Raw genomic sequence first — 113,390 nt, 5'->3', positions numbered from 1 at the left:
AAGGCGCCGAGGGCACCGAGGAGGCATGACGATATGTCTGATCCAGTGGACGCGATCACCCGCCCGGCGAAGGTCGAGGCGTTGAAGCCGTGGTCGATGGTCGCGACCAGGTAGGTCTGCAGTGCTGCCGCGGCGTCCGCGTCCGCGATCCCGGTGGCCATGCGCAGGTAGTCGGCGGCGTGGCCGGCGGTGAGGTCGGCGTCGAGGGGTCGCTGCCCTCGCGCCAATCGGTGCGCCGCGGCCAGGATGGTCGGCGTCACCGCGGCGTACTGCAGCGCGGCCTCAGTGCGCTCGTCCTCGGCAAGGTCCATGAGCGGCCGGTCGTCGAGGCCGAGTGCGGCGAGCGCCACGCGCAACGCGTGCATCGGCTCGGTGTCCGGCCCGACGGTGGCCCGCAGCACGTCGAGCACGCCGCCCGGTAGAACGCGCCGGGCGCCGACGCGACGGGCGAACGCGGCGCCGTCGGACAGCCCGGGCAGGCTGCCGAACAGCACGAGGTGCCAGGCATCCTCGAAGGTGACCTCCGCCGCGAGGCGTGTGGCGTCGTGGCCGCGGTAGTGGAAGTAGCCCTCCTCGCCGTGGACGTCGCCGATCGCTGTGTCGGTCACGATGACGTTCTTGAGCCCCGCCGGGGCGATGAGCGGTGTGGTCATGCACCGAGTGTGAGCGATGTTGATCAACTACTGCAATGTTGATTCAATCAACCCGTGGACCGGTGGATCACGACCTCGGAGGCCGCCGAGCGGCTCGGCGTCAAACGCGGCACTCTGTACTCCTACGTCAGTCGCGGGGTGCTGCATTCGCGGCGCATGCCGGGGCAGGCGGAGTCGCTCTTCGATCGCACCGAGGTCGACTCGCTCGCCGCGGCCAAGCACGACGGCCGGCGGGAGGCCGATCGCCTCCTCCGGTTCCGGGCCGTGACGACCCGGGTCTCCTCGTTGCGCGGCGACGCGCTGCACCTGCGCGGTCGGCCGATCGCCGCGGTCTGTGCGGAGCTGGACTTCGCGGCGGCCGCGCGGTTCGTCCTTGAGGTGGACGTGGACGCGGTGGTGGCGCCGCCGACCGTCGACCTGGACCCTGCGCGGGCGGTGGCGCTCGAACGCCGGATTCCGCTCGCTGTCGCACTGCTCGCCGCACAGGACCCGGTGCGGGCCGACCGCACGCACGTCGCCGAGCGCGCGCTCGGCCTGCTGCCGGTCCTGGCGGGGTTCGTCCCCGAGGCGCGCCTCGACCACCCCTGGGTCGACGCGCTCGCGACCTGCCTGATCGACAACGGCCTCGCCGCCTCGACGACGGCGGCCCGGGTCGCCGCGTCCGCGCGGGCTGGTTTCTACGACGCGCTGCTGGCCGGGTACGGCGCGATGGCCGGCGTGCTGCACGGCGGCGCCCCGGCCGCTGCGTACGCGATGCTGGGGCAGGTCCTCAGCGGCGGTGACGTCGACGCGGCGATCGTCGACGCCGCGTGGGGAGGGCACCTCGCGGGATTCGGGCACATCGTCTACACGGGGGAGGATCCGCGCGCCACCGTCGTCCTGGGCCTGATGCGCGCGGACGACCCGGACGCGCCCGCGCTGCGGGCCGTCGCGGAGCTCGCCGCCCGCACGGGCCGGGCGGTCAACATCGACCTGGCGGGCGCGGCCGTGGCGCACACGCTGGGGCTCCCGGCGCGGGCGACGGAGGTGCTGTTCCAGTACGGGCGGACCGTCGGGATGGCGGCGCACATCGCGGAGGAGTACGACGAGGCGCCGCTGCGCTGGCGGGGCACCAATAGCGGGGGCGTGCGCTGACGGCCGCGTAGCGTGGCGCGGGTGATGACGAGGTGAAGCTGGTCGACGGGATCAAGGCGGAGTTGCGGGCCGTGGCGGACCCCGACCGGGCGCCGAAGATGCAGGCGTACATGAAGTCCGCGATGCCCTTCCTCGGCGTGCCCTCGCCGCAGGTGCGCGCGATCACGGCCGCCGTGCGGCGCGAGCACCCGCCCGCGGACCTCGACGAGCTGCGCGACGTGGTCCTCACGCTGTGGGACGGAGCCGAGTACCGCGAGGAGCGCTACGCCGCGCAGAATCTGCTGCGCTACCGGCTCGGCCGGGGCGACCCGGCCCTGCTCCCGCTGCACCAGCACATCGCCGTCACCGGGGCCTGGTGGGACCACGTCGACGAGACCGCCCGGCACATCGCTGCGCTCCACGACGCCCACCCCGAGGACACGGCGGCGGTGGTCCGGGCGTGGAGCCTCGGCGAGGACCTGTGGCTGCGTCGGCTGGCGATCCTCTCGCAGCTCGGCCGCAAGGGCAGGCTCGACACCGCAGTGCTCAGCGACGTCATCGAGCCCGCCCTGCCCGAGTCGGAGTTCTTCCTGCGCAAGGCCATCGGCTGGGCGCTGCGCGAGCACGCCAAGACCGACCCGGACTGGGTCCGCGGCTACGTGGCAGACCACGAGGCCGAGCTCAGCGGCCTGTCCCGCCGCGAGGCACTCAAGAACCTGTGAGGCACACGGTCGCTCGTTCCGCCGCCGGCCGGACCCGCCGTGCGGCGGTGCCGTCCAGTGCCGCGAGCACGGCCGCCACGACGGCCAGGACCGCTCCGGCGAGCGGCAGCGCGCGGTAGGACGCCCCCAGGTCGAGAAGTGTTCCACCCAGCCACGGCCCCACCGCGATCCCGACGTTGAACGCCGCCACGGTGAACGCCGGCGCGAGTGTCGGCGCACCCGGGGCGAGGGCGAACACTCGCGAGTTCAGCGCGGGGTTCGTCACGAATCCCGCCGCGCCGAGCAGCGCCGCCGCGACGGCGGCGGCGGCCGGATGAGGCAGGGCGACCGCGAGCGTCACCGAGGCGACTGCCAGTGCCGCCGCACCGCCCACCAGGACTGAGCCGGGTCGACGATCCGCGAGCCGCCCGCCCGCGGCGATGCCCGCTACGGCGCCCGCACCGTAGAGCGCGAGCACGACGGGCACCGTCCCGGGGGCGGCGTGCGAGCTCTCCAGCAGCATCGCGCCGAGATAGCCGAAGCTGATGAGCAGCGCGGCGATGGAGAACGCGGTGATGGCGTACGACGTCCACAGCCGACCGGTCCGCAGTGCGCGCACCTCCTCCCGGGGGTGCGACGGTCCGCTTCCCGTGATCCGTGCCGGGACGGTGGTCGCGACCGCGACCCCCGCCACGGTGGTCGCCATCGCGACCGCGAGGAAGGTCGCGCGCCATCCGAGGTGCTGGCCGAGCACGGTCCCCGCGGGAAGGCCGATGACCGTCGCGAGCGTGAGTCCGCCGGCGACGACGCTCATCGCCCGCCCGCGGCGGTCCTCGGGCACGAGGCCGATCGCCGTCGTCGCGGCGACTGCCCAGAAGCCGGCGTAGACGAAGGCGCCGGCGAACCGGGTCGCGAGGAGGACGGCGAAGGAGTCGGTGGTCGCCGCGACCAGGTGGGTGGCGGCGAAGATCGTGGTGAAGACCAGCAGTGCCCGCCGTTTCGGCCAGCGCAGCGTCGCGAGGGCGAGGATCGGGGCACCGACCATCATGCCCAGCGCGAACACCGAGATGAGCAGGCCCGCCCGGGGGATCGAGACCTGCAGGTCTGCGGCGACGTCGGGCAAGATGCCCGCGAGCATCAGCTCGGACGTCCCCTGCGCGAAGATGCCGAATCCGAGGACGACGACGGCCGGCGGCATCACAGCAGCGACCCGCCGCTCGCGTCGATCCACTGGCCGGTGACCCAGCCCGCCGCGTCGGAGACCAGGAAGCCGACGATCCCCGCCACGTCGGCGGGCTGTCCGATCCGCCCGAGCGGCGAGTCCGCCGCCATGGCCGCACGCCCCTCCGCCGTCGCGAGCCGCGCCGCGTTCATGTCCGTCGCCGTCCCGCCCGGCCCGACCGCGTTCACGGTGATGGCGCGGGGCGCCAGCTCCTTGGCGACGGCGTGGGTCAGCGCGTCGACCGCCGCCTTGGACATCGCGTAGGGGAGCAGCGCGGGGTTGTACGAGCCGTGGGTGAAGCGCGTGGAGATGTTCACCACCCGGCCGCCGTCCGCCAGTCGCGGGAGCGCGTGCTGGAGGACGAAGAACGGCGCGCGGGTGTTGATGGCCAGGACCCGGTCGAAGACGTCCGCCTGGACCTCGGCGAACGGGACTCGCCCGCCGAGGATTCCGGCGTTGTTGATCACGATGTCGGCCCGCGGGGCCTCCCGGTCGTACTGCTTCCACAGGTGCGCCGACGCGTCCCTGTCGGCGAGGTCGGCCCGGATCGGGAACGCCCGGCCGCCGCGCTCCTCGATCGCGCGCACGACGCCCTCCGCCGCCTCGCGGTCCGCGCCGTAGTGGACCGCCACCGTCGCCCCGCGGTCCGCGAGGTCGTCCGCGATCGCTCGCCCGATCCCGCGACTCGCCCCGGTGACCAGCGCGTACTTTCCTGCCAGATCGTCGCTCACGTGTTCCGCTCCTTTTCGTAGTGAGTGCTACGGAAAGAAAGCTAGCAGCAATTCGTAGCGATCGCTATAGAATGAGGTCATGGCGACGACGACCCGCGGCAGGCCGCGCTCCTTCGACCGGGGCGCCGCGCTCGGCGCCGCCGCGCTGCTGTTCTGGGAGAAGGGCTTCGAGGCCACCTCGATCCGCGACCTCACGGAGCGCCTCGGCGTCGAGGCGCCGAGCCTCTACCGCGCCTTCGGCGACAAGCGACGCCTGTTCGAGGAGGCCGTCGCCGAGTACGACCGCACCTACGGCGGTTTCATCGACCTCGCGTTCGCGGAGGAGTCCACCGCGCACGCGGTGGTCCTCCGCCTCCTCGCCGAGGGGCCGCGGCGGTACACGCGCGCGGGCCTGCCCCGTGGCTGCCTCGTCGTCAGCGGCGACGCGGGCACGGCGGACGCCGAGGTCACGGACTACATGATCGCGATGCGGTCCGCCAACGTCGGGCGCCTGGCAGAGCGGATCGCCCGTGATGTCGCGTCCGGCGAGCTGCCCGCCGCCGTCGATGCGACGGCCCTGGCCCGCTTCACCTTCGCGACCCTGAACGGCCTCGCCGCGGCGGCCCGCGAGGGGGTGCCGCTGGAGGAGCTGGAGGCGGTGGCCGCGATCGCCGCGGGCGCCTGGCCCGTCAGCTCCTGACCCAGATGGCCTGCGCGGCCACGTCGCCCAGGTCCAGCGGCGCACCGTCGTCGACCGTGACGGCGACGGTCCCGAGGAACTTGCGCAATTCCACGACCTCGATCCGCGCATCGGGTGCGATGCCGACCTCCTGGAAGTAGCGCAGCATCTCGGGGTCGGAGTCGGAGATGCGGGCGACGGTGCCGGACTGGCCCGCCGCGAGCTCGGACAGCAGGCAGGCGTCGGGGGTGGGGACCGTGCCGTCGGGCTGGGGGATCGGATCGCCGTGCGGATCGCGGTCGGGGTAGCCGAGTCGCTCGTCGAGGCGCGCGAGGAAGCGCTCGGACACTGCGTGCTCTAGGACCTCGGCCTCGTCGTGCACCTCGTCCCAGCCGTAGCCGAGCTCCGAGACCAGGAAGGTCTCGAGGAGCCGGTGCCGGCGCACCATCGCCGTGGCGGCGGCGCGGCCGTCGTCGGTGAGCGTCACCGCCCCGTACTTCTCGTGGTCGACCAGGCCTTGGTCGGCGAGCTTGCGAATGGCCTCGGAGGCGGTGGACGCGGAGACACCGAGCGCATCGGCGAGCGACTTGGTCGTGACCTTCACATCGGACCACTCCTGGGCGGTCCAGATCTGCTTGAGGTAGTCCTGCGTCACCGCGGACAGCTCGCCGACGGGGCGCGGCGAATCGGGCAGGGGAGGCTTGGGCACGCACCCACCATAGGCCGTCCGATAGGGTGAGTGCGTGCTTCGCTGGCGAGGGCTCGATGACGTTCCCGCGGACTGGGGACGCTGTGTCGTAACGATCGGCGTGTTCGACGGTGTACACCGTGGACACGCCCAACTGATCGCACGCGCGACCGCGGAGGCCCACGAGCGTGGCCTTCCCGCGGTCCTCATGACGTTCGATCCGCATCCCGCGGAGGTGGTGCGGCCCGGATCGCATCCGCCGCAACTGACGACGCTGACCAGGCGGGCCGAGCTCGCCGAGGAGCTCGGCATCGACGTCTTCTGCGTGATGCCCTTCACCGCCACGGTCATGGCGCAACCGGCCGAGGACTTCGTGCACTCCGTGTTGGTCGAGCGGCTGCACGCCGCCGCGGTCGTGGTGGGGGACAACTTCACCTTCGGCTACCGCGCCCTCGGCAACGTCGAGATGCTGGCGAGGCTCGGCCACAAGTTCGGCTTCTCCGTGGACGCGGTGCCGCTGCTCACGGAGCATTCGGTCACCTACTCCTCGACGTACATCCGCTCCTGCGTGGACGCGGGCGACGTGAAGGCCGCCGCCGAGGCGCTGGGGCGCCCGCACCGGGTGGAGGGCGTCGTCGTGCGCGGCGATGGCCGCGGCCGCGAGCTCGGCTTCCCGACGGCGAACGTCGCCCCGCCGATGTTCGCCGCGATCCCCGCCGACGGCGTGTACGCCGCGTGGTTCACCGTGCTCGGAGCGGGCCCCGTGGTGGGGCAGGTGACGCCCGGCGAGCGGTATCCGGCCGCAGTGTCGGTGGGCAGCAACCCGACCTTCTCGGGACGCACGCGCACCGTCGAGGCCTTCGTGCTGGACACCTCCGCCGATCTCTACGGGCAGCACGTCGCCGTCGATTTCGTGGACCGGGTGCGCGGCATGGAGCGGTTCGATTCCATCGACGCGCTGCTCATCGCGATGGGCGGGGACGTCGACAAGACCCGCGCGATTCTGGGAATCCCCTGACTGCTGGTAACGTGGTCGATCGTGCCTGCTGCGGTTCGCGGTGGCGGCACGGATCCATGACGACGCGATACTGAAACAAGGAGTTCCTCCATGTCGCTCACCACTGAGCAGAAGAAGTCGATCCTCGCCGAGTACGGCCTGCACGAGACCGACACCGGTTCCCCCGAGGCGCAGGTCGCGATGCTGACCAAGCGCATCACGGACCTGACCGAGCACCTCAAGCAGCACAAGCACGATCACCACAGCCGCCGCGGCCTGCTGCTGCTGGTCGGCCGTCGTCGCCGCCTGCTGAAGTACGTCGCCTCGGTCGACATCAACCGCTACCGCGCGCTCATCGAGCGCCTCGGCCTGCGTCGCTAAGAGCCTTCATGCCGAACGGCCCGCTCCCGGATCTCCGGGGCGGGCCGTTCGGCGTCTCCGGGTCCGCCGGTCCCCGGGGCGTCAGCCGCGGCCGAGGAGCGTGCCGCCGTTGACCTGCAGGATCTGGCCCGTGGTCCAGCCCGCGTCGGGTGCGGCGAGGTAGGCCACGGCGGCGGCGACCTCCTCGGGCGTGCCGGCGCGACCCGCCGGGATCTGCGCGATCCGGCTGTCGTGGAGCTCGGTCGTGAGGCGGTCGGCCCAGAACTCCGTCGCCGGCACGAATCCGGGCGCGACCACATTGACGGTCACGCCCTCGGGGGCGAGCTCCAGGGCGAGCCCCGCCGACCAGGCGTGCAGGGCCCCCTTCGCCGCACCGTAGGGCCCGGGCCCGCGGAGCCCCGCGATCGAGCTGATCGAGACGATCCGGCCGCCGGGTCGGGTGAGGTACGGCCGCAGCGCCTCGGTCGCGAGGACGGCGGTGATCACGTTGAGCCGGAACGTCGTCGCGTACGCTTCCGCCGTCCCGGCGAGGTCGTCAGACGCGCCGTCGCGGGCCGGGTTGCCGCCGACGTTGTTGACCAGCACGTCGACGGTGCGCGCCGCGCCGATCCGGCCGGCAAGACCGTCGACGGCGGACGGATCGGCCAGGTCCGCGACCTCGGCGGACACCCGCTCCGCGCCGAGCGCGGCGTTGATCGCGGACGCGGTCTCCGCGAGCACGTCCGCGCGCCTGCCCACGATCACGACGTCGTTCCCGTCGGACGCCAGACGGTGCGCGATCGCCCGCCCGATCCCCGTACCGCCGCCCGTCACCACTGCACGTCTCGTCATAGTTTGAATGTCTCACGATTTCGATGACCCCGCAGCGGCGAGCTCGGCGGTCACTCACTCCCAGTCGGCGGCGCAGCACCGAACATCGGTGGATCGATCGAGACTCTGCTCCCGCTACCGATTCCTCTTCTCCATTGCGTTGCAACGGCATGAAGAGTGAAGACCGATAGCGGGAGCGGGCGGCGCGCGCTACGCGTAGGTCAGGAGGACGGCCTCGTCGAAGGGCAGGCGGGAGAAGGTGCGGCTCCGCACCAGCTTCGCCGCGTCGTCCCGCGAGACCACGCGCGGAGCGGTGACGGCGCGGGTTTTGCCGCCGCGCACCACTCGGCCTCCGCCGGCGGCGCGCAGGTTCTTGAGCCAGTCGCGGTCGGGGCCGTAGGTCAGCAGGATCGCCACCCCGTCCTCGGTCCCGAAGGCGGTGACCGGCGTCCGGTACGGCGTGCCCGACGTGCGGCCGGTGTGCTCGATGATGGCGAAGCTGGGCGCCCAGCCGGCCCACAGCCGTTGGACGGGGTTCGTGACGCGGCGGTTGAAGCGGGCGAGGGACTGCGGCAGCTGCATGCGTCCATCGAACTCTCCCTCGCGGCCCGCGACAAGGGCCCGTCCAGCCGAGCGCTCAGCGGTCCTGCGGCTTGACGAACGGGAAGGCCAGCGTCGCGCGGATGTTCACGCCCGCGAGCAGCATGACGATGCGGTCCACACCGATGCCGAGGCCGCCGGTGGGTGGCATCGCGTAGGAGAGAGCGTCGAGGAAGGACTCGTCGAGCTCCATCGCCTCGGGATCGCCCGCTGCCGCGGCCATCGACTGCTTCGTGAGCCGCTCGCGCTGGTCGATCGGGTCCGTGAGCTCCGTGTAGGCGGTGCCGAGCTCGGCACCGAAGCCGACCAAGTCCCACTGCTCCGTGAGCCGCGGATCCTCGCGGTGTCTCCGCGCCAGCGGCGACACCTCGATCGGGAAGTCGCAGTAGAACGTCGGGAACTCGGTCTGCTTCTCGACCAGCGCCTCGTACAGCTCCATCACGAGCTTGCCCGCCGTCGCGCCGCGTGGCACGGCCACGTGGTGCCGCCGGCACACCGCAGTCACCTCGTCGACCGTCGACGCCGAGGTCAGCTCCGTCCCGGACGCCGCCGACACCGCGGAATGCACGGTGACGACGGGCCAGTCCGCCGTGAGGTCCACTTCACGCGTGCCCCCGGCACCGTCGGGCCGCACGGCGATCGGTCGCCCGTTGACCGCGACCGCCGCGGCGAGGATCACCTCGCGCGTGAGCGTTCGCATCGTCGTGTAGTCGCCGTACGCCTCGTAGGCCTCGAGCGCGGTGAACTCCGGGTTGTGCGTCGCATCCGCGCCCTCGTTGCGGAAGTTACGGTTCAGCTCGAAGATCCGGCCCATGCCACCGACCGCCAGTCGCTTGAGGTACAGCTCCGGCGCGATCCGCAGGTAGAGGCCCATGTCGTAGGCGTTGATGTGCGTGGTGAACGGGCGGGCCGCGGCGCCGCCGTGCACCGACTGCAGCATCGGCGTCTCGACCTCGGTGAAATCGCGGCCCACGAACACGGCGCGCATCGCGGCGACCGCACGCGAGCGCCGGTACAGCAGGTCAACGGCACCGTCATCGGTGATGAGCTCGAGCGGGCGATTCCGTGCCCGCGTCTCGTCGCCGAGCCGCGCGCGCGTCTTCGGCACGGGAGAGAGGCACTTGCCGGCCATCGCCCACGCCGCGAGCAGGACCGATGGCTCGCCGGTGCGGGAGCGGACGACCGCACCGGTCACCGACACCAGGTCGCCCATGTCGATCGCCGTGCGCCACAGCGCCCGCGCGTCGTCCGGGGTGCGGGTGCGCTCGGCGATCACCTGTAGGTGGGCGCCGTCCTCATGCAGGTCGACGAACGTGACGCCGCCGTAGTCTCGCACCGCCCGGACCCGCCCGGTCACGGAGACGACGGTGCCTGCGGCACCGTCGGGCGCGAGATCGAACGCCTGCTCGCGGACCGCCGCGAGCGATGCGGTTCGGGGCACCGACGGGGGATAGCCGGGCATGCCCGCGTCCTCCAGGGCCCGGAGCTTACGTCGGCGCACCCGCTGTTGCTCGGAGAGCCGCACGGGCGGCGCCTCCCGGCGCAGGAGGCGTTCTTCCTCGGCGAGCAGCCGGTCGACGAACTCGGTGTCCCGCGGGAACTCGTCCGGGATTGACGGTCCTGCCAGGAATTTCGGGCCGATCTGCGGCAGGAAGCCCTCGGCGGTGCCGACGGCGATACCGGCGCGGACCGCGCTGAGCGCCGGGTCGTAGCAGAGGACCCGCGGCACCCAGTCCGGGCGGTACTTGTCGTTGGAGCGATACAGGGATTCGAGCTGGTAGAACTTCGATGCGAAGCTCAACACGGAGTCGACCATCCGGGTGACGGGTCCCGCGCCGACGCGGTCCGCCTCGGAGAAGACGGACCGGAAGACCGCGAAGTTCAACGATATCCGCCGGATACCGATCTCCGCGCACTGCTCGATGAGCTTGGCGACCATGAACTCGTTGAGGCCGTTCTCGGCGTCGCGGTCGCGCCGCATCAGGTCCAGGGACAGGCCGCGCGTGCCCCATGGCACGAAACTGAGCAGGCCCCGCACCACCCCGTCCGCGCTGTGCGCGGAGACCAGCACGCAGCGGCCGTCCACCGGGTCGCCGATCCGGTTGAGGGCCATCGAGAATCCGCGCTCGGTCTCCTCGCCCCGCCACTGCTCTGCCAGCGTGGCCACCTCGGCGAGCTCCGCGGCGGACAGGTCGCCGTGCCGTCGGACCTTGAGCGTGTAGCCCGCGGCGGCGACGCGGGTCACCGCTTGGCGGACCGCGCGCATGTCGCGGCCCTTGAGGGTGAACGCGTCGACGTGGATGATCGCCTCGTCGCCGATGGTCAGGGTGCGCAGCCCGGCGTCCTCGTAGACGGTGGCGCCGTCGGCGCTCGCCGCCAGCACGGCGGGGTAGAGGCTGTGCGAGCGGCAGTCCTCGATCCATGCCGCGACCGCGGCGGGCCACGAGTCGCGGTGGCCGATCGGATCTGCGCTCGCCATCGAGACGGGCCCGACGGCGCGGCAGGTCACCACGGCCCGCCGGTCGGGGGAGGCTATCACCGCCTTGTCCCGCCGGGTGGCGAAGTAGCCCAGGGAGTCGTCCTCGCCGTACTCGAGCAGGAGCCGCCGGACTTCGAGCTCTTCGGGCTCGGTCATCAGTTCGTCGCCGCGTCCGGCCCGCCAGAAGGCCATGAGGGCGAGGATCAGGACGGACGCAGACAGGACTCCGGCCAGTGAATAGACCCACATGGGACCGGAGTGCCCGTTGAGCGCGACGTCGATCCGTCGCGGAACCGCCACGCCGAACGTGGACCGGAGCGACCACACGAGGATCTCGACGGTGCCGTTCAGGCGATTCGATCCTCGGCCCGGGAACGTGAACGCGAGCGCGACGACCACGAGGTAGACGCCGACGAAGCCGCCGACCAGGACGCCGAAGGCGGCGCGGCGCGAACCCCGCGCGAGCTTCGCGGGGTACTGCGGACGGGCGACGATGACCAGCGCGAGGCAGACGGCGCTGATGGCCGCGGTGAGCGCAGCGCCCGGCAGAGAGAAGCGCACGGACACGTACGCCTCGATGAAGGGCGGGAGGTGCCGCGTCTCGTCGGGGTCGAGCTGGTCGGTCGCGACGATCACCAGCGTCGCGATGTTCACCAGCACCTGGAGCGACATGATGATGACGGCGACGGTGTGCGCGGCCCGCAGACGCCGGCGGAGCGCGCCGAGGAGAACGGTGAGCGCCGCGACGAGCAGCAGGCTCGGGTGCGAGGGGATCCCGACGATGCCGAGCAGGTCCGCCACCAGGGGCAGGATCCGGTCGCTGCGGATGATCACGCTGAGCAGGGAGACGATTCCCGCGGCGGTGATCATGTGCGCTAGCCACGTCGCCGTCGTCTCCTGCACACGTTCCCGGCTGCTCTGCGACACGGACATCCTCCTCGGGGGGTGTGCACGGCGTGTGCGACTCACGTGGAAAAGACTCCCGATGATAGCCTTGACGCAGGTCCGTCCGACGTCGGTGCCGGTAGATCCGGTCTCCGACTTCTGCGGTGCGCCGTCACGGTGTCACTCCCCGCGGGGTGGTCCTCGGTAGTGGTTGCCGGAAACGCCGTCGTCTCGACGAGCGGGTCCGGCGGCTTCGATCGATGACCGCACCCACGGCGCCCGCCGCCATGTCGAACGACTCCGGCCGCGCGCAGCATGCGCGCCGCCAGGTGGGGACGGTCCGCGCGAAGAAAGGCTTCTTCACTCTTCATGACAGACAACACTCAGGTCGAGTACGACGACGACATCACTGAAGCGGTCGCCGTCATCGACAACGGTTCCTTCGGCACGCGCACCATCCGGTTCGAGACCGGCCGGTTCGCTCAGCAGGCCGCCGGCTCCGTGGCCGCGTACCTCGACGACGAGACGATGCTGCTCTCGGCGACGTCGCACAGCAAGCAGCCGAAGGAGCACTTCGACTTCTTCCCGCTGACGATCGACGTCGAGGAGCGCATGTACGCCGCGGGCCGCATCCCCGGCTCGTTCTTCCGTCGCGAGGGTCGCCCGTCGACGGACGCGATCCTGGCCTGCCGCCTGATCGACCGGCCGCTGCGCCCGTCCTTCGTCGCCGGCCTCCGCAACGAGATCCAGGTCGTCGTGACCGTGATGTCGCTCGATCCCAAGGATCTGTACGACGTCGTCGCGATCAATGCCGCTTCGGCGTCGACCCAGATCGCTGGCCTGCCCTTCTCCGGCCCCGTCGGCGGCGTGCGCGTCGCGCTCATCGACGGCCAGTGGGTCGCCTTCCCGACCGTCGAGCAGCTCGAGGGCGCCGTCTTCGACATGGTCGTCGCGGGCCGCATCGTCTCGGGCTCCGGCAAGGACGCCGACGTCGCGATCATGATGGTCGAGGCCGAGGCCACCGAGAACGTCATCGACCTCATCGCCGGTGGTGCCACCGCGCCCACCGAGACCGTCGTGGCCGAGGGCCTCGAGGCCGCCAAGCCCTTCATCGCCGTGCTCTGCGAGGCGCAGAAGCAGCTGGCTGCCGGGGCGTCGAAGCCCACCGGCGAGTTCCCGCTGTTCCCGCCCTACCAGGACGACGTCTTCGCCGCCGTCGAGGCCGCGGGTGCCGCCAAGCTCAACGACGCGCTGTCGATCGCCGGCAAGCAGGAGCGCGACAACGCCACCGACGTCGTCAAGGCCGAGGTGCTCGAGTCCGTCGGCCCGAAGTTCGAGGGCCGCGAGGGCGAGATCGGCGCGGCGTTCCGCTCGCTGACCAAGAAGCTGGTGCGCCAGCGCATCCTCACGGACCACTTCCGCATCGACGGTCGCGGCATCACCGACATCCGTTCGCTGAGCGCCGAGATCGCCGTGATCCCGCGCGCCCACGGCAGCGCGCTGTTCGAGCGCGGCGAGACCCAGATCCTGGGCGTCACCACGCTGGACATGGTCAAGATGGCGCAGCAGATCGACTCGCTCGGACCCGAGAAGTCGAAGCGCTACATGCACCACTACAACTTCCCGCCGTACTCGACCGGTGAGACCGGCCGTGTCGGCTCGCCGAAGCGTCGCGAGATCGGCCACGGCGCGCTCGCCGAGCGCGCTCTCGTGCCGGTGCTGCCGTCGGTGGAGGAGTTCCCCTACGCCATCCGTCAGGTGTCGGAGGCGCTGAGCTCCAACGGCTCCACGTCGATGGGCTCGGTCTGCGCCTCGACGATGTCGCTGCTCAACGCCGGCGTGCCGCTCAAGGCGCCCGTCGCGGGCATCGCCATGGGCCTGGTGTCCGACGAGGTCGACGGTCAGGCCCGCTACGTGGCCCTGACCGACATCCTCGGTGCCGAGGACGCCTTCGGCGACATGGACTTCAAGGTCGCCGGCACGTCCGACTTCGTCACCGCCCTGCAGCTGGACACCAAGCTGGACGGCATCCCGTCGCAGGTCCTGGCCGGCGCGCTGGCCCAGGCGAAGGACGCCCGCACCACGATCCTCGAGGTCATGGCCGAGGCGATCGACGCCCCCGACGAGATGAGCGTGTACGCCCCGCGGATCACCACGATCAAGGTGCCGATCGACAAGATCGGCGAGGTCATCGGACCCAAGGGCAAGACGATCAACTCCATCACCGAGGAGACCGGCGCCAACATCTCGATCGAGGATGACGGCACCGTGTTCGTCGGTGCGGCCGACGGCCCGTCGGCCCAGGCGGCGATCGACCGGATCAACGCCATCGCCAACCCGCAGCTGCCGAAGGTGGGCGAGCGCTTCCTGGGCACCGTGGTCAAGACCACGGCGTTCGGCGCGTTCGTGTCGCTGGTCCCCGGCCGCGACGGCCTGGTGCACATCAGCAAGCTGGGCAGTGGCAAGCGTGTGAACAAGGTCGAGGACGTGGTCAACGTCGGCAGCAAGCTGCAGGTCGAGATCGCCGACATCGACGAGCGCGGCAAGATCAGCCTGATCCCCGTCGTGGAGGAGAAGGCCGCCGAGGCCGCTCCTGCGGGCGAGGAGTAGGAACTGAGCAGCCTGACATCACGGGCTGCGCGGACGGGGGCATCCGGATCGGGTGCCCCCGTTCGTCGTAGCGTCCTGCCCGGCGGTCTGCGGGTGGTCACGGAGACGGTGCCGGGTTCCCGGTCCGCCGCCGTCGGCCTGTGGGTCGCGGTCGGCTCGCGCGACGAGCACCCGACCTCGGCCGGATCCGCGCACTTCCTGGAGCACCTGCTGTTCAAGGCGACGCCGCATCGCGACGCGGCCTCCCTCGCCGCCGAGGTGGACGCCGTCGGCGGCGAGATCAACGCCTTCACCAGCAAGGAGCACACCTGCTACTACGCGCACGTGCTCGATGTCGACCTCGAGCTCGCGGTCGATGTGGTGACCGACGTGGTCCTGGGCGGCCTGTGCCGCCCCGCGGATGTGGACGTGGAGCGCGAGGTCGTGCTCGAGGAACTCGCCATGCGCGACGATGACCCGGAGGACCTGGTCAACGAGGCCGCCACCGTGGCCCTCCTGGGCGATCACCCGCTGGCGCGGCCCGTCCTGGGCACCGAGGAATCGGTGTCCGCGATGACCGCCGCGCGCCTGCGGGGCTTCCATCGCCGCCGCTACACGCCCGAGAAGATGGTCCTGGCCGTCGCGGGCAATGTCACGCACGCGCAGGTGGTCAAGCTGGCGCGCAGGGCCTTCGTGGGCCGGCTCGACGGTGCCGCCGATTCCGCACCGATCCGCACAGGCGCCCGGCGCTGCCCGGGTGCGCCGACGCTCGAGGTGGTGAACCGGGACGGGGAGCAGTCGCACCTCGTTGCGGGCACCCGCGCGTACGGCCGGTTCCACCCGGACCGGTGGGCGCTGTCCGTGCTCAACACCGCGATCGGCGGCGGCCTGAGTTCGCGTCTGTTCCAGGAGATCCGGGAGCAGCGTGGCCTCGCGTACACCGTGTACTCGGCTGTCGATACGTACGCCGATACGGGCTTGTTCTCCGTGTACGCCGGGTGCTCGCCGGAGCGCCTGGGTGAGGTGGCGACGGTCGCGCGCAAGGTCCTCGAGGACGTCCGCGACGACGGTCTCACCGTTGAGGAGTTGGCACGCGCCAAGGGATCGCTCCGCGGCGGGTTGGTGCTGGGACTGGAGGACGCGCAGTCGCGCATGCACCGCATCGGCCGCAGCGAGATCAACTACCAGAACCAGCGCACCGTCACCCGCACGCTCGCGACGATCGACAAGGTTTCGGCGGCGGATGTGAACCGCGTTGCGCGGGACCTGCTCTCGCAGCCCTTCGGCGGCGCCGTCCTCGGCCCGCACCGCGGGAAGCGCGGCGTGCCGTCGCCGGTCCGGAACTGGCTGGGCTGAGCCGGGCAGGTCGGGTGCGGGAATCCATCCGCACCCGATCTGCGCGAGCGCACCCGGTGTACCGGGTGCGCTCGGTCGCAGGGGGTGCGGGACGGCATCCGCACCTGATTCGCGCCGAGGACCGGTGTGTCCCCTCACGAACGGGCGCCGCAGCGGCCGGGTGTTCGGCAGTGGAGTGCACGCTGTGTACACTTTGCGACGTCAAAGTCTGCTGAGGAAAGAACCAGGGTATGCCCATGACAACGTTCGTCCGCCGCGTGATCGCCACCGCCCTCACGGCGGGAGCCGTGCTCGCGCTCGCCCCGGCCGCGGCCAACGCCTCCGGCACCGTCACCTTCCGTGGAACGGTCACGGGCGGCACCTCGATCCGGACGACCGCGCCCAACGCGACGGCCACCTGGGTCGGTGACTTCGACGACGCCGGCAATCTCGTGATCCGGACCAATTGCGTGATCGCCCACCACGAGCTCGGCGTGATCGGGATCCCGCCGTCGCCGCTGCCCGCGGACCGGTGCGAGTCGATCAAGGGCGTCGACCTCTCGGATCGATTGCTGGTCTGGCAGAACGCCACCACCGGGAAGACCGGCACCGCACGCTCCGAGTACGACGGGACCTTCATCGTCGCGCCCGGCAAGGGCAGCGTCAGCGTGGCGATCACGGGCATCGTGGGGACCGCGGTCGCCACCTACGTCGCGTAGCGCTCCCGGAACGAGGCGGCGGCCAACGGATTCCGGTGGCCGCCATCTTTCGCGGAGACCTACTTGGCGGACGCCCGGGGGAGCGGCTTGCCCTCCGCGGCGAGCACGCCGCGCAGGCGCGTCGGGTAGTCGGTGATGATGCCGTCCACGCCGAGCGCGAGCTGCGCGCGCATGTCCTTCTCCTCGTTGACGGTCCACGGGATCACCGTCAGGCCGGCGGCGTGCGCCGCGGCGACCGTCTTCGCGTCCGACAGTTCGAAGTCGGGGGAGAGGGCGTCGAAGCCCGCCGTCGTGGCGGCCCGGACCACGTCGCCGCCGGACTTCTCGTAGCTCACCGGGCCGAGCCAGGCGGAGCCCTTCTTCCACGTCGTCGCGTCGTAGAGCGCGACGAGGGGCACCGACGGTGCCTGTGCCCGGACGAGTGGCAGCGAGCGCCAGTCGAAGCTCTGGACCGCGATGCGGTCGAGCACGCCGGCGCGGCGCGCGGCACCGAGGATCTGCGCGACGAAGGCGGCCGGTTCCGCGGACTTCGACCGCTCCTCCGCCTCGATCTTGGTCTCGATGTTGAACCGCACCGTGTTGCCCCGGTACTGCGCGGCCAGGTCGAAGAGCTGCGGCAGCGTCGCGATCCGGTTGCCCTCGACCACCTTCGCAGTCGGGAACTTCGCCAGCTTCTTCGCGCACACGAGCGTCTGCACCTGAGCGTAGGTGAGGTCGTGGATCGTCTTGCCCACGTACGGGAACTGTGTGTCCCAGGGTGTCGCGGGCGCAGTGTCGGTGCACTTGTCGGCCTGCACCGTCGGGTCGTGCCAGATCAGCGGTACGTCGTCCTTGGTGAGCACCACGTCGAGTTCGAGCGTGGTCACCCCGAGCTCGAGCGAGCGTGCGAAGCCGTACAGCGACTCCTCGGTGTGCTCGCCCCGCCCGCCCCGGTGCGACTGCAGGTCGAACGAGCCCGACGGGGCCGCCCACACGGGGGCGGCGACCGCCCCGCTGCCCAAGGCGACGGTGACGGCCGCCGCGAGCGCGGTGGCGCGGGACAGGGTGCGGGAGCGAGTGGTCATGGCGGCAACGTAATCGCACACTATGAATCGTGGGTGAACGGGCTTGTGGGCGCCACCTCCAGCCCGGCTGCACCAACGCGTCACCGCCGGATCGGAGTCCCGGTCCCCGACGACGACAGACGCCCGCCGGTGAACCGGCGGGCGTCTGTGGAGCGAGAGGTCAGTTCTTCTTGTCCTTGAGCGACCACGTGGGGGCGAGGTCGCCGCCGGTGTGCTCGACCACCTTCGGCTTCACGGCGAACCAGCCGATCGCGAGGATGGCGACGAAGGCGGGGATGCCCAGGACGACCACGATGAGGTTCGTCTTGTCCCAGAAGCCACCGTCGGACTTGTAGCCCGAGTAGGCCATACCGACGAGGACGAGCACCAGGAAAACAAGTCCGACGTAGCTCATGAGCGGTGCGAGCGGAGCACGGAACGGGCTCGTGGTGACGATGCCCGCATCCGAGAGCTTCCGGTAGCGGATGTGGCACAGGAAGATCAGGCCCCACACGCCGACGACCGCGATGGCGGAGGCCTCGAGGGCGATGTCGAAGGCGTGGCCGGGGACGAGCGCGTTGAGCACGGCACCGAGGACGTAGAAGATGGACGTGACGATGATGCCGGTGGCGGGGACTCCCGACCTGCTCATGTTCATGAACATCCGGGGTGCCTCGCGGCTCGCGGCGAGACTGCGGAGCATGCGGCCCGTGGTGTACAGCCCGGCGTTGAGCGAGCTCATCGCAGCGACGATGAGCACACCGTTGATGAGGGTCGCCATCCAGCTGATGCCCATCCGCTCGAAGACCGTGACGAAGGGGGACTCGAGATCGCCGGAGGCGGTCTTCGTGCCGTACTGGCTGGTCGGCAGGATGCAGACGAGCAGGAAGATCGAGCCGCAGTAGAAGACCGCGATACGCAGGATGACCGAGTTGACGGCCTTCGGCACCTCGCGCTGCGGGTTCTGCATCTCGCCGGCGGCGATGCCCACCATTTCGATGGCCGCGTAGGCGAAGACGACGCCTGACATCACGACGATCGGCGCGATCCAGCCGAAGGTGTCGCTGTGGGGCCAGAATCCGCCGGGGTTCGACCAGAGGTTGGAGATGCCCGCCTTGTGGGCCAGATCGCCGCTGCCCACCGTGACCTGGCCGATCACGATGACGAGGCCGACCACGAGGAAGATCACGATGGCGCCGACCTTGAGCACGGATGCCCAGAACTCGAACTCGCCGAAGGCGCGGGCCGAGAGCAGGTTGATGACCAGGACCACGGCGAGCGCGATGATCACGGAGACCCAGTTGGGCAGTTCCCACCACTTGCGGACGTACACCGCGACGGCCGACAGTTCCGCGACGCCGGTGAGCGCCCAGAAGATCCAGTACAGCCATCCCGCGGCGTAGGCCGCGGCCTCGCCGAAGAACTCGCGGGCGTAGGAGACGAAGGCGCCCGAGCTCTGGCGGTACAGCACCAGCTCGCCGAGGGCCCGCATCAGGAAGAAGGCGATCACGCCGACGAACGCGTAACTGAAGAGCAGCGCCGGGCCCGTGCTGTTGAGGCGGCTGGCGGAGCCCAGGAACAGGCCCGTGCCGATGGCGCCGCCGATGGCGATCATCTGCACGTGTCGCCGACCGAGGGTCTGCTTGTAGCCCTCCTGCTCGGCCGCGAACTTATCGACGGAATGCGTCATGGATGAGTCCTTCTCCTCGACGTATCGGTGCGCATGGGGTTGTGCGCTGGATGGGAATGTAGACCTCGCAACGCTTCCGCGGACGCGTTACCGAGAGATGACTTGGGGATGTCGATCGCCGCCGACGTGTAAACATAGGTCCATGACCGACTTCTCGGACCTCGGGGAGCTGTTTGCCTTCCTCTCCGGACACGCGCCCTTCGACGGCCTGCCCGACGACGTTCGCGCACGTCTGGCGGCCGAATCGTCGATCAGCGAGTTCTCCGAGGGCGCGACGATACTGGACGGTTTGTCCGCTTCGCCCGACCATGCCTTCGTCGTGCTTACCGGCCGGGTTGGGGTGTGGAACTTTCCGGCGGCGTCGCCGACCGATGTGGGCGATGTCGACGAGGTGGTCGGTCCGGGCGGGGTGTTCGGCTACGTGGTCATCCTGGTCGGCGCGAAGGGCGGCCCGCGGGCGGTGGCGCTCTCCGACGTGACGCTGCTGCGGCTGCCGGCCTGGGCCGTCGGCGACATGTTCTCCACCCCCGCCGGCGCGGCGTTTCTGGCGACCGAGCTCGCCAAGCCGACCACGGCTGTATCCGCGGAGGAGGTCCGCGAGCGGACGGCGGGCGAGATCGTGCGCCGACCGCCGGTCATCTGCCCGCCGACCGTCACCGTGCAGGAGGCCGCCACGGCAATGACGGCCGCGAAGTCGGGCTACATACTCGTCGAGAACGCCGCCAGGGAGCCGCTGGGTATCGTCACTGATCACGACCTGCGGGCGCGCGTGATCTCCGTGGGGCGGCCCGTGACCGACCCCGTGACGGCGGTGATGACGGCGCCGTTGGCCGCCGTCCCGGAGACCGCGCTCTCGTCCGACGTGCTCATCGAGATGCTCGACCGCAAGCTGCACTACATGGCCGTGCTGGACGAGCACGCCGCCGTGCGCGGTGTCGTCCAGGACGTCGACTTCCTCACGGTTCCCACCACGTCGACCTTCGCGCTGCAGCGCCGGATCGAGCGCGCCGAGGCCGCGGAGCTGCCGGAGATCGGCGCGACGATCCGCGAGATCTTCCCCGTGCTGTGGGGCCAGCAGGCGCCGGTCCGGCACATTTCGGGCGTCGCGGCCGTGGCGATCGAGGCGATGGTCCGCCGCTGCATCGAGCTCGAACTGCCGGTGCACAGCGGGCTCCGCGAGGGCGACTTCACCTGGCTTTCCCTCGGCAGCGTCTCGCGCCGCGAGGTGGTTCCCAGTTCGGACGTCGACAGCGCGATCATCCTCAAGGATTTGCCCGGTGCCTCGGCGGAGGAGATCGAGGTGCGACGGTCCGCCGCCCTCGCTCTGGCCGCCGCGGTCCACACACGGCTCGAGGAATGCGGCATTCCGTCGGACACCAACGGCGCGGTCGCCGCGCAGGCCCGCTTCTGCCGCACCGAGTCCGAATGGCTGTACGCGGCGGGTGAGTGGATCGACGCGCCGCTGTCGAACAACGCGATGATGATGGCCTCGCTGCTGGTGGACGGCCGCCCCGTGTGGGGCGACCTGACCCTGCAGCCCGTTGCCGGTGTCTATCAACATCTTTCGGAACATCCACGCGCCTTCATCCTGATGCTGCGCGAGGCTCTCACAGCGAAGGCGCGGCTGCGCTCCGTGCGCGACGTGATCTCACTGCGGGGCGGCACCTTCGACATCAAGGCGCACGCCCTGGTGCCGGTGGTGAACATCGCCCGGTGGGCGGCGCTGAGCCGCGGGTCGACCAAGCTGCAGACCCGCAACCGGCTCGCCGCGGGCGCGGATTCGCCCGTGCTGCCTGATGATTCCGCGGAGATTTTGCGCGAGGCCTTCTCGATCCTCGAGCGTCTCCGGATGGAGCATCAGGTGCAGCAGATGGGTGCCGGTCGTGCGCCGGGTGACGTCCTGTCGATCCGCCGGATGTCCTCCCTGGACCGCGGGCTCCTCGAGCAGTGCGTGCGCGAGGTGGCCGCGGTGCAGCGCCGCATGGCCAACCTCGCGCAGTACCTCGACGCCGGCGAGTGGTGAACTGCCGCGGGTGACGTCGTGGCTCAGGCCAGGACGGCTTCGGGCGCCTTCGACTCGATGCCCAGGGCCTCGCCCACTCCGGCGTTGAGGAGCACGCCGTCGTGCGTCGAGAGGCCCGCGGCCAGCGCGGCGTCCTCGGAGCAGGCGGCCTTCCAGCCCTTGTCCGCGATGCGCAGCACGTAGGGCAGGGTGGCGCCCGTAAGCGCGAACGTGGAGGTGCGCGGCACCGCGCCCGGCATGTTCGCGACGCAGTAGAAGACGGTCTCGCCGACGGTGAAGGTCGGATCGTCGTGCGTGGTCGGGTGCGAGTCGGCGAAGCAGCCGCCCTGGTCGATCGCGATGTCGACGAGCACGGCGCCGGGACGCATGCGGTGCACGAGGTCGGTGGAGACGAGCTTCGGCGCCGCGGCGCCCGGGATCAGCACGGCGCCGATCACCAGGTCCGACTCGACGACGGCCTCCTCGAGCGCGAGCGAGGTGGAGTAGCTGGTGTGCACACGGCCGCCGAACTGGGCGTTGACGGCGCGCATCTTGCGCACGTCCAGGTCGAAGACGGTGACGTCGGCGCCCATGCCCGCGGCGATCTGCGCGGCGTTGATGCCGGAGACGCCGCCGCCGAGCACGGTGACCTTCGCGGGCGCGGTGCCGGGGACGCCGCCCATGAGCACGCCACGGCCCCCCTTGGAGCGCATCAGGTGGTAGCTGCCGACCTGTGGGGCGAGCCGGCCTGCCACCTCGGACATCGGGGCGAGCAGGGGGAGCGAGCCGTCGGGGAGCTGGACCGTCTCGTACGCGATCGACGTGGTCTTCGACGACAGGAGCGCGTCGGTGCACGGTCGCGAGGCGGCCAGGTGCAGGTAGGTGAAGATCGTTTGGTCGGCGCGCATCCGGGCGTACTCCGCCGCGATGGGCTCTTTGACCTTGAGCAGGAGGTCGGCCTCGCTCCAGACGTCGTCCGCCGTCGGCACGATGCGGGCACCCGCCGCGGCGAAGTCCTCGTTGGCGATCGCCGAGCCGACGCCCGCGCCGTCCTCGATCAGCACGTCGTGGCCGCGGCGGGTCAGCTCAGCGACACCGCCGGGCGTGATCGCCACGCGGTACTCGTTGTTCTTGATCTCGGTGGGGATTCCGACGCGCATCGTGTGCTCCTGTCCGGCGGGTGGCTTGTGTCACATAGTCTGAAGAAACATCGAGAACTGATCAAGGGCACGGAAGAAGATTCTGAAAGGGTACGAAGTGGCTGACGTACATTCTGTGAGAACGGCGTATCGCCCACCATCGTCGAACGATCGTCGACCGCTGCTCGACGATGCGGACCGGCGGATCCTGCTCGCACTCCAGCGGGACGGGCGGGTCTCGAACGCCGCCCTTGCGGAGGAGGTCGGCCTGGCCCCGTCCACGGTGCACACTCGGGTCCGGCGCCTCACCGATGCGGGTGTGATCCGCGGTTTCTACGCTGACGTCGATCCCGCGGCCGTCGGCCGGCCCCTGCGTGCCATGATCGCCGTGACGTTGCGTTCGACCGCCCGGCACCGGATCCGGCAGTTCGTGGAGTCGGTGATCGACCTGCCGCCCGTCATCGACGCGTACTTCCTCGCCGGCGGCGACGACTACCTGCTGCACATCGCGGCTGTCGACACCGACGATCTGCGCCACCTCGTCGAGTACCTCAGTGCCCGCGAGGAGGTCGCGGGCACCAACACCTCCCTCGTCTTCGAGCATGTCCGTGGCTCGGCGCCGCTCTAGGCTGCAACCCGCTGCAACGATCGACGGGGCGCACGGACCGCGGCGAGTGTGGGACGAGTCACATGTCTACGACCGGAGGAATCCCATGCGAGCAGCGCGCTACCACGACCGCAACGACGTCCGGATCGAGGACGTCCCCGCGCCCGAGGTGACCGAGGGCACCGTCGCCATCGACGTCGCGTGGTGCGGAATCTGCGGCACCGACCTGCACGAGTACGTGGACGGCCCGATCTTCGTGCCGCCGTGCGGCCACCCGAATCCGGTGAGCGGCGAAGCCGCGCCTCTGACGATCGGGCACGAGATGTCCGGCGTCATCGCCGCGGTCGGCGCCGGCGTCGACGACCTGCAGGTGGGGGATCACGTAGTGGTCGAGCCGTACATCATCGCCGACGACGTGGACACCGGGCCGGACAGCACCGACTACCACCTCTCGTCGGATATGAACTTCATCGGGCTGGGCGGCCGCGGCGGTGGGCTCTCGGAGCGGATCGTCGTGCAGCGCCGCTGGGTGCACCGGGTCTCGAAGGACGTGCCGCTGGACCAGGCGGCGCTCATCGAACCGCTCGCTGTGGGGTACCACGCGCTGCAGCGCTCCGGTGCGGGCGCCGGCGCCTTCGCTCTCATCACCGGAGCCGGGCCGATCGGGCTGCTCACCGCCGCGGTCTGCAAGGCCAAGGGGCTGACGGTGGCCATCAGCGAGCCCAGCTCGCTGCGCCGGAGTCGCGCCGCCGAGACAGGCGTCGCCGACCACGTCTTCGATCCGACGGTGACCGATGTCGTGGCCGCCGTGCAGGGCCTCACCGGCGGCCGCGGCGCCGACGTCGGCTTCGAGTGCACCTCCGTGCAGCCCGCGCTGGACGCCCTGTTCGATGCGCTGCGGCCGCAGGCCGTGCTCGTGGTCGTCTCCATCTGGGGGCAACCGGGCAGCGTCGACATGCAGAAGCTGGTGCTCAAGGAGATCGACATGCGCGGCACTATCGCCTACGTGAACAACCACGCCGAGACGATCGCGCTGGTCGAGAGCGGCACCGTCGACCTGGCGCCGTTCATCACCGGCAGGATCGGCCTCGACGAGCTGGTCACCGTCGGCTACGACACCCTGCTGCATCACAACGAGACCGCGGTGAAGATCCTCGTCTCGCCGTCCGGGGCGGGGCTGCCCGCCGGAGTCTGACGGCGGTACCGGCCTAGGCTGTCGGGGTGAGCGAGAGCAGGATCGTCCCGGCCGCCGATCGCACGCACTGGCGTGGCGAGGGGATCTACACGCGGCAGTCGATGCCCTTCACCGGCAACTTCGATCTGGGTGAGAACGCGCACGGGCAGCTGCTCGTGCACAACGACGACCTCATCGACCCGGGCTCGGGCGTCGATCGGCACTTCCACCGCGACGCTGAGATCGTCACCTGGGTGATCGCGGGCGAGGTGCACCACGACGACTCGTCCGGCGAGACCGGCCTGGTTCGCGCCGGCCAGGTGCAAGCGATGAGCGCGGGCAGCGGGGTCAACCACCGCGAGCAGAACCCGCGCTCCACCGGCGTGGTCGCGAGGGTCGTCCAGATGTGGTTGCCGCCGAACGAGCCCGGGGGCGAGCCGGAGTATCGCACCGCCGACGTCCCCCTCGGTGGTCGCGGCCTGGTCCTCGTCGCCTCGGGGATCGCGGGCCGCGACCCGGCAGTGGCGATCAACAACGACGCCGCCGCGCTGTACGCCGCCCGGCTGGCGGCGGAGGAGTCGGTCGTCCTGCCGCCGGCGCCGTACGGGCACCTCTTCGTGGTCTCCGGTGCCGTCGCCGTCGGCGACGACCGGCTCGGTGAGGGTGACGCGCTGCGCACCGTCCACACCGGTGCACTCACGGCGATCGCCACCGAGCCCGCCGAGATCCTGTTCTGGGAGATGCACGCACAGGCCGTCTCCGCGCGCTGATCGCTCACGGGGAATACCCGTTCGGGTCCGTTCGCCTTCGGCTCGGTCCACCTCCTGCGGCGTCGCCCCCGGTGTAGGAGGATTCTCCGGTGCACAACACCGAGCCGACAGCCGAACACCGCCGCCTCGCGGAGAGCCCGGGGCCTGACGGCCCGTGGCGACTCTGGGGCCCGTACCTCGCGGGGCGTCAGTGGGGGACCGTCCGGGAGGACTACAGCGGCAGCGGCGATGCCTGGGGGAGCTTCGGCTTCGATCAGGCGCACCGCCGTGCCTACCGGTGGGGCGAGGACGGGCTCGGCGGCATCTGCGACCGCTACGGCTTCCTCAATCTCGCCGTCGGCCTGTGGAACCACAACGACCCCATCCTCAAGGAGCGCCTGTTCGGCCTCACCAATGCGCAGGGCAACCACGGCGAGGACGTCAAGGAGTACTGGTGGCCCGTCGACGGGACGCCCACGCACAGTTGGATGCACTGGATGTACCGGTACCCGCAGGCCGAGTACCCGTACCAGCAACTCCGCGACGGCAACGCCGCCCGCGACCGAACGCAGCGCGAATACGAGCTCGCCGACACCGGCGTGCTCGCCGACAACCGCTTCTTCGACGTGCACGTGCGCTACGCCAAGGCCGCGCCCGACGACATCTGCGTGGAGATCGAGGCGGTCAACCACGGTCCGTCGCCCGCGCCGCTGGATCTGCTGCCGCAGCTGTGGCTGCGCAACACCTGGGCGTGGGGGCACGACGAGCGACGCGGCGAGATCACGCGCGTACGGTCGCCGGAGGTCGGCGGCCTCGAGGCGGTCCGGGTGACCCACCAGTGGCTCGGCGAGTACCACCTCGCTGCGGAGGGCTCTCCGCAGCTGCTGTTCTGCGACAACGAGACCGATGCCGTGGAGCTCTTCGGCGCGGCGGCCAACGCCTCGCCCTACCCGAAGGACGCAATCACCACGCGGGTGGTGCAGGGCGACGAGGCTGCCGTCAACCCGGAGGAGCGCGGCACCAAGGCGGCGGTCTGGTACCGCTTCGCCTCCGTGCCGCCCGGGGAGAGCGTGACGGTTCGGCTGCGGCTCTCGCGCACCGCACCGTCGCTGGACACCTTCGGTCCGGGCTTCGCCGCCGTCTTCGCCGACCGGCGCGACGAGGCGGACGAATTCTACGGCACCGTGATCCACCAGGACGTGCAGGGCGAGGACCGGTCGGTCGCGCGCCGCGCCTACGCGGGCATGCTGTGGAACAAGCAGCTCTATCGCTACGACGTGGAGTCCTGGCTGGAGGGTGACCCCGCCGTCGACCCGTCGCCGCGCGAGCGGGCGGACCCAGGCCGCCGCAACACCACCTGGAAGCACTTCTCGCTGGCCGACGTGATCTCCATGCCAGACGAATGGGAGTACCCCTGGTTCGCTGCCTGGGACCTGGCCTTCCACTGCATCCCGCTGGCCCACGTCGACCCCGAGTTCGCCAAGGAACAGCTGGTCCTCATGTGCCGAGAATGGGCTATGCACCCGAACGGCCAACTGCCGGCATATGAATGGGAGTTCGGCGACGTCAACCCGCCCGTGCACGCGTGGGCGGCGTGGCACGTCTACCGCATCGACGGCTGGCGCGACCAGGAGTTCCTCGTTCGCGTCTTCACCAAGCTGCTGCTCAACTTCTCCTGGTGGGTCAACCGCAAGGGATCCGACGACACCGGCGTCTTCGAGGGCGGCTTCCTCGGCATGGACAACATCGGCTTCTTCAACCGGTCCGCGCCACTGCCGCCGGGCTACCGGCTCGAGCAGTCCGACGCCACCAGCTGGATGGCGTTTTACTGCCAGCAGATGTTCAAGATCGCCATCGAGCTCTCGCGGCACGACCCGGTGTGGCAGGACTGCGCCACCAAATTCCTCGAGCACTTCCTGCAGATCTCCAAGGCCACGTACAACTTCGGCTCGCACAGCCTCTCTCTGTGGGACGACGAGGACGGCTTCTTCTACGACGTGCTCGTCCGGCCCGACGGCAGTGCGCTGCCGATGCGGGTGCGCTCGATGGTGGGCCTGCTCCCACTGTTGGGCGCCACCGACGTGCCGGCGTGGGTGGCGCAGGAGTGCCCCGACGTGACTGCGCGCCTGAACTGGCTGCGCTCCCGCCGCCCGGAACTCGTGGAGCCCGTGCTCTCCGGTGCCTCGGCCGACGGAGACGGGGACGGCCGGATGCTGCTCTCCCTCGTCAGCCCCGACCGGCTGCGCCGCGTGCTGGAGCGCATGTTCGATCCGGCGGAGTTCCTGGCGCCCTACGGCATCCGTTCCCTGTCCAAGACGGAGCAGCAGGTGGCCGAGGACGTGGACGGAAGAACCGTCTCCATCCAGTACGAGCCCGGCGAGTCGACCACCGGCATGTTCGGAGGCAACTCCAACTGGCGTGGGCCCGTGTGGTTTCCGGTGAACGTGCTGCTCGCCGACAAGCTACGCACCTACGGCAGGCACTTCGGCGACGACTTCACCATCGCCATTCCCACCGGCTCCGACAACCTGTGCACCCTGGAGGAGGCCGCCGACGTCATCGACGGGGGGCTCGTCGGGCTGTTCCGACCCGTCGCGCGGGCCGACGGTGGCGGTGCACGCCGTCCTGCGGACGCCGGGCGGATCGAGGGCAGCGACAACCCGCTCTGGGCACAGCATCCCACCTTCTACGAGTACTTCGACGGGGACACGGGCGAGGGCCTCGGCGCCACGCACCAGACCGGGTGGACGGGCCTCGTCGCGCACCTGCACAACCCTCGTCTTCCCATGGAGCCCCCGCGCGCTTCGGGTGCCTGACGCCTGCGAGGTATTTCACACTGCAAAGCGTGACAAATCTGTCATCAAGTACGGTGTACAGGATCTTTGCAGGGTTACGATCCGTTCAGGCGGATGCACGGCCACCCGCCCCGACGTCGGTGGGAAAGGGTGTGATGCGCGAGACGGAACCGGTGGACGACGGCGACGTCGTCGACGTACTCGGGGTCGGATTCGGACCCGCCAACCTGGCGCTGGCGATCGCACTCGCGGAGGTGCCGGAGCGGATCGGCACCGTGCGGTTCCTGGAGCGGCGGGAAGCGTTCGCCTGGCATCCGGGCATGCTGCTCCCGGGCACGTCCATGCAGATCAGCTTCCTCAAGGACCTGGTGACGTTGCGCAACCAGGCCAGTCCGTTCTCCTTCGTCGCGTACCTCGGTGCCCGGGATCGGCTCGTGGACTTCGTCAACCGCGCCGTGCTCACTCCCGAGCGAGCCGAGTTCGCGGACTACCTGGCCTGGGCGGCCACGCCGTTCGCGGACCGGGTGCGGTACGGCCGCACGGTGACGGGCCTCGCTCGGTGCTCCGAGGGGCCGCGGTTCGCCGTCACCCATCGTGGCCCGGACGGCGACGAGCGGGTCACCCGCGCACAGTCGGTGGTCGTGGCGCGCGGCCTGCGGCCCGTCTTGCCCGCGTGGACGGACGGGCTCGACCCGCGGCGTGTCTTTCACAACATCGACCTCGTCCCGCGGCTCGGTGAGCTGGAGCGCGATCTCCCCGACGGGGTTGCGGGCGCGAGCTTCCTCGTGGTGGGCGGCGGTCAATCCGCGGCCGAGGTGGCGCTGCACCTGCATGACGCGGGGGCTCGCGTCGACCTCGCCTTCCACGGATTCGGGCTCGCGGACGTGGACGAGAGTCCCTTCGTCAACCAGGTCTTCGACCCGGACGTGGTCGACGAGTTCGCCGCCGCGCCGTCGGAGACGCGGGAGGCGCTGTTGCATCGGCACGGCAACACCAATTACGCGGCGGTCGAGCACGCGTTGACTCGCGAGCTTTACGACCGCTGGTACCGGCAGAAGGTAAGCGGCCCACGCCGATTGGGCGTGCACCGCACCAGCGCGGTGGTCGCCGCGCAGGCCGCGCCCGGCGGCGGCGTCGCGGCCGAACTGCGCCGCCTCACCACCGGCGAGCGCACTGCGGCGACCTTCGACGCCGTCGTCTGCGCCACCGGATTCCGGCCCGGCGGCCTCACCGGGCTGGACGGCATCGCTTCGCCGGGCGGCGACCTGCACGTCGCCCGCTCGCACCGCGCCGTGATCGACGGTGCCGAGGTGCCCGGCCTGTACGTACAGGGCGCCGATCTACCCGGCCACGGTCTCGGGACCACGCTGCTGTCCAACGTCGCCGTCCGCGCGGGTGAGATCGCCCGCGCGCTGCACCAGGAGGAGTCGCCATGACCACGAGGACACCGGCGGGCACTGTGCTCTTCGCGGCGACCGAACGCACCCCGTTCACGGTCTTCGTCGCCGAGGACCCGCGCGACATCGAACGTGCACAGGCCCTGCGGTACGACGCCTTCTCCACCGAGCTCGGCGCGCCGCTGCCCGGGGCCGTGATCAGCGAGCGGCTCGGCCGGCCGATCGACGTGGACCGGTTCGACGACTACAGCGCCCACCTCCTCGTACGGCACGACCCGACCGACGAGATCGTGGGCTGCTACCGGATCATCCTGCCCGCGCCGAGTGGGCAGCGGGAGGTATTCACCACCAGCATGTTCCGGCTCAGCCCGGCGTTCGCCGCGATGGCCGACGACGTCGCCGAGTGGGGGCGCGCCACCATCGCTACGCGATACCGGGGCGGGGTGGTGTCGGTGCTGCTACGGATCGCACTGCTGACCTTCTACGAGCGCTCCGGATTCCAGTTCGCGATGGGCTGCATGTCGGTCCGTATGGAGGACGGCGTACATTCGCGTGCCGCGCTGGTCCGTGCCGCGCTCGGCTTCCTCGCCGACAACGACGCGCTCGCCGACGGTGCGGTCCGCGCCGATCCGATCCGGCCCGTCGCCGTCGACGGGGTCCCCATCGATGAGCTCCCGCGGCCCGACGGCGCCGACGAGGACCTCGTTCCGCCCACGATCCGGATCGCCGTCCGGTACGGCGGCGTCGTCTGCGGCTTGCCCTCGTACGACCCCGATTTCGAGATGGCCGACTTCCTCGTGCTCTTCGACGCCGAGCGGATGCGTGCGGCCGGATGCCTCGACGAGGTCCGTTCCTTCCTCGCAGCGCTGTGATCGCCCGGCTGACCCGCGCCGTCGCCGCACGCCCCCGCAGCGTGCTCGCGGCGTCGCTGCTGCTTCTCGTGGTGCTGGGCATTTTCGGCGCCGGGGTCGGCGGCGCCCTCCGCAGTGGCGGCAGCACCGACCCGGGCGCGGAATCCGCCCGTGCGCAGCAGGTCCTGGAGGACGACTTCGGGCGCGGCGGGTCCTCGCTGGTGCTGACGGTGCGCGCGCTGACCCCCGAAGCGTTGCCCGCCGCGGCGGACCATGGTCGCGCGATCACAGAGGCGGTCCACCGCGCCCCCGCGGTGCAGTCCGCCGTGTCCGCTTGGGCCGATCCGGCCGCGGCGACGCGCCTGACGTCGGCGGACGGGCGTACCGGCCTCGTCGTCGCGAGCCTGACCGGCGGCACCGGGAACGCACCCGACCACGCCCGCGCGATCGTCGACCGCCTGCCGCGCCCGCCCGACGGAGTACAGGTCGAGGCCGGCGGCGAGGCCATGACCTACCTGCAGATCAACGAGCAGTCCGGCAAGGACCTGGTGCGGGCGGAGCTGATCGCTCTGCCGCTCACCTTCCTCGTCCTCGTGTGGGCGTTCGGTGGGCTCGTCGCCGCCGCGGTGCCCGTCGTGGTGGGGATCGCGGCGATCATCGCGACGTCCGGACTGCTGCGGCTCGTGGCGGAGGTCACCGACGTCTCGGTGTTCGCGCTCAACCTCATCACCGCCATGAGCCTGGCACTGGCGATCGACTACACGCTCCTGGTGGTGAGTCGATATCGCGAGGAGGTGCCGGCCCGCGGCCGCGATGAGGCGCTCGTGACAGCCATGGCGACAGCGGGGCGCACGGTCCTGTTCTCGGCGATCACTGTGGGCCTCAGCCTCGCCGCGATGGTGTTGTTCCCCATGTACTTCCTGCGCTCCTTCGCCTACGCCGGACTGGTCGTCGTCGGGTTCACCGCCATCGCGACCCTGATCGTGACGCCGGCGATCCTGACGCTGCTGGGCGATCGCATCGACCGGCTCCGGGTGGGCCGCGGTCCACGGCCGACGGACGAATCCCGCTGGTACCGGGCGGTGAAAGCCGTGCAGCGCCGGGCGGTCCCACTCGGCATCGCCGTGGTGGCGCTGCTGGTCGCGCTCGGCGTGCCCTTCCTCGGAGCGAAGCTCGGCTACCCCGATGACCGGACCCTGCCGACCGCCGCCTCGTCGCACGCCGTCGGCGACGAGCTGCGTACCGGCTTCCACCCGAATCCCACGGCAGACGTGCTGATCCTGCTACCGGAGGGCGCACCGTCGGGCACCGAGGACTACGTCCGGGAGCTGTCCCGGACCGCCGGCACGGGTGCCGTCGTCGGACCGGACGGGACGTGGCTGCGCGGCGCCCGCGTCGCAGACGGTGACCCGACGGCCCGGGCGGGCTTCGCGCGCCTGATCACGGTGGCGAGCGAGCACGACCCGCGGTCGGCGGAAGGCGGCTCCCAGCTGGACGCGCTGCGCGCGGTAACCGCGCCCGCCCCGACGCTCTTCGCCGGTGCGGCGCAGGCGGACCGGGACGCCGTCGACTCCATCCTCGGGGCGGTGCCGCGGGTCCTTGTGGCGATCGCGATCACGACGTTCCTGCTGCTGTTCCTGCTCACCGGTAGCGTGCTGCTGCCGCTGAAGGCGCTGGCGCTCAACGTGCTCTCGCTCTCGGCCACCTTCGGCGCGATGGTGTGGATCTTCCAGGAGGGGCACCTCGGCGGGCTGGGGACCACGGTGACGGGCCACCTCATCGCGGACATGCCGGTGCTGATGTTCTGCATCGCCTTCGGACTGTCCATGGACTACGAGGTCTTCCTCCTGTCCCGGATCCGCGAGGAGTGGCAGGAGCTGCCCGGCCGGGACCGCGCCGCGAACGACGAGGCAGTGGCCCGCGGCATCGCAAGCACCGCACGGGTGGTCACCGCTGCCGCGCTCCTCATGGCTGTGGTCTTCGCCGCGATCGGCTTCTCCGAGGTGTCCTTCATGCGAATGCTGGGCGTGGGCCTCGCCATCGCCGTGCTCCTCGATGCCACGCTCGTGCGGCTGGTGCTGCTGCCCGCGTTCATGCGCATCGCGGGAACGGCGAACTGGTGGCCGCGGCTCAGAGCCAGCCGCGGCGCTTGAAGGCCGAGTACAGGCCGCCGGCCAGGGTGAGCATCATCAGAAGGCTTAACCAGAAGCCCCACTCCTTGCCGAAGCCCGGGTAGGGCACGTTCTGGCCGAAGTAGCCGGTGATGGCGGTGGGCACCGCGATGATCGCCGCCCAACTGGTGAGCTTCTTCATCACCGTGTTGAGCTGGTTGTCGACGAGGGCCAGGTTGGTGGAGCGCACGGATTCGACATTGTCGCGCAGGCCCTCCGTCCAGTCCGCAGCGCGCATGGTGTGGTCGTAGACGTCCTCGGCGTAGGGCAGGAGATCGTGCAGATCGGGTGCTGCGGACACGCGTCGCAGCACTGCGCCCACCACATCGCGCATCGGGAGGACGATGCGGCGCAGCTCGCCCACCTGCTTGTGCAGATCGAAGGTGATCTGGGAGACCCGGTCGCTCGAGCGGCCGTCGAACAGGATCGATTCCACGTCGTCGAGGCGCTCGTCCACCGCGGTCACCCGCGCCGTGTACCCGTCGACGACGGCGTCCAGCAACATCAGCTCCAGCGATTTCGGCCCATACTGCAGCAGGTCCGCGTTGTCCGAGATGTTCTCTGCGACGTCATCGACGGGGAAGCCCTCGCCCAGACGCACCGTGAGCACTCCGTGCTCGAACAGGAACAGCGAGACCCGGCTCGTGGCACCGTCTTCGGCCACCGTGTAGGCGGTGACGAACAGGATCTCGCCGTAGCGCAGGGACTTCGGCCGCTCATGAACGGTGAGCGCGTCCTCCACTGCCAGCTTGTCGAGTCCCATGGTCTCGACGAAGGGGGCGAACTCGGCCTCGGTCGGGTCGAGCACGTCCACCCAGATCAGGCCCGACGGTGCGGCCAACGCCCGCGTGGCGGCGTCCGTCGCGGCGTGGTGGACGACGTCGAAGCAGTCGTCCGCGTCGTCCACGAAGGTCCGGATGGTCACGTCCATGTGCGCAAGGGTAGGTCGTCGGTCCTCGCACCGCCGAGACCCCGCCGGTCGATACTGTGGGGTGTGCACCCTCGACGTCGGCCACAGGCGCGTGCCATCGGTGTGGCGCTCCTCCTGGCGCTCGTCGCCACCGGAGGCTGCACGCAGGCCGTGGACGGCGTCGCAGTGCCAGATCCCGACTGGACGGTGCCGCGCCGGGACGGACCGTGGCGGGAGCAGGTGCTCCCCACGGACTGCCTCCTCACACCGGCGGAGATGTCCGCCCTCACCGGCGTCGCCATCACACAGGTGCAGCCGACGGACCTCCGGCTCACCGACGGGACCTACTCGCACAAGTGCAGCTACTACGGCACACCCACCACAGGGGAGTTGCGGCGGTGGACCTCGCTCATCGCGACCATCAAGGCGGTCACGCCGTCGTTGGGTGGTGAGATCACCGATGAGATGCTCACCCGCATCATCGCTCCCGGATCGACCGTGCTTTCCGGGGTGGGGCGGCGCACCGTCGTCGAGCCCGTCGTCCGCGACGACGATTTCCCCGTGATGCGCGTCGTGACCGACAAATACCTCGTGCACGTGGTGCTCGTGGCGGGCACCATCACTGCGGTTCCCGACCTCGAGGGCTGGCGGCGCGCGGCGACCGCGGTGGTCGCCGCGCTCCCCACCAGCTGACGGGCTATCGGGCCCCCGGCCGGTCCACGAGGTCGGCGAGGGACGCCGGCGCCTGGACGCAGTAGGAGTCGGTGAGGAGTTCGGCGACCTCGTCCCAGTCGGTGTTCTCGTCGACGATGATGCCGACGGTGCTCTCGCCCCAGTTGACGCGGAAGTACGGGTCGCCGAGGTTCTCGAAGGCCGGGACCTCGCCGGGCTCGGCCCGAAAGATGAGGCGGAACTGCTGGTCCTCGCCGCCGAAGACGTGCGCCACCGTCGCGCCGCGGACGCGCCAGCGCGTGCCGACCCAGGCGCGGTCGGCAACGCATTCGGGGAAGGCCTCGAGGATGCCGGCGAGGTGGTCGATCCATTCGTCGGGAACGTCCGGTCGGGTGGTCACCGGGCAAGGGTATCGTCGGGCGCATGCTGAACGTGGGTGTGTTGGGATCCGGCGGCAAGGTCGGCCGCGCAATGGTGGACGCCGTCGAGGCGGCCGACGATCTGGCGCTGAGCGCCACCGTGGACGCGGGGGACATGCTCACCGGCTTCCTCGACTCGAACACCCAGGTGGTGATCGACTTCACCCACCCGGACGCGGTGATGGACAACCTGGAGTTCCTCATCGACAACGGGATTCACGCCGTGGTCGGTACCACCGGCTTCACCGATGACCGGCTTGACACGGTGCGCGGCTGGCTGGCGGAGAAGCCCGGCGTCGGCGTGCTCATCGCCCCGAACTTCGCCATCGGCGCCGTGCTCACGATGCGCTTCGCGGCGCAGGCCGCCCGGTTCTTCGACTCGGTCGAGATCATCGAGCTGCACCACCCCTACAAGGCCGACGCCCCGTCCGGCACCGCCACCCGCACCGCCGAGCTCATCGCCGAGGCGCGCGAGCAGGCCGGCCGCGGCAAGATGCCCGACGCCACATCCGCGGAGTTCGACCGCGCCCGCGGCGCACGCGTCGACGGCGTCCGCGTGCACTCCGTGCGCGTCGCCGGCCTCGTCGCGCACCAGGAGGTGCTGCTCGGCACCCAGGGTGAGACCCTGACCATCCGGCACGACTCGCTGGACCGCAGCTCGTTCGTCCCCGGCGTGCTGCTCGGCGTGCGCGGCATCTCCTCGCGGCCCGGCCTCACCGTGGGCATCGAGCCGTTCATGGACCTGTGAGCCCCGTGGAGCGCCGCGATCGGGGGAACCTGGGCAAGCTGCTGGTCATCGGTTTCCTGTCCGTCGCGATGCTCACGTACATCGGGCTCATCGGCGCGTGGGCGTGGATGATCGCCCGCCGCGGCGGCGGAGCGAATCTGGGCCTGGCCTTCGGCATGGTCCTGGTCGGGCTCGTCGGCCTGTGGATCCTGTGGTCCGTGCTCAGCAATGGCTACGCGCACCAGCGGCTCGCCGCGTCGGCCAAGGCGCTGGGGCGCGACCTCGACATCGCGGACCTGCCCAAGATGCCCTCGGGTCGCGTGCAGCGCGACGCCGCGGACGAGCTGTTCGCCCAGGTCAAGGCCGAGTACGAGGCCGAGCCCGCGTCCTGGGTGAACGCCTATCGCCTCGCCCGTGCCTACGACTACGCGGGCGACCGCTCCCGCGCCCGGGACTGGATGACACGCGCCGTCTCGATGGAGAAGAAGGCCCGCTGATGGCCGTGCTCCTCGTGATCCATCACACGCCGTCTCCGCACTGCCAGGAGATGTTCGAGGCGGTGATCGCGGGAGCCACCGACCCCGAGATCGAGGGCGTCGAGGTCGTGCGGCGCGCTGCGCTCGCCGTGACCGCGTCGGACGTGCTGGCCGCGGACGGCTACGTCCTCGGCTCGCCGGCGAACCTCGGCTACATCTCCGGGGCGCTCAAGCACGCCTTCGACACGATCTACTACCCGTGCCTCGATTCGACCCGCGACCGGCCCTTCGGGCTGTACCTGCATGCGAACGAGGGCGGCGAGGGCGCCGAGCGCGCGGTGGATTCGATCACCGCCGGGCTCGGTTGGGTGAAGGCGACGCCGCACGTCGTCGTGTCGGGCAAGCCGTCGAGGGCGGACCTCGAGGCGTGCTGGAACTTGGGCGCTACGGTCGCTGCGCAGTTGATGTAGCCAGGTCGTCGACGACCCGAGCGGGCGGCACACCGTCGACACCGAACACCGAGCTGACGCCCGACGACTTCCGGTCGACGAGCTGTCGGAGTTCCCCTGGCCGGCGGACGCCGACCTGGCCGTCGGCCATCACGTCGCGTGGGTCAATGCCGAGCTGATGAAGAACCTCGCGGAGATCGGCCAGCAGCGCGTCGCGTGCGCGGCGCTGAACGCAGGCTGGTCCGCGCCGGACGGACGCGGTCGCGCCGCGCCGAAGGTTGTCGGGGCTCCGCTCTAGACTAGGCACGTGATCGCGACGCCCTACGAAGACCTGCTCCGCGACGTGCTGGAGAACGGCACGCACCGGCCCGACCGCACGGGCACCGGGACCCGCAGCGTCTTCGGGCGCCAGCTCCGGTACGACCTGTCGCAGGGCTTCCCGCTCATCACCACCAAGCGGGTACACATGAAGTCCATCGCCTACGAGCTGCTGTGGTTCCTGCGCGGCGACTCGAACGTCAAGTGGCTGCAGGACAACGGCGTCACCATCTGGGACGAGTGGGCGGCGCCGGACGGCGAGCTCGGCCCCGTCTACGGCGTGCAGTGGCGCAGCTGGCCCACCCCGAACGGCGAGCACATCGACCAGATCAGCAAGGCGATCGACACTCTGCGCACCAACCCGTCCAGCCGGCGCAACATCGTCTCCGCGTGGAACGTCGCGGAGATCGAGAACATGGCCCTCCCGCCCTGCCACGCCTTCTTCCAGTTCTACGCGGCGGACGGCAGGCTCAGTTGCCAGCTCTACCAGCGCAGCGCCGACCTGTTCCTCGGCGTCCCGTTCAACATCGCGAGCTACGCGCTGCTCACGCACATGGTGGCCGCGCAGGTGGGCCTCGAGCCCGGCGACTTCGTGTGGACCGGTGGCGACTGCCACATCTACGACAACCACGTCGAGCAGGTCACCGAGCAGCTCAGCCGCGACCCGTATCCGTACCCGCGGCTCGAGCTCGCCGAGCGGCCCAGTGTCTTCGACTACGAATACGGCGACATCACGATCCACGACTACGTGCACCATCCCGCGATCAAGGCTCCGGTGGCGGTCTAGTGATCGGCCTGATCTGGGCGCAGGCCCGCGGGGGAGTGATCGGTGCCGACGGCGGGATCCCGTGGCACATCCCGGAGGACATGAAGTACTTCCGCGAGACCACTGCCGGCGCCACCGTGCTGATGGGCCGTCGCACCTGGGACTCCCTGCCGCCTCGCTTCCGCCCGCTCCCCGGGCGCACGAACATCGTGGTGACGCGGGATCGGGCGTGGCGCGCCGACGGTGCCGTCGTCCAGCACGACCTCGCCGTCCCCGACGGTGACGTGTGGGTGATCGGCGGCGGCGAGATCTACGATGCGGCACTGCCGCTCGCGGACCTGCTCGCAGTGACCGAGGTGGACGCCACCGTCGAGGGCGACACGACGGCACCGTCGATCCCCGAGGACTTCGTCCTGGAGGAGGACGCGGCGTGGCGCGAGTCCTCGTCGGGCCTGCGGTACCGGCACCTGACCTACCGGCGCAACCGCTAGCCAATAGCAACTTTCCGGGACCGGGTGGGTAGCCTTATCGGTTATGAGTGCGACCCCGGCGACCACAACGCCCACCACGCCCTTCGGCGCGATCTCCGTCGCGATGGTGACCCCGTTCAAGGCGGACGGCACGCTGGACCTCGAGGCCGGGCAGAAGCTGGCGTCGCACCTCGCCGACCAGGGATGCGACGGGCTCATCGTCGCGGGCACCACGGGCGAGTCGCCCACCACCCAGCCGTGGGAGAAGATCCAGTTCCTCAAGGCGATCATCGAGGCCGTCGGCGACCGCGTGCAGATCACTGCGGGCGTAGGCACCTACGACACCGACGAGTCCGCCGTCTTCGCGCGCGACGCCGCCGAGGCTGGCGCGCACGGCCTGCTCGTGGTCACCCCGTACTACTCGCGGCCGCCCCAGGCCGGCCTGCTCGCGCACTTCACGACGGTGGCCGACGCCACCGATCTGCCCGTGCTGCTCTACGACATCCCGCCCCGTTCCGTGGTCGCGATCGAGACGGACACACTGCGAAAGCTCGCCGAGCACAAGAACATCGTCGGCGTGAAGGACGCGAAGGGCGACCTGGGCGCCGGCGCCCGGCTCATCGCCGAGACCGACCTGCAATTCCTCTCCGGCGACGATCCGCTGAACCTGCCCTGGCTCTCCGTCGGTGCACTCGGCTTCGTCTCCGTCATCGGGCACGTCGTCGCGCCGCAGCTGCGCGCGATGCGCGACGCCTACTTCGCGGGCGACAACGCCCGCGCCAAGGACATCAACGCCTCCCTCGGGCCCGTCTACGAGGCCATGTCCGGTCTCGGCGGCGTGACCTTCTCGAAGGCGGCACTGGCCCTGCAGGGCCTTGATATGGGTGTACCGCGCCTCCCTCAGGTGCCGCCCACCGGTGAACAGCGCGACCGGCTCGCAGCGCTACTGACCCAAGCGGGGGTGCTCTAAACAATGACCGACGGTGCAGCAGGCGGAGCCCGACGGAGCCGAAAGGCCACCCGGCAGGCGGGACCGCCTGCGGAGCCCAAGCCGGTGATCGCCACCTCGGCGGCGCGGGTCGTGGCCCAGAACAGCGCGACCGCCCCGGCGGTGCAGGCCCCGCCCACGCAAGCTCCGGCAACGACGGCGGCGGCGAAGGCTCCGGCCGCTAAGGCCGAGACGCAGCAGCCGCGGAAGGCCGCGCCGAAGGGCGGCGGCAACCGCCGCGGCGGCGCGGGCCGGCGCGGGGGCGGGCAGAAGGCACCGTCGGCCGCAGTGGAGCGGCTGGGCGCCCCGCCCAAGCTGCCCAAGGGTGGCATGCGCATCGTCGCGCTCGGCGGCATCAAGGAGATCGGTCGCAACATGACCGTCTTCGAGTACGACGGCAAGCTGCTCGTCGTCGACTGCGGCGTGCTCTTCCCCGAGGATCAGCAGCCCGGCGTCGACTTGATCCTCCCGGACTTCCGATACATCGAGGACCGGATCAAGGACGTCGAGGCGATCGTGCTCACGCACGGCCATGAGGACCACATCGGCGCGGTGCCCTTCCTACTGCGCCTGCGGCCCGACATCCCCGTTGTGGGCGCTAAGTTCACGCTCGCGCTGGTCAAGGCCAAGTGCGACGAGCACCGGCTGCGGCCCAAGCTGATAGAGGTCCGCGAGGGCGAATCGACCAGTCACGGGCCGTTCGAGTGCGAGTACTTCGCCGTGAACCACTCGATCCCCGACGCGATCGCCGTCGCGATCCACGCGGGCGGCCAGGTGGCGCTGCACACAGGTGACATCAAGCTCGACCAGCTGCCGCTCGACGGCCGGCTCACCGACCTCGCGGGCTTCTCGCGGCTCGGCGACGCGGGCGTGGACCTGTTCCTCGTGGACTCCACGAACGCCGAGGTCCCCGGCTTCGTGACTCCCGAACGCGAGATCGGGCCGGTGCTCGACAACGTGATCGGGCGGGCCAAGGGCCGCGTCATCGTTGCGTCCTTCGCCTCGCACGTGCACCGCATCCAGCAGATCGCCGAGGTCGCGATGGCCCACAACCGGCGAATCACCTTCGTCGGCCGGTCGATGGTGCGGAACATGGCGCTCGCGCAGGACCTGGGCTACATGCACCTGCCCGAGGGCGTCGAGGTCGACCTCGACACCGCCGCCTCGCTGCCCGACGACCGCGTCGTGCTCATCTCCACCGGATCGCAGGGCGAGCCCCTGGCCGCGCTCTCGCGCATGGCCCGCGGCGAGCACCGCAACATCACCATCTCGCCGAACGACCTCGTCGTGCTCGCCAGCTCGCTCATCCCCGGCAACGAGAACTCGGTGTTCGCGGTGGTCAACGGGCTGTCCAAGCTGGGCGCCAAGGTGATCACGCAGCAGAGCGCCAAGGTCCACGTCTCCGGCCACGCCAGCGCCGGCGAGCTGCTGTACCTCTACAACGCGGTGCGCCCGCGCAACGCAATGCCCGTGCACGGCGAGTGGCGTCACCTGCGTGCCAACGCCGCGCTCGCGGAGGCCACCGGCGTGCCGAAGGACCGCATCATGCTCGCCGAGGACGGCGTGGTGGTGGACCTCGTCGGCGGCGTCGCGAAGATCGTCGGACAGGTGCCCGTCGGCCACGTCTACGTCGACGGCTCGTCCGTCGGCGACGTCGGCGAGTCGACGCTGTCGGACCGCCTCGTCCTCGGCGAAGGCGGCTTCATCGCCATCACTGTCGCGATCGACGAGCGGGGCAACGCCGTCACCAAGCCCGAGGTCTCCGGTCGCGGCTTCTCCGACGATCCGACCGCGCTCAAGGAGGCGGAGCAGATCGTCGAGGACGTGATCGCCGACCTCGCTGCCGAAGGGGTCAAGGAGGCGCACCGCATCGCGCAGGGCGTTCGACGGGCCGTGGGCCGCTGGGTCGACAAGGCCTACCGGCGGCGGCCGATGATCGTCCCCACGGTGATCGTGGTGGGGGAGTAGCGCACATCTTCTGAAGCGTTCTGCGACGTTTCCTAGTGTGGGACATCGCAGAACGCTTCGAAAGATGATGTCAGGGCTGCCGTTCGACCTTCGCGACCTGGGCGTGCAGCGTCTGCCAGAAGGCGTCCGCGTCCGCTGGCGAGCGGTTCGTCCCGCGAGCGGTGACGTTGATCGCGACACCGCGGACGTCGACCCACGCCTGGAGCTCGTCCTTGTCCCGGAAGATGAACGGCCGCAGTCGTGCCAGATCCCGGGGAGCGGCGAGGACGGCCGACCGTTCCGACGGCAAAAGGGTGGCTTCGCAGGTCGGGAAGGTCTCCGTCATCAGTGCGGTCATCGGGCGGTTCAGCACCACCGCCTCGACACGAGTGGACCCGCGTACCGCCCGCGCCTCGGTGACGCGGGCGCCTTCCATCCGCTCGAACATCCGGCTGATGTTCCGGCTACAGGCGGACGGAGAGGGGTCGTCGACGGCTCCAGGGGTTGCTCTGGCGCCGATCGACGTCAGCGTCTCTGTTTCCACCTCGTAGCCGGTGGTGCCCGCGGGGAACTCATGCGCGGCCAGGACGGCCTGCGCAGTGTTCACCGGAGCCGCGTGCGCGATGCCGGGAAGGCCGACGGCGGCGAGGACCGCCACCGTCGACCCGGCGAGGAGGTCGCGCGGGCGCATCAGCGCGCCGTCTCGACCTTCTGGATCTGCGCGCGGAAGACCTGCCAGAAGCGGGCGGTGTTCGCGGGGGTCTCGCTGAGGCCGCCCACGTACACGTCGACGGTGCGACCGGCGACGTCGGCGACGCCCTCGACGGCCTGGATGCGCTCGCCGTCGCGGTAGGTGAGTACGACGGGGTTGTAGCGCGCGAGGTCTCCGGGGACGGGGAGCTCGGCGACGGGGCCGCTGCAGGCCTGGGTCGCGGCCCGCCACACTGAGGCCTGCGGGGGAGCGACGACGGAGGTGAGCATGAGCGAGTAGCCGTTGCGGGCCGTCGCGCTGAAGCCCTGCGCGCCGGCGGAGGCGCGGTTGACCCGCTCGGTGGCCGCGGTGCAGGCCGGCGACGGGTTGTCGCCCGCGGTCAGCTTCGACACCACGGGCTTGCCGGTGCGGTAGTCGTTCGACCCGGCGGGAAACTCGGCCTTCGTGAGGACGAGGTTCAGGCCCACCGGGGCGGCGGAGGCAGCCGGGGCAAGGGCCGTGCCACCAGCTGCGAGAGCGGCGAGGAGGGCAGCGGCCGAGACGCAGCGCGTGCGGCGGGACGTCGTCGTCGAGTTCGCGATCATGCGGTGAAGTATAGGACACTTCGTTTTGATTTCAGTACGAAGTACAGGTGTCCTGGCGTGCGCTGCGGCACCCCGCCGGACGGGTCTAGGGTGGCCCGTGTGAAGCCTGCTCGGAGTGAACGCGCCGCCCTCGTCGAGGCGGCGCGCGCCGCCGGTCCTGACGCCCCGACGCTCTGCGGCGAGTGGACCGTCCGGGAGCTGCTCGCGCACCTCATCCTGCGCGAGGGGCGTCCCGACGCGATGGCGGGCATTCTCGTCCGGCCGCTCGCCGGGTACACGGAGCGGGTGCAGACGCAGATCGCTGCCCGCCCGTTCGGCGCCCTGCTCGACAGCGTTGCGGGCGGCCCGCCCCGACTCTCGCCCCTGCGCCTCGTGGACGAACAGGCGAACCTCGGTGAGTACTTCGTGCACACCGAGGACATCCGGCGGGCCGCGCCGGGATGGACGCCGCGGGTGCTCGACAAACGGGTCGAGCGCGGCCTCCACGACGTCGTCGCGCGGATCGCACGGCTCACGCTGCGGGGCGCTCCGCTGCGGGTCAGCCTTACGACCGAGGAGGGCACCGTCGCCGCTGCGGGGCGCGGGCCCGAGGTCGCGGTGATCGGCGCGATCGGCGAGGTCGCGATGTGGGCGTTCGGCCGTGACGAGGCGTTGGTCACGTTCGAAGGGTCCGACGGCGACATCGATCTGCTCGGTTCGGTGGTGCGTTCGCTCTGACGACCCGCCGTTGGTCCTGCTGTTACATGTGTGGCACTTGATACGGATGGGGTTATTGTCGATAGACTGCCCCCATGGCATCGAAGACCACCACCCGCGCGCGCGGCGGCGCGAGCTCCCGTTCCGGGAGTACCCGCACCAGCCGCGCCGCGAGCCCGACCCGCAGCCGACAGGCCGCGCCGCGCACCCGCGGCAAGCAGGCCGCGGCCCCCAAGGCCGCCTCGGGCGCCGGTGGGGGAGTGGCGCGCGGCCTGGGTGCCGGCTGGAAACTGCTGGCCAAGGGCATCGGTGGCGCCGTGCGCACCGGAAGTCGGTCTGCCGAGGTCGAGCCCGCGCCCGCCGCCACCGGTGAGGTCGTGGTCCCGAAGCCCACGCACTCGCGCGACGGTCTCGCGCTCGCCCTGTTCGCCGTCGCGATCATCCTCGGCGCGGCCCTCTACTTCGACGCAGGCGGGCCCGTCGGCTCGTTCTTCTCGACCGGCGTCCGCGCCGTGGTCGGCTGGTTCGCCGTGCTGGTCCCGCCGCTCGCCATCGCCCTCGGTGTGATCATGATGCGCCGCCCTGACAACCCGTCGGCGCACGTGCGGCATCGCGTCGGCTCCGCCCTCATCGTGCTGCCCTTCCTGGGTCTGTTGCACATCGCGTCCGGCGGACCGTCGACCTTCGACGACCGCGCCGCCGCCGGCGGCTACCTCGGGTACGTCGTCGGCGGGCCGCTCACCGACGGTTTCACGGCGTGGATCTCCGTGCCGCTGCTGGTCCTGGTCGCGCTGTTCGGCCTGCTCCTGGTCAGCGGCATGACGGTGCGGGAGATCGTCGACCGGCTCAAGTTCTACTTCGGCGTCGACATGAGCGAGCAGTACGGCGACGAGGGGCCGCTCGACGACGAGGATCTCGACTCGCCCTTCGCCGACTTCGATTCGGGTCGCGGCGACACCGCGACCCGCGCACTGACGCCCTACGGCGACCCATACGACAACTACCCCGCCGACCCGGAGCCGCCGAAGCGGTCCCGCCGCCGCAAGGCCGCCGAGGCGGAGGAGCCGGCACCGTCGGACCAGGTGACCGCACCGATCACGCCCGAGCCGGCCCCGTCGGACGAGCCGACTGTCGAGGTGCCTCCGGCGCCGAAGCCGCGCCGCGCCGCGGTGGTGAAGGACCACACACCGCCGCCCGCGCCGAAGGCGACCGAGTTCACCGTCGCGCGGACCATCGACAGTGAGGATTACATCCTGCCGCCCGCCGACCTGCTCATCGAGGGAGAGCCGGCCAAGGCGGGGACCAGCGCGAACGACGCCATGATCGACGCGATCACCGGCGTCATGGAGCAGTTCAAGATCGACGCGGCCGTCACCGGTTACACCCGCGGCCCGACGGTCACGCGGTACGAGCTCGAGCTCGGCCCCGGCGTCAAGGTCGAGAAGGTCACCCAGCTGCACCGCAACATCTCCTACGCGGTGGCGACGGACAACGTCCGCCTGCTGGCACCGATCCCCGGCAAGTCGGCCGTGGGCATCGAGGTGCCCAACACCGACCGCGAGATGGTCCGCCTGGCCGACGTGCTGGCCGCCGATAACACGCGCAAGGACACGCATCCGCTGGTCATCGGCCTCGGCAAGGACATCGAGGGCGAGATGGTCAATGCCAACCTCGCCAAGATGCCCCACCTGCTGGTCGCCGGTTCGACGGGCTCCGGCAAGTCGAGCTTCGTGAACTCGATGCTCGTCTCGCTGCTCGCGCGCGCCACGCCCGACGAGGTGCGGATGATCCTCATCGACCCGAAGATGGTCGAGCTGACCCCTTACGAGGGCATCCCGCACCTCATCACGCCCATCATCACCGACCCCAAGAAGGCCGCCGCGGCGCTGTCCTGGTTGGTCGAGGAGATGGAGCAGCGGTACAAGGACATGCAGGCCTCGCGCGTGCGTCACATCGACGACTTCAACCGGAAGGTGAAGTCCGGCGAGATCACCACGCCGCTCGGCAGCGAGCGCGTGTACCGGCCGTACCCGTACATCGTGGCGATCGTCGACGAGCTCGCCGACCTCATGATGACCGCGCCGCGCGATGTCGAGGAGGCGATCGTCCGGATCACGCAGAAGGCCCGCGCCGCCGGCATCCACCTGGTGCTCGCCACGCAGCGGCCGTCCGTGGACGTCGTCACCGGCCTGATCAAGACCAACGTTCCGTCCCGTCTGGCCTTCGCGACCAGCTCGCTGACGGACTCGCGGGTCATCCTCGACCAGCCCGGAGCCGAGAAGCTGATCGGCATGGGCGACGCGCTGTTCCTGCCGATGGGCGGCAAGTCGACCCGCATGCAGGGCGCGTTCATCACCGACGAGGAGATCACCTCCGTCGTCGACTTCGTACGCAACCAGGCCGAGCCGGAGTACGCCAACGGGGTCACCGAGACCAAGGTCGAGAAGAAGGACGTCGACCCCGACATCGGCGACGACCTGGACGTCTTCCTGCAGGCCGTGGAGTTGGTCGTGTCGTCGCAGTTCGGCTCGACCTCGATGCTGCAGCGCAAGCTCCGTGTCGGCTTCGCGAAGGCCGGCCGCCTGATGGATCTCATGGAGACCCGCGACATCGTCGGGCCGTCGGAGGGTTCCAAGGCGCGCGACGTGCTCGTGACGCCCGACGAGCTGCCCGGCCTACTGCTGGTGCTGCGGGGCGGCGACGTCGCTCAGGAAGTGGACGAACCGGACTTCTGATACAGTCCTGCATGCATGTGTGAGGGGAGTATCCCGCTCGCGGCGTGAACGTCAGCACGGTGGATCGATATCCACCCGGGCACGCCGGACCCGCAGTCCGGGTCGGGAGAGACCTCCGGATCTGTACCGGAGGTGTATGCAATGCAGGTTTCCGCCGTCGTCTGGATCGTCTCGATCCTGGTCGTTCTCGGCCTCTTCGTTTTCGACTTCTTCAGTCACGTGCGCACGCCGCACGAACCCTCGCTGAAGGAATCCGGCTTCTGGTCCGCGGTGTACATCAGCATCGCGATCCTCTTCGGCATCGGCGTCTGGGCGGTCTCCGGGCCGCGGTACGGCGGGGAGTTCTTCGCCGGCTTCGTCACCGAGAAGGCCCTCTCCGTCGACAACCTCTTCGTCTTCGTCATCATCATGGCGAAGTTCGCGGTGCCCCGGATCTACCAGCAGAAGGTGCTGCTGATCGGCATCGTCATGGCTCTGGTGATGCGTGCCGGCTTCATCGCCGTGGGTGCCGCCGCGATCTCGACCTACTCCTGGGTGTTCTACATCTTCGGCGCGTTCCTGCTGTACACCGCGATCAAGCTGGTCAAGGAGGCTTCGTCGCCCGAAGGCCCGGTCGAGGACGAGAAGGAGCGCGAGGGCCGCGTCGCCGCGCTGTTCAAGAAGATCGTCCCCACCACCGAGACCTACGATGGTGACAAGCTGATCACCAAGGTCGACGGTAAGAAGGTCGCCACCCCGCTGCTGCTGGCGCTGGTGGTCATCGGGTTCACCGACGTGCTGTTCGCGCTCGATTCGATCCCCGCGATCTACGGTCTCACCCAGGAGCCCTACCTGGTGTTCATGGCGAACGCCTTCGCGCTGATGGGCCTCCGCCAGCTGTACTTCCTCATCGGCGGCCTGCTCGATCGCCTGGTGTACCTGTCGTACGGCCTGTCGATAGTGCTCGGCTTCATCGGCGTGAAGCTGGTGCTGCACGCGCTGCACGAGAACACGTTGCCCTTCATCAACGGTGGCGAGCACCTGGCGGTGCCGGAGATCTCCACCGGCCTGTCGCTGTCGGTCATCCTGGGCGTTCTGGTGATCACCACTGTCGCCTCGCTGATCAAGTCCAAGCGCGACGGTGCCCGGGAGCAGGTGTCGTCGGACGTGCCTTCGGACTCCGACACGAAGTAGTCGGTGCACCGGGCCCCGGTGTCCTGACGCGGTCTGTCCCGACGCCGCACCAGAGCGCGCTGCCGGGGCGCGGCATCAGGACGGCTTGACTCCCACGGCGACGGTGGCCTGCCGCTCATCGTCGATCTCGATGTGCGTGTCGAGGCCGACGGTGCGCAGCGCGGCCACCGTGTACGTGGCTTGCTGGCGCCCTGTCTCGATGAGCACCCGGCCACCGGGACGTAGCCAGAGCGGTGCGTCCATCGCGATCCGGCGGTGCAGGGTCAGGCCGTCCGGTCCTCCGTCCAGAGCTCGGTGCGGCTCGTTGTCACGGGCCTCCGGCGGCATCGTCCGGATCGCTGCGGTGGGCACGTAGGGCGCGTTCGCCGCGATCACGTCGACGGTCCCGCGCAGCACTCCGGGGAGCGGGCTGAACAGGTCGCCGACGAGGACGGTCGCCTCCGGGGCGTTGCGCGCGGCGTACTCGGCGGCGGTGCGATCGATGTCCGCGGCGTAGGTCTTCGCGGCGGCGGCGGTCGCCACGATCGGCCCGGCGCCGCAGCACAGCTCGACGAGGACACCCCCACCATCGGCGAGCTCGGACAGCAGCTCGGTCCGTCGCCGGGGGACGAAGACACCGGGACCGACGATCAGCCGGCGCCCGCGGAACTCGACCCAGCCGAGCAGGTGTTCCAGGGGCTCGCCCGCGCACCGGCGCCGGACAAGAGCTTCCAGGTCGGGCTCGGATGCCGCCGCGTCTTCCAGCAGTTCGGCCTCGCGTTCGGCGAAGGCGCATCCGGCTGCGCGCAGCTCACCGATCACATTCACCGGAAGAGTCAATCACGGTTGGGCGTGATTCACCACACTCACGACACCCCGGTATGTGTTGGTTCACTGTGCGATATCAACAGTCGTCAAGCGGTGAAGGTTGGAGCGCCGCGGCCGGGGGATGAAAATGTGCCGATGTGGGACGAATGACCAGTTCAGAGATGGTGGGAAGGCGGTATCGGCGGCACCTGGGCGCTATGCTGACCCCATGACCTTGGGTTCCGAGAAGACCATCTCCGTCGCGACTTTCCGCCGGTCGGGCGAGAAGGTCGCGACGCCGGTGTGGGTGGTCCCCGTCGATGGAGAGCGCATCGGCTTCTGGACGTCCTCCACGTCAGGGAAGGCCAAGCGGATCCGCAACAACCCGGCCGTGGAGATCACTCCGTGCAACCAGCGTGGTGCGATCGCCGACAGCGCGGCGACGACCGCCGGAACGGCGCAGCTGGTCTCCAGCGGGCCGGAGTTCGATGCCGTGCAGGCCGCAGTGAAGGCGAAGTACGGCTTCCAGGTGCCGATGTCGAAGATGTTCAACGCGATCGGCGCGAGGTTCAAGGGCCGGACGCAGCCGTACGGCGACACCGTCGTGGTGATCACGCCGCAGCCCTGACCGGACCGCTCGTCGCCCGTCGGCGCTACAGGGTGACGAGCATGCGGGTGTTGCCCAGCGTGTTGGGCTTGACGTAGGACAGGTCGAGGAACTCCGCGACGCCCTCGTCGTAGCTGCGACACAATTCGTTGTAGACCTCGGCGCTCACCGGCGTCCCGTCGATCTCCTTGAAACCGTGACGACCGAAGAAGGACGTCTCGAAGGTGAGCACGAAGACCCGGCTCAGTTCCAGCGAGCGCGCCTCGTCGAGCAGGCGGGCGACGATCTTGTGCCCGATGCCGTGACCCTTCACCATCGGGTCCACCGCGAGGGTGCGGATCTCGCCCAGGTCCGACCACAGCACATGCAGCGCGCCGCAGCCGACCGCGACGTCGTCGACCACGTACACCCAGAACTCCTGCACCGACTCGTACAGGGTGACCAGATTCTTCTCCAACAGGATCTTGCCCGCGTAGACGTCGATGAGGCGCTTGATCGCGGGGATGTCGGAGGTCCGGGCGCGGCGCAGCACATCGTCGTGGTCGGCGGTCACGGTAGGAAACTGTAGCGCGCAGAGCCGCCCATTCCGCGTACCGATAGGCTGATCGACGTGAGAGCAACGGACGGCGTGCAGCCCGCAAGCACACCTGTCTCGAACGTCAACGTCGCGAACGGGTTGACGGTGCTCCGGATCGTACTCGTCCCCGTCTTCCTCGCGGCGCTGTTCGCCGAGGGTGGGCACTCGAACACCTGGCGGTGGATCGCCTTCGCGATCTTCGCCGCCGCGATGTTCACGGACCGGGTCGACGGCCAGATCGCGCGCCGCTACGGACTCATCACTGATTTCGGCAAGCTCATGGATCCCATCGCCGACAAGGCGCTCACCGGCGCCGCCTTCGTCGGACTGTCGGTGCTCGGCGACCTTCCGTGGTGGGTGACTCTGATCGTCCTCGCGCGCGAGTTCGGTATCACCGCCTTCCGGTTCGCCGTCATCCGTGACGGCGTGATCCCGGCGAGCCGCGGCGGCAAGCTCAAGACCCTGCTGCAGACAGTCGCCATCGGGCTCTATCTCATGCCGCTGCCGGCGTGGATGGACGTGCCCAGCCAGGTCGTCATGGGTGCGGCTGTGATCGTCACCGTCGCGACCGGCGTCGACTATCTGTTGAGCTGGTGGCGTGGCCGCAGGTGAGGCCGCCCGCCTGGTAGCCGCGCTCGCCGAGCGCGGTGAGACGGTCGCGTCGGCCGAGTCGCTCACCGCAGGCCTCTTCGCCGCTACCGTCGCCGACGTCCCGGGCGCCAGCGCCGTGCTGCGCGGAGGCCTCATCGTCTACGCCACCGACCTCAAGGCGAGCTTGGCCGGCGTCCCGCCGGGAGACCTGGAGCGCAACGGGCCCGTCCATCCCGACACCGCGCGCGCCCTCGCCGACGGTGCGCGGACGCGCTGCGGGGCGGATTGGGGCGTCGGGCTCACCGGCGTCGCCGGCCCTACTGAGCAGGACGGGGTGCCTGTCGGCACCGTCCACCTGGGCATATCCGGCCCGTCGGGCACGTCCGTCACAACGCTTCAGCTCGACGGTGACCGGGCGGACGTCCGCCGGGGTGCCGTTGAGGCGGCCCTGCGAGAGCTCACCGCGCGGGTTTCGGTGAATCGGGAACCTTCCGGGCCCGCCCCGCGTTGACTGGACAGTAACCAAGACGGAGGTGAGCATGGCTCTACTGCTTCGCGAGGCGATCGGCGAGAACCTGCGTAAGACCCGGGTCCGCCAGAGTCGCACGCTGCGAGACGTTTCCTCGGCGGCCCAGGTCAGTCTCGGCTACCTGTCGGAGGTCGAGCGCGGTCAGAAAGAGGCGTCCAGCGAGTTGCTGGCCGCGATCTGCGGCGCGCTCGCCATCGAGGTGGCCGACGTGGTGGCCCAGGCCAGCGTGTCGATGCGCCCGATCCCCACCATGGTGATCCCCGCGCCGGCGCTCGCCGTCGCCTGACCCTGAGAACATCGCTCTGCGGGCTCGGGGATTTCCCCCGAACCCGCCACCAGGGCGGCGCAACAGGGTCGTTTCCCGATAGATTGATAAGCACGAGTCCGGCGGTCGCCGGACGGCCGGACGTGGTTCGGCGTTGGACGTATCGAGGCGGAGGAGAACTGACGATGGCTAACCCGTTCGTCAAGGGGTGGAACTACTTGATGGCGCTGTTCAACTCGAAGATCGACGAGAACGCCGATCCGAAGGTGCAGATCCAGCAGGCTATCGAAGACGCACAGCGCCAGCACCAGGCGCTCTCGCAGCAGGCCGCCGCCGTCATCGGCAACCAGCGTCAGCTCGAGATGAAGCTGAACCGTCAACTCGCCGAGGTGGAGAAGCTGTCGGCGAACACCCGTCAGGCCGTGCAACTCGCCGACCAGGCCAGCGCCGCCGGCGATGTCGCCAAGGCCACCGAGTACACCAACGCCGCCGAGGCCTTCGCCGCCCAGCTGGTGACCGCTGAGCAGAGTGTCGAGGACCTCAAGGGGCTGCACGACCAGTCGCTGCAGGCCGCCGGCCAGGCTAAGCGCGCCGTCGAGCAGAACGCCATGCAGCTGCAGCAGAAGCTCGCCGAGCGCACCAAGCTGCTCAGCCAACTGGAGCAGGCGAAGATGCAGGAGCAGGTCTCCGCGTCGCTCAACCAGATGGGCCAGCTCGCGGCCCCGGGCAACACCCCCAACCTCGACGAGGTCCGCGAGAAGATCGAGCGCCGCTACGCCAACGCCCTCGGCTCCACCGAGCTGGCGCAGAACTCGGTGCAGGGACGCATGATGGAGGTTCAGAACGCCACCGTGCAGATGGCCGGCCATTCGCGGCTCGAGCAGATCCGCGCGTCGATGCAGGCCAGCGGCCAGATCGCCGGTGCCCCCGCGGCCCCGCAGGCCGCCCCCGCGCCGCAGACCCCGCAGCAGGCCCCGAACCCGGGCCTGCAGAACCCCTGAGAACCGACGAGGAACGATGACTGACCAGCGAGGCCGCCACCGCACCGACTTCTCGGCGGTGGCGGCCTCCGCTGGTCGGATGGCCGCTTCCGCGATCAGCGCCGCGTCGACCGCGATGGAGACGGCCGCCCGCGCCGCCGACGAGGCACGCGATAAGGCCGCCCGTCGACGGGATCCCAAGGCCGCCCATCAGCGCTCCATCAAGCAGGCCCGCTACACCGTGAACAGTTGGGCCGCGACCACGTCCACCTCGGCCGTGGTGGCCGTCGGCGGCTTCGCCGCCGCCGCACCCGTCGTCGGTGGGACAGCCACCGCCGTCACCGCACTCATCGCCGTGCCCGCGGGGTACGCCGTCCGCAAACTGCGTCGTCTGCGTCGCACCCCGCCTCCGCCCCGTACCTACGCCCGCCGCGGGGTGCCCGCGCGCTCGTCGGCCCTCCACGACCCGGTGCGCGCGCTGGCCGACGCCGAGCAGGAGTTCCTGGCGCTCATGTCGGTGCTCACCCGCTCCGGCGCGCTGCCTCCCGACGCGCTCAGCGAGCTCGACGACGACGCCGAGACCTCGGCCGACGCCATCATCTCCTACGCCGAGCAGCTCATCGACCTCGAGCGCGTTGTCGCGGGCGGGGGTGGCTCGGCCGCGTACCTGCGCGAGACCTTCGAGGACGGGCTCGACAGCCTCGACGAGGGCGTCGAGGCCTACCGCGAGATGGTCCGCTCCGCCGCGACGACGGTGGCCGCCGCGCGCCGGTCCCTCGGCTCGCCGGCCCGGTTCGACGAACTCAGCACCGCGACGCCCCGCCTGCAGGAGACCGCCGAGCGGCTGCGCGCCTGGGCCTACGGCATTGCGGCGCTGCCGCCGGTGCCGGATCCCCAGACCTGGTGATCCGCTCTCGGGGTTAACCCCCAAATCTCCCTGAAACCGCAGTTCAGAGAGTGACTTTCGCGTTCCGAAGGGGGCAGTATGGACGACGAAGGACTCATCGAAAACCCTCTGAAAGGTGCACCGCAATGTTCTGGAAGATCCTCGGCGCCATCGTCGCCATCTGGCTCGTACTGATGGTGGCCTCGGCGATCATCAAGTCGCTGTTCCCGCTCGCCATCATCGCGCTGGTGATCATCGGTATCGTCTCGGTGGTCAAGTGGTTGGGCTCGGGGAAGAAGACCCCGACCACGTTCTAGCGGGCCGCCCCGCGTACGCCCTCGGGCGTGCCGACGGCTCACGAAGGAGTGCGGGTGCGCGTTGCGATCGTCGCGGGATCCGAGGCCGGGCACGCACTGCCCGGCCTCGCTCTTGCGCTCCGCCTGATCGGCGCCGGGCACGAGCCCGTCGTCTTCACCGGACGGCAGTGGGGCGGGGTCGGCGCGCGCTACGGCGTCGACACGCGCGAGCTGCCGGGCCTGGCCGCCCGGCCGGGGGACGACGACGGCGACGCCGGGTCCAAGATCCACGGTCGCGCCGCGTACATCGCCACGCAGGTCCTCCCCGGCATCGAGGCTTTCCGTGCTGACCTCGTGGTCGCCGACATCCTCACCCCCGGCGGCGGGATGGCCGCAGAGCTGCTGGACGTGCCGTGGCTGGAGCTCAGCCCGCACCCCCTGTACCTGCCCTCCAAGGGGCTGCCGCCGATCGGCTCCGGGTTGGCCCCGGCACAGACGCCGCGCGAACTGCTCCGCGACGTCGTCCTCCGCGCCTTCACCGAGCGCGACCTGCGCAACGGCCGCCGTCAGCGCGAGGCCGCCCGCGCGGGCATCGGCCTCCCGCCCCGCGACGGCGGGCCCGCCGGAAGGCTCGTCGCCACCATCCCCGCATTGGAGCTGCCCCGGCCCGACTGGCCGGCGCGCACGCACCTCGTCGGGCCCCTCACGCTGGAGCCGACGGATGATCCGTGCCCCGTCCCCGACGGTGCCGGTCCGCTTGTCATGGTGGCCCCATCGACTGCGGCGACGGGGGAGCAGAACCTCGCCGAGGTCGCCGTCGACGGCCTCCGCGGCGCCGACGTGCGCCTCGCGGTGAGTGGGCTGAACCCGCCCGCCTTCGACGAGCCGTGGGTCGCCAGCGGTTTCGGCCGCCAGGACGACCTGGTCGCGCGGGCCGACGCCGTGGTCTGCGGCAGCGGGCACGGCATGCTCACCAAGGCGCTCACCGCCGGGAGGCCGGTCGTCGTCGTCCCCGGCGGCGGCGACCAGTGGGAACTCGCCAACCGCGTCGCACGCCAGGGGAGCGGCGTGCTTGTGCGGCCCGCGACCGCCGGGGCGATCCGCGACGGCGTGCGCCGGGTCCTCGACGATCCCTCGTTCGCCCGGGCCGCCCGCGTCGCCGCCGACGGGGCCCACCGGGTCGCCGACCCCGTGCTGGTGTGCGAGGCCTATCGGTAACCTGGTCCAGTGCGCCTGACTGATTTTCGCGAACTGCTCTACGCCGAGTTCGGTGCCCTCCGCGGCGACACCCTGATGCGAGACCATCGGCTCAGCGCCTTCGGCGCGACCGGCGATCAGGCCATCGAATCCGGCGTGGATCCGAAGGACGTCTGGCGCGAGCTATGTTCCGAGTTCGACGTCCCCCGGTCCCGCTGGTAGCCGACCTCGCGTCGGGCGCGTGCCCTCTGTCCCGACCCCGACGTCCCCGGTCCCGCTGGTAGCCGACCTCGCGTCGGGCGGTGCCCTCTGTCCCGACCCCGACGTCCCCGGTCCCGCTGGTAGCTACTCCTGGGGCGTCGGCCCCGGCGTCCACAGCCCGGACCGTGTGACCTCGGACCGGCCCAGCTGCGCCGCCGGCGCATCGACGTAGGGCACGTAGCGCTCAAGCGCGCCCCACTCCCGGCCCCAGTCGTGGTTCAGGTACGTCGGCACCGTCTGCGCCTTGGCGAGCAGCAGCGCCCAGCCCAGCGGCCCGCCTGCGTCTCCGCCCTGCCACGTGGTGGTCGCCGCGGCCGCGAGGTCGCGCTCGGGCAGGATCCGCCACCGCGGCTGCTCCGCCACGCCGCCGTTCTCGCGCCACTGCCGCTGGCACGGGAAGCCGATCCCGGCGCCCCAGTCGACCAGCGTCGGATCGTCGCCGAGCAACTCCTGCAGGGTCTCCAGCTTCGGTGCGCGCGGCGGCGTATAGGCCACCCAGGTGCTTTCCGACGGTGCCGTGATCGTCGCGCGCACGCGCACCGCGGTCGAGCCCGCGGGCACCGTCTCGGCGGGGACGCGAAGGTTGCGCCACGCGGGGAGCGGACCGATGTCGATCGGCGTCACGACGCCGTTCGGGGTGATCGTGCCGGTCTCGGAACCGAACTCGAGCTGCACATCGCCGGGGTTGAACCGGCCGGCGACGCTGATCGTCAGCAGCCGGTCGATCCCGCCGGCCGGCAGCGCGTACCAGCTGGACACCGCGCGGGCCGAGCGCTGCGGCCCGGTCTGCCGGCTGCCGACCACCGGCACGCGCGCCGGGTCGAGCCCGAAGGGCAGGGCCGCGGTCGAGCCGTTGACGCCGGGCGCATCCAGCGTGCCGCCGCCGGTGCCGCCCGTGTTCGACGGGGTGTTGTCGGCGTCGCCGGTGCGCACGAGGTCCGCGGCGCCCCGCGACGACGAGGAGAGGCTGCCCGCGATGCCGTTCGGCGTGAAGTTCGCGTTGACCTCCCCGACGAGCGGATCGGGCGCGTTGCCGATTGGTGTGAGGACGCCCGCGGTGGCGTCACGCTCGACGAGCACCTCGTCGGCCATGCCGCACGGGTTGCCGGCGAGCGAGCGCAGGTTCTGCTGACCGTAGGAGTAGGCCGGTCGCTGGATCATGATCGACGCGACGTTGGTGGCGCCGATCATCGCGATGATCAAGGTGGCGACCAGGGTGATCGGCGTCGCGAAACCGGGGAGGCGCCCCGAGACGTCGGGGAGCCGCGGTGTCCATCCCGTCACGTGCACGACGAGCGCCGCGAGCAGCAGAACGACCGTGGCCGCGCCGAAGACGTTCGCGATCTTGATCCCGGCGACGGCCGGCTCGGCGCCGCCCCAGGGGATGCCGAAGTTGCCCGGGTAGAACCATCCGTTGGTGGTCTCGAAGGCCAGCGTCGCGCACCCCGCGACGGCCGCGAGGGCGAGGAGCCGGAACTGGGGGCGCCGGATGGTGCGCGGCCCGACCGCGACTACGGCGATCGCCGCGACCATCGCGCCCAGCGTGGCGAAGGCGCCGAAGTGATGGGTCCACTTGGTGGGGTTGAAGGCCATGACCAGTAGCGAGACGCCGATGGCGGCCACCACACGGCGGGCCGGTCCGGTCGCGATGCCCGGGATGCGGCGCCGCCACAGCAGCAGCGCGACGACGATCGCGGAGCCCAGGAACAGGGCGAGCATGGCGAACCGTCGGGCGACCGAGCCGTTGGGGTTCTGCTGGAACAGGGCCTCGTACCGGATGATCTCGCGGTGCCAGGGCTCGCTCGGCCCGACGTCGCCGAGCAGCGTGGTGGATTGCAGCATCTCGACGAGGCCGTGGTCGGCGAAGACGAGGAAGAGCACCGACGCGCCGGCGGCGCCCAGCGTCAGCAGCGTCGCCGCGTAGCCGTTCGCCTTCACGTGCGCCACGACGGCCCGCCACAGCGGTGCCGCCGCGACGAGGAAGACGACGAACGCGAAGCTGCCCGTCGGGGCAGCGGAGACGGTGAGGCCGGCCACGACCAGGCCGACGCCCGCGGGCGCGAGGCGGCGCGTGGCGACGGAACGTTCGACGAGGCACCAGGTGACGACGGTGCCGACCGCGACGATCGGCTCCGGGCGCAGGCCGGGGTTGTACGTGAGCCAGAACAGCGTGAAGACGGCCGCCATCGCCCACAAGGCTCGCGAGTAATCGCGCGGCGCGCGCCGCTTGCTCAGACCGAGGCGCGGCAGCACCTCGCGGGAGAGCAGGAACCACGCCAGGATCCCCGACAGCAGCGCGGGCAGGCGCAGCCACGGGCTCGAGACGCTGAGATCCGCCATCCACGAGACCACGTAGAAGGGCATGCCGAACGGGGCGTAGGGCGCGTCGTAGTAGCGGAACACCTCGGGCATGTAGCCCGAGTGCGGCGCGGCCTTGATCATCCCGAGGATGTAGCCGTCGTCCGAGGTCGGCGCCCCGACGATGTGCCAGACGAGGAGGCTGCCGATCACCGCGACGTCGGCGAGGCGCACGTGTAGCCAGCTTCGGGGGAGCAGACGTCCCCGGCGCCGCCCGTCGGCGCGGTCGAGCAGCGCCAGCGCGACCAGCGAGATCAGCACGCACGCCACGCCGACGAGGATCGCGATGCCCTTGAGCGCCGACGGGGACGAGGTGTACCGCGAGTCGACAGAGATGGTCATCTTCGGCGTCGGGCCCTGCAGGTTCGCCGGCAGATCGGAGAAGACGCCCACCACCTGGGGCCGGAGGTCGCCGCGGACGTCGCCCTGGCCGGAGATGCCGGTGGCCGCGGCGAAGGCGTGATCGGCGTCGATCGAGATCCGCAGCTCGCCGCACCGTGCCAGGTCGGCGCGCGGCACGTGGTGCACCAGCGCGCCTCGCGAGCGGACCGTCAGGGCCTCGCCGTCGACGGTGACGTACAGCCCGGCCGTGCGCGCCCGGTCCCCGGCGGGCGGCGGCGTCGTGGCCGCGAGCACCGTCTGCTTGTCCGATGGTGCCGTCGCTGCGAGTGTGCAGGGGATCGTCGCGTCCACCTCGAGCGGCTTGTACATGGTGAGCGGCGCGGTGACCGGTGCGAGCGATCCGGACTGCGGCCAGTCGATCGTGACCGCGGTCTGCTTGATCGGCAGCAGGGGCGTCGCGATCGCGAGCACCAGGCCGATCAGGCCGGCCACGACGGCGGCGATCCGGGCGATTCGGAGGTTCACGATCAATCAGGGTATCGGCCCGGACCGGCGGGCCCGGTCGGCGCGCGGCGAGTCGCCCGAGACGGCTGTGAAATACGCCGTCACAGCGGCTATGCTGTGATCACCGACACAGCCCACGCCCGGTTCCGCCACCCCTGGAACAGGGCGTATTGAGAGAAAGCACGGTGGTTTCAGTGACCCTTGACGCCAATTCGCCGATCGAGAAGGTTCCCGGTGGCACGGATGCCACGCAGGCGGGCCGGCACGATGCCGACCCCCGGGGAGGGCAATCCGCCGCGGTCGAGTCCTTCTCCCTGGACGATCGGTACACGCGCGAAGAGGGCACGATCTACCTCACGGGCATTCAGGCCCTGGTCCGCATGGTGCGCGACCGGGCGCGGCTCGATCGCCGCCAGAACCTCAAGACGGGCTCGTTCATCTCCGGTTACGAGGGCTCGCCGCTCGCGGGCTACGACCTGGAGATCGCCAAGCGCACGAAGTACCTCAAGGACTTCGACATCGTGCATCGCCCCGGCCTCAACGAGGAGCTGGCCGCCACGTCGGTCATGGGCTCGCAGATCGCCGCGCAGGTCGGGCACCTCGACCGCGGCCTCGACGGCGTGACGGGCTACTGGTACGGCAAGGCCCCGGGCCTCGACCGTGCCACCGACGCGCTGCGGCACGCCAACATCATCGGCACCCACGCGGCGGGCGGCGCGGTCGCCCTCGTCGGTGACGACCCGGGCGCCAAGAGCTCGACGGTGCCGTGTGCCTCCGAGATGGCCCTGGCAGACCTGTACATGCCGATCCTGTACCCCGCCGATTCGCAGGACATCTTGGACCTCGGCGTGCATGCGGCGATCATGTCGCGCGTGTCCGGCCTGTGGACGTCGTTGAAGATCTCCGCGCACGTCGCGGACGGCTCCTCCACCGCCGACGTGCACCCGGACCGGATCCTGCCCGTCTACGGCGACCTCGGCACCAGCCCGCACGTCCCGTCGGGCCTGCTGCTCGGCGCGAAACTGATGGAGCTCGAGCAGAACCAGCTGACGGTGCGCATGCCGCGCGCCACGGAGTACGCGCGGATCAACCGGCTCAACCGGATCACTGTGCGCTCGAGCGACGACCGAATCGGCATCGTCTGTGCGGGCAAGACCTACCTCGACGTGCGGGAGTCGCTGCGGCTCATCGGCATCGAGGACGACCAGCTCAACCGGCTCGGCATCCGCATCCTCAAGATGGGCATGGTCTACCCGTTCGAGCGGCAGATCATGCACGAGTTCATCGACGGGCTCGACGAGGTGATCGTGGTCGAGGAGAAGCGCGACTTCCTCGAGACCATGATGCGCGACATCCTGTTCCGCCACCCGGGTGCGCCGAACATCGTCGGCAAGACCAACGAGGACGGCTCCACGCTGTTCTCCCGCTTCGGCGAGCTGGACGTGGATTCGGTCTCCCGCGGACTCGCCTCGCGCCTGGCGCGCGTGCACCGGGTGCCCGCCGCCAAGGATTGGCTGGACCGGAAGGCGCAGGTGCGCACCCGTATCGAGCTGCCGCTGGCGCACCGCAGCCCGTACTTCTGCTCGGGGTGCCCGCACAACACCTCCACCAAGGTCGCCGACGATACGCTGGTCGGCGCCGGCATCGGCTGCCACGCGATGGTGCTCCTCATGGACCCGCAGCAGGTGGGCGACGTGACGGGCGTCAGCCAGATGGGCGGCGAGGGCGCGCAGTGGGTCGGCATGGCCCCCTTCGTCACCGAGAAGCACTTCGTGCAGAACATCGGCGACGGCACGTTCATGCACTCGGGCTCACTGGCGTTGCGGCAGTCCGTGGCCTCGGGCGAGCGGATCACCTACAAGCTGCTGTTCAACGGCACCGTCGCGATGACGGGCGGCCAGGACCCGGTCGGCGAGATGACGCTGCCGCAGATCTGCACGCTGTTGCTCGCCGAGCGTGTCACCAAGGTCGTCGTCACGTCCGACGATCCCCAGCGCACCAAGGCCCTCGGCCTGCCGAAGGGCGTCGAGGTCCGCGACCGCGCCGACACGCTCGACATCCAGCGCGAGCTGGCCGAGGTCCCGGGCTGCACCGTCCTCGTGCACGATCAGCACTGCGCCGCGGAGAAGCGGCGCAAGCGCAAGCGCGGCAAGTACCCGGTGCCGAACCAGCGCGTCGTGATCAACGAGCGGATCTGTGAGGGCTGCGGCGACTGCGGGCAGAAGAGCAATTGCCTCTCGGTGCACCCGGTCGAGACGGAGTTCGGGCGCAAGACTCGGATCGACCAGAGCTCGTGCAACCTCGATTTCTCCTGCCTCAAGGGCGACTGCCCGTCGTTCGTCACGGTCACGCCGGGCGCACAGGGCAAGGTGCGCAAGTCGGTGCCCGAGATCACCGCCGAGTCGATCCCGCAGCCGAAGAAGGCGCGCCGCGAGGCCGACGGCATGGCCATCCGTGTCACCGGCATCGGCGGCACGGGTGTCGTCACCGTCTCTGCCATCCTCGCCACCGCCACGGTGCTCGACGGCCATTCCGCGCGCACCGTCGACATGACGGGCATGGCGCAGAAGGGCGGCGCCGTGGTCTCGGACATCAAGGTCTCGGCGACGTACGTGGACCAGGCGGCGAAGGTCGCCTCCGGCGACTGCGACGTGTACCTCTCGTGCGACAGCCTCGTCGGCGTGGATCCGCAGAACCTGAAGGTGGCCTCGCCGGAGCGCACCACGTCGATCGTCTCGACCACCCAGGTGCCCACCGGGCAGATGGTGATCGACACCTCGGTCGGCTACCCCGACGCGGGCACCATCCATCAGGAGATCGACCGGGCGTCGCTGCGCACCGTCTACCTCGATCCGGGTGCGCTGACGCTGGAGCTGTTCGGCGACGAGCAGTACGCGAACATGTTCATGGTCGGCGCCGCGTTCCAGACCGGAGCGCTGCCGATCAGCTCGGCGTCGATCGAGCGGGCCATCGAGCTCAACGGCGTGGCCGTGGAGAAGAACCTGCAGGCCTTCCGCCGCGGCCGCCAGTCGGTCTCGGACCCGGCCGGCGTCAAGGCCGCGATCGACGCCCTGCACCCCGTGCCCGCGCCGGCCCCGGTCAGTTCGTTCGCCAAGGGCCTCGTCTCCGCCCTCGACGGTGGCTCCGAGGAGCTGCTCCGCCAGGTGGGGCTGCGGGTCGACGAGCTCGTCGCGTACCAGGACAAGGCCTACGCCGAGCGTTACGCCGACGACGTGGTCCGCGTGTTCCGTGCCGAGAAGTCTTGGGGTTCGGAAGATCTCACCGCGGCCGTCGCGCACAACCTGCACAAGCTGATGGCCTACAAGGACGAGTACGAGGTGGCCCGGCTCTCGCAGGACGCCGGCTTCGCGGCGCAGGTCGCCGACGAGTTCGGCACCGACGCCAAGAAGGCGATCCGCCTGCACCCGCCGACGCTGCGCGAGATGGGCTTGAAGAACAAGCTCGCGCTGGGCGAGTGGGTGAACCCGGGCATGAAGACGCTGGCGAAGATGAAGCGCCTGCGCGGCACCAAGCTCGACGTCTTCGGCATGACCGAGATGCGTCGGATGGAGCGCACCCTCATCGCGGAGTACCGCGCGCTGGTGGGCCTCATGATCGCCGCCGCCGAGGGCGGCCGCGTCGCGGACGAGCAGCGCGTGCAGGTCGTCGCCCTCGCCGAGCTGCCGGACATGGTGCGCGGCTACGAGTCGATCAAGACCGACAACGTGGAGAAGTACCGCGCCGCCGTCCAGGCGCAGCTGGAGACGCTGGGCTGGTAACCCTCGTCCTCCCGTGTTCGACGGTGACCGTCCCTCGCCTCCGAGGGGCGGTCACCGTCGTTCTTGGGCCGGGATCACGGGTGCATGCGTGCGCCCTTGAGGATGCGGTCGACGGCGTTCTTGGGGCCGTGAACACCGATGCCGACGAGGTCGAGGTCGGCGCTGCCGACCGCCTGCACTGCGGCGCGGTTGTCCCGGTCGTTGCCGGTCGAGAAGAGCTCCCGGGTGAAGACGGAGACCGCCAGGCCCCGGCCCAGCGCCCGCTGGTGTGCGGCGCGGAGCGTCTCGCCGGCGCCCTCGAAGACGAGGACGGGCTGGCGGAACATCGGTAGGTAGGCGACGCCGTCGGCATCGGCGTAGGGCTCGCCGACGACCTCGGGGACGATGGCGGCGATCCCGCTGACGAGGAACGCGGTGGCGTTGAGGCGCTGCCACCCGGCCAGGTCGTCCCGGAGCAGCACCGCGATCTTGGTGTCGAATCGAATCGTCTCGGTCATGCCTCCAGCGTCGCCGCCGCCCGGGCGGCGGGTCTTGTACATACTTGATGGATGTCCGCGGAGTCGACCGTCGCCTGGCGTCCGGACGTCGAGGGGATCGCCGAGGTGTTCCGGGCGCACTTCGAGGAGCACGCCTACCCGATGCACACGCACGACGTGTGGACGCTGCTCACCGTCGACCGCGGCCGCATCGGGTACGAGCTGGGTGGGGAGCGGTGCGACTCGACGACGCGCTCGGTGACGCTGTTGCCGCCGCACGTCGCCCACGACGGGCACAGCCTCACGGCGGGCGGCTTCGACAAGCGAGTGATCTATCTGGAGTCACGGATGCTCACCGGGGTCGGCCGCGCGGTCGGCAGGCCCACGCTGCTCGACGGTCCGCTCCGGCGCCGCGTCGACCGTCTCAACAGCGCGCTCACGGCGCCGGGTGAGGAGTTCGAAGCGGCCAGCCGGCTCGCTCTGATCCTCGAACGTCTCCAATGGCACCTGGACGGGAATCCGCAGGCGCCGGAAATGCCGCGGAATCGGTCGGTCGCGCACGCCTTCCGGGACCTGCTCGACGGCCGTATCCGGGAGGGAATGACCCTCGCCGAGGCGGGGCGCGCGCTGTACGTGGACCCGACGCACCTGGTCAGGGAGTTCTCCCGCGAATTCGGGCTCCCGCCGCACCGGTACCTCATCGGCAGGCGGGTCGAGCTGGCGCGCGGGATGCTGCTCGCCGGGGGAGCGCCCGCTGAGGTCTCGGTGGAGGCGGGATTCCACGATCAGTCGCACCTCAACCGTCACTTCAAGTCGATGGTCGGGACCACTCCTGGTCGCTACGCACGGAGCGGCGGAACCGCAGCTCGGAGGTGATCGGATCGGGGGCCTCGGGCACCCGATCGGCGCGGCGCGGCGTGTCGCGCGTTCGATGCTTGCTTCGAACGCAGGTTCGCCTATAGTCGACGGTGTTCGACGTGAAAGTGAGCCGGCGAGAGCGCGCCCGATGCGGATGCGAAAACTTGTCAGAGGGTCCCTCTAGCGTCCGTAGCAACAGTAGAACCCAGCGCCGGCGGCTCTTCCCAGTCCCGGCCCGAAGGACGGAGAGTCCCATGGCACCTGCGGCACCGGATCGCGATAAGGCCCTCGAGCTGGCCCTCGCACAGATCGACAAGAACTACGGCAAGGGCTCGGTCATGCGCCTCGGAGACGAGGTGCGCCAGCCCATCGCGGTCATTCCCACCGGCTCCATCGCGCTGGACGTCGCGCTCGGCATCGGCGGTCTGCCGCGCGGCCGTGTCATCGAGATCTACGGCCCGGAGTCCTCGGGTAAGACCACGGTGGCGCTGCACGCCGTCGCGGAGGCACAGGCCAACGGCGGCATCGCGGCCTTCATCGACGCGGAGCACGCGCTCGATCCCGACTACGCCGCGAAGCTGGGTGTCGATACCGATGCCCTGCTCGTCTCGCAGCCGGACACGGGTGAGCAGGCGCTCGAGATCGCGGACATGCTGATCCGCTCCGGCGCGCTCGACATCATCGTGATCGACTCGGTGGCCGCGCTGGTCCCCAAGGCCGAGATCGAGGGCGAGATGGGCGACAGCCACGTCGGCCTGCAGGCCCGCCTCATGAGTCAGGCGCTCCGCAAGATGACGGGTGCCCTGAACAACTCCGGCACCACCGCCATCTTCATCAACCAGCTGCGCGAGAAGATCGGCGTCATGTTCGGCTCGCCCGAGACCACCACGGGCGGTAAGGCGCTGAAGTTCTACTCGTCGGTGCGGCTCGACGTCCGCCGGATCGAGACTCTCAAGGACGGCACCGACGCCGTGGGCAACCGCACTCGCGTCAAGGTCGTCAAGAACAAGGTCTCGCCGCCCTTCAAGCAGGCCGAGTTCGACATCATCTACGGCCAGGGCATCAGCCGCGAGGGCTCCATCATCGACATGGGCGTCAACGAGGGCTTCATCCGCAAGTCGGGCTCCTGGTACACCTACGACGGTGACCAGCTGGGCCAGGGCAAGGAGAACGCCCGCAAGTTCCTGGTCGAGAACCCGGACGTCCGCGACGAGATCGAGAAGCGGATCAAGGAGAAGCTCGGCGTGGGCGCCGATGTCACCGCCGACGCCGACGAGATCGCTCCCGCGCCCGTCGACTTCTAGGCCGCGATGTCGGACTACGCCGACGACGAGGTCGTCTCGCGAGGTCGGCGCCGTGGGCGCCGGTCGCGGGGCGGCGACGACCCGGCCGCCGGTGAATCGCAGCAGAAGGAGCAGGACCCGGCCCAGCGAGAGGCGCTGGCCCGGGACCTGATCTACCGCGCCCTCGCGATGCGCGATCACTCGCGGTCCGAACTGCGGAACAAGCTCGCCCGCCGCGGCTTCGACGAGGAACTCACCGAGCGGATGCTCGACAAGTTCGTCGACGCCGGCCTCATCGACGACGCCGCATTCGCGCAGCGCTGGGTCCAGTCCCGCCACCAATTCTCCGGCCGAGGACGCCGCGCCCTGGCGCAGGAGCTGCGGACGAAGGGCGTCGGCGAGGAGGAGGCGTCGGCCGCGCTCGACACCGTCAGCCGCGAGGACGAGCGGGAGCGCGCCTCGGAGCTGGTGGAGCGTAAGCTCGCCCGCGTCGAGGTCCCGGAGGATCGGGTCGAGCGGGACAAGTTGACGCAGCGCCTCGTCGGCATGCTCGGTCGCCGCGGTTACCACCCGTCGTTGGCGCTGTCCGTCGTGCTCGACGCGGTCCGCGAGAAGGCCGACGCCGCACACGAGTAGCCACGGCGCGCCGGCACCTGCGCCCGTGCCGCCCACGCGGAGGCGCGTCGAGAACCAGGGGAGTGGATCCCCAGCGAAGTGGAGCCCCCGGAGAACACTCCGGGGGCTTCGCTGTGCGCGCTCCCGTGCGAGACCTATCAGGCAAGCCGGTCACCGGGTATCGTGCTCGGCATGACTGCCGGAACGGCCTCGGGCCACGCACAGATGGGTGATCCGGCGAACGGTTGACGGCGCGGTCTCCGCCGCTCGGAATCGGTCAACGCACGAACCCGATTCCGAACCCCGAAGGAGATCCCCTTGCCCGCACGTTTCAACCACACCATCATCTTCGCCACGAACAGTGACGAATCCGCGGCGTTCTACCGCGACTACCTCGAGGCCCGCCCCGCCGAGTCCTGGGGGCCGTTCACCAACCTCGAGATCGAGGACGGCGTCCTGCTGCAGATCGCGGCGCCGCCGATCGAGATCCAGCCGCAGCACTACGCCTTCCTCGTCGACGACGAGCACTTCGACCGCGCCCATGCGCTTCTCGTCGACCGCGGAATGGATTTCGCCGCCGACCCGTTCTGGAAGGAGCCCGGCCGGATCAATCACGGGCACGGCGGCCGCGGCGTCTACGTCCGCGATCCGGCGGGGCACGGCATCGAACTGCTCACCAGCCCGTACCTGTGACGGTCAGCGGGCCGCACACGGCGCGCTCGTCGCGGTGAGGAATCTGAGGTCCCCGATGCCGGGGGCGAGCCGGTCGCTGCCGCCGTCCCGTTCGACGGTCCGCCCGGCCTCCTCGTCGCCGACGGCCCGCCGCAGCGAGCGCTCCCACTCGCCGGATTCGAGCATCTGCCGCAGCGCGGCGTTGACGGCGTCGCGGGCGGCGCCGTCGCCGTGCGCCAGACCGATGCCGTACCGCTCTACAGAGAAGGGGGCGCCCGCGGAGCGGAGCCGGCCGTCGACACAGGTGTCCTTCGGCAGCGCCATGTCGACGAGGCGGAAGGCGTCCGGACGCTGCGCGGCGAAGCCGGCGAGGATCACCTCGTCGGTGGTCACCGCGTCGACGGCGCGGCGCGCCAACGCATCCGCGCACGCCGAATAGGTGTCGTACTCCAGGAGCCGCACGCCGGGGAGCAGGGCAGCGACGGTGCGCGCGGACGTCGAGCCCGTCACCGAGCACAGTGTCCGGTCGCGCCCGAGATCAGAAACAGTGCCGACGGCCGCCTCGTCGCGCCGGACGAGCAGCCCCTGCCGGGTCGTGAGGTACGGCCCGGCGAAGGTCACTGCGGAGGCGCGGGCGGCATCGATCGAGTACGACGCGACGATCGCGTCCACCTCCCCGTTGTCGATCAGTTGCTCGCGTTGCGAGGTCGGGCTCTCGCGCCACGTGACCCTCGGTTCGGCCTTCCCGCGGGCGGCGGCCACTGCCCGCACGACGTACCGGGCGACGTCGATGTCGAAGCCCGAGTACTTCCCGTCACCGCTCCGCAGCCCCAGGCCGGGCTGGTCGGCCTTCACGCCGAGGAGGACGGCGCCGTCGTCGATCGAGCGCAGCAGGCTCCGCGGCGACGGCCCCGAACACGCGCAGAGCGCGGCCATGAGCACCGTGATCAGTGCCAGGGCCGCGCTCGCGCGGGGTCGGGAGGGCATGGCCGTCAGTCGCCGTAGTCCTGCCGTAGATCCTTGTGCTTCGGGTCCGGGTGAGTGGTCTCCATGACCTCCTTGGACATGAGCCCGGGTTCGGGAAGCGCGTGCGGCGCGTCCACGATCAGCTTCTTCTTGCGGCCCTCGCGGAGGTTCTTCTCGATGTTCGATGCGAGCGCCGAGAGCCCGAAGTTGATGAGGATCATGATGATCGCCACCATGATCAGCGAGGGGATCACGTTGCCCCACTCGTTGCCCGCTTGGATGCCGGACTTCACCACTTCGATGTAGCCGATCTGGTAGCCGAGCGCGCTGTCCTTGAGCGCGATGACCATCTGCGAGATCAGCGCCGGAAGCATCGCGGCGACGGCCTGCGGCAGCAGGATCAGCCGCATGGTCTGCGACTTCCGCAGCCCGAGTGCTTTGGCCGCCTCGAACTGGCCGCTCGGCAGGGAGTTGATGCCCGACCGCAGGATCTCCGCGATCACCGAGCCGTTGTACAGGGTCAGGCCGAACACCACCGCGAAGAAGGCGATGTAGTCCGACGTGAACACCTTGTAGACGCCGAAAACGATGTACAAGAAGTAGATCAGGATCAGCACCGGGATGGCGCGGAAGAACTCGACGATGGCGCCCGTGGCCCAGCGGACCGAACGGTGATCCGAGAGGCGTCCGATGCCGAGGAAGGCCCCCATGATCATTGCGAGGATGATCGAGGCGAGCGCGGCCTTGAACGTGCCCCACAGGCCCGGGAGGATGTACGTCCCCCAATAGTTCGTGTCGACGAAGGGCTCGAGCTTCTCCCGATCGAACTGTCCGTTCGCGGCGAAGGCCGTGATCACCCAGGCGAACAGGCCGACGATCACCACGATGAAGGCCACCGCGATGATGTTGTTGCGCACGCGGGCCTTCGGGCCCGGCGCGTCGTAGAGAACGGTCGATGTGGCCTTGGCGCTCATCGCTTCACCGCCAGTCGCTTGGCGAAGTAGCCGAAGACGGCTCCCTCGGAGAGTGTGATCACCATGAACGCCGCCGCGAAGATGACGAAGATCAGGATCAGCTGATCACTGTGCAGTTCGAGTTGTTCCTTCATCAGCAACGCGGCCTCGCCGACACCGATGATCGAGGCGATCGTGGTGTTCTTGGTCAGCGCGATGAGCACGCTGCCCATCGGGGCGATCACCGCGCGGCCGGCCTGCGGCAGCACGATCAGCCGGAACACCTGGATGAAGTTCAGGCCCAGCGAGCGCGCCGCCTCGGCCTGTCCCAGCGGGACGGTGTTGAAGCCGGATCGCAGCGTCTCGCACACGAACGTCGCCGTGTAGACGACGAAGCCGATGACCGCGAGCCAGAAGTTGTTGTTCTCGGTGAAGTTCGCGTCGTTCGGCACCAGCGCGAGCGCCATGTTCTGGTACAGGCCGAGAGAGAGGAACAGGATGATGAGCGTGAGCGGCGTGTTGCGCACGATGTTGACGTACCAGGTGCCGAACACCCGCATCGCGGGGACGGGGGACACCCGCATGCCCGCGAGAATCGTGCCCCAGATGGTGGCGCCGATCGCCGACCAGAAGGTCAGCTTGATCGTCACCCAGAACGCCGGCCACAGCTGTGGCCCGAGGTCTTCCCACATGTTCAGACACCTGCCTTCGTGCATTGCGCCCGCGGATCGGCCTTCGGCAGCGTCATGGACTGGCCGTTCACCGTGACCTTCACGTTGCCGTCCTTGTCGGGAAGCAGCCACGTCTGGTCGCCGGGGACGGCGACGAGGACGGACTTGGGCTTACCGCCGTCGACGGGGCGCCCCTGCTCGATCATGGTGTTCGCGTACTCGCCGAGGTTCTTCCGGAGCGCCTGGAACAGCGCGTTGTCGGGATTGGCGTAGGTGAGACCGGTGAAGGTGGAGACGACCGCGGCCGGGACCACACAGGACGGCACCGCCGGAACGGCCTCCACGTCGTAGGTGGCGGTGCCCTGCTCTCCGAGGATCATCTGGCGCAGCGCCTTGTTCACCTCGCGGAGCGCATCGGCGTCACCCTTGCGGATGCCGATGCCGTACCGCTCGGTGGAGAACTGGTCGCCCTTCTTCTTCTCGGTCTTGGTCCCGGTGCTGCTCGTCAGGGTCACGTCCTTCGGGTAGGTCATCGGCACGATGTCGAACTCGCCCGGGTACTTGGCCTGGAAGCCGGCGAGGATCGTCGCGTCGGTGGTGAGCGCATCCAGCACGCCGCGCCGGACGCCCTCGACGCACGAGGCGTAGCCGTCGTACTGCTGCAGCTGGACGTTCGGTAGTGCGGCCTTGACGTTGATCGCCGAGGTCGAGCCCGACACAGAACACAGCTTGCGGCCGGAGTTGAGGTCCTCGAGGCTCTTGATCGGATCCGCGGTCTTCTTGCTCACCAGGAGTGCCTGGTAGGTGGTGAGGTACGGGCCCGCGAAGTCGACCTTCTTGGTGCGGGCGGCGCTGATCGAGTACGTGGCGGCGATCATGTCGACCTCGCCGTTCTCGATCATCCGCTCGCGCAGGGGAGACGGAGTCTCCTTCCAGGTGATCTTCGGTTCGGCCCAGCCGTTGTTCTTGGCCACCTGCTTGATGACGAACTCGGACACGTCCACATCGGATCCGCTGTGCGACTTGTCCGGGTTACGGTTCGCGAGGCCGGGCTGGTCGTACTTGGTGCCGAGGACGACGTCGCCGTTCTTGATGGAGTCGAGGAGGCTGCGCGGGGTGTCCGTGCCGCACGCCGACAGGACGGGAACGGCCACGAGGGCGGCGGCGACGGCCGCGATCGTGCCTCGCCACCGACGGGGCCGGGTGCTCTGTGGGTGTGTCATCAGTGCCCCAGGATCTTGCCGAGGAAGTCCTTCGCGCGGTCCGACTTCGGTGCGGTGAAGAAGGACTCCGGCTCGGTGTCCTCGACGATCTGGCCATCCGCGAGGAACAGGATACGGTCGGCGGCCTTGCGTGCGAAGCCCATCTCGTGGGTCACGCACACCATCGTCATGCCCTCCTTGGCGAGACCCACCATCACGTCGAGCACCTCGTTGACCATCTCCGGGTCGAGCGCCGAGGTCGGCTCGTCGAACAGCATCACCTTGGGGCCCATCGCGAGCGCTCGGGCGATCGCCACGCGCTGCTGCTGTCCGCCCGAAAGCTGCGCGGGGTACTTGTCCTTCTGCGCGACGATGCCCACCCGGTCGAGGAGCTCCAGTGCGCGCTTCTCGGCGTCGGCCTTGTTCTGCTTGCGGACCTTCATCGGGCCGAGCGTCACGTTGTCGAGGATCGTCTTGTGCGCGAACAGGTTGAACGACTGGAACACCATGCCGACCTCGGCGCGGAGGTTCGCCAGGCCCTTGCCCTCCGACGGGAGCACGGCACCGTCGATCTTGATGGTCCCGGAGTCGATCGGCTCGAGCCGGTTGATCGTGCGGCACAGCGTGGACTTGCCCGAGCCCGATGGGCCCAGCATCACCACGACCTGTCCCTTCGGCACGGTGAGGTTGATGTCCTTGAGCACGTGGAGTGCGCCGAAGTGTTTGTCGACGGACTCGATCTCGATCATGGGGACCGCGCCGGTGGGCCCGGTCGCTGCGGGTGTAGTCATGGAGTCGACCCTATGATTGATCAGGTTTCGTCCGCGTAAAGTCCGCAGTATTGGTGCCGCGAATTTCCGACAGTGCGCCTCCGAGACCGTTCGACGCGCTCGGACCGGGCGATTTGCACTCGCCGGATACCCTGGTGAAGTGATCGAATCAGCCTCCACCAGCACCACCGGCGCCCGGACGTATCAGGTCAGAACGTACGGCTGCCAGATGAACGTGCACGATTCCGAGCGGCTCTCGGGCCTGCTCGAGGACGCCGGCTACGTGCGTGCGGACGGCGGCGAACAGGCCGACCTCGTGGTCTTCAACACCTGCGCGGTCCGGGAGAACGCCGACAACAAGCTGTACGGCAACCTCAGCCACCTCGCGCCGATCAAGCGGGAGCGGCCCGGCATGCAGATCGCCGTCGGCGGCTGCCTCGCCCAGAAGGACCGCGGCACCGTCGTCAAGAAGGCCCCGTGGGTCGACGTGGTCTTCGGCACCCACAACATCGGCTCCCTGCCCACCCTGCTCGAGCGGGCGCGGCACAACGAGAAGGCCGAGGTCGAGATCAAGGAGGCGCTGGACGCCTTCCCGTCGACGCTGCCCGCCCGCCGCGAGAGCGCCTACGCCGGGTGGGTCTCCATCTCGGTCGGCTGCAACAACACCTGCACGTTCTGCATCGTGCCGAGCCTCCGCGGCAAGGAGGTCGACCGCCGCCCCGGCGACATCCTCGCCGAGGTCCAGGCCCTCGTCGACCAGGGCGTCTCCGAGGTCACGCTGCTCGGCCAGAACGTCAACGCCTACGGCGTGAACTTCGCGGACCCCGAGCTGCCGCGCGACCGGGGCGCCTTCGCCGACCTGCTGCGCGCCTGCGGCCGCATCGAGGGCCTCGAGCGGGTCCGGTTCACCAGCCCGCACCCGGCCGAGTTCACCGACGACGTCATCGACGCCATGGCGGAGACCCCGAACATCTGCCCCCAGCTGCACATGCCCCTGCAGTCCGGCTCGGACCGCGTGCTCAAGGAGATGCGCCGCAGCTACCGCAGCACCAAGTTCCTCGGCATCCTCGACCGCGTCCGCGAGCGGATCCCGCACGCCGCGATCACCACCGACATCATCGTCGGCTTCCCGGGGGAGACCGAGGAGGACTTCCAGGCCACCCTCGACGTGGTCGAGAAGGCCCGGTTCAGCTCCGCCTTCACCTTCCAGTACTCGATTCGCCCCGGTACTCCTGCCGCGGACCTGCCCGACCAGCTGCCGAAGAAGGTCGTGCAGGAGCGCTACGACCGGCTCATCGCCCTGCAGGAGCGGATCACGCTCGAGGAGAATCGGAAGCAGGTCGGCCGGCGGGTCGAGCTACTGGTCGCGCTCGGCGAGGGCCGCAAGGACGCCGAGACCAAGCGCATGTCCGGGCGCGCCCGCGACGGCCGGCTCGTGCACTTCGCCGGCGACGAGGGCATCCGGCCCGGCGATGTCGTCGAGGTCGAGATCACGGGCGCGGCTCCCCACCACCTGGTCGCGGACGGCGGCGTGCTCAGTCACCGCCGCACCCGCGCGGGCGATAACGTGGAGGCCTCCATCACCCCCGTCACGGCGCCCGTCGGCGTGGGGCTCGGACTGCCGCCGGTCGGCCGCCCGGCGCCCACCGCCGCACCTGCGCCGACGGGGTGCTCGACCTGCTGATCGCCTCTACGACGACCTGTAGGAGACAACGCCCGGTGCGGGGTGGACAATGGACTCCATGAACGCCGACAGCGAGAACCCCCGGAGCGCCGAAGAGCTGGAGAGCCTGCGGACGCAGGTCGAGTCCGTCGAGCGCAAGCTCGCCGGCGAGTTCCAGGTCAGCCCGCGGATCCTGGTGGCCGCGATCGCCGTGGTCGTGGTGATCGGCTCGCTCGCGTTGCCGCACACCGGGTCGGTGACCGGCATCGAGATCATCACCGGCGACCCGCACATCGAGGGCAGCTCGCTGGTGATCGTCTCGAAGATCTTCGTCTGGCTCGAGGTGCTGTTCGGCGTCTTCGCCTCCGGCGCTGCGCTGCTGACCCGCCGCTGGGTGCTGTCCGTGATCGCGGGTGCCGGCTGCGGCGTCGCGATCGTCTTCGGCCTCCTGTCGGTGTGGTCGCGGCAGACCACCGGGCTGCACGGCGAGCCGCCCACAGGCGCCGGGATCGGCCTCTACCTGGGCTGGCTCGCGATGATCGTGCTCGCGATCGTGTGGATCAAGACGATCTGGGCCCGCACGCCGTTCCAGCTCGCCGCCGAGCAGGAGCGCCGCGACGCCGCCTCCCAGTGGGACGAGTTCGCCCGGTCGAACCGCATCGGCCAGCAGCCGCCGCGCCCGCAGCGCCCCACCGACGAGAACTGACGTTCAGTCCTCGCGGTAGATCCGTTCGCGGAGGCGCCGGATCAGTTCCCGCTCGTCCTCGACCGAGACGGTGCGTTCGGGCTCGGTAGCCCGTTCGACGGTGCGCGTGACCAATTCGCCGAGGTAGGTCTCGGGATGCTCCAGGAAGCGTTGCCAGTGCCGGACCAGTTCGAGGTCGCGCCACGGGGTGGGGGTCGGGCCCGCGGGTGTCATCTCGATGACCTGCGCGCCGGGCAGCGCCGTCAGGACCGGTGAGTGGGTGGCGCAGATGATCTGCGAGCCGCTGTCGCGCAGCTGGCCGAACAGCGCGACGAGCCGCAGGCACGAGTGGAAGGACAGCGCCGACTCCGGCTCGTCGAAGACGTAGAAGCCGGGCGCGGTGAGCATCGTCTCGAAGATGCTGAAGAAGCCCTCGCCGTGGCTGAGGACGTCGACGTCGTCCCAATAGCCGGGCTTCCCGCTGTACCGCGCGTTCATCTCCAAAACTGTCTCGGCGCGGAGGAAGAAGCCGTGCCGGCTCGTCCTGGGGCCACGCCGCATCGCGAGGCCACGGTGCGTGAGGTCGAGGAGGAGTGCCTCGCCGAGTGGGGTCTTCTCGGTATCGAGGTTGCCGCCGAGGACCGCGGCGCGCCCGCCTCGGGCATCGAGCCCGAACTGTTCGGCGATGGCCTCCACGAACGTCGACTTGCCCGAGCCGTTCTCGCCGACGACGAAGGTCACCGCCGCCGTCAGCGGAACGCGGGCCCCGTCGATCAGCGGCCGCAGGGCAGGCACCTCCCGCACCCACCGCGGGAGCCCGCGGCCCGACCCCCCGACTCGGACGCCCTCGACGAACACCGCGCTCTAGCGGTTCTCGACCGCGCCCTCCGCGGCATCGGCCCACTCGCGCCACTGCTGCGCCTGCTCGCGCAGCCGCACGGCGTCCTTGGTCTTGCCGGCGCTCTCCGCCTTCTCGGCCTGCTCCTCGAACTGCGCGACGCGGTCCCGGAACTGCGCGGCGCGAGCCGCGGCCTCGGGGTCGCTGCGGCGCCACTGGGTGTCGTCCGCGGCCTTGATCTTCTTCTCGAGCGCGCGGATCCCGGCCTCGAGGGAACCCATCTGCTCGCGCGGGACCTTGCCGATCCCCTCCCACTTGTCCTGCAGCTCGCGCAGTGCGGCCTTCTGGGCGGGGAGACCCTGCGCCGACTCGATGCGCGGCGTGTACTCGTCGAGCAGCGCCTGCTTGGCCTTGCCGTTCTCGGAGAACTCCGCGTCCCGCTCGTCGGCGGCGGCGTTGCGTGCCGAGAAGAACTCGTCCTGGATGCCCTTGAACCGGGCCCACAGCGCGTCGTCGGTGTCGCGCGGCGCGCGGCCGGCCGCCTTCCACTTCGAGAGCAGGTCGCGGAACTTCGCCGAGGTCTCGCCCCACGAGGTGTCGTTCTTGAGCTTCTCCGCCTCGGCGATCAGCTCCTCCTTGCGCGCCTTCGCACCGGCACGCTCGCGATCGAGCTCGGCGAAGTGCGCGCCGCGTCGCTTATTGAAGGCGTCGCGGGCCTTGGAGTAGCGCTTCCACAGCGCGTCGTCGGTCTTACGGTCGACGCCCTTGATCGTCTTCCACTCGTCGAGCAGGGTGCGCATCCGGTCGCCCGCGGTCTTCCACTGGGTGGCCTCGGCGGCGATCTGCTCGGCCTCCGCGGCCAGCGCCTCCTTGCGGGCGATGCCCTCGGACCGGCTCTTCTCGCGGTCGGCATGCGCGGTGACGATGGCGGTGTCGGCGCCTGTGAGGAGCGCACCGACACGGGCGGCGAGGCCGTCAAGATCGCCCACGACGGCCGCGGTAGGAAGCGTGTCCGCGACCTGCTGGGCCGCGGTGCGGATCTTCTTCGGGTCGCCGGTGCCGCTGGCCAGGCGTTCCTCGAGCACCTCCACCTCGGTGGCGAGCTCGTCGTACTTGCGGCCGAAGTGCGCGAGGCCCTCCGCGGACTCGCCGGCCTGCCACGAACCGACGGCGCGCTCGCCGCCCGAGGTCACGACGTAGACGGTGCCGTCCTCGTCGACCCGGCCGTGCTTGGTCGGATCGGACGCCGGGCGCGTGCGCGGCGCGGCCTGCGCAGCGGCGGGGGCGTGGGGGCGCGGACCGCCGGGGCGGGGGCCGGGATGCGGCTTGGGGCCGGGCCGGGCGCCCGGCGTCGGCTTGGGAGCCGCGTTCTCGATCGGGGTGGTCTCGGCGATCGGTTCGTTCTCGGCCACGGGGCTCCCCTTCGTCTGCGCCGCGCGTCACGGCTGCCGGTCGTCATGGACCCGCACAGTGCGCGGGCCCGGATCCATTGAAGCACTCCGCGGGCGCCCTGGCGCGATCGATTAGCGTTCTTCTCGTGCACCCGTCCCAGAGCGGCCACCGGCCCGTGGCCCTGATCCCTGGCGCTCCGCTGCTCGTTCCCGAGCTGGTGGGCGCCCCCGGCGACCCGGATGCCGACCGGGTGCGCGCGGCCGTGCTCGCCGCCGGCGCGTGGCTCGGCGCCCGCGCCCGCACCTGGCGTGTCGTCGCATCCGCGCCCGTGACCAGGGGCGACGCGGCCTCCGCGGGAACCTTCGCCGGGTTCGGTGCCGATGTCATCGTCACGACGGGGCCGGGCGCACCGTCGAACGACCTGCCCCCGAGCCCGACGTGGCCGCTCCCGCTGCTGCTCGCGGCCTGGCTCCGGGGGCGCGCGGCACCGTCGGCCCGGATCGTCGACGACGGCGACGCGGAGGGCGTGCTCTTCGTGCTCGACGGCCCGAACACCCTCACCGCTCGCGCGCCCGGCGGTCATCGACCCGAGGACGAGGCCGTCTTCGATGCCCAGGTCGCCGCCGTCCGTGCGGGCGGCCCCATCGACGGGCTCGACGAGGGCTGGCGCGCCGCCGCCGCGGCCTGCGCGGGCGGACCCGTCGACGTGCTCTACCGCGACGCCCCGTTCGGCGTCGGCTATCTCGTCGCCACCGGTGGTGCGGGGTGACGGCGCCTCGCCCGATCGCCGTCGTCGGACCCACCGCCACGGGGAAGTCGGATCTCGCGCTCGACCTCGCCGAACGGCTGGACGGCGAGATCATCAACATCGACGCCATGCAGATGTACCGGGGCATGGACATCGGCACCGCCAAGCTGCCCGTCGAGGAGCGGCGCGGGATCCCGCACCATCAGCTCGACGTGCTGGAGGTGACCGAGACCGCCACCGTCGCCGCGTACCAGGAACGCGCCCGCGCGGACGCCGAAGCGCTGCTCGCCGCGGGCCGCACCCCGGTCATCGTCGGCGGCTCGATGATGTACTTCCAGGCCCTGCTCGACGAGTGGAGCTTCCCCGCGACCGACCCCGAGGTGCGCGCACGGTTCGAGGACCGGCTCGCCGAGATCGGCCCGCTCGCCCTGCACCGCGAGCTCACGGCCCTCGATCCCGCGGCCGGGGCGAAGATCCTCACCACCGACGGCCGCCGGATCGTCCGCGCCCTCGAGGTCGTGACCATCACGGGCGAGCCCTTCGCCGCGTCCGCGCCCGAGATCGGCCCGGCGCGCTGGGACACCGCGATCGTCGCCCTCGACCGCGACACGGAGGAACTCGACGCCCGGATCGACCTGCGCACCCGGCGCATGTTCGACGGCGGTCTCGTCGACGAGGTCCGGGCCCTCGAGGAGCGGGGCCTGCGGGAGGGCGTCACCGCGTCCCGCGCGATCGGCTACGCCCAGGTACTCGCCGCGCTCGACGGCGAGTACGACCTCGAGCAGGCGCGCGAACTGACCTTCATCGGCACGCGGCGGTACGTCCGCCGCCAGCGGTCGTGGTTCCGGCGCGATCCCCGCGTCGTCTGGCTCGACGCCGCGGCGCCGGACCTGCTCGATGCAGCGCTCGCCGCGCACGGCGCCCCGCCCTGGCGGCCATGACGCGCCCGTAGACTGGTTCCCATGACCGCAGTGGACTTCCTCAAGGGCCACGGCACGGAGAACGACTTCGTGATCCTGCCGGACCCGGGCGTCGACATCGACCTCACGCCCGAGCTCGTCGCCGTCCTCTGCGACCGCCGCGCCGGCATCGGCGGCGACGGCGTGCTCCGCGCCGCCCGCGCGGGTGAGCTGCTGGACGCGGGCGTCCTCGACGCGCTGCCCGCCGGCGTGGCCCGCGAGGACTGGTTCATGGACTACCGCAACTCCGACGGCTCGATCGCCGAGATGTGCGGCAACGGCGTCCGCGTCTTCGCCCACTTCCTCGCCGCGAACGCGCTGGTCGCGGGGGACGAGTTCACCGTCGGTTCCCGGGCCGGCGGCAAGCCGGTGCGCGTGCACCACGCCGATCCCGAGACCGCCGAGGTCTCCGTCTCGATGGGCGAGCCCCGCGTCTTCGGCGCCTCGTCCGCCGGGGTCGACGGGCGCGACCTCGCCGGGATCGCCGTCGACGTGGGCAACCCGCATCTCGCCTGCGTCGTGCCGGGCCTCACCGAACAGGACCTGCTCGCCCTCGACGTCGCGAGCGCGCCCACCTTCGATCACGGGCTGTTCCCGCACGGCACCAACGTGGAGGTCATCACCCCGCTGGCCGACGGTGCCGTGCACATGCGCGTGCACGAGCGCGGCTCGGGGGAGACCCGGTCCTGCGGCACCGGCACCGTCGCCGCCGCGGTCGCGGCCCTGCGCGCCGCGGGCCTCGAGACCGGCGCGGTCGACGTGCACGTACCGGGCGGGGTCGTCACCGTCACCGTCGAGGTCGACGGTGCCGTGCTCCGCGGCCCGAGCCGGCTCGTGGCGTCCGGCACCGCGCGCCTCTAGCGCGGACCGCCGCGTTCAGCCCTGGGAAAACCCGCGTGACCTCCCATGTCCCGACGTGCCACACTGGAGGCATATGACAGACATGGATACCTGGGAGCCGGCCCCGACCGTCGGCGAACTCCAGTTGCAGGAGCGCTCGTCGCTCCGTCGCGTCGTCGGCCTCTCGACCGAGCTCGATGACGTCACCGAGGTCGAATACCGCCAGTTGCGCCTCGAGCAGGTCGTGCTCGTGGGCGTGTGGACGTCCGGTTCCGCGGCGCAGGCCGATGCCTCGCTCGCCGAGCTCAAGGCCCTGGCCGAGACCGCGGGCTCCGCGGTCCTCGAGGGACTGATCCAGCGTCGCGACCGGCCCGACCCCGCCACGTACATCGGTTCCGGCAAGGCGCACAAGCTCCGCGAGGTCGTCCTCGCGACCGGCGCCGACACGGTGATCTGCGACGGCGAGCTCACGCCCGCCCAGCTCAACGCCCTGGAGAAGGTGGTGAAGGTCAAGGTCATCGACCGCACCGCCCTGATCCTCGACATCTTCGCCCAGCACGCGACGTCCCGTGAGGGCAAGGCGCAGGTCAGCCTCGCGCAGATGGAGTACATGCTGCCCCGTCTGCGCGGCTGGGGTGAGGCGCTGTCCCGGCAGGCCGGTGGTCGCGCGGGCAGCAACGGCGGAGTGGGTCTCCGCGGTCCGGGTGAGACGAAGATCGAGACCGACCGTCGCCGGATCCGCGAGCGGATGGCGAAGCTGCGCCGCGAGATCAAGGGCATGAAGCAGGCCCGGGACACCAAGCGCGGCGCGCGCCGCCGCTCGGGCGTGCCCGCCGTGGCGATCGCCGGGTACACCAACGCCGGCAAGTCGAGCCTGCTGAACGCGCTTACCGACGCTGGCGTGCTGGTGCAGAACGCGCTGTTCGCCACCCTCGACCCGACCACCCGGCAGGGCGTGCTGACGGACGGCCGCGATGTCGTCTTCACCGACACCGTCGGCTTCGTGCGGCACCTGCCCACCCAGCTCGTCGAGGCCTTCCGGTCGACGCTCGAGGAGGTCGTCGACGCCGACCTGCTCCTGCACGTCGTCGACGGCAGCGACGTGATGCCGCAGCGCCAGATCGACGCCGTCCGGCAGGTGCTGCGCGACGTCGCGGGGGAGCGGGAGGCGTCGCTGCCGCGGGAGTTGCTCGTGGTCAACAAGATCGACGCGGCAGATCCGGTCGTGCTGGCCCAACTGCGCGTCGCGCTGCCCGAGGCGGTCTTCGTCTCGGCGCACTCGCGCGAGGGCATCGACGAGCTGCTCGAGCGGATGACGCAGCTCATCACCGCCGGCGACGTCGAGGTCAGCACCCTCCTGCCCTACGACCGCGGCGACCTCGTCGCGCGGATCCACGCCGAGGGCACCGTCGTCAGCGCCGAGCACGAGGCCGACGGTACGCGGATCGTCGCCCGGGTCCCCGGGTCCCTCGCCGGAGCCCTGGCGCAGTACCCGGCGTCGTGAGCGAGACCCGCGGCCTGCCGCCCTCGGCGTCCGCGCGCGCCGCGCTCGCCCTCGCCGTCGGCGCCGCCACGACGGTGGCCGTCGGCGTCCCGCTGGGCTTCTCGCTGGGCGCGCTGCTCGGCATCGGCGCGGCGGCCGCGGTCTTCGCCGCCGTCGGGTGGTTCGTGTTGTGGCCGCTGGACGACGCCGCCACCCGGGCGACGGTGCGCCGCGAGAACTTCCGGCCCCGGGTCGCCGAGCTCGTGGTGGGGGTGATCGCGATCAGCGGCCTCGCGGCGATCGTGATCCTGCTGCTCGCGGGCCGCACCGACGCGCGGAACGTGGCAGCGGCGGGCGCGCTGCTCGCCGCTTTCGCCGTGTGGGCCTCGCTGCACCTGACCTACGCCACGCAGTACGCCGCGCTCTACTACGGCGACGAGGGCGACGAGCCGGGTGGTATCGACTGGGGGACAGACGTCCCGCCCGCCTACCGCGACTTCTTCTACTTCAGCTACAACCTCGGCATGACCTATCAGGTCTCCGACAACTCGGTGTCCACCCGGGAGCTCCGCAGCGTGGTGCTGCGGCACTGTCTGCTGTCGTACGCCTTCGGCACCGTCATCCTCGCGACGGCGATCAACCTCGTCGTCGGCATCGTCTCTGGCTAGGTCCGACCCGCGCCGTCGAGGAGCAGCTCAACGACGGCCGCAGCCTTGTCCGGCTGGGACGGTGTACCGATGATCATGTCGGACCACAGGAACGACTCCGCGAGCCGGACGATCGCATAGGCGAGGTCCGCCCGAGATACGCCGCGGGCGGCGTCGGAGGTCGGGACGGCGATGTCGGCCAGCCAGCCCGCGACCCACTCGATCAGCCGCGCCTGCACCACGCTGCCGCCCGACTGCAGAACCCGCATCGCGAACTCCGGTTCGTCCGTGGCGAATCCGGCGAGCGGGGGATAGTCGCGCACCTCGTGCGCGAGCCGCCCGAACGAGCGGAGGAAGGCCGCGCGGTCGCGGACCGGCTCGTCGGCCTCGACCCGTGCGATCGCCTGCGCGATGCCGAGCCAGATCGCCTCGCCCACCACCTGGTCGCGGCCCTCGAACCACCGGTACAGCGTGGCCCGGCCGATCCCGCTCGCCTTCGCGAGCTGCCCCAGGTCCACCCGGCGGCCCTCGCGGAACCACTGCGCGGCGCGGTGGATCACCTCCACCTGGTTGTCAGGACGCTCCGGATGAGACATACTTCTATTTTGTCTCGCCAGCGCGAGGGTGTCAACGAGGGGAAGACCCGGATGGATGTGACGTTCACGGCGGAGGAAGAGGCCTTCCGCGACGAGGTGCGGGAGTTCCTCGACACGCACCTCACCGACGATCTGCGGGCGGCCGGAAGGCTGGCGACCAGCGTCTACTCCGATCACGAGGCGAGCCTCGCGTGGCAGGCGATCCTGCATGAACGGGGCTGGGCGGCGCCGGCGTGGCCGGTCGAATGGGGCGGCTGCGACTGGTCGGTCGCGCAGCACTACATCTTCTCGCGGGAATCCGTGCTGGCCGGCGCACCCTTCCTGTCGCCGATGGGGATCCGGATGGTGGCGCACGCCATCGTGAAGTTCGGGACCGAGGAGCAGAAGAAGTTCTTCCTCCCGGGCATCCTCGACGAGTCGGTCTTCTTCTGCCAGGGCTACTCCGAGCCCGAATCCGGTTCGGACCTCGCCTCGCTGGCGATGCGCGCGGAGTCCGACGGCGACGACCTCGTGCTCACCGGATCCAAGATCTGGACCACGCACGCCCGCGAGGCGAACTGGATGTTCGCCCTGGTGCGCACCTCGAAGCAGGAGCGCAAGCAGCAGGGCATCACCTTCCTGCTGCTCGACATGACGGTGCCCGGCATCGAGATCCAGCCGCTCGTCATGGCCTCCGGCGAGGAGGTGCAGAACGTGGTCTTCTTCGACAAGGTCCGGGTGCCGAAGGCCAACGTGCTGGGGAAGATCGACGAGGGCTGGACGGTCGCCAAGTACCTCCTGGAGTTCGAGCGCGGCGGCGGCGCCGCGGCACCCTGGATGCAGGTCTCGCTCGACCGGCTCGCCGAGGAGGCGACGACGGTGCCCGGCCGCGGCGGCCGGCCGTTGTCCGAGGACGACGACTTCCGGCTCGGACTGGCGGAGCTGCGCGCCCGCGTCGACGTCCTGGAGATCCTCGAACACCGCTCGCTCGCCGTGCTCGCCGCGGGCGGCAACCCGGGCACCGCGTCATCGATGCTCAAGATCCTGGGCACGGAGCTGAGCCAGGCGATCACCGAGTTCATCCACTTCAGCGCCGGCCCCCGCGGCCGGCTCTATCAGCCGCACGTCACGCGGCCCGGCGGCCCGGTGGTCGAGTACCTGCCGCCGGCCGACGGCGCGCACAGCGGAGACCTGTGGCAGGCCGTTGCGCCGCTGCGCTACTTCAACGATCGTGCGGGCTCGATCTACGCGGGCTCCAACGAGATCCAACGGAACATCCTGGCGAAAGCGGCATTGGGGCTGTAGATGGACTTCACACTCACCGACGAACAGACGATGCTGCGCGACGCCGTGCGGTCCTATCTCGCGGGCCGGTACCCGCTGGTGGAATCGCGCAGCGCCGCGAGGTCCGCTGCGCGCTGGCAGCCGGCCGTCTGGCAGGCCTTCGCCTCCGAGCTGGGCATCCTCGCCGCGACCCTGCCCGAGTCCGTGGGCGGCCTGGGCGGCGGACCCGAGGAGATGATGGTGATCGCCGAAGAACTCGGCGGCGCGCTCGTCGTCGAGCCCTACGTCGGCACCGCCGTCGTGGGCGCCGCCCTGCTCGGCGGAGCGGGCGGCGCGGCCGCCGACGCGGTGTTGTCCGCGATCGCGGACGGCGGAGCGCGGATCGCTTTCGCGCTCACCGAACCCGAGTCCGGGCGCGAGTCCTGGGACGTCCAGACGATGGCCGCGCGCGACGGTGACGAGTACGTGTTGTCCGGGGCGAAGATCGTGGTCGCGGACCTGCCCGTCGCGACGCACCTGATCGTCGCCGCCCGCACCGCCGGGGAGCGGCTCGACCGAGACGGGCTCTCGCTCTTCCTGCTGGATTTCGACCCGCAGGCCCCGCCCGCCGGGGTGAGCGCGCAGTACTTCCGCACGATCGACGATCACCACACGGGCGATCTGGTGTTCGCCGATCTCCGCGTGCCCGCATCCGCGCGGCTCGGCGCCGAGGGTCGGGCCTGGGACGTCATCGAACGCGCCCTCGACGACGGTGCCGCAGCGGTCTGCTGCGAGGCGGTCGGGATCATGCGCCGCGTGGTGGCGGACACGGTGGCCTACGCCAAGCAGCGGCGTCAGTTCGGCGTCCCGATCGGCTCCTTCCAAGCGCTGCAGCACCGCATGGTGGACATGTCGCTCGAGCTCGAACAGTCCGTCGCGGCGAGCTATCTCGCGGTGCTCAACCTCGACGCAGAGCCGCAGGTTCGGCGTCGCGCCGTCTCGGCGGCGAAGATCACCATCGCCCGTGCTGCGCGGTTCGTCGGGCAGAACGCGGTCCAGCTGCACGGCGGCATGGGCATGACGGAGGAGCTGGCGATCGGGCACTGCTTCAAGCGGCTCACCGCGATCGAGACCGAGTTCGGTTCCGCGACCGACCACCTGCACCGGTACGCGGAGGCGAGCGCGGGCTAGCGGGGACTGGTCAGCGACGCGGCAGCGTGGAGGACGGCGGCGCGGACGGCCGCTGGGACGCGCGGCCCGACGGTGACCGCGAGCGCGATCGGCGGCAGGTGCGGCATCGTGTCGACGGTGACCAGGCCATCGGTCGCGTCGATGGCGGGGAGCAGTGTGACTCCAAGGCCGCTGCGGGCCGCGGAGTACAGGCCCGCGAGATTCGCGGCCTCGGCGGCGATCGTGTAGGCGATCCCGTTGCGCGCGAGCGCGTCCGCCGCGGGCGCGCGCAGGACGCACGGGTCGTCGAACAGGAGGACGGGCACCGTGTCGGCTGGGCGTTCCCACTCCCGGGCGGCGTACCACCGCAGGTCGATGGGGCCGACCGCGTCCGGGTGATCGCCGGCGGCGAGGAAGACCGCCACGTCGGCGAGTCCGCGGTCGACGGCACCCGCGATCTGCGCGCTGCGATCGAACCGGAACTGGGCGGCCCATCCTCCCGGGAGAGCGCCGAAGCCGCGGCTGAGCTCGGGGATGAGGCGATCGGCGCCGTGCTCGGTCGCGGCGACCGATAGCGTGCGGGTCGTGGGGGAAGCGAGCGCGTGGACGGCGGCGTCGTGCGCGTCGAGGATCGTCTGGGCGTGCCCGAGGAGCCGGTTGCCGTGATCGGTGAACCGGATTCCCCGGCCCGCCTTCTCGACGATGATGCTGCCCGTCGACTTCTCGAGCCTGCGCAGGTGCGCGCTGACGGTCGACTGCGTGAGGTGCAGCGTTTCCGCGGCGCGGTGGACTCCGCCGCAGCGGGCGATAGCCACCACGCTGCGCAGTGGGACGATGTCCAGGATCGGGTCCGGCATAACTGAACGATAGAGCCGATCGATCGCGATCGTCAATCATTGTTGGACGGCCGGGGCCTGCGCGTTCGACCATCGAGTTATGAGAATTCCGCCGATGCTCGCGCTCGCCGTCGTGGTGCTGTACGCCTTCGGGTATCCGCTGGGTGCCCTCGGGATCGCGGCGATGAGCCCGTTCCTGCTGCTATTCCTGCGGTTCGCGGTCTCAGGGGTGTTGATGCTCGGCCTGGTGCGCGCGACCGACCGGCGCTTGCCGAGGGGCGCCGACCTGGGACACGCCGTCGTCGTCGGGCTGCTCACGCAGGCCACGCAGTTCCTGGGCTGCTACCTGGGACTGCAGGCGGGCGTGCCTGCGGGGGTCGCGGCCCTGATCATCGGCGTCAACCCGGCGGTGACGACGGTGGTGGCCCGGATAGCGCTCCGCGAGCGGCTCACGGTCCGCCGCTCGGCGGCCGCTCTGTTGGGGCTAGCGGCGGTCGTCACGGCGTGCTGGTCGACGGTGCCGGCGCTGGCCCACGCCGGGGCGGGGATCGGCTTCACGCTCATGGGCCTGGCGGGCATCGCCGTGGGCGGGGTGTATCAGCAGCGGTTCTGCCGCGACGTGGATCCATTGGCCGGGAATGCGATCGGCATGGTGGTCGCGGCTGTGCCGGCCGGCGCCCTCACGCTGTTGTTCGGCGCGGCGGTGAGCGATCCCGTGCAGGGCGCCCTCGTGCTCGTGCTGATGGTGCTGCTGAGTTCGATGACGGCGACGACGCTGTACTTACGCGTGATCGGCATCGCCGGGGCGAGCGGCGCCGCGATGCTCTTCGCTGTGATCCCGTCGGTCTCCGCGCTGTTCGCCTTCCTGATGCTGGGCGAAGCGATCCATCCGGGCGTGCTTGCCGGGCTGGTGCTCGGCGGAGTGGCGTGCGCGCTGGCGTCGCTCGGTGGACGACGAACGCCGGCCCCCGACCGTGTGGTCGACGAGCCGGCGCGTCCGGAGGCGGGTGCGGTCAGATCCGACGCATCACGGTGACGACCTTGCCCAGGATCACTGCGTCGTTGCCGTGAATCGGGTCGAAGGCGGGGTTGTGTGGCATCAGCCAGACGTCGCGGCCCGTGCGCCGGAAGGTCTTGACGGTGGCCTCGCCGTCGAGCATCGCTGCGACGATGTCGCCGTTCTCGGCGACGGACTGCTGGCGCACGACGACCCAGTCCCCGTCGCAGATCGCGGCGTCCGTCATCGACTCGCCGACCACCTTGAGCAGGAACAGCGAGCCCTCGCCCACGAGCTCACGGGGGAGCGGGAAGATCTCTTCCACCGCCTCCTCCGCCAGGATCGGGCCGCCCGCGGCGATGCGCCCCAGCACCGGAACGAAGGCGGGCTCCGGCATCCGGTCCTCGTCCTCCATGACCTTCTGGATGACCTGCGCGGTGCGCTCCTCGGCGCCCTGGACATTCACGGCGCGGGGGCGGTTCGGATCGCGGTGCAGGAAGCCCAGGCGCTCCAGGGTGCGGAGCTGATGCGCCACGGAAGAGGTGGAGGTGAGGCCCACCTCGTCGCCGATCTCCCGGATGCTCGGGGGATAGCCGCGCTCGCGGACGGAGCGCCGGATGACTTCCAGGACCTGCTTCTGGCGACGGGTGAGGTGATCCTCGGAGACGTTGCCCTGTGCGTCGCGGAAGCGCTTGTCCCGGTGTTGAACCTGTCGCTCATCTGTCATGTGTCGCTCCTCACGCCCGTTCGGTTCCGACTCCACTGTAGTCCAGCTCGAACGACCTGACAAACATCTGTTCGAGAAATTTGCCCGCGTGTCTTCCGCTCGCTCGAGGGGTGTGGTAGAAATCGAACAGAAGTTCTCTCGAACACTTGCACGCACTCCGGTGTGACTGGTGGGGCTGGATTGAAAACTTGTCAGTCCCCTCCGATAGACCAGTAGGTGAGCGAGAAGGACCCGCTACCGACGAAGGAGAGATCATGACCGCGATCATCGATCGGGACGTCATCACTGCAGCGCAGAGCGCCGCCGCCGAGGCGCAGGCGCTCGTGCGGCACGGTTCGGCGGCCGCCGACCGGCGCGGCGCGACCCGGGCCCGCGGGGTCTCGCCGCGGCTCGCCCGCAGCCGCGGCCGGGAGGTCTCGGCGCTCTCGATCACCTCGTCGAACGGCGCCGGAGAGGGTCTTGTTCGAACGGAGCCCACCGCCGTCCGCGTGACCGGTGCCCGCGGGTCCGCTCGGCGCGCCGTCGAACGCCCGGGCGTGCGTTCGGCGGGGCGCCGCGCACCCCGCGGCTACTCGCGCGCCGACGGCTGCGCGCGCCGCACCCCCGGCCCGTCCGTCGCGGCGTGCGTCCTGTTCGCCGTCGGCGTCTTCGCCGCGCTGTTGGTGCTGTTCGGCGGCGCGCCCCAGGCGGAGCCCGCGCCCGCCGGTGCGGCGCAGCCCGCCCTCACCTCGGTCGTGACGGTCCGTGCCGGCCAGGACCTCGCGCAGATCGCCCGTGAGATCGCGCCCGAGCGCGCTCAGGCCGCCGTCGTCGCGGAGATCTCGGAGATCAATGGCCTGCAGGGCGGCCGCGTGCACGCGGGGCAGACCCTCGTCACCCCGCGCTACTGACCATCACCCACGAGCGAAGGAGACGCAGATGACCACCCGCATGGCGATAGTGGATTCCCGGCAGGGCGGGCGCTCCGCCCACCTCGACAACGTGGTGCCGTTCCCGTGCCGAGTATTCTCGGAGTCGAGATCGCGGGGCACGTCGGTGGCAGGGGCCACCGTGCTGCAACTGCCCCGCCGGACGTCCGAGCGCAGCCGCGCGGGAGGTGGACCGATGTATTGCCCGTTCTGCAAGAACGAGGACACCCGTGTGGTCGATTCGCGTGTCTTCGACGACGGGCAGGGCATTCGCCGCCGCCGCTCCTGCAACGAGTGCGGGCGCCGCTTCACCACCGTCGAGAGCGCGGTGATGGCCGTTGTGAAGCGCAACGGCGTCACCGAGCCCTTCAGCCGCGAGAAGGTCGTCAAGGGCGTGCGCCGCGCGTGCCAGGGCCGCGACGTCGCCGAGGACGATCTGCACAAGCTCGCCCAGCAGGTCGAAGAGGCGATCCGCGCGATGGGCGTGGCCGAGGTGCCCGCGAACGAGGTCGGCCTCGCCATCCTCGGGCCGCTCCGCGACCTCGACGAAGTCGCCTACCTGCGGTTCGCCTCCGTCTACCAGGGGTTCTCGTCCATCGAGGACTTCGAGGCCGCCATCCGCGACCTCCGCACCCGGGCCGCCGCGGCGGACCCCACCGACGCGGCGTAGCCCGTTTCCCCGCGCCGGCCGGCGCGGCCGACTCTCAGGTCAGAGCCGCGATCGCGGCCAGCACCTTCTTCTCCGAGACCGACCCGGCGGTGCCGAGCGACTGCGCGAACAGGCTGACCCGCAGTTCCTCGATCAACCAGTGCACCTGGTCCAGCGCTGCGTCCCGCCGATGCTCGGGCAGTGTGTCCAGCTTCGCGGTCAGGGCGCCGTAGACGCGATCCAGTGTCGTCATGCCGCGGTCGTCCCGGTCGATCGACGCGGGTAGCGCGGCCCAGCGCGTGGCGGCACCCGCGGTGTAGCGCGGCAGGTGTTGCAGATGGACGTCCGGAGTGGCCGCGACGAAGCCGCTGAACAGCAGCCCGTCGAGCTGTTCGGCGATGTCCTCCGCCGCGTCGCGCAGCGCCGGCGGCGCGGACGCGATCGCGCCTCGAACCTCGGTGGCCGTCGCCACCGCGGCGGCGACGTCGGCGAAGTTGTGCTGGACCGCCTCGCCGAGCCCGGCGCGCACCGTCGCCGTGAGCGACGCGAACTCGTCCGGCGTCCATGCGAGGCCCGCGCGGACACGGAGATCCGTGATGGCGCGCCGCCGGCAGTCGGCCACGAGGTCCATCGGCGTCGCGTACGGGCTCTGCGACAGCGCCAGCCGTTCTCGCTGCCCGACGGACTGCAGCACCGACTTGTGCGCCGCCGGGAGGACGTTGGCGAGGAGCGCGTCGAGCCCGGCCCCCATCAGCGCGGTCTGCTCCGGCTCCGCGGCGACCACCTTCACGCCCGCGGCGTCACCGGCGGGGTAGAGTGTGCCGAAGCCGGTCACGCGGCTGCCGCGCACCTCGGTGTCGATGGTCCGCGGCACGTCGCCGAGAGTGTCCGCGGTCCACTGCTTCGCCGGAGCGCGCTCGTACGCCCCGGCGCGGCTCGACAGGTCCTGCTGCACCGCGGCCCCGAGTTTGCGCTTGAGGGCGTCGAGGTCCTTGCCGGTCCCGAGCACGCGGCCGTCGTCGCCGATCACCGTGAACGTCACCCGCAGGTGATCGGGGATCGCGCCGGTGGAGAAGTCCCCGGCGCGGATCACGGTGCCGGACAGCTGCGTCAGCTCGCGGGCGAGGCCCTCGGTGAGCGGCTCCGCGCGCGGGGTGAGGCGCGCGAGCGCGGCCGTGGCGAAGTCGGGGGCCGGCACCACCTCGCGGCGCAGCTGCTTGGGCAGCGACTTGATCAGCGCCACCGCGAGCTCCTCGCGCATCGCGGGGACGAGCCATTCGAAGCCGTCCGCGCGGACGGTGGCCAGGTCCTTGACGGGGATCCGCGCGGTGACGCCGTCGTCGGCCGCCCCCGGCTCGAAGCGGTACTTCAACGGGACCTCGATGCGGCCCTGCAGCCACGACGTCGGGTACGCCTCCGCCGTGACGTCGGCGGCACCGTCGGCGAGGAGGTCGTCGGCGGAGAAGTCCAGCAGCGCGGGATCGGTCCGCGAGGTCTTCTTCCACCAGGAGTCGAAGTGGCGTGCCGAGACGATGCCCTCGGGAATCCGTCGGTCGTAGAAGTCGTACAGGCCGTCCTCGTCCACGACGATGTCCCGGCGACGCGCCTTGTCCTCCAGGTACTCCACGTCGTCGAGCAGCGCCCGGTTCCGGGCGAAGAACGGGTGCCGCGTGCGCCACTCGCCCTGGACGAGCGCGTGCCGCAGGAAGAGCTCCCGCGCCGCGACGGGGTCGATGCGGCCGAAGTTCACCGTGCGGTCAGCCACCAGCGGTACACCGAAGAGCGTGACCCGCTCCTTGGCCAGGACAGCCTCCCGCTTCGTGGACCAGTGCGGCTCGGAGTAGTGGTGCTTCGCGAGCGGCCCGGCCAGCTTCTCGGCCCACTCGGGCTCGATCTTGGCGACGGTCCGCGCGAACAGCCGCGAGGTCTCCACGAGCTCACCGGCCATGACGAATCGCGGTGGCTTCTTGGCGAGTGCGGAGCCGGGGAAGACCAGGAACTTCGCGTTGCGCGCGCCCAGGAACTCTCTGCCGTCCGGCTCGCGCAGCCCGATCTGTGACAGCAGTCCGGCAAGCATGGCCTGGTGAATGAGATCGGGCGAGGGTGCCGGCTCCCGGCCGAGCGAGTCGAGCTTCCATCCCAGGTCCCGGCAGATCTGCCGCAGTTGGCCCTGCAGGTCCTGCCACTCGCGGATCCGCACGTAGTGCAGGAACTCCCGCTGGCACTCGCGGCGGAAGGCGCTGGAGGTCAGCTCCGCGCGCCGGTCGCCGAGGTGCCGCCACAGGTTCAGGTACGAGAGGAAGTCCGAGGTGGGGTCGGCGAAGCGGGCGTGCTGCGCGTCGGCGGCCTGACGGTGCTCGGCGGGGCGCTCGCGCACGTCCTGGATGGACAGTCCGGCGACGATGACGAGCACCTCGGGGAGCACCCCGAACTCGCGGGCAGCGACCAGCATGCGCGCCATGCGGGGGTCGACGGGCAGGTCCGCGAGCTGACGGCCGACGGCGGAGAGGCGCTTGTGACCTTCCTGGGCATCCTCGAGCGCCCCCAGCTCCTCCAGCAGCGCCGTGCCGTCGCGGACGGCCCGCTCGTCGGGCGGCTGCACGAACGGGAAGGCCGAGACCTCGCCCAGCTCCAGCGCGGTCATCGAGAGGATGACCGAGGCCAGGTTGGTTCGTAGGATCTCGGGGTCGGTGTACACGGGCCGCGCGTCGAAATCGTCCTCCGAGTACAGGCGGATCGCGATGCCGTCGGACGTGCGGCCGCAGCGGCCGGAGCGCTGCTGCGCCGAGGCCTGCGAGACCGGTTCGATGGGGAGGCGCTGCACCTTGGTGCGCACCGAGTACTGCGAGATGCGTGCGGTGCCCGTGTCCACGACGTACTTGATGCCGGGCACCGTCAGCGAGGTCTCGGCGACGTTGGTGGACAGCACGATCCGCCGGCCCGTGTGCGGGGCGAAGACGCGGTGCTGCTCGGCGGAGGACAGGCGCGCGTAGAGCGGCAGGATCTCGGTCCCGGGCTGCACGTGCGCCTGCAGCGCCTCGGCGGCGTCGCGGATCTCGCGCTCGCCGGAGAGGAAGACGAGCACGTCGCCAGGCGCCTCGCGGGAGAGCTCGTCGACGGCGTGCACGATCCCGGTGACCTGGTCGAGCGGCTCGGAGTCGTCGGTCATCTCGTCCAGCGGGCGGTACCGGATCTCCACCGGGTAGGTGCGGCCGCTGACCTCGATGACGGGGGCGGGGGCACCGTCGGGCTTCGCGAAGTGGGCGGCGAACCGCTCCGGCTCGATGGTCGCGGAGGTGACGATCACCTTGAGGTCGGGCCGGCGGGGCAGAAGCTGCCGCAAGTACCCCAGGAGGAAGTCGATGTTGAGGCTGCGTTCGTGGGCCTCGTCGATGATGATCGTGTCGTAGTCGCGCAGCAGCCGGTCGCGGGTGAGCTCGCGCAGCAGGATGCCGTCGGTCATCAGCTTGACCGAGGTCTTCGTCGACACCCGGTCGGTGAACCGCACTGCGTAGCCGACGGCGTCGCCGAGCTCCGATGTCGTCTCCTCGGCGATGCGCTCGGCGACGCTGCGCGCGGCGAGCCGCCGGGGCTGAGTGTGCCCGATCATGCCGCGCACGCCGCGGCCGAGCTCGAGGCAGATCTTCGGCAGCTGCGTCGTCTTCCCCGAGCCGGTCTCGCCCGCGAGGATGATGACCTGGTTCTCGGCGATGGCCTTGGCGATCTCCTCGCGCCGGGCGCTGACGGGCAGGTTCTCGGGGTAAGCGATCGCCGGCACCGCCGCCGTGCGCTCGGCGTAGCGCGCCCGCGCGGTTTCGATCTCGCGGGCCAGCTTCGGCAGGTCGGAGGGCTTGGCGCGCTTGAGTCTTCCGCGGAGGCGGGCCTCGTCCCGGAGCGTGAGCGCGGGGTCGGCATCGGTGCCGAGCGCGGCGTACAGATCGCGCTTCGACGGTCCGCCCGCGCCGTCGTCTCGTGCGGTGCGCGTCTCCTGCTTCGTCATTTGCGACTAGTTTATCCACCATGAGCGGACAGGGACCCACGACCTCATCGGCACTCTGGCACGGCTTCGCGGACATGGGCGCCGTGCAGCGCGACGGCGCGTTCGTCTTCGCGCGCGGCGAGGGCGCGTACGTCTTCGACACCGACGGCAATCGGTACCTCGACGCGACCGCCGGCCTGTGGTTCGCCAACGTCGGCCACGGCCGCGCCGAGGTCGCCGACGCGGTGCGGGACCAGCTCCTCAAGGTCGCGCACGTGACCGGCTTCGGCGATGCCGCGACCGATACGACCGTCGCCCTCGCGAACCGCCTGCAGGCCATCGCGCCGGTGCCCGACAGCAAGATCTTCTTCACTTCGGGCGGCTCCGATTCGGTCGACTCGGCGATCAAGCTGGCCCGCCGGTACTGGCAGGAGCAGGGACGTCCGGAGAAGAAGCTCATCGTCGGCCGTTCGAACGCCTACCACGGCATGCACGTGGGCGGCACGAGCCTGGGCGGTATCCCGGTGAACGCCGAGGGCTACGGCGGGGTGCTCTTCGACGACACCGCGACGGTCGCGTGGGACGACGCGAAGGAGTTGCTGGGTCTGATCGAGCGGGTCGGCGCCGAGACGATCGCGGCCTTCGTCGCCGAGCCGGTCATCGGAGCCGGCGGATTGCTGCCCCCGCCGGAGGGGTACCTGCGCGAGGTCCGCGACATCTGCCGCGAACACGACGTGTTGTTCATCGCCGACGAGGTGATCACCGGCTTCGGCCGGATCGGCGGCGCGTGGTTCGCCTCGAGCCGGTTCGACCTCGAGCCCGATCTGATGACCACCGCCAAGGGGCTCACCAGCGGCTACGTGCCGATGGGTGCTCTGTTCGTCGCGCCGCGCGTTGCCGAGCCCTTCTACGCGGGCGGCGTGTGGTGGCGGCACGGCTACACCTACGGCGGTCATGCGGCGGCCGCCGCGGCGTCGATGGCCGTGCTCGACATCATGGAGCGCGAGAATCTGCTCGCCGAGGCGCTGCGGCTGCAGGACACCCTCCTGCGCGAGCTCTCCACGCTGGCCGACCACCCGAAGGTCAAGGACGTGCGGGGCGGCGTCGGCGCCGTCGCCGGCGTGCAGCTGCACGAGCCCGCCGAGGCCATGGCGATGGTGAAGAAGCTACGGGCGCAGGGCGTCTCCGGCCGCGCCGCAGGCCTCGGCACCCTCCAGTACTCGCCGGCATTGGTGACCACCGACGAGCAGGTCGCCGAGATCGCCGCCGCCACGCGACGGGCGCTCGACGCCTGACCTGAGTAAGCCCCGGGTAAGGGCGGTTGCAAGGGGTTGCACGGCGTATGTGGCCCATTCAAGCCTGCTGTGAATGTGGTCCGTGACACACTTTCGCACGTGAACGAAGAGGATACGGCGGCGGTCTACCAGCGCGCCTACGACAGCAAGGAATTCCACGAGCTCCGCCGCAGGCTGGCGACGTTCGCGCTCCCGATCTCCGTGGCCTTCCTGCTCTGGTACGCCGTGTACGTGCTGCTGGCCACCTACGCGCACGAGTTCATGAGCCAGAAGCTGTTCGGGAACATCAACGTCGCGCTGGTGATGGGGCTCGGGCAGTTCGTCACCACGTTCGCCATCACCTGGGCGTACGTACGGTTCGCGAACAACACGATCGACCCGATGGCGATGGATCTCCGTGAGCACATCGAGGGCGAGCTCAAGGCCGGGGAGGCGGGCCAGTGACCGATCTCCTCGCCTGGGAGCCCCGCACGATCGAGGTCGGCCAGCAGGTCGGCTCCACCGCGCTGAACATCCTCGTCTTCGTCCTGTTCATCGGCGTCACGATGGGCCTGGTCATCAAGGCCAGCCGCACCACCAAGAAGGCCACGGACTTCTACACCGGCGGCGCCACGTTCACGGGCCCGCAGAACGGTTTCGCCATCGCCGGCGACTACCTGTCGGCCGCCAGCTTCCTCGGCATCTGCGGCGCCATCGCCGTCCAGGGCTACGACGGCTTCCTGTACTCGATCGGCTTCCTCGTGGCCTGGCTCGTCGCGCTCCTGCTCGTCGCCGAGCGGCTGCGCAACGTCGGCAAGTTCACCATGGCCGACGTGCTGAGCTTCCGGCTCAAGCAGCGCCCCGTCCGGATGGCTGCCGCGCTCGCGACGCTCACCGTCTCGCTCTTTTACCTGATCGCCCAGATGGCCGGCGCGGGTGGCCTCGTCTCGCTCCTGCTCAACATCAAGGGCACCACCGGCCAGGCCGTCGTCGTCGCGGTCGTGGGCGTCCTGATGATCGTCTACGTGCTCGTCGGCGGCATGAAGGGCACCACCTACGTGCAGATGGTCAAGGCCGTCCTGCTCGTCGGCGGCGCCCTGCTGATGACGCTCATGGTGCTCGCCGCGGTCAAGGGCAACTTCTCCGACCTGCTGCAGAAGGCCATCGACGGCAGCGCGGCGGGCGAGAAGATCATCGAGCCCGGCCTGAAGTACGGCAAGACCGAGACCACCAAGCTGGACTTCATCTCGCTGGCGCTGGCACTCGTGCTCGGCACCGCGGGCCTGCCGCACGTGCTCATGCGCTTCTACACCGTGCCCACGGCGAAGGAGGCCCGCCGTTCGGTGACCTGGGCCATCGGCCTGATCGGCGCGTTCTACATCTTCACCCTCGTGCTGGGCTTCGGCGCCGCCGCCTACGTGGGGGCCGATGTCATCGCGAAGGCCCCCGGCGGGGTGAACTCCGCGGCACCGCTGCTCGCGTTCTCGCTGGGCGGCACGATTCTGATGGCGGTCATCTCCGCCGTCGCCTTCGCCACGATCCTCGCGGTCGTCGCAGGTCTGGCGATCACGGCGTCGGCGAGCCTCGCCCACGACATCTACAACGGTGTCATCAAGCACGGCAAGGCTTCCGAGGAGTCCCAGGTCCGTGTCTCGCGCATCACCGTGGTGGTCATCGGCATCGCGTCGATCATCCTGGGCATCGGCGCCATGGGGCAGAACATCGCCTTCCTGGTGGCGCTGGCGTTCGCCGTCGCGGCGTCCGCCAACCTGCCGACGATCCTGTTCTCGCTGTTCTGGCGGAAGTTCAACACCGCCGGAGCAGTGCTGTCGATGTACGGCGGCCTGATCTCGGCCATCGTGCTCATCGTCTTCTCGCCGGCGGTGTCGGGCAAGTCGACGTCGATGTTCAAGTCGCTCGACTTCCACTGGTTTCCGCTGGAGAACCCCGGCCTGGTGTCTATCCCGATCGGCTTCGGCCTGGCGATCCTGGGCACGCTCTTCGGCAAGCCGGACACCGATCTCGCCGACAAGGCGGTCGAGATGGAGGTCCGCTCGCTCACCGGCGTCGGTGTCGAGAAGGCCATCGACCACTAGCCCTCCGCGTTCGACGGTGCCCGTCCCTCGTCGGTTGGGCCGGCACCGTCATCGCTCCCGGTCGTCCAGCCGCCTGCCGTCGCGGATCCCAGGACCATGGCGAGCGCCAGCCGGTCGGCGTCCGCCGAACCCGGCTCGGCGGTGTAGATCATGATCCTGAGATCGTCACCCGCGACGAGCAGGGTGTCGCAGTCGACCGTGATCCGTCCGACCTGAGGGTGATCGATGCTCTTGCGGCGGCCAGCGTCTCCGGTCGGCCGCGGCGCATCGGCGTTCCACAGCTCGACGAACCGGGGGCTTTCTCCGGACAGCTCGCGGATAAGGTGCCGCAGCTGTTGGTCCGTCGGATAGCGAGCAGCTGTCAGACGCAGATCCGCGACGAGGCCCGCCTGTAGATCCGCGCGCTCGTCCGGCGTCAGCACGGTGCGCCCCTCTGGCCCGAGGAGGTTCCGTCGGACGCTGTTGCGCTCTATGGCGCCGCGGCCTGTGGTCGGTCCCATAAGCGCGTCGTACGGGGCGTTGGCCACGAGGAGGTTCCACATCGCATCGAAGACGGCTACGGGGGTGTCGGCGAGACGATCCAGCAGCCGCTGGACGCTCGCAGTGATCCGTGCGGGCACGATTCCGGGACCGGGTGTCGCGTGGCCGGAGAGCCTGAAAAGAAGGTCGCGCTCGACGTCGGTCAGTCGCAGTGCCCGTGCCAGCGACTCGACGACCTGCGCCGACGGTGCCGTCGCCCGCCCCTGTTCGAGGCGGGTCAGGTAGTCGACGGAGATGCCGGCGAGACCCGCCAGTTCTTCGCGGCGCAGTCCGCTCGTGCGTCGTCGCCCGCCTACGTGGACACCGATATCGGCGGGGGAGACGCGGTCGCGCCACCGGCGCAGCGTCGCGCCGAAATCCGAATCGTTCATATGTCGACTATGCGCGCCCGCGGCTCGCGCCGCCTGGTACTGCGGGTCCTAGGAAACGTGTGACCTGGTCTCGCGGCGGTCGAGCGGCGAGAGTCGAGGTATGAACATCGAATCGGGCACCGTCCTCATCACCGGCCCCACCGGCGGCCTCGGCCGCGCGGCGACCCTTGCGCTCGCCTCGCGGCCCACATCTGCGCGCCCTGATCTCCTGCTCGTCGGGCGCGGTGGCTCGCGTCTGGACGAGGTCACCGCGGCGGCCCGCGCGGGCGGCGCGACCGTCCAGTCGATAGCGGCGGATCTCGCGTCGCTCGCCGATGTGCGGGATGCTGCGGCGCGCGTGCGTTCGCTCGTCGGGGACGGTACGGTCCGGCCCCTCCGCTCGATCGTTGCCAACGCGGGGGTGTCAGTGCTCGACACCCACGGCGCTTCCGCAGATGGATACGAGACCACGTTCGCCGTCAACCACCTCGCGCACGCACAGCTGATCGGCGACCTCCTCCCGACAGTGACGGAGCCAGCCCGGATCGTGTTGCTCGGGTCGAACACGTACTACGAGAACATCTTCCGGCGGATTATCGGTGTCCCCGCGGCTCGCTGGCGCGACCCGCTCGAGCTGGCCCGGCCGACGCCCGCGGGCGAGGACGCCGCGCCGGACGCCGCCGGTGTGGCCTACTCGGACTCGAAGCTCGCGGTCCTCTACTACGCGCACGAACTGCAGCGCCGGGCCCCCCACGATGTCCACGTGCTCGTCTTCGAGCCGGGCTTCATGCCGGGGACGGGGCTCTCCCGCGAGCACGGCGCGGCGATGCAGCGGATCGGCCGCCTGCTCGAGCGTGTTCCCCGGGTGTCGTCGCCGGCGCGATCAGGCCCGCTCCTTGCGTCGGTGGCCGTCGACGCTGCTTGGACGGCGCTGCCCGGGGCCGCGTTCGTCGTCAAGGGGCGGGAACGGAAGGTCGAGGACTTCGCGTGCGACCCGGTCCGCGAGGCACGGCTGTGGGAAGCCACCCAGGAACTCCTCCGCGCCGCTCGATGACGGACTACAGGACGACGACCTCGCTGCCCGCCACCTCGTCGGCCCGCAGGGTGACGTTGAGGGCGGCGATCCGGCCGTCCGCGGTGAACGTGACGTCGCCGAGCAGCAGGTACCCGGGCGCGCCGGGCAGGCGCACGGTGTACCCGAGGACGCCGTCGACCAGCGCGACCAGGGCGGTCTTCGCCTTGAACAGGAAGGCCTCCGCGATCGCGGGGGCGCCCGCGAGCACCGTGGACGGCGCACCGTCGGCGTGCGTCCGGAAGACGGCGTCCGGGTCGAGCAGCTCGACGAGGGCGGTGAAGTCCCCATCGCGTGACGCCGCGAGGAAGGCGCGCACGGCGTCGGTGCGCGCCGCGTCCGGACGGGGCGTTCCGGCCACCCGGCGGCGCGCGCGGCTCGCGAGCTGGCGGGTCGCGGCGGGGCTCTTGCCGAGGACGGAGGCCACATCGTCGAAGGGCACGGCGAAGACGTCGTGCAGCACGAAGGCCACGCGTTCCGCGGGCGCGAGGTCGTCGAGGACCGCGCCCATCGCGGCCCCGACGGCCTCCGCGAGCTGCGCCTCATCGGCGGGGGAGGACGCGGTGTCGGCGGGATCCACGTCATCGAGAGGCGTCGTCTCGCGCCGGGCGCGCAGCCGGTCGAGGCAGATCCGCGAGACAACGGTCGTCAGCCACGCGGTTGGGTTGTCGACGGTGCCGTCGCCGTCCGCCCTGTCGGCGCGCAGCCACGCCTCCTGCACCGCGTCCTCGGCGTCGGCGGGGGAGCCGAGCATCCGCGTGGCCACCGCGAGAAGCCGGGGCCGTGCGCTTTCGAAGTCGTTCAGGTCCATGTGTCACATCCTCCGTCGTCGATCCGTCAGGAAGATGACGGGGCGCCCGCCCCGAGTGTGACCGACTGAGGAGATCGACATGACCGCACGGATGACGAACCCCGCCTTCGCCCTGCCCGGGGCGATGGACGCGCTGACGAAGCTGGGCGAGGCGGTGGCGGCCTCGGGGCTGTCGCCGGAATTGCTGGAGCTGGTCAACATGCGGGCCAGCCAGCTCAACAGCTGCAGCACCTGCCTCGACGGGCACTGGCGGATGGCGCGCAAGCACGGGGCGTCGGACGACAAGCTCTTCGCCGTCGGCGCATGGCGCCACACGCCCTACTTCTCCGACGCCGAGCGGATCGCACTGGAGCTCACGGAGGAGCTGACCGCGCTCGCGGGCCACCCCGAGGCGGTGCCGGACGCGCTGTGGGACGCCGCCGCGGACGAGTTCGACGCCGCCCAGCTGGCCGCGCTGGTGCTCGCCGTCGGGCAGATCAACCTGTGGAACCGCGTGAACCACGCGACCCGCCAGGAGGCGGGCTCCTGGCGCCCCTGACGTGGGTCAGGGGAACACAACACCGGCGAGCCAGCCGATTCCGGCCGCAGTGACTGCCGCGCCGAACCCGACGACGAGCGACAGAGCGCACCCCTCGCTGCCCGTCCGAAGGTCCTCCCGGGGATTCGCCTCGCGGGTGGCGTCCAGCGTGGCGTCCGGACGACGCAGGGCCGCGATCCGGAAGCTGTGCCAGAGCGGACGCGGCTCGAGCAACAAGTACAGGAGTGCGCCGACCTGGCCGATGACGAACATCCAGAACCATGCCCACCGATTGCCCCAGCGTGGGCGGGACGTGAGCATGGCCAGGAAGGTGAGCATCCAGGCGATCGCGACCGTGGTGCCGAACCAGGTAGGAGTGCGGAACGGCCATCGGACGATTGTGTCGTCGTACGTCTCGACCTGAACGCCACGGTCGTACATCTGGGTGCGGAACTCGGAGTAGGTACCCGTACCGGGAATCGGTCCTGTGTACCAGTGGAAGGGTCCAGTCGACCAATCCGCAGCACCCACGGTGTTGCTATTCGAGTGCTCCCATGGAACGACCCGGACCACCTCGCCGCGGTCGAGTGCGCGGGTGAAGTCGTCGGAGCTCGCGATCCTCGGGTGCGCGGTGATCGCTCCCGCGATGGCACCGATGACGAGGACGGCGAGGAAGGTCGCACGGATCGCGGGCCGCACGTAGTTCACTGTGCCTCCTTCTGGATTGCGATCAGCAATGCTAACGCGGAGGCAGACTCGAATGCGCAACGACGGTGCCCGCCCCTCGTGTGAGGGGCGGGCACGGTCGTCGTGTGAAGCGGTGAGGCTAGACCGAGGCGGTCGCGAGCGTCTCGGCGGCGAAGATCGCCTGCGCGACGCCCTGCACGGTGGCCGCGACCTTGACGGCCTCGAAGGCCTGCTCCTTGGTCAGGCCCGCCTTGCGGACCACGTCGTCGTGGGCGGCGACGCAGTGCTCGCAGCCGTTGATCGCCGAGACGGCGAGGCTCCACAGCTCGAAGTCGGTCTTGTCGACGCCGGGGTTGCCGATGATGTTCATCCGCAGGCCCATACGCACCTGGGCGTAGTCGGCACCGAGGAAGCCCTTCGCCCGGTAGGCGACGTTGTTCATGCCCATGACGGAGGCGGCACCGAGGGCGGCCTGGTAGGCCTCCGCCGACAGGGTGTCGGCGGCCTCTTCGGCGATCTCGCGCAGGACGGTCGCGTTCTTGGTGGCCGCGGCCGAGGCGAGGAAGGTACCCCACAGCTGCTGCTCGGTGAGCTCGGTGGAGCGCGCGAGCGAGCTGAGGTTGAGCTTGAGGTCCTTCGCGTACTCGGGGACCGCGTTCTTCAGGTTGTCGATCGACATGTGTTTAGACGCTCTCCTTCAGCAGCTCGCCGGCGTCGAGGGTCGGGTCACCCTTCTTCCAGTTGCAGGCGCATAGCTCGTCGGACTGCAGGGCGTCCAGCACACGGAGCACCTCGTCGACGTTGCGGCCCACGGAACCGGCCGTCACGGAGACGAACTGGATCTCGTTGTTCGGGTCGACGATGAAGGTGGCGCGGTCCGCGACGCCGTCGGCGTTGAGCACGCCGGTGGCCTGCGCCAGCTCGCGCTTGAGGTCCGAGAGCATCGGGAAGGGGAGGGTCTTCAGGTCCTCGTGCTGCGCGCGCCACTGGAAGTGCACGAACTCGTTGTCGACCGAGGCGCCGAGCACCTGGGCGTCACGATCGGCGAACTCGTCGTTGAGCTTGCCGAAGGCGGCGATCTCGGTCGGGCAGACGAAGGTGAAGTCCTTCGGCCAGAAGAAGACGATCTTCCACTTTCCGGCGTAGTCGTCGCTGGTGACGGTGGTGAAGTAGTCGTCCGGCTGCTGCGCGTCGACCTTCGACAGGTCGCCGCCGATCACGGCGGTGAGGTCGAACGCGGGGAACTGATCGCCGATGGTCAAGAGAGGCAAGATGACTCCTTCATGGGTATCGATGAGCCCGAGGTGCGACCCGGGGTATGGGCGCGCGGGCGGGGTTGCTTTCGGAGACCACTGTGCCGTTCGAATCACATCCTTGTAAAGGAAAGGTGATGGATGGCACTAGACTGATAGGTATGTCCGATCAGCCTTATCAGCCGACCCTCGCGCAGCTGCGCGCCTTCGTCGCAGTGGCACGCTCGCGCCACTTCGGCACCGCGGCGACATCGCTCGGTGTGAGTCAGCCGTCGCTGTCGCAGGCGCTGGCCTCGCTCGAGGCCGGGCTCGGTGTGCAGCTGGTGGAGCGCAGCACCCGCAGGGTGCTCATCACGGAGGCCGGTATGGCGCTGCTGGAGCAGGCCTCCGTCATCGTGGCCTCCGCGGCGGAGCTGGTGAGCTCGGCGGCCGGCCTCACGGGCGAGCTTCGCGGCACGCTGCGGCTCGGCATGATCCCCACGGTCGCGCCGTATCGACTGCCTCGTCTCCTGCCGCAGCTGCGCTCCGCGGTCGACGATCTTGCGGTCACCGTCGTCGAGGATCAGACGGCCCGCCTGCTCGACGCGCTGCGGTCCGGCCGGATCGATGTGGCCGTCCTCGCGCTGCCGGTGCACAGCTCGTCGGTCGCCGAGATCCCTCTCTACGACGAGGAGTTCGTGCTCGTCGTACCGCCCGGTCACCCGCTCGCCGGCCGCGACGACCTCACGGCGGACGACCTCTCCGGGCTGCCGCTTCTGCTGCTCGACGAGGGGCACTGCCTTCGAGACCAGGCGCTCGACCTCTGCCGCCAGGCCGAGGAGGGCGTCGGGGTCATGGGTGACACCCGGGCGGCCTCGCTCGCGACGATCGTGCAATGCGTCTCCGGCGGCCTAGGGGTCACCCTGCTGCCCGAGCCCGCGGTCGCCGTCGAGCTCCGCGGCACGGATCTGGCGACGGCGCGGTTCGCCGCGCCCGCACCGGGGCGCCGGATCGGCCTCGCCTACCGGGCGTCCAGCGCGAAGACGGAGGGCTTCGCCCGCCTCGCCGAGATCGCCCGCGCGGCCGCGGGATCTACCGTGTGACCAGGCCGAACCGGGCACACGAGTCCGTTGAGGCCACCGGCGGGTTCGAGGCGACGGCGCCGTTCGCCGTGCGGGTCGATCTCGACGCGCTGCGCTGAGCGCTAGCCTGGGACGCATGGCCGAATCGCGTTCCGTTCTGATCCTCATGGACTACCAGCGAGGCATCGTCGACGGTGCCGAGCGCGCCGGCGCCGCGGCCCTCGCCTCCGCCGCACGCGCCCTGTCGGCGGCGCGCGACCACGGCGTGCCGGTGGTGCACGTGCGTGTCGCCTTCCGGCCCGATTACCCCGAGATCCCACCGACCAACCGGGCTTTCGCCATGCTCCGCGAGGGCGGCGACTCGATGACCGAGGTCTCTCCGCTCACGGCGATCGTCCCCGAGGTGGCGCCGCTACCGGGGGAGCCCGTCGTTGTGAAGCGCCGGTTCGGGGCGTTCAGCGGCAGCGATCTCGACGTGGTGCTGCGCGGCCTGCAGGCCGATCACCTGGTGCTCGCAGGCATTTCGACGAGCGGGGTGGTCCTGTCGACGGTCCGCTACGCGGGCGATCTCGACTACGGCCTCACGGTCCTGGCCGACGCCTGCGCTGACCACGATCCCGAGGTGCACCGCGTGCTGGTGCGCAAGGTCTTCCCGCGTCAGGCCGAGGTGCTGGCCGTCGACGAGTGGATCGAATCGCTCGGCTGAGCTCAGCGGCGGGGGCGCTTGCCGGGCTTGGCCTTCGGTGTCGCGGCCTTCTTGCCCGCCGCGGCACGGGCGGCCTGCTTCGCGCGCGTCTTCTCCCGCGCGGTGCGCTTGGGTGCGGGCTCGGCGAGGCCCCGTGACGAGCCCGCCTTCCGGCCGCGCACCACGCCGATGAACTCCGCGACGGCCTCCGGCTGTTCGCCCGCGAGGACCGCGAGCACGACGGGGGAGGGCGGCGCGTCGGTGACCGGCCGGTACGTGAGGTCCTTGCGGTGGTGCAGCCGCGCGAGCGACTGCGGCACGAGGAGCACGCCCAGGCCCGCGGCGACGAGTTCGATCGCGGCCTCGGTGCTCTCCGGCCGGTGCTCGACCGGCGCGCCCGGGGCGCCGCCCCAGTGCAGGGCGTCGTCGTGGGGGAGCAGGGTTGGCTCCTCGTCGAGATCGGCCGCGGCGAGGTCGTCGGCGGCCGCGGCGTGGTGCTCCTTCGGCACCACCGCGACCACCTGCTCCTCGTACAGCGCGATCGTCGCGAGCCCGCTCGTCTCCGCGGGCAGGCGCAGGAGCGCCAGGTCGACGGTGCCGTCCCGGACCGCCTCCGGCGCGTCCGCCGCCGGGAGGGGGACGAGGACCAGGCGGACGTCCGGGTGCCGCTCGCCCCAGATGCGGGCCCATTTGGCGGGCGTGGCGCCGGGGACGTAGCCGAGCCGCAGGCCTGGCGGGAGCGATGAGGTCACGGCATGAGATTACCGATAGGCTGGTCGGCATGAGCAGGCCGAACACACAGTCCATGAAACCCGCGACCGCGGCGAAGAAGCTGGACGTGTACCTGCCCGCGACGCCGACGCACTTCCAGGAGAACGTGATCACCCGCGACGAGCTGGCTGCGCTGCAGGCCGAGCCGCCGCAGTGGTTGCAGGATCTGCGGAAGAACGGGCCGCATCCGAAGAACCTCGTCGCCGCCCGCCTGGGCGTGTCGATCTCGGGCCTGCAGCGCGCGGGCGTGGGGGAGGCGCTGACCACGGAGCAGATCACCGGTCTGCTCGCGGACCCGCCGCAATGGCTGATCGACGAGCGCGCCGGTCTCGACGCGGTGCGCGCCGAGGAGCAGCGCGTCGCCGAGGCGCGTGCGGCCCGCAATCGGCCCCGGCGGAAGTAGCTCTCGGTACGGCGTGTCGCCAGCACGCTGACGGCTCGGGTGATCCCTGCGATCCGGTGACGCCGGCAACCCTCATGTGTACGCTGTAAACATGACGTGCGGTGCCGACGTACGTCGTGGAGACACAGTAGAGAGTGAGTCACCATGTCCGAGCGGATGTCCACCACCCGAGTCATCGCCGCGAGCCCCGACCGGGTCTTCGCCGCCCTCGCCGATCCCGCACTCCACCAGGACATCGAGCCCACGGACTGGGTCCGCGCCGCGGTGGGCGCCGCCCCGCTCGACCACGTCGGGCAGATGTTCTCCGTCAACATGTACCTCGAGCAGGCGGGCGGCGACTACGTGATCGAGAACAAGGTGACCGAATTCGAGCGGGACCGCGTCATCGGGTGGCTTCCTGGTACCAGTAAGGAGGGTGCGTGGGAGGCCGGCGGATGGTGGTGGCGGTACGACCTCGCGCCGTCGGGCGACGGCACGCAGGTCACGCTGACCTACGACTGGACCGACACCCCGCAGTCCTTCCGGGACTTCGTCGGCTCCATGCCGCCGTTCCCGCCGGAGTACCTCGACCAGTCGCTCGCCGGCCTCGACGCCGTCGTCCGGGGCTAGTCAGCCCGAGACGACCTCCACGTCCACCAGCACGACGTCGCCGCGCTCGTCGGACGCGGGGAGGTCGACGACGGCCGTGATGGCCCAGCCGTGGTCGCCGTCGGGATCGGCGATCGTCTGCCGCACCTTCCAGGCCCGCGGCATCGACGTGTCGAGCGAGAACAGCTGCGGGCCACGGGCGTCCGGGCCGGTCTCGATGTCGTCGTAGTCCTCGTAGTAGTCGTCGAAGGCCGCGTACCAGTCGACGCCGGGATCCATGGCGTCGAGCAGGTCGTACTCCTCCTCGGCGACGAGCTGCACGCGCCGGAACATCGTGTTGCGCACCATGACTGCGAATGCCCGCTCGTCGGAGGTCAGCGACGTGGAGCGCCCGATCTCCGGGGCGGAGGCGTGCGCCTTCACCGGGTCCGGGGAGGTCATCTCCTCCCACTCGTCGACGAGCGAGCTGTCCACGTACCGCACCAGCGCGCCCAGCCAAGCGATGTAGTCGTCGAGTTCCGGCGTGCGCACCGCCTCGGGAACGGTGTGCCGCAGCGTCCGGAAGGCGTCCGACAGGTACCGCAGGACCGCGCCCTCCGACCGGCCCAGCTGGTACTTCGAGACCAGGTCGTTGAAGGTCATCGCGCGCTCGATCATCTCCCGCACCACGGACTTCGGCGAGAGCTCGAACTGCGTCACCCAGGCGTGACCCGCGGCGTAGGTCGCGAACGCGGGGACGAGCAGCTCCTCCAGCGGCTTCGGGTACGTGACGTCCTCGAGCAGCGCCATCCGCTCGTCGTAGTCGATCCCGTCCGCCTTCATCTCCGCCACCGCGGCGCCGCGCGCGGCGTTTTGCTGCGCCCGCAGTACCGGTCGCGGGTCGTCGAGCACGGATTCGATCACGGAGATCACGTCGAGGGCGTACTCCGGGGACTCGGCGTCGAGCAGCTCCAGCGCCGCGAGCGCGAAGGGCGCGAGGGGCTGGTTCAGGGCGAAATCGGGCTGCAGGTCGACGGTGAGCCGCACGTGCCGGCCATCCTCGTCGGGCTCGGCGAGCCGCTCGACGACGCCGCCCAATTCGAGGCCGCGGATCAATGTGATCGCGGTTCTGATGTGCCGTAGCTGGTTCCGGCGCGACTCGTGATTCTGCTCCAGGAGGTGACGCATCGACTCGAAGCAGTTCTGCGGCCGGGCGATCACGTTGAGCAGCATCGAGTTGGTCACCGAGAAGCGCGAGACCAGCGGTTCCGGATCCGCCGCCACGAGCTTCTCGAAGGTGGCCTTCCCCCAGGAGACGAACCCCTCGGGCGGCTTCTTGCGCTGGACGCGCTTGAGCTTGGCGGGATCCCCGCCCGCCTTCGCCTCCCGGCGCGCGTTCTCGATCTCGTGCTCGGGCGCCGCCACGACGACGGTGCCCATCGTGTCGAAGCCGGCTCGCCCGGCGCGCCCGGCGATCTGGTGGAACTCACGGGCGCGCAGGTGGCGCGTGCGGTTCCCGTCGAACTTGGTCAGGCCCGTGAGGTAGACGGTGCGGATCGGCACGTTGATGCCGACGCCGAGCGTGTCCGTGCCGCAGATGACCTTGAGCAGGCCCTCCTGCGCGAGCTTCTCCACGAGTCGCCGGTACCGGGGGAGCATGCCGGCGTGGTGCACGCCGACACCGGAGCGGATCAGGCGCGAGAGGGTCTTGCCGAAGCCGGTGGTGAACTGGAAGTCGCCGATCGCCGCGGCGATCGCCGCCTTCTCCTCCTTGCTCGCCAGCGGGAGCGACATGAGCGCCTGTGCGCGCTCCGCCGCGGCTTGCTGCGTGAAGTGGACGACGTACACGGGCGCCTGGTGCGTGGTGACCAGCTCGACGATCTGGTCCTGGATCGCCATGGTGGAGTAGGCGAAGTGGAGCGGCACCGGGCGCTCCGCACCGGCGACGAGGACCGTCTCCCGGCCGGTGCGGCGGGTGAGGTCCTCCTCGAAGAAGGAGGTGTCGCCGAGCGTCGCGGACATGAGCACGAACTGCGCGTGCGGCAGCTCGATCAGCGGCACCTGCCAGGCCCATCCGCGGTCTGGCTCGGAGTAGTAGTGGAACTCGTCCATCACGACCTGGGCGATAACCGAGTCCGCGCCCTCGCGGAGCGCGAAGTTCGCGACGATCTCGGCGGTGGCGCACACGATCGGTGCGTCGGCGTTGACGGCGGCGTCGCCGGTGACCATGCCGACGTTCTCCGTGCCGAAGACCTCGCACAGTGCGAAGAACTTCTCGCTGACAAGGGCTTTGATCGGGGCGGTGTAGTAGGTGCGGCGACCCAGCGCGAGGGCCGCGAACTGGGCGCCCATCGCCACCAGGGACTTGCCGGAGCCGGTGGGCGTCGCCACGATCACGTTGGCGCCCGAGCACGCCGCGATCAGGGCCTCCTCCTGGGCGGGGTACAGCGTGATGCCGCGATCCTCGGTCCACTCCAGGAATGCCTCGAAGACCGCGTCGGCCGTCGGGTCGGACGGCAGCAGGTCGATGAGGTTCACTCATCTCACTCTACGGGCCGCGATCGTGGCCGCTCAGCCCAGCTCCTGGGCCGGCGCGGCGACGGTGACGCCGGCGGCGGACCGCAGCCCGTCGCGCAAGTGGGTCCGCGCGAGCCGCGCTGGCGAGGTGGTCGTCAGGAAGTCCGTGAGGAGCGTCAGGAACCGGTCGGGCGCCTCCGTCATCGGGAAGTGGCCGACACCGTCGAACACCTCCACGCGTGCCGACGGCAGCGCGGCACGCAGCACTTCGGCGTGCGACGCCGGGATGATGGAATCGTCGGCGCCCCACGCCACGAGCGTGGGGACCTCGGCGGTGAGGTAGCAGCGGTCCAGCATGGTGACCACCTGGCCGCGCAGGTCCACCACGGAGCGCAGCGTCCGCGCAAAGGCGTGCGGGGAGGCGGTGTTCGGCATCCGGTCGAGCGCACGGCGAAGCTGCACCGCGTCGGGACGCACAGGGCTCGGGACGGCGGCCGCAGCGAGCAAGGCGGTGGCCAGAACCTCCTTCGCTCCCGGCAGGGCCGTGAGCGCGACGAGCTGCTCGGCGAACGGGAGTGAGAGGAGTCGCAGCAGCGGCGAGACGTCGTGGTCCACCCCGCCGGGCGCCACGAAGGCGATGCGCTCCACCATCTCCGGGTACTGGTAGGCGAACTGCCCAGCGACGCCGCCGCCCAGCGAGTGCCCGACGACCGACACGCGCTCGATACCGAGGTAGCAGAGCAGATCGCGCATGCCGTTCGCGAACGCCGCCACCGAGTAGTCGGCGCGCGGACGATCGGAGAGACCGTGGCCCAACAGATCCGGGGCGATTACCGTGAACCGGTCAGTGAGTGGCGCGAGAACGGAGTCCCAGACCAGCGAGTTGTCGCCGATGCCGTGCAACAGCAGCACGGCCGGCCCAGTGCCCCCGATCCGGTAGGCGCGACGGTGTCCGTGGATCGTCGCGAAGCACAGGTCGGGCACGTACGGGCGGGCACGGAAGGGCAGAACCTCGGAACTCATCGCGGCCTCCTCACGACTGACTGTTCGTCAGTGTGGGCGGGCCGGATTACGGGCGGCGCCTCGGTCCGTTACGCGGGCGTTTCGGCCGTGGCATCGACGTCGGCGTCGAGATCCGCGTCGCGCCGCAGAGCGTCCTGCAGGTCGGCTGTCGTGAGCCGCGCGGGATCGGTGCCGTCGATGAACTCGTTCAGCACCGCGAGGAAGCGCTCCGGATCGCTCCGGAACGGAAAGTGCCCGGCACCGTCGAACACCTCCAGGCGCGACAACGGGAGCGAGGCGTGCAGCAGATGCGCGTGCTCGACGGGGATGATCGGGTCGTTCGATCCCCACACCACGAGCACGGGCAGGGAATCGGCGACGTAGGTGCGGTCGAGCATCGTCACCACTTGGCCCAGCGGGTCGATGACGGCGCGCAGGGTGCGGGTGAACGCCCGCGGCGTCCCCGCATGCGGCAGGCCCGCGAGCACGCGGGCGCAATCGGCGTTGTCGACGAACAGCTTGATCGGCACCCGGCCGAGCAGGTCCAGCGCGGCGCTCGCCACCGGAAGTACGCCGGGGAGGGCGAGCGAGCGGATCGCGATCTCCGACATCGGCAGCGAGACTGCCCTCAGCACGGGGGAGACGGAGCGGGTGACGCCGCCGGTGTCGACGAAGACGAGCCGCTCGACCATGTGCGGGTACTGGTAGGCGAACTGGCCGGCGATGCCGCCGCCGAGCGAGTGCCCGACCAGCGTCGCGCGTTCGATGCCGAGGTAGAGCAGCAGGTCGCGCATGGCGTTGGTGAACGCGGGCAGCGAATAATCCGCGCGCGGGCGACCGGAGAGGCCGTGCCCGAGGAGGTCGGGCACGATCACCGTGTACCGCTCGGCGAGGCGCTCGAGGATCGGCTCGAACGTCGACGAGTTGTCGGCCATCCCGTGGATCAGCAGTAGAGCGGGTCCGCTGCCGCCGATCCGGTAGGCCCGGCGGTGGCCGTGGATCAGCGCGACGCGCTGACGCACCTGCGTCACGACGCGGTGCCGCTGTCGCCCTCGTCGCCGGCCTGCTCCGCGAGGAAGGCCTCGAATTCACTGGCCAGATCGTCGCCGGTGGGGATGGCCTCGCCGTCGGCGATGAGCAGTTCGCGGGGCTGCTGCGCGGCCTCGTCGTACTGCTGCTCCAGCGCCTCGACCACCGAGGAGATCTCCGAACTGGACGAGACCTGGGCATCGATCTGCTCGCGCAGTTCGGCGGACTCGACCGCGAGATCGCCCTCGGGGAGCTGCAGGCCGACGGAGCTGCCCAGCGCGCCGAGCATGCCGAGGACGGCCTCGGGGTAGTCGTTCTGCGCGAGGTAGTGGGGCACGTGCACCGACAGGCCGAGCGTGTCGTAGCCCTTGTCGGCCAGGCGCAGCTCCAGCATGCCCGCGGCGCTGCCGGGAAGCCGCATGGTGCCGCCGTCCCACGACCGCAGCTCGCTGCGCAGGTCCGGGTTGTTGCCGTGCGCGGTGACCGGCACGGGCCGGGTGTGCGGCACCGCCATCGGGATGGCGTGCAGGCCCACGACCGTGCGCACGCCGAACCGCTCGGCGAGGCCGGCGACTGCGCTGACGAAGCCGTTCCACCGCAGGTCCGGCTCCGCGCCGGCGAGCAGTAGGAAGGGCTTACCGGCGGAATCGCGCACGGCGTACAGATTGAGCTCGGGCTCGTCGACGCCGGTGAAGCCGTCCTCGAAGGTCATCGACGGGCGGCGGGAGCGGTAGTCGATCAGCTCGTCGACGTCGAAGGACGCAACGAGCTCGGTGGTGAGGTTGTCCTTGAGGTGCTGGCGCAGGAGCCGCAGCGCGTGTCCGGCGTCGGCGTAGCCGTCGAGCGCGTGCACCAGAACGGGTCCGTTGCCGTCGGTGTCCGAGACCGACGGGCCGGGGAACTCCAGCTCGTACATGTGGGACTGCTCGTCCATGGCTACCTCCAACCGCCGTGCTTCCCGCGCGAGCGGGAGAGCTACCAGTTTTCCATGCGGGACAACCTCGCGTGCACCGTGTCGATTCCCGCGCGTCGCGTGTTTCCGCTCACGGCGTAACGGCGGACGCGAGGAAACGTCTCACGACCTCGGCTTCTGCGGGCGTGAGTGCGGCCGCCGCGACTCGGATCGGGCCGATCAGATCGCCGAAGAAGTCCTCGCCGAGGCGCCGAGCGGCCGGGGTGACGAGCAACCGGACCCGGCGGCGATCGTCGGGGTCGGGGCCGCGCTCGACCAGGCCGGCGGCCGTGAGGCGGTCGATGAGGGCGGTGCACGCCGCGGAGCTCAGCCGCAATGCCGCCGCGAGCGCACCGGGGGTGGCGGGCGCGTCCGCCCGCTCCAGGTCGAGCAACGCGACCAGTGCCCGTACGTCGGTGTCGCCGAGCGCGTGCCGCGCGCCGAAGGCCGCGATCTCGCGCTCCCAGCGCAGCGCCGCGGCGCGCAGGGCGTGCACGAGGTGCTCGTTGTCGCTCATGCGCCGACGGTAGCAGGTATCTTGAAGGTCAAATATCTCGATCATCGAGAGGAATGCCATGGGATCCGAGTTCTTCGACGCCTACGACGCCGTGGTTGAGCAGTGGTGCGTACCCGTCCGGCGGCTCGTCGTCGATGGGGCCCTCGCCCGCACGCAGGTGCTCGTCGCGGGTGACGACGTCGCGCCGTCGCTGCTCTGCCTGCCGGGCGGCGGGGACACCGCCGCTGCGTGGTTCGCTCAGGCTCCGGTGCTCGCATCCGCGCACCGAGTTCTCGCGGTCGACCTCCCCGGTGACGCGGGTGGCAGCGAACGTCGTGCCCTGCGTTCCGCAGATGAGCTTCCGGCGTGGCTCGATGAGGTGCTCGATGGGCTCGGCGTCGCTTCGACCGCAGTCCTCGGGCATTCCCTCGGAGCCCAGATCGCGGTGGCCTACGCGCTCGCCCGCCCGACTCGGGTGCGCGGACTCACTCTGCTCGATCCGACCGGCGTGTTCGCCCCGATGCGGATCGCGACGGCGCTGCGCGCGCTACCGCTCATGCTGGCTCCGACGGGCAAGCGTGCGGTGGCGTACGCGGAGTGGGAAACGGCTCGACACTGGCCTCCGACCCCGGAGTTCGGGCGCCTGGCCGAGGCGTCCGCCGACGGCCCGCGCCCGCGGATCACGGGATACACGGTGCCGAAGCGGCCTCGCCCCGACGCCCTGGACACGCTGCGCGGGCTGCCCGGCGGCGTCACCGTCGTCGTCGCGTTGCGCAGTCGATACCACGACGGCGCGGCTCTGGCGCGCATCGTCGAACAGCGGTACCCGTGGATGCGGGTCGAGACGTTGCCCGTGTCCCACCACGAGCTGCCCTTCGCCTACCGGCCGTGAGCCCGCGCGTCAGGAGACGTGGACGGTGGGGCGGCGCTTGGAATCGTGCTCGGCCTGGCGCAGCACCTCGTGGCAGACGGCCGCGACCTCGCCCGAGCCCTCCACGAGGTATTTGCCCATGTTGAGCACGGGGTTCATCTCCGACCACTGGAAGTAGACCTCGGGCACCACGCCGGTCTCGTCGCGGATGTACAGCAGGACCGCGGCGATCGTGTTGGCGATGCTGCCCGAGCGCACCTTGAGCAGGCGATAGCCGAACTTCTCGATGCCCCGGACCTCCAGGTCCTCCTCGAAGTCCGACGAGTCTCGCGGCCACACCTCGAGCAGGATCACCCGCGACCGGCCAGGAATGTGGCCGAACTTGCGTTCCGCGCGGACCTTGTCGCGGTACTCCTTCTTGGTGTCCACGTCGGGCTCGTGCGAGACGATCCGGATCGCGTGCTGGGCAGCCGCGTCGTCACGGATGAACTCGAGGGCCTTCTCGTCGAAGGTGATCGACGAGGCGCGCAGCTCGAACGAGCGCCGTACGCGCGAGCCGATCGACACCACGGCGATCGCGAGGATGAAGAGCGCGGCGATCCGCACGCCGTCGGGCCGCTCGATGATGTTGTCGATCGTGGTGTAGACGAAGACGGCGGAGATGAGCCCGAAGCCCCACGTGGCGGCGGTCTGGCGCTTGCGGCGCGCCGAGATGGTCACGGCGATCGCGGCGGAGGTCATGAGTACGAGCACGCCGGTGGCGTACGCACCGCCCTGCGCGTTCACGTCGGCCTCGAAGATGAGGACGATCACGAGGGCGATCACGGTGAGCACCACGACCAGCGGCCGGACGGCCGAGGCCCAGCGCGGGGCCATGCCGTACCGCGGCAGGTACCGCGGCACCAGGTTCAGCATGCCGGCCATCGCGGAGGCGCCCGCGAACCAGAGGATCGCGACCGTCGAGACGTCGTAGACGGTGCCGAAGCCGTTCCCGAGGTACTCGTGCGCGAGCCACGCCAGGGCACGGCCGTTGGCATCGCCGTTCGGACCGAACTCCTCCGCAGGGATGAGCACCGTGGTCGCGAAGCTCGACGTGGCGAGCAGCACGCTCATGATCACCGCGGCGGTGGTCAGGAGGCGGCCCGTGTCCCGGATGCGCTTGGCCGGGTACTCGGGCGGGTCGTTCGGATCGCCCTTGATCTGCGGCATGACCGCGACACCGGTCTCGAAACCGGAGAGGCCTAGCGCCAGCTTCGGGAAGACGATGAGCGCGACCGCGATCACCATGAGCGGATTCGAATGCTCCGCCCACAGTAGGTCCTGCCAGTCCAGCACCTTCTGCGGCCGCTCGGCGACGTGGAACAACGAGACGCCGATGACGACCACGTTGAGCGACAGGTACACCGTCACCAGGACGACGGCGGTGCCGATCGCCTCGCGGAAGCCCTTGAGGAAGATCACGCCCAGGGCCAGGACCAGGCCGAGGGTGATGGGGACGTTGGCGCCGTGGAGGAACGACGGGACGAGCGGGTTCTCGACGATGTGCTCGGCCGCGTCGGACGACGACAGGGTGATGGTGATGATGAAGTCGGTGGCCGCGAAGCCGAGCAGCACCAGCACGAACAGCTTGCCGCCCCACCAGGGGAGGAGCCGCTCGAACATCGCCAGCGAGCCGGAGCCGTTGAAGCTCTCCCGGGACACGCGCTTGTAGACCGGGAGCGCGCCGAACAGCGTGAGCGCGATCAGCACCAAGGTCGCGATGGGGGAGATGACGCCGGCCGCGATGAACGCGATGGCGGGCTGGTAGCCGAGGGTCGAGAAGTAGTCGACACCGGTCAGGCACATGACCTTCCACCACGGCTGCGGGTGTTCCGCATCCTTCGCATGGGGTCCGACGTGGGTGCCGGCCCGCTCAGACATGCCGCTGAGGAACCAGTCGCGCGTGCGGTCCGAGAACCGCGGTAAGCCGATCACGCGGTTCACAGTAGCGCTCGCCGGTGCCGCACGTCGGGCGCCCGCCCGACGGTGTCCGGTACGGGCGATCCTGTGCACAACGCCCAGCGTGGAGAACGTTTCGTAACCAAAGTGGGGATGAGTGGGCCGCAGCGGCGATCGCGGTTCGTCGCCTCGATCAGCATTCGAGCATGACGAAACATCACGTGGACCCGGCCATGAAGATCGACTCCCTCGGCGACCTGGTCGCCGCCGTCCCGGCACTCCTGGGCTTCTATCCGACGCGATCGGTGATACTGCTCGCGCACGACGAGGTGACCGGCCGGATCGGGGCCACCGCTCGGACTGATCTCGACGTGACCCGGTCCGGCGGTCTTCGGAAAGACTGCCGGACCCACATCGCCGAGGCGGTGGGCCTCCTGCGGCGCCAGGGCGCGGACCGGCTGTTCTGCGTCGCGGTCGATGATCGCCCGCGCGAGCGGGTCGCCTCGGCGCTGCTCCGGCTGCTCGAGGATGCCACCCGATCCCGGGACGCGGTCGATCCGGACCTCGAGATCATCGACCTGGTGCTGCTGGACCGAATGGAGGCCGGCGAGAGATGGGTGTGCCGACACGGGGAGAGCGGCTCCCTCCCGGATCCGGCGTTGTCGCCCCTCATGGTGGCGGCCGTCGTGGAGGGGCGCACCATCCACCGGTCTCGCGCGGACCTGACGGACCAGCTCGCGGAGGAGGGGCCGGGGATCGGCGCGGACCGCTGCCGGGACGCCGCGGACTTCGAGGCGGACGGAGATCCGTGCGAGCTGTTGGCCGCTCTCGTCGGGGCCGTCACTGCGCAGCGCTCGGCGGCCCTCTCGGACGCCGACGTAGCCCTGCTTGGGGGAGCGCTCCTCGAGGTGAAGGTGCGCGATGCGGCGATGGCGTTGGCACTCACCGTGATGGCCGACGAGGCCCGGCTGTTGTTCGCCGAACTGGCGCGGCGCCTGCGGGGCACGCCGCGGGCAGCGGCGGCGACGCTGGTGGCCGCTGGGAGTTACCTGCACGGGGACGGTCCGCTCACCGGCATCGCCCTCGATGCGGCACTGACCGCCGATCGACGCTACCGGGGCGCGCACCTGCTGGCGCACGCGCTGGCCGCGGGGATGCATCCGCGCGAGCTGTGCAGCACCGCCGAGATCGGCGTGGACGTGGCCCGCCGTCTCGGTGTGGATCTCCCGCCCCGCGATCTCGGGTTCCCTCTCGCCGGGTGACGACCGGCGCGGGGCCCGAGTGGGGTCAAGCGCGGCGGGCGGCGTGCGAGCGGTCGCCCAGCTCCTGGGTGTACGCCCAAGCGTCGGCGACGATGTCGCGCAGGTCCGTCTTCTCGGGCCGCCAGCCGAGCTCGTCGATCGCCCGGCGGGACGACGCGACCAGCACCGCCGGGTCGCCGGCGCGGCGCTCGGCGGCGGTCTCGGGGATCTCACGCCCCGTCACCTCGCGACAGGTGTCGATCACCTGACGCACCGAGAAGCCCGCGCCGGAACCGAGATTGAAGATCTCATGCGTGCCCGGCCGCGCGTGGTCCAGGGCCAGCAAGTGAGCCTCGGCGAGGTCCTTGACGTGCACGTAGTCGCGGACCGCGGTGCCGTCGTCAGTCGGGTAGTCGGCGCCGAAGACGGCGATGTCGCCGCGCTGTCCCAGCGCCGTCTGCAGCACGAGGGGAATCAAGTGAGTCTCCACCTCGCGGTTCTCCCCGAAGCCGCCGTAGCTGCCCGCCACGTTGAAGTACCGCAGCGAGACCGCGGCCAGGCCGTAGGCAGTGGCGTACGAGGAGATCGCGGCGTCGATCGCGAGCTTGGTCGCGCCGTAGGTGTTGGTGGGCGCGGTGCGCGCGTCCTCCGTGATCGGGACGACCTCCGGCTCGCCGTAGGTCGCCGCCGTCGACGAGAAGACCAGGCGCGGCACGCCGGCCGCCAGCATCGCGTCGAGCAGCGTCAGCGTGGTGACGACGTTGCCCTGCCAGTAGTTGTGCGGGTGCGACACCGACTCGCCCACCAGCGATTTCGCTGCGAAGTGCAGGACGCCGTCGAAGTCGCCGTCGGCGAGCAGAGGGCGGGCGGCCTGCGCCACGTCGCCTTCCACGAACGTGGCGCCCGCGGGCACCGCCTCGCGATTGCCGGTGCTCAAGTCATCGAGCACGGTCACCTCGTGTCCGCGCTCGAGCAGCACCTGCGTGCACACGCTGCCGACGTAGCCGGCGCCACCCGTCACCACGAGGCGCATCGGCTACACCGCCTCGACGAAGACCGCGTGGGCCATCTCGTCGGGGAGCTCGAAGTCCTCATGCCCGGCGACGGAGATGACCACGGCCCCGCGCTGGACGGTGACCGTGACGCGCGCGTCCGGAACCACACCGGCCTCACGGAACCGGCCGATCAGGTCGCTGTCCGCCTGGACGTGCTCGGCCAGGCGCTTGATGACCACGGCCGTCGGGCCGCCCTGCGGGAGGTCGGTGAGCCGAGCCGGGCGCGCCGGCTCGTTCGTGATCGCCACCCCGAGCTCGCCGAGCCCGGGGATGGGGTTGCCGTACGGCGACGTGGTGGGGTTGCCCAGTACCTCCAGGAGGCGCCGTTCGACGTCCTCGCTCATCACGTGCTCCCAGCGGCACGCCTCGGCGTGCACGTTCTCCCACTGCAGCCCGATGACGTCCACCAGGAGCCGCTCTGCCAGCCGGTGCTTGCGCATCACGGCGATGGCCAATTGGCGGCCCTTCTCGCTGAGCTCGAGGTGCCGGTCACCCGCGACCCGGACCAGGCCGTCGCGCTCCATGCGCTGCACCGTCTGCGAGACGGTGGGACCACTCTGCTCAAGACGCTCCGCGATCCGCGCCCGGAGGGGCACCACGCCCTCCTCCTCAAGCTCGTAGATGGTCCGCAGGTACATCTCGGTGGTGTCCACCAGATCGTTCACGTATCCAGCTCCTTCTCGTCACTGTCGAGCTTAACCGAGACGGGCTACCGTCCCCCGTACTTAAGGTTACCTAACTTCGAAGCGGCGCAGGTGTGCAACGACTAGGGTCGTGACACATGGCACGGTTCCCCGACTCCCAGGTGGTCTGGGATCCCTCGGTTCTCGACTACCGTTTCTCCCACTCCCACCCGATGGACCCGGTGCGGCTGCGGCTGACGATGGAGCTCTCGCGGATGCTCGGGGTCCTCGACGGGGCCGAGGTGGTCGCGCCAGTGGAGTTCGACCCGCTGGAGCTCGGGCGTGCCCACACCGACGACTACCTGGCGGCCGTGCGCGTCGCGGGCTCGGGTCGCTCCCGGATCGACCTGACCGGCTACGGGCTCGGCAACGACGACAATCCGTTCTTCCTGCGCATGCACGAGGCCGCGGCGAGCCTCGTCGGATCCACGCTCACCGGCGCGAAGGCGATCGCCGCCGGCCACACCACCCGCGCCGTCAACATCGCGGGCGGGATGCACCACGCGATGCGCTCG

General features: G+C 70.4%; 108 protein-coding genes (2 of these 108 only partly in view). 65 read left to right on the top strand and 43 right to left on the bottom strand.

Annotated elements, in window-relative coordinates; all coding sequences use genetic code 11:
- A protein-coding gene (locus HNP44_RS09310; RefSeq protein ID WP_259139995.1) for a citrate/2-methylcitrate synthase crosses the window boundary here: on the bottom strand, positions 1–653 show its 5' portion. It extends 460 nt beyond the left edge of the window; the window shows 653 of its 1,113 coding nt (coding positions 1–653); the start codon lies at positions 651–653; its stop codon lies beyond the left edge, outside the window.
- Positions 654–707: 54 nt separating this feature from the next.
- Between HNP44_RS09310 and HNP44_RS09305 the strand changes: the two genes are divergently transcribed.
- The gene (locus HNP44_RS09305) at positions 708–1,787 is read left to right on the top strand and encodes a citrate/2-methylcitrate synthase (RefSeq protein WP_259139996.1); all 1,080 of its coding nucleotides are present in this window, start codon (positions 708–710) and stop codon (positions 1,785–1,787) included.
- Positions 1,788–1,819: 32 nt separating this feature from the next.
- Entirely contained in the window at positions 1,820–2,488 is a 669-nt protein-coding gene (locus HNP44_RS09300) for a DNA alkylation repair protein (RefSeq protein WP_259139997.1), read from the top strand.
- Here the strand turns inward: HNP44_RS09300 and HNP44_RS09295 are convergent.
- Together HNP44_RS09295 and HNP44_RS09290 are read right to left on the bottom strand one after the other, a co-directional pair.
- Complete coding sequence (locus HNP44_RS09295; protein ID WP_259140288.1) at positions 2,475–3,665, bottom strand: Cmx/CmrA family chloramphenicol efflux MFS transporter; 1,191 nt, start codon at positions 3,663–3,665, stop codon at positions 2,475–2,477. The genes HNP44_RS09300 and HNP44_RS09295 overlap by 14 nt on opposite strands.
- Positions 3,665–4,420 carry an SDR family oxidoreductase gene (locus HNP44_RS09290; protein WP_259139998.1) on the bottom strand — a complete coding sequence of 252 codons (756 nt, stop codon included), beginning with the start codon at positions 4,418–4,420 and terminating at the stop codon, positions 3,665–3,667. The genes HNP44_RS09295 and HNP44_RS09290 overlap by 1 nt, the downstream gene beginning before the upstream one ends.
- A 79-nt stretch (positions 4,421–4,499) precedes the next feature.
- Here HNP44_RS09290 and HNP44_RS09285 point away from each other — a divergent pair, with 79 nt between their 5' ends.
- Positions 4,500–5,099 (top strand): TetR/AcrR family transcriptional regulator, encoded by a 600-nt coding sequence (locus HNP44_RS09285; protein ID WP_259139999.1) that lies wholly within the window; start codon positions 4,500–4,502, stop codon positions 5,097–5,099.
- Here the strand turns inward: HNP44_RS09285 and HNP44_RS09280 are convergent.
- Positions 5,089–5,787 (bottom strand): metal-dependent transcriptional regulator, encoded by a 699-nt coding sequence (locus HNP44_RS09280; protein ID WP_082791466.1) that lies wholly within the window; start codon positions 5,785–5,787, stop codon positions 5,089–5,091. The genes HNP44_RS09285 and HNP44_RS09280 overlap by 11 nt on opposite strands.
- Positions 5,788–5,821: 34 nt before the next feature.
- On the opposite strand from HNP44_RS09280, the gene HNP44_RS09275 reads away from it, so the two are divergent.
- Together HNP44_RS09275 and rpsO are read left to right on the top strand one after the other, a co-directional pair.
- Positions 5,822–6,784, top strand: coding sequence for a bifunctional riboflavin kinase/FAD synthetase (locus HNP44_RS09275; RefSeq protein WP_224649622.1), 963 nt, complete (start codon positions 5,822–5,824; stop codon positions 6,782–6,784).
- A gap of 90 nt (positions 6,785–6,874) precedes the next feature.
- Positions 6,875–7,144 carry a 30S ribosomal protein S15 gene (gene rpsO, locus HNP44_RS09270; RefSeq protein ID WP_224649620.1) on the top strand — a complete coding sequence of 90 codons (270 nt, stop codon included), beginning with the start codon at positions 6,875–6,877 and terminating at the stop codon, positions 7,142–7,144.
- 81 nt (positions 7,145–7,225) lie between these two features.
- Here the strand turns inward: rpsO and HNP44_RS09265 are convergent, their stop codons facing one another.
- The 3 genes from HNP44_RS09265 to lysX all read right to left on the bottom strand — a co-directional run bounded on the left by HNP44_RS09265 (position 7,226) and on the right by lysX (position 11,966).
- A complete protein-coding gene (locus HNP44_RS09265; RefSeq protein WP_259140001.1) occupies positions 7,226–7,975 on the bottom strand; it encodes an SDR family NAD(P)-dependent oxidoreductase in 750 nt (249 codons plus the stop codon).
- Between the two features lie 189 nt (positions 7,976–8,164).
- A complete protein-coding gene (locus tag HNP44_RS09260) occupies positions 8,165–8,536 on the bottom strand; it encodes a nitroreductase family deazaflavin-dependent oxidoreductase (RefSeq protein ID WP_259140002.1) in 372 nt (123 codons plus the stop codon).
- A gap of 55 nt (positions 8,537–8,591) precedes the next feature.
- Positions 8,592–11,966 carry a bifunctional lysylphosphatidylglycerol synthetase/lysine--tRNA ligase LysX gene (gene lysX, locus HNP44_RS09255; RefSeq protein WP_259256873.1) on the bottom strand — a complete coding sequence of 1,125 codons (3,375 nt, stop codon included), beginning with the start codon at positions 11,964–11,966 and terminating at the stop codon, positions 8,592–8,594.
- Between the two features lie 321 nt (positions 11,967–12,287).
- Between lysX and HNP44_RS09250 the strand changes: the two genes are divergently transcribed.
- The 3 genes from HNP44_RS09250 to HNP44_RS09240 all read left to right on the top strand — a co-directional run bounded on the left by HNP44_RS09250 (position 12,288) and on the right by HNP44_RS09240 (position 16,561).
- A complete protein-coding gene (locus HNP44_RS09250; RefSeq protein WP_259140006.1) occupies positions 12,288–14,528 on the top strand; it encodes a polyribonucleotide nucleotidyltransferase in 2,241 nt (746 codons plus the stop codon).
- A 3-nt stretch (positions 14,529–14,531) separates the two neighbouring features.
- On the top strand, positions 14,532–15,863 hold the full coding sequence (locus tag HNP44_RS09245) for a M16 family metallopeptidase (protein ID WP_259140290.1): 1,332 nt from the start codon (positions 14,532–14,534) through the stop codon (positions 15,861–15,863).
- Positions 15,864–16,099: 236 nt separating this feature from the next.
- Positions 16,100–16,561 (top strand): hypothetical protein, encoded by a 462-nt coding sequence (locus HNP44_RS09240; protein ID WP_259140007.1) that lies wholly within the window; start codon positions 16,100–16,102, stop codon positions 16,559–16,561.
- A 59-nt stretch (positions 16,562–16,620) separates the two neighbouring features.
- On the opposite strand, the gene HNP44_RS09235 is transcribed toward HNP44_RS09240, so the two are convergent.
- Positions 16,621–17,625 carry a glycerophosphodiester phosphodiesterase family protein gene (locus HNP44_RS09235; protein ID WP_259140011.1) on the bottom strand — a complete coding sequence of 335 codons (1,005 nt, stop codon included), beginning with the start codon at positions 17,623–17,625 and terminating at the stop codon, positions 16,621–16,623.
- Between the two features lie 160 nt (positions 17,626–17,785).
- Entirely contained in the window at positions 17,786–19,294 is a 1,509-nt protein-coding gene (locus tag HNP44_RS09230; RefSeq protein WP_259140013.1) for an amino acid permease, read from the bottom strand.
- 142 nt (positions 19,295–19,436) lie between these two features.
- On the opposite strand from HNP44_RS09230, the gene HNP44_RS09225 reads away from it, so the two are divergent.
- A complete protein-coding gene (locus tag HNP44_RS09225; protein ID WP_259140015.1) occupies positions 19,437–21,317 on the top strand; it encodes a putative nucleotidyltransferase substrate binding domain-containing protein in 1,881 nt (626 codons plus the stop codon).
- 23 nt (positions 21,318–21,340) lie between these two features.
- Here HNP44_RS09225 and ald read toward each other — a convergent pair whose 3' ends face one another.
- On the bottom strand, positions 21,341–22,456 hold the full coding sequence (gene ald, locus HNP44_RS09220; RefSeq protein ID WP_259140016.1) for an alanine dehydrogenase: 1,116 nt from the start codon (positions 22,454–22,456) through the stop codon (positions 21,341–21,343).
- 97 nt (positions 22,457–22,553) lie between these two features.
- Between ald and HNP44_RS09215 the strand changes: the two genes are divergently transcribed.
- The 7 genes from HNP44_RS09215 (at position 22,554) to HNP44_RS09185 (ending at position 32,161) form a co-directional block, all read left to right on the top strand.
- Positions 22,554–23,063, top strand: a complete 510-nt coding sequence (locus HNP44_RS09215) for an Lrp/AsnC family transcriptional regulator (RefSeq protein ID WP_259140018.1) — start codon at positions 22,554–22,556, stop codon at positions 23,061–23,063.
- 85 nt (positions 23,064–23,148) lie between these two features.
- The gene (locus HNP44_RS09210) at positions 23,149–24,237 is read left to right on the top strand and encodes a 2,3-butanediol dehydrogenase (RefSeq protein WP_259140019.1); all 1,089 of its coding nucleotides are present in this window, start codon (positions 23,149–23,151) and stop codon (positions 24,235–24,237) included.
- Between the two features lie 26 nt (positions 24,238–24,263).
- Positions 24,264–24,986, top strand: a complete 723-nt coding sequence (locus tag HNP44_RS09205) for a pirin family protein (RefSeq protein ID WP_259140020.1) — start codon at positions 24,264–24,266, stop codon at positions 24,984–24,986.
- A gap of 89 nt (positions 24,987–25,075) precedes the next feature.
- Positions 25,076–27,781 carry an MGH1-like glycoside hydrolase domain-containing protein gene (locus HNP44_RS09200; protein WP_259140021.1) on the top strand — a complete coding sequence of 902 codons (2,706 nt, stop codon included), beginning with the start codon at positions 25,076–25,078 and terminating at the stop codon, positions 27,779–27,781.
- A gap of 134 nt (positions 27,782–27,915) precedes the next feature.
- Positions 27,916–29,196, top strand: coding sequence for a lysine N(6)-hydroxylase/L-ornithine N(5)-oxygenase family protein (locus HNP44_RS09195; protein WP_259140022.1), 1,281 nt, complete (start codon positions 27,916–27,918; stop codon positions 29,194–29,196).
- Positions 29,193–30,029: a GNAT family N-acetyltransferase gene (locus HNP44_RS09190; protein ID WP_259140023.1), complete on the top strand. Its 837-nt coding sequence runs from the start codon at positions 29,193–29,195 to the stop codon at positions 30,027–30,029. Before HNP44_RS09195 ends, HNP44_RS09190 begins: the two co-directional genes overlap by 4 nt.
- Positions 30,026–32,161, top strand: a complete 2,136-nt coding sequence (locus HNP44_RS09185; RefSeq protein WP_259140024.1) for an MMPL family transporter — start codon at positions 30,026–30,028, stop codon at positions 32,159–32,161. The genes HNP44_RS09190 and HNP44_RS09185 overlap by 4 nt, the downstream gene beginning before the upstream one ends.
- Here the strand turns inward: HNP44_RS09185 and HNP44_RS09180 are convergent.
- Positions 32,139–33,110 carry a magnesium transporter CorA family protein gene (locus tag HNP44_RS09180; protein WP_259140025.1) on the bottom strand — a complete coding sequence of 324 codons (972 nt, stop codon included), beginning with the start codon at positions 33,108–33,110 and terminating at the stop codon, positions 32,139–32,141. The genes HNP44_RS09185 and HNP44_RS09180 overlap by 23 nt on opposite strands.
- Positions 33,111–33,212: 102 nt before the next feature.
- Between HNP44_RS09180 and HNP44_RS09175 the strand changes: the two genes are divergently transcribed.
- On the top strand, positions 33,213–33,782 hold the full coding sequence (locus tag HNP44_RS09175; protein WP_259140026.1) for a hypothetical protein: 570 nt from the start codon (positions 33,213–33,215) through the stop codon (positions 33,780–33,782).
- Positions 33,783–33,786: 4 nt separating this feature from the next.
- Here HNP44_RS09175 and HNP44_RS09170 read toward each other — a convergent pair whose 3' ends face one another.
- Entirely contained in the window at positions 33,787–34,161 is a 375-nt protein-coding gene (locus HNP44_RS09170; protein WP_259140027.1) for an MmcQ/YjbR family DNA-binding protein, read from the bottom strand.
- A gap of 23 nt (positions 34,162–34,184) precedes the next feature.
- Here HNP44_RS09170 and dapB point away from each other — a divergent pair, with 23 nt between their 5' ends.
- From dapB to HNP44_RS09135, 7 genes are all read left to right on the top strand, one after another.
- Entirely contained in the window at positions 34,185–34,928 is a 744-nt protein-coding gene (dapB, locus tag HNP44_RS09165) for a 4-hydroxy-tetrahydrodipicolinate reductase (RefSeq protein WP_224650585.1), read from the top strand.
- Positions 34,925–35,404 (top strand): hypothetical protein, encoded by a 480-nt coding sequence (locus HNP44_RS09160; protein WP_259140028.1) that lies wholly within the window; start codon positions 34,925–34,927, stop codon positions 35,402–35,404. The genes dapB and HNP44_RS09160 overlap by 4 nt, the downstream gene beginning before the upstream one ends.
- Positions 35,404–35,853, top strand: a complete 450-nt coding sequence (locus tag HNP44_RS09155) for a flavodoxin family protein (RefSeq protein WP_259140031.1) — start codon at positions 35,404–35,406, stop codon at positions 35,851–35,853. The genes HNP44_RS09160 and HNP44_RS09155 overlap by 1 nt, the downstream gene beginning before the upstream one ends.
- 286 nt (positions 35,854–36,139) lie before the next feature.
- Complete coding sequence (locus HNP44_RS09150) at positions 36,140–36,937, top strand: thymidylate synthase (protein WP_259140034.1); 798 nt, start codon at positions 36,140–36,142, stop codon at positions 36,935–36,937.
- Positions 36,937–37,407: a dihydrofolate reductase gene (locus HNP44_RS09145; protein WP_259140035.1), complete on the top strand. Its 471-nt coding sequence runs from the start codon at positions 36,937–36,939 to the stop codon at positions 37,405–37,407. The genes HNP44_RS09150 and HNP44_RS09145 overlap by 1 nt, the downstream gene beginning before the upstream one ends.
- A 43-nt stretch (positions 37,408–37,450) precedes the next feature.
- Positions 37,451–38,356, top strand: coding sequence for a 4-hydroxy-tetrahydrodipicolinate synthase (dapA, locus tag HNP44_RS09140; RefSeq protein ID WP_259140036.1), 906 nt, complete (start codon positions 37,451–37,453; stop codon positions 38,354–38,356).
- A 3-nt stretch (positions 38,357–38,359) separates the two neighbouring features.
- Entirely contained in the window at positions 38,360–40,342 is a 1,983-nt protein-coding gene (locus HNP44_RS09135; protein ID WP_310437667.1) for a ribonuclease J, read from the top strand.
- Positions 40,343–40,412: 70 nt separating this feature from the next.
- On the opposite strand, the gene HNP44_RS09130 is transcribed toward HNP44_RS09135, so the two are convergent.
- A complete protein-coding gene (locus HNP44_RS09130; protein WP_259140037.1) occupies positions 40,413–40,979 on the bottom strand; it encodes a hypothetical protein in 567 nt (188 codons plus the stop codon).
- Positions 40,980–41,011: 32 nt separating this feature from the next.
- On the bottom strand, positions 41,012–41,617 hold the full coding sequence (locus HNP44_RS09125; RefSeq protein ID WP_259140038.1) for a hypothetical protein: 606 nt from the start codon (positions 41,615–41,617) through the stop codon (positions 41,012–41,014).
- A 99-nt stretch (positions 41,618–41,716) separates the two neighbouring features.
- Between HNP44_RS09125 and HNP44_RS09120 the strand changes: the two genes are divergently transcribed.
- The 3 genes from HNP44_RS09120 to HNP44_RS09110 all read left to right on the top strand — a co-directional run bounded on the left by HNP44_RS09120 (position 41,717) and on the right by HNP44_RS09110 (position 46,221).
- Positions 41,717–42,334: a TIGR03085 family metal-binding protein gene (locus HNP44_RS09120; protein WP_259140039.1), complete on the top strand. Its 618-nt coding sequence runs from the start codon at positions 41,717–41,719 to the stop codon at positions 42,332–42,334.
- 74 nt (positions 42,335–42,408) lie between these two features.
- Positions 42,409–45,048 carry a DNA translocase FtsK 4TM domain-containing protein gene (locus HNP44_RS09115; protein ID WP_259140041.1) on the top strand — a complete coding sequence of 880 codons (2,640 nt, stop codon included), beginning with the start codon at positions 42,409–42,411 and terminating at the stop codon, positions 45,046–45,048.
- 141 nt (positions 45,049–45,189) lie between these two features.
- Complete coding sequence (locus HNP44_RS09110; RefSeq protein ID WP_259140044.1) at positions 45,190–46,221, top strand: TerC family protein; 1,032 nt, start codon at positions 45,190–45,192, stop codon at positions 46,219–46,221.
- Between the two features lie 75 nt (positions 46,222–46,296).
- On the opposite strand, the gene HNP44_RS09105 is transcribed toward HNP44_RS09110, so the two are convergent.
- Entirely contained in the window at positions 46,297–47,028 is a 732-nt protein-coding gene (locus HNP44_RS09105) for a putative protein N(5)-glutamine methyltransferase (protein WP_259140045.1), read from the bottom strand.
- Between the two features lie 208 nt (positions 47,029–47,236).
- On the opposite strand from HNP44_RS09105, the gene HNP44_RS09100 reads away from it, so the two are divergent.
- On the top strand, positions 47,237–47,635 hold the full coding sequence (locus HNP44_RS09100; RefSeq protein WP_259140047.1) for a PPOX class F420-dependent oxidoreductase: 399 nt from the start codon (positions 47,237–47,239) through the stop codon (positions 47,633–47,635).
- 25 nt (positions 47,636–47,660) lie between these two features.
- Here the strand turns inward: HNP44_RS09100 and HNP44_RS09095 are convergent, their stop codons facing one another.
- Positions 47,661–48,167 carry an amino-acid N-acetyltransferase gene (locus HNP44_RS09095; protein WP_259140048.1) on the bottom strand — a complete coding sequence of 169 codons (507 nt, stop codon included), beginning with the start codon at positions 48,165–48,167 and terminating at the stop codon, positions 47,661–47,663.
- A 57-nt stretch (positions 48,168–48,224) separates the two neighbouring features.
- Here HNP44_RS09095 and pgsA point away from each other — a divergent pair, with 57 nt between their 5' ends.
- From pgsA to HNP44_RS09055, 8 genes are all read left to right on the top strand, one after another.
- Complete coding sequence (gene pgsA / locus HNP44_RS09090; RefSeq protein WP_259140049.1) at positions 48,225–48,803, top strand: CDP-diacylglycerol--glycerol-3-phosphate 3-phosphatidyltransferase; 579 nt, start codon at positions 48,225–48,227, stop codon at positions 48,801–48,803.
- On the top strand, positions 48,790–49,293 hold the full coding sequence (locus HNP44_RS09085) for a CinA family protein (RefSeq protein ID WP_259140050.1): 504 nt from the start codon (positions 48,790–48,792) through the stop codon (positions 49,291–49,293). Before pgsA ends, HNP44_RS09085 begins: the two co-directional genes overlap by 14 nt.
- A 28-nt stretch (positions 49,294–49,321) precedes the next feature.
- Positions 49,322–49,597 carry a helix-turn-helix domain-containing protein gene (locus HNP44_RS09080; RefSeq protein ID WP_259140051.1) on the top strand — a complete coding sequence of 92 codons (276 nt, stop codon included), beginning with the start codon at positions 49,322–49,324 and terminating at the stop codon, positions 49,595–49,597.
- A 164-nt stretch (positions 49,598–49,761) separates the two neighbouring features.
- Positions 49,762–50,577 carry a PspA/IM30 family protein gene (locus HNP44_RS09075; protein ID WP_259140054.1) on the top strand — a complete coding sequence of 272 codons (816 nt, stop codon included), beginning with the start codon at positions 49,762–49,764 and terminating at the stop codon, positions 50,575–50,577.
- 16 nt (positions 50,578–50,593) lie between these two features.
- On the top strand, positions 50,594–51,463 hold the full coding sequence (pspM, locus tag HNP44_RS09070) for a phage shock envelope stress response protein PspM (RefSeq protein ID WP_259140057.1): 870 nt from the start codon (positions 50,594–50,596) through the stop codon (positions 51,461–51,463).
- A 125-nt stretch (positions 51,464–51,588) separates the two neighbouring features.
- Positions 51,589–51,759: a hypothetical protein gene (locus tag HNP44_RS09065; protein WP_224651663.1), complete on the top strand. Its 171-nt coding sequence runs from the start codon at positions 51,589–51,591 to the stop codon at positions 51,757–51,759.
- Positions 51,760–51,813: 54 nt separating this feature from the next.
- A complete protein-coding gene (locus HNP44_RS09060) occupies positions 51,814–52,956 on the top strand; it encodes a glycosyltransferase (RefSeq protein ID WP_259140060.1) in 1,143 nt (380 codons plus the stop codon).
- Positions 52,957–52,965: 9 nt separating this feature from the next.
- Positions 52,966–53,157, top strand: a complete 192-nt coding sequence (locus HNP44_RS09055; RefSeq protein ID WP_224651659.1) for a DUF3046 domain-containing protein — start codon at positions 52,966–52,968, stop codon at positions 53,155–53,157.
- A gap of 123 nt (positions 53,158–53,280) precedes the next feature.
- Here the strand turns inward: HNP44_RS09055 and HNP44_RS09050 are convergent, their stop codons facing one another.
- On the bottom strand, positions 53,281–56,421 hold the full coding sequence (locus HNP44_RS09050; protein ID WP_259140065.1) for an arabinosyltransferase domain-containing protein: 3,141 nt from the start codon (positions 56,419–56,421) through the stop codon (positions 53,281–53,283).
- 173 nt (positions 56,422–56,594) lie between these two features.
- On the opposite strand from HNP44_RS09050, the gene HNP44_RS09045 reads away from it, so the two are divergent.
- On the top strand, positions 56,595–60,179 hold the full coding sequence (locus tag HNP44_RS09045) for an indolepyruvate ferredoxin oxidoreductase family protein (RefSeq protein ID WP_259140067.1): 3,585 nt from the start codon (positions 56,595–56,597) through the stop codon (positions 60,177–60,179).
- A 74-nt stretch (positions 60,180–60,253) separates the two neighbouring features.
- Here HNP44_RS09045 and HNP44_RS09040 read toward each other — a convergent pair whose 3' ends face one another.
- Complete coding sequence (locus tag HNP44_RS09040) at positions 60,254–60,676, bottom strand: DUF2000 domain-containing protein (protein WP_259140068.1); 423 nt, start codon at positions 60,674–60,676, stop codon at positions 60,254–60,256.
- 51 nt (positions 60,677–60,727) lie between these two features.
- On the opposite strand from HNP44_RS09040, the gene HNP44_RS09035 reads away from it, so the two are divergent.
- From HNP44_RS09035 to HNP44_RS09020, 4 genes are all read left to right on the top strand, one after another.
- On the top strand, positions 60,728–61,531 hold the full coding sequence (locus HNP44_RS09035; protein WP_259140069.1) for a helix-turn-helix domain-containing protein: 804 nt from the start codon (positions 60,728–60,730) through the stop codon (positions 61,529–61,531).
- 236 nt (positions 61,532–61,767) lie between these two features.
- Entirely contained in the window at positions 61,768–62,817 is a 1,050-nt protein-coding gene (gene recA / locus HNP44_RS09030; RefSeq protein WP_224651649.1) for a recombinase RecA, read from the top strand.
- 6 nt (positions 62,818–62,823) lie between these two features.
- Positions 62,824–63,432 carry a regulatory protein RecX gene (locus HNP44_RS09025; RefSeq protein WP_259140073.1) on the top strand — a complete coding sequence of 203 codons (609 nt, stop codon included), beginning with the start codon at positions 62,824–62,826 and terminating at the stop codon, positions 63,430–63,432.
- A gap of 297 nt (positions 63,433–63,729) precedes the next feature.
- Entirely contained in the window at positions 63,730–64,104 is a 375-nt protein-coding gene (locus HNP44_RS09020) for a VOC family protein (RefSeq protein ID WP_224651645.1), read from the top strand.
- A 3-nt stretch (positions 64,105–64,107) separates the two neighbouring features.
- Here the strand turns inward: HNP44_RS09020 and HNP44_RS09015 are convergent, their stop codons facing one another.
- The 5 genes from HNP44_RS09015 to gluA are packed head-to-tail and all read right to left on the bottom strand — an operon-like array spanning position 64,108 to position 68,624.
- Positions 64,108–65,070, bottom strand: coding sequence for a glutamate ABC transporter substrate-binding protein (locus HNP44_RS09015; protein WP_259140076.1), 963 nt, complete (start codon positions 65,068–65,070; stop codon positions 64,108–64,110).
- 5 nt (positions 65,071–65,075) lie between these two features.
- The gene (locus tag HNP44_RS09010) at positions 65,076–66,023 is read right to left on the bottom strand and encodes an amino acid ABC transporter permease (protein WP_259140079.1); all 948 of its coding nucleotides are present in this window, start codon (positions 66,021–66,023) and stop codon (positions 65,076–65,078) included.
- Entirely contained in the window at positions 66,020–66,694 is a 675-nt protein-coding gene (locus HNP44_RS09005; RefSeq protein ID WP_259140081.1) for an amino acid ABC transporter permease, read from the bottom strand. The genes HNP44_RS09010 and HNP44_RS09005 overlap by 4 nt, the downstream gene beginning before the upstream one ends.
- Before the next feature lie 2 nt (positions 66,695–66,696).
- Positions 66,697–67,896: a transporter substrate-binding domain-containing protein gene (locus tag HNP44_RS09000; protein ID WP_259140083.1), complete on the bottom strand. Its 1,200-nt coding sequence runs from the start codon at positions 67,894–67,896 to the stop codon at positions 66,697–66,699.
- Positions 67,896–68,624, bottom strand: a complete 729-nt coding sequence (gene gluA, locus HNP44_RS08995; protein ID WP_224651669.1) for a glutamate ABC transporter ATP-binding protein GluA — start codon at positions 68,622–68,624, stop codon at positions 67,896–67,898. The genes HNP44_RS09000 and gluA overlap by 1 nt, the downstream gene beginning before the upstream one ends.
- A gap of 184 nt (positions 68,625–68,808) precedes the next feature.
- Between gluA and miaB the strand changes: the two genes are divergently transcribed.
- Positions 68,809–70,329, top strand: a complete 1,521-nt coding sequence (gene miaB / locus HNP44_RS08990) for a tRNA (N6-isopentenyl adenosine(37)-C2)-methylthiotransferase MiaB (RefSeq protein WP_259140294.1) — start codon at positions 68,809–68,811, stop codon at positions 70,327–70,329.
- Between the two features lie 58 nt (positions 70,330–70,387).
- A complete protein-coding gene (locus tag HNP44_RS08985; RefSeq protein ID WP_259140084.1) occupies positions 70,388–71,014 on the top strand; it encodes an Rv2732c family membrane protein in 627 nt (208 codons plus the stop codon).
- Positions 71,015–71,017: 3 nt separating this feature from the next.
- Here the strand turns inward: HNP44_RS08985 and HNP44_RS08980 are convergent, their stop codons facing one another.
- Positions 71,018–71,788, bottom strand: a complete 771-nt coding sequence (locus HNP44_RS08980) for an AAA family ATPase (RefSeq protein ID WP_259140086.1) — start codon at positions 71,786–71,788, stop codon at positions 71,018–71,020.
- 69 nt (positions 71,789–71,857) lie between these two features.
- Entirely contained in the window at positions 71,858–73,243 is a 1,386-nt protein-coding gene (locus HNP44_RS08975; RefSeq protein ID WP_259140088.1) for a DUF349 domain-containing protein, read from the bottom strand.
- A gap of 125 nt (positions 73,244–73,368) precedes the next feature.
- Here HNP44_RS08975 and HNP44_RS08970 point away from each other — a divergent pair, with 125 nt between their 5' ends.
- The 5 genes from HNP44_RS08970 (at position 73,369) to HNP44_RS08950 (ending at position 77,921) form a co-directional block, all read left to right on the top strand.
- Positions 73,369–73,992 carry a hypothetical protein gene (locus HNP44_RS08970; protein WP_259140093.1) on the top strand — a complete coding sequence of 208 codons (624 nt, stop codon included), beginning with the start codon at positions 73,369–73,371 and terminating at the stop codon, positions 73,990–73,992.
- Positions 73,989–74,912 (top strand): tRNA (adenosine(37)-N6)-dimethylallyltransferase MiaA, encoded by a 924-nt coding sequence (miaA, locus tag HNP44_RS08965; RefSeq protein WP_259140094.1) that lies wholly within the window; start codon positions 73,989–73,991, stop codon positions 74,910–74,912. Before HNP44_RS08970 ends, miaA begins: the two co-directional genes overlap by 4 nt.
- 30 nt (positions 74,913–74,942) lie before the next feature.
- A complete protein-coding gene (gene dapF / locus HNP44_RS08960) occupies positions 74,943–75,791 on the top strand; it encodes a diaminopimelate epimerase (protein ID WP_259140297.1) in 849 nt (282 codons plus the stop codon).
- Positions 75,792–75,864: 73 nt separating this feature from the next.
- Entirely contained in the window at positions 75,865–77,274 is a 1,410-nt protein-coding gene (hflX, locus tag HNP44_RS08955) for a GTPase HflX (protein ID WP_259140095.1), read from the top strand.
- Positions 77,271–77,921, top strand: a complete 651-nt coding sequence (locus HNP44_RS08950; RefSeq protein ID WP_259140100.1) for a DUF1345 domain-containing protein — start codon at positions 77,271–77,273, stop codon at positions 77,919–77,921. Before hflX ends, HNP44_RS08950 begins: the two co-directional genes overlap by 4 nt.
- On the opposite strand, the gene HNP44_RS08945 is transcribed toward HNP44_RS08950, so the two are convergent.
- The gene (locus HNP44_RS08945; RefSeq protein WP_259140106.1) at positions 77,918–78,496 is read right to left on the bottom strand and encodes a QsdR family transcriptional regulator; all 579 of its coding nucleotides are present in this window, start codon (positions 78,494–78,496) and stop codon (positions 77,918–77,920) included. The two genes, HNP44_RS08950 and HNP44_RS08945, sit on opposite strands and share 4 nt — an antisense overlap.
- A 51-nt stretch (positions 78,497–78,547) precedes the next feature.
- Here HNP44_RS08945 and HNP44_RS08940 point away from each other — a divergent pair, with 51 nt between their 5' ends.
- Complete coding sequence (locus HNP44_RS08940; RefSeq protein ID WP_259140107.1) at positions 78,548–79,780, top strand: acyl-CoA dehydrogenase family protein; 1,233 nt, start codon at positions 78,548–78,550, stop codon at positions 79,778–79,780.
- A complete protein-coding gene (locus tag HNP44_RS08935; RefSeq protein WP_259140108.1) occupies positions 79,781–80,929 on the top strand; it encodes an acyl-CoA dehydrogenase family protein in 1,149 nt (382 codons plus the stop codon).
- On the opposite strand, the gene HNP44_RS08930 is transcribed toward HNP44_RS08935, so the two are convergent.
- Positions 80,926–81,765 carry a LysR family transcriptional regulator gene (locus HNP44_RS08930; RefSeq protein ID WP_259140109.1) on the bottom strand — a complete coding sequence of 280 codons (840 nt, stop codon included), beginning with the start codon at positions 81,763–81,765 and terminating at the stop codon, positions 80,926–80,928. The genes HNP44_RS08935 and HNP44_RS08930 overlap by 4 nt on opposite strands.
- Before the next feature lie 79 nt (positions 81,766–81,844).
- On the opposite strand from HNP44_RS08930, the gene HNP44_RS08925 reads away from it, so the two are divergent.
- Positions 81,845–82,780: a DMT family transporter gene (locus HNP44_RS08925; RefSeq protein WP_259140111.1), complete on the top strand. Its 936-nt coding sequence runs from the start codon at positions 81,845–81,847 to the stop codon at positions 82,778–82,780.
- Here HNP44_RS08925 and lexA read toward each other — a convergent pair.
- Complete coding sequence (gene lexA, locus HNP44_RS08920; protein WP_224645781.1) at positions 82,758–83,468, bottom strand: transcriptional repressor LexA; 711 nt, start codon at positions 83,466–83,468, stop codon at positions 82,758–82,760. The genes HNP44_RS08925 and lexA overlap by 23 nt on opposite strands.
- A 254-nt stretch (positions 83,469–83,722) precedes the next feature.
- Between lexA and HNP44_RS08915 the strand changes: the two genes are divergently transcribed.
- Entirely contained in the window at positions 83,723–84,358 is a 636-nt protein-coding gene (locus HNP44_RS08915) for a hypothetical protein (RefSeq protein ID WP_259140113.1), read from the top strand.
- Between the two features lie 214 nt (positions 84,359–84,572).
- On the top strand, positions 84,573–85,046 hold the full coding sequence (nrdR, locus tag HNP44_RS08910) for a transcriptional regulator NrdR (RefSeq protein WP_224645796.1): 474 nt from the start codon (positions 84,573–84,575) through the stop codon (positions 85,044–85,046).
- Between the two features lie 34 nt (positions 85,047–85,080).
- On the opposite strand, the gene hrpA is transcribed toward nrdR, so the two are convergent.
- Positions 85,081–89,025: an ATP-dependent RNA helicase HrpA gene (gene hrpA, locus HNP44_RS08905; RefSeq protein WP_259256869.1), complete on the bottom strand. Its 3,945-nt coding sequence runs from the start codon at positions 89,023–89,025 to the stop codon at positions 85,081–85,083.
- A gap of 20 nt (positions 89,026–89,045) precedes the next feature.
- Here hrpA and HNP44_RS08900 point away from each other — a divergent pair, with 20 nt between their 5' ends.
- From HNP44_RS08900 to HNP44_RS08890, 3 genes are all read left to right on the top strand, one after another.
- Entirely contained in the window at positions 89,046–90,299 is a 1,254-nt protein-coding gene (locus HNP44_RS08900) for an aminotransferase family protein (RefSeq protein ID WP_259140117.1), read from the top strand.
- Positions 90,300–90,398: 99 nt separating this feature from the next.
- Positions 90,399–90,743 (top strand): DUF485 domain-containing protein, encoded by a 345-nt coding sequence (locus HNP44_RS08895; protein ID WP_259140118.1) that lies wholly within the window; start codon positions 90,399–90,401, stop codon positions 90,741–90,743.
- Positions 90,740–92,374, top strand: coding sequence for a solute symporter family protein (locus HNP44_RS08890; RefSeq protein WP_259140119.1), 1,635 nt, complete (start codon positions 90,740–90,742; stop codon positions 92,372–92,374). Before HNP44_RS08895 ends, HNP44_RS08890 begins: the two co-directional genes overlap by 4 nt.
- On the opposite strand, the gene HNP44_RS08885 is transcribed toward HNP44_RS08890, so the two are convergent.
- The gene (locus HNP44_RS08885) at positions 92,371–93,285 is read right to left on the bottom strand and encodes a helix-turn-helix transcriptional regulator (RefSeq protein WP_259140122.1); all 915 of its coding nucleotides are present in this window, start codon (positions 93,283–93,285) and stop codon (positions 92,371–92,373) included. The two genes, HNP44_RS08890 and HNP44_RS08885, sit on opposite strands and share 4 nt — an antisense overlap.
- 100 nt (positions 93,286–93,385) lie before the next feature.
- On the opposite strand from HNP44_RS08885, the gene HNP44_RS08880 reads away from it, so the two are divergent.
- Positions 93,386–94,318 (top strand): SDR family NAD(P)-dependent oxidoreductase, encoded by a 933-nt coding sequence (locus tag HNP44_RS08880; protein ID WP_259140123.1) that lies wholly within the window; start codon positions 93,386–93,388, stop codon positions 94,316–94,318.
- 4 nt (positions 94,319–94,322) lie between these two features.
- Here the strand turns inward: HNP44_RS08880 and HNP44_RS08875 are convergent, their stop codons facing one another.
- Positions 94,323–95,147, bottom strand: a complete 825-nt coding sequence (locus tag HNP44_RS08875) for a sigma-70 family RNA polymerase sigma factor (RefSeq protein ID WP_259140124.1) — start codon at positions 95,145–95,147, stop codon at positions 94,323–94,325.
- A 79-nt stretch (positions 95,148–95,226) separates the two neighbouring features.
- Between HNP44_RS08875 and HNP44_RS08870 the strand changes: the two genes are divergently transcribed.
- Positions 95,227–95,685 (top strand): carboxymuconolactone decarboxylase family protein, encoded by a 459-nt coding sequence (locus tag HNP44_RS08870; RefSeq protein ID WP_259140127.1) that lies wholly within the window; start codon positions 95,227–95,229, stop codon positions 95,683–95,685.
- A gap of 6 nt (positions 95,686–95,691) precedes the next feature.
- On the opposite strand, the gene HNP44_RS08865 is transcribed toward HNP44_RS08870, so the two are convergent.
- The 3 genes from HNP44_RS08865 to HNP44_RS08855 all read right to left on the bottom strand — a co-directional run bounded on the left by HNP44_RS08865 (position 95,692) and on the right by HNP44_RS08855 (position 97,622).
- The gene (locus HNP44_RS08865; RefSeq protein WP_259140128.1) at positions 95,692–96,372 is read right to left on the bottom strand and encodes a hypothetical protein; all 681 of its coding nucleotides are present in this window, start codon (positions 96,370–96,372) and stop codon (positions 95,692–95,694) included.
- Positions 96,373–96,490: 118 nt separating this feature from the next.
- The gene (locus HNP44_RS08860) at positions 96,491–97,030 is read right to left on the bottom strand and encodes a carboxymuconolactone decarboxylase family protein (protein ID WP_068742148.1); all 540 of its coding nucleotides are present in this window, start codon (positions 97,028–97,030) and stop codon (positions 96,491–96,493) included.
- Positions 97,031–97,034: 4 nt separating this feature from the next.
- Positions 97,035–97,622 carry a peroxiredoxin gene (locus tag HNP44_RS08855; RefSeq protein ID WP_259140130.1) on the bottom strand — a complete coding sequence of 196 codons (588 nt, stop codon included), beginning with the start codon at positions 97,620–97,622 and terminating at the stop codon, positions 97,035–97,037.
- 143 nt (positions 97,623–97,765) lie between these two features.
- Here HNP44_RS08855 and HNP44_RS08850 point away from each other — a divergent pair, with 143 nt between their 5' ends.
- Both HNP44_RS08850 and HNP44_RS08845 read left to right on the top strand, forming a co-directional pair.
- Positions 97,766–98,686, top strand: a complete 921-nt coding sequence (locus HNP44_RS08850; RefSeq protein WP_259140131.1) for a hydrogen peroxide-inducible genes activator — start codon at positions 97,766–97,768, stop codon at positions 98,684–98,686.
- 115 nt (positions 98,687–98,801) lie between these two features.
- Positions 98,802–99,371 (top strand): cysteine hydrolase family protein, encoded by a 570-nt coding sequence (locus tag HNP44_RS08845; RefSeq protein ID WP_259140132.1) that lies wholly within the window; start codon positions 98,802–98,804, stop codon positions 99,369–99,371.
- 2 nt (positions 99,372–99,373) lie between these two features.
- Here the strand turns inward: HNP44_RS08845 and HNP44_RS08840 are convergent, their stop codons facing one another.
- The gene (locus HNP44_RS08840) at positions 99,374–100,102 is read right to left on the bottom strand and encodes a LysR family transcriptional regulator substrate-binding protein (protein ID WP_259140134.1); all 729 of its coding nucleotides are present in this window, start codon (positions 100,100–100,102) and stop codon (positions 99,374–99,376) included.
- Between the two features lie 29 nt (positions 100,103–100,131).
- Between HNP44_RS08840 and HNP44_RS08835 the strand changes: the two genes are divergently transcribed.
- Complete coding sequence (locus HNP44_RS08835) at positions 100,132–100,524, top strand: DUF5997 family protein (RefSeq protein ID WP_259140135.1); 393 nt, start codon at positions 100,132–100,134, stop codon at positions 100,522–100,524.
- Between the two features lie 144 nt (positions 100,525–100,668).
- The gene (locus tag HNP44_RS08830; protein ID WP_259256868.1) at positions 100,669–101,133 is read left to right on the top strand and encodes an SRPBCC family protein; all 465 of its coding nucleotides are present in this window, start codon (positions 100,669–100,671) and stop codon (positions 101,131–101,133) included.
- On the opposite strand, the gene HNP44_RS08825 is transcribed toward HNP44_RS08830, so the two are convergent.
- From HNP44_RS08825 to HNP44_RS08805, 5 genes are all read right to left on the bottom strand, one after another.
- Positions 101,134–103,629 (bottom strand): DEAD/DEAH box helicase, encoded by a 2,496-nt coding sequence (locus HNP44_RS08825; protein ID WP_259140138.1) that lies wholly within the window; start codon positions 103,627–103,629, stop codon positions 101,134–101,136.
- Positions 103,630–103,662: 33 nt separating this feature from the next.
- Positions 103,663–104,631 carry an alpha/beta fold hydrolase gene (locus HNP44_RS08820; protein WP_259140139.1) on the bottom strand — a complete coding sequence of 323 codons (969 nt, stop codon included), beginning with the start codon at positions 104,629–104,631 and terminating at the stop codon, positions 103,663–103,665.
- 68 nt (positions 104,632–104,699) lie between these two features.
- Entirely contained in the window at positions 104,700–105,641 is a 942-nt protein-coding gene (locus tag HNP44_RS08815; RefSeq protein WP_259140142.1) for an alpha/beta fold hydrolase, read from the bottom strand.
- Positions 105,638–106,573 (bottom strand): proteasome assembly chaperone family protein, encoded by a 936-nt coding sequence (locus HNP44_RS08810; RefSeq protein WP_259140143.1) that lies wholly within the window; start codon positions 106,571–106,573, stop codon positions 105,638–105,640. The genes HNP44_RS08815 and HNP44_RS08810 overlap by 4 nt, the downstream gene beginning before the upstream one ends.
- Positions 106,574–106,682: 109 nt before the next feature.
- Positions 106,683–107,108, bottom strand: coding sequence for a MarR family winged helix-turn-helix transcriptional regulator (locus HNP44_RS08805; RefSeq protein WP_259140144.1), 426 nt, complete (start codon positions 107,106–107,108; stop codon positions 106,683–106,685).
- Positions 107,109–107,166: 58 nt separating this feature from the next.
- Between HNP44_RS08805 and HNP44_RS08800 the strand changes: the two genes are divergently transcribed.
- A complete protein-coding gene (locus tag HNP44_RS08800) occupies positions 107,167–107,979 on the top strand; it encodes an alpha/beta fold hydrolase (RefSeq protein ID WP_259140146.1) in 813 nt (270 codons plus the stop codon).
- 9 nt (positions 107,980–107,988) lie between these two features.
- Here the strand turns inward: HNP44_RS08800 and HNP44_RS08795 are convergent, their stop codons facing one another.
- On the bottom strand, positions 107,989–109,878 hold the full coding sequence (locus tag HNP44_RS08795; protein ID WP_259140304.1) for an APC family permease: 1,890 nt from the start codon (positions 109,876–109,878) through the stop codon (positions 107,989–107,991).
- A gap of 224 nt (positions 109,879–110,102) precedes the next feature.
- Here HNP44_RS08795 and HNP44_RS08790 point away from each other — a divergent pair, with 224 nt between their 5' ends.
- Entirely contained in the window at positions 110,103–111,158 is a 1,056-nt protein-coding gene (locus HNP44_RS08790) for a DUF4192 domain-containing protein (RefSeq protein ID WP_259140147.1), read from the top strand.
- Between the two features lie 25 nt (positions 111,159–111,183).
- Here HNP44_RS08790 and galE read toward each other — a convergent pair whose 3' ends face one another.
- Both galE and HNP44_RS08780 read right to left on the bottom strand, forming a co-directional pair.
- Entirely contained in the window at positions 111,184–112,170 is a 987-nt protein-coding gene (gene galE, locus HNP44_RS08785) for a UDP-glucose 4-epimerase GalE (protein WP_259140151.1), read from the bottom strand.
- 3 nt (positions 112,171–112,173) lie between these two features.
- The gene (locus HNP44_RS08780; RefSeq protein ID WP_259140152.1) at positions 112,174–112,857 is read right to left on the bottom strand and encodes a metal-dependent transcriptional regulator; all 684 of its coding nucleotides are present in this window, start codon (positions 112,855–112,857) and stop codon (positions 112,174–112,176) included.
- A 116-nt stretch (positions 112,858–112,973) separates the two neighbouring features.
- On the opposite strand from HNP44_RS08780, the gene HNP44_RS08775 reads away from it, so the two are divergent.
- Positions 112,974–113,390: the 5' portion of an acetoin utilization protein AcuC gene (locus HNP44_RS08775; RefSeq protein ID WP_259140153.1), read on the top strand. It continues 813 nt past the right edge of the window; only the first 417 of its 1,230 coding nucleotides appear in the window; the start codon lies at positions 112,974–112,976; its stop codon lies beyond the right edge, outside the window.

The sequence above is a fragment of the Tsukamurella ocularis genome (assembly GCF_024807615.1).
Taxonomy (GTDB): Bacteria; Actinomycetota; Actinomycetes; order Mycobacteriales; family Mycobacteriaceae; genus Tsukamurella; species Tsukamurella ocularis.
The sequence above is the reverse complement of the archived record's forward strand: the minus strand, read 5'-3'. Positions and strand labels throughout refer to the sequence as shown.

Coding starts and splice junctions, on each gene's coding strand:
- HNP44_RS08930 (WP_259140109.1), bottom strand. CDS start 81,765: ATGCCGGACCCGATCCTGGACATCGTCCCACTGCGCAGCGTGGTGGCT.
- HNP44_RS08820 (WP_259140139.1), bottom strand. CDS start 104,631: ATGAGTTCCGAGGTTCTGCCCTTCCGTGCCCGCCCGTACGTGCCCGAC.
- HNP44_RS09210 (WP_259140019.1), top strand. CDS start 23,149: ATGCGAGCAGCGCGCTACCACGACCGCAACGACGTCCGGATCGAGGAC.
- HNP44_RS09285 (WP_259139999.1), top strand. CDS start 4,500: ATGGCGACGACGACCCGCGGCAGGCCGCGCTCCTTCGACCGGGGCGCC.
- HNP44_RS08880 (WP_259140123.1), top strand. CDS start 93,386: ATGAACATCGAATCGGGCACCGTCCTCATCACCGGCCCCACCGGCGGC.
- HNP44_RS09295 (WP_259140288.1), bottom strand. CDS start 3,665: ATGCCGCCGGCCGTCGTCGTCCTCGGATTCGGCATCTTCGCGCAGGGG.
- HNP44_RS09195 (WP_259140022.1), top strand. CDS start 27,916: ATGCGCGAGACGGAACCGGTGGACGACGGCGACGTCGTCGACGTACTC.
- HNP44_RS09080 (WP_259140051.1), top strand. CDS start 49,322: ATGGCTCTACTGCTTCGCGAGGCGATCGGCGAGAACCTGCGTAAGACC.
- HNP44_RS08850 (WP_259140131.1), top strand. CDS start 97,766: ATGTCCGATCAGCCTTATCAGCCGACCCTCGCGCAGCTGCGCGCCTTC.
- HNP44_RS08845 (WP_259140132.1), top strand. CDS start 98,802: ATGGCCGAATCGCGTTCCGTTCTGATCCTCATGGACTACCAGCGAGGC.
- HNP44_RS08860 (WP_068742148.1), bottom strand. CDS start 97,030: ATGTCGATCGACAACCTGAAGAACGCGGTCCCCGAGTACGCGAAGGAC.
- HNP44_RS08795 (WP_259140304.1), bottom strand. CDS start 109,878: ATGTCTGAGCGGGCCGGCACCCACGTCGGACCCCATGCGAAGGATGCG.
- HNP44_RS08940 (WP_259140107.1), top strand. CDS start 78,548: ATGGATGTGACGTTCACGGCGGAGGAAGAGGCCTTCCGCGACGAGGTG.
- HNP44_RS09040 (WP_259140068.1), bottom strand. CDS start 60,676: ATGACCGAGACGATTCGATTCGACACCAAGATCGCGGTGCTGCTCCGG.
- gluA (WP_224651669.1), bottom strand. CDS start 68,624: ATGATCGAGATCGAGTCCGTCGACAAACACTTCGGCGCACTCCACGTG.
- hflX (WP_259140095.1), top strand. CDS start 75,865: ATGACAGACATGGATACCTGGGAGCCGGCCCCGACCGTCGGCGAACTC.
- HNP44_RS09010 (WP_259140079.1), bottom strand. CDS start 66,023: ATGAGCGCCAAGGCCACATCGACCGTTCTCTACGACGCGCCGGGCCCG.
- HNP44_RS09075 (WP_259140054.1), top strand. CDS start 49,762: ATGGCTAACCCGTTCGTCAAGGGGTGGAACTACTTGATGGCGCTGTTC.
- HNP44_RS09235 (WP_259140011.1), bottom strand. CDS start 17,625: ATGACCACTCGCTCCCGCACCCTGTCCCGCGCCACCGCGCTCGCGGCG.
- HNP44_RS09225 (WP_259140015.1), top strand. CDS start 19,437: ATGACCGACTTCTCGGACCTCGGGGAGCTGTTTGCCTTCCTCTCCGGA.
- HNP44_RS08835 (WP_259140135.1), top strand. CDS start 100,132: ATGAGCAGGCCGAACACACAGTCCATGAAACCCGCGACCGCGGCGAAG.
- HNP44_RS09065 (WP_224651663.1), top strand. CDS start 51,589: ATGTTCTGGAAGATCCTCGGCGCCATCGTCGCCATCTGGCTCGTACTG.
- HNP44_RS09115 (WP_259140041.1), top strand. CDS start 42,409: ATGGCATCGAAGACCACCACCCGCGCGCGCGGCGGCGCGAGCTCCCGT.
- HNP44_RS09125 (WP_259140038.1), bottom strand. CDS start 41,617: ATGATCGCGAACTCGACGACGACGTCCCGCCGCACGCGCTGCGTCTCG.
- HNP44_RS09155 (WP_259140031.1), top strand. CDS start 35,404: ATGGCCGTGCTCCTCGTGATCCATCACACGCCGTCTCCGCACTGCCAG.
- dapB (WP_224650585.1), top strand. CDS start 34,185: ATGCTGAACGTGGGTGTGTTGGGATCCGGCGGCAAGGTCGGCCGCGCA.
- HNP44_RS08885 (WP_259140122.1), bottom strand. CDS start 93,285: ATGAACGATTCGGATTTCGGCGCGACGCTGCGCCGGTGGCGCGACCGC.
- recA (WP_224651649.1), top strand. CDS start 61,768: ATGGCACCTGCGGCACCGGATCGCGATAAGGCCCTCGAGCTGGCCCTC.
- HNP44_RS09000 (WP_259140083.1), bottom strand. CDS start 67,896: ATGACACACCCACAGAGCACCCGGCCCCGTCGGTGGCGAGGCACGATC.
- HNP44_RS09240 (WP_259140007.1), top strand. CDS start 16,100: ATGACAACGTTCGTCCGCCGCGTGATCGCCACCGCCCTCACGGCGGGA.
- HNP44_RS09260 (WP_259140002.1), bottom strand. CDS start 8,536: ATGCAGCTGCCGCAGTCCCTCGCCCGCTTCAACCGCCGCGTCACGAAC.
- hrpA (WP_259256869.1), bottom strand. CDS start 89,025: ATGACGAAGCAGGAGACGCGCACCGCACGAGACGACGGCGCGGGCGGA.
- HNP44_RS09265 (WP_259140001.1), bottom strand. CDS start 7,975: ATGACGAGACGTGCAGTGGTGACGGGCGGCGGTACGGGGATCGGGCGG.
- HNP44_RS08800 (WP_259140146.1), top strand. CDS start 107,167: ATGGGATCCGAGTTCTTCGACGCCTACGACGCCGTGGTTGAGCAGTGG.
- HNP44_RS09025 (WP_259140073.1), top strand. CDS start 62,824: ATGTCGGACTACGCCGACGACGAGGTCGTCTCGCGAGGTCGGCGCCGT.
- HNP44_RS09100 (WP_259140047.1), top strand. CDS start 47,237: ATGACCTTGGGTTCCGAGAAGACCATCTCCGTCGCGACTTTCCGCCGG.
- lysX (WP_259256873.1), bottom strand. CDS start 11,966: ATGTCCGTGTCGCAGAGCAGCCGGGAACGTGTGCAGGAGACGACGGCG.
- HNP44_RS08870 (WP_259140127.1), top strand. CDS start 95,227: ATGACCGCACGGATGACGAACCCCGCCTTCGCCCTGCCCGGGGCGATG.
- HNP44_RS09180 (WP_259140025.1), bottom strand. CDS start 33,110: ATGGACGTGACCATCCGGACCTTCGTGGACGACGCGGACGACTGCTTC.
- HNP44_RS09250 (WP_259140006.1), top strand. CDS start 12,288: ATGACAGACAACACTCAGGTCGAGTACGACGACGACATCACTGAAGCG.
- HNP44_RS08830 (WP_259256868.1), top strand. CDS start 100,669: ATGTCCGAGCGGATGTCCACCACCCGAGTCATCGCCGCGAGCCCCGAC.
- dapA (WP_259140036.1), top strand. CDS start 37,451: ATGAGTGCGACCCCGGCGACCACAACGCCCACCACGCCCTTCGGCGCG.
- HNP44_RS09015 (WP_259140076.1), bottom strand. CDS start 65,070: ATGCCCTCCCGACCCCGCGCGAGCGCGGCCCTGGCACTGATCACGGTG.
- HNP44_RS08805 (WP_259140144.1), bottom strand. CDS start 107,108: ATGAGCGACAACGAGCACCTCGTGCACGCCCTGCGCGCCGCGGCGCTG.
- HNP44_RS08790 (WP_259140147.1), top strand. CDS start 110,103: ATGACGAAACATCACGTGGACCCGGCCATGAAGATCGACTCCCTCGGC.
- HNP44_RS09190 (WP_259140023.1), top strand. CDS start 29,193: ATGACCACGAGGACACCGGCGGGCACTGTGCTCTTCGCGGCGACCGAA.
- HNP44_RS09110 (WP_259140044.1), top strand. CDS start 45,190: ATGCAGGTTTCCGCCGTCGTCTGGATCGTCTCGATCCTGGTCGTTCTC.
- galE (WP_259140151.1), bottom strand. CDS start 112,170: ATGCGCCTCGTGGTGACGGGTGGCGCCGGCTACGTCGGCAGCGTGTGC.
- rpsO (WP_224649620.1), top strand. CDS start 6,875: ATGTCGCTCACCACTGAGCAGAAGAAGTCGATCCTCGCCGAGTACGGC.
- HNP44_RS08985 (WP_259140084.1), top strand. CDS start 70,388: ATGAACGCCGACAGCGAGAACCCCCGGAGCGCCGAAGAGCTGGAGAGC.
- pspM (WP_259140057.1), top strand. CDS start 50,594: ATGACTGACCAGCGAGGCCGCCACCGCACCGACTTCTCGGCGGTGGCG.
- HNP44_RS08900 (WP_259140117.1), top strand. CDS start 89,046: ATGAGCGGACAGGGACCCACGACCTCATCGGCACTCTGGCACGGCTTC.
- HNP44_RS08935 (WP_259140108.1), top strand. CDS start 79,781: ATGGACTTCACACTCACCGACGAACAGACGATGCTGCGCGACGCCGTG.
- HNP44_RS08915 (WP_259140113.1), top strand. CDS start 83,723: ATGACCGCGATCATCGATCGGGACGTCATCACTGCAGCGCAGAGCGCC.
- HNP44_RS09035 (WP_259140069.1), top strand. CDS start 60,728: ATGTCCGCGGAGTCGACCGTCGCCTGGCGTCCGGACGTCGAGGGGATC.
- HNP44_RS08945 (WP_259140106.1), bottom strand. CDS start 78,496: ATGTCTCATCCGGAGCGTCCTGACAACCAGGTGGAGGTGATCCACCGC.
- HNP44_RS08925 (WP_259140111.1), top strand. CDS start 81,845: ATGAGAATTCCGCCGATGCTCGCGCTCGCCGTCGTGGTGCTGTACGCC.
- HNP44_RS09005 (WP_259140081.1), bottom strand. CDS start 66,694: ATGTGGGAAGACCTCGGGCCACAGCTGTGGCCGGCGTTCTGGGTGACG.
- nrdR (WP_224645796.1), top strand. CDS start 84,573: ATGTATTGCCCGTTCTGCAAGAACGAGGACACCCGTGTGGTCGATTCG.
- HNP44_RS08810 (WP_259140143.1), bottom strand. CDS start 106,573: ATGGACGAGCAGTCCCACATGTACGAGCTGGAGTTCCCCGGCCCGTCG.
- HNP44_RS08875 (WP_259140124.1), bottom strand. CDS start 95,147: ATGGACCTGAACGACTTCGAAAGCGCACGGCCCCGGCTTCTCGCGGTG.
- HNP44_RS09135 (WP_310437667.1), top strand. CDS start 38,360: ATGACCGACGGTGCAGCAGGCGGAGCCCGACGGAGCCGAAAGGCCACC.
- HNP44_RS09230 (WP_259140013.1), bottom strand. CDS start 19,294: ATGACGCATTCCGTCGATAAGTTCGCGGCCGAGCAGGAGGGCTACAAG.
- ald (WP_259140016.1), bottom strand. CDS start 22,456: ATGCGCGTCGGAATCCCCACCGAGATCAAGAACAACGAGTACCGCGTG.
- lexA (WP_224645781.1), bottom strand. CDS start 83,468: ATGACAGATGAGCGACAGGTTCAACACCGGGACAAGCGCTTCCGCGAC.